This is a genomic window from Actinomadura madurae (genome assembly GCF_047130825.1).
Lineage (GTDB): Bacteria > Actinomycetota > Actinomycetes > Streptosporangiales > Streptosporangiaceae > Spirillospora > Spirillospora madurae.
Genome location: NZ_CP083237.1, coordinates 1,804,566 through 1,919,908, shown reverse-complemented (window position 1 = coordinate 1,919,908; position 115,343 = coordinate 1,804,566). Strand labels below are relative to the sequence as shown.

Annotated in this window: 94 protein-coding genes and 4 pseudogenes (2 of these 98 cut by a window edge); 66 read left to right on the top strand and 32 right to left on the bottom strand. The window is 70.0% G+C overall.

Translation table 11 applies throughout. The features are described 5' to 3' along the window. The 5 genes from K8Z49_RS08990 to K8Z49_RS08970 all read left to right on the top strand — a co-directional run. Positions 1 to 804: the 3' portion of an ABC transporter substrate-binding protein gene (locus tag K8Z49_RS08990; RefSeq protein WP_412518093.1), read on the top strand. Its footprint begins 702 nt before the window's first position; the window shows 804 of its 1,506 coding nt (coding positions 703–1,506); its start codon lies off the left edge, out of view; its stop codon occupies positions 802 to 804. A gap of 23 nt (positions 805 to 827) precedes the next feature. Beyond that, positions 828 to 1,769 (top strand): ABC transporter permease, encoded by a 942-nt coding sequence (locus tag K8Z49_RS08985; RefSeq protein ID WP_075021912.1) that lies wholly within the window; start codon positions 828 to 830, stop codon positions 1,767 to 1,769. Next, positions 1,766 to 3,460 carry a dipeptide/oligopeptide/nickel ABC transporter permease/ATP-binding protein gene (locus K8Z49_RS08980; protein ID WP_021592109.1) on the top strand — a complete coding sequence of 565 codons (1,695 nt, stop codon included), beginning with the start codon at positions 1,766 to 1,768 and terminating at the stop codon, positions 3,458 to 3,460. Before K8Z49_RS08985 ends, K8Z49_RS08980 begins: the two co-directional genes overlap by 4 nt. Continuing rightward, positions 3,453 to 4,277 carry an ATP-binding cassette domain-containing protein gene (locus K8Z49_RS08975; RefSeq protein WP_412518090.1) on the top strand — a complete coding sequence of 275 codons (825 nt, stop codon included), beginning with the start codon at positions 3,453 to 3,455 and terminating at the stop codon, positions 4,275 to 4,277. Before K8Z49_RS08980 ends, K8Z49_RS08975 begins: the two co-directional genes overlap by 8 nt. A gap of 102 nt (positions 4,278 to 4,379) precedes the next feature. Beyond that, complete coding sequence (locus K8Z49_RS08970; protein ID WP_033331051.1) at positions 4,380 to 5,108, top strand: FadR/GntR family transcriptional regulator; 729 nt, start codon at positions 4,380 to 4,382, stop codon at positions 5,106 to 5,108. Positions 5,109 to 5,147: 39 nt separating this feature from the next. Here K8Z49_RS08970 and K8Z49_RS08965 read toward each other — a convergent pair whose 3' ends face one another. Genes K8Z49_RS08965 through K8Z49_RS08955 form a run of 3 tightly spaced genes read right to left on the bottom strand, consistent with a single transcriptional unit; the run spans position 5,148 to position 7,912 of the window. Further along, a complete protein-coding gene (locus K8Z49_RS08965) occupies positions 5,148 to 5,915 on the bottom strand; it encodes a crotonase/enoyl-CoA hydratase family protein (protein WP_412518088.1) in 768 nt (255 codons plus the stop codon). Positions 5,916 to 5,934: 19 nt separating this feature from the next. Further along, a complete protein-coding gene (locus K8Z49_RS08960; RefSeq protein ID WP_021592105.1) occupies positions 5,935 to 6,693 on the bottom strand; it encodes an SDR family NAD(P)-dependent oxidoreductase in 759 nt (252 codons plus the stop codon). A 19-nt stretch (positions 6,694 to 6,712) separates the two neighbouring features. After that, positions 6,713 to 7,912, bottom strand: a complete 1,200-nt coding sequence (locus tag K8Z49_RS08955; RefSeq protein ID WP_024934864.1) for a thiolase family protein — start codon at positions 7,910 to 7,912, stop codon at positions 6,713 to 6,715. An 83-nt stretch (positions 7,913 to 7,995) separates the two neighbouring features. Between K8Z49_RS08955 and K8Z49_RS08950 the strand changes: the two genes are divergently transcribed. Genes K8Z49_RS08950 through K8Z49_RS08935 form a run of 4 tightly spaced genes read left to right on the top strand, consistent with a single transcriptional unit; the run spans position 7,996 to position 11,885 of the window. Continuing rightward, positions 7,996 to 9,150 (top strand): acyl-CoA dehydrogenase family protein, encoded by a 1,155-nt coding sequence (locus tag K8Z49_RS08950; RefSeq protein ID WP_412518085.1) that lies wholly within the window; start codon positions 7,996 to 7,998, stop codon positions 9,148 to 9,150. Between the two features lie 47 nt (positions 9,151 to 9,197). Continuing rightward, positions 9,198 to 10,325, top strand: a complete 1,128-nt coding sequence (locus tag K8Z49_RS08945) for an acyl-CoA dehydrogenase family protein (protein WP_021592102.1) — start codon at positions 9,198 to 9,200, stop codon at positions 10,323 to 10,325. Next, positions 10,325 to 11,074 carry an SDR family NAD(P)-dependent oxidoreductase gene (locus K8Z49_RS08940; protein WP_021592101.1) on the top strand — a complete coding sequence of 250 codons (750 nt, stop codon included), beginning with the start codon at positions 10,325 to 10,327 and terminating at the stop codon, positions 11,072 to 11,074. Before K8Z49_RS08945 ends, K8Z49_RS08940 begins: the two co-directional genes overlap by 1 nt. Positions 11,075 to 11,081: 7 nt before the next feature. Then, positions 11,082 to 11,885, top strand: coding sequence for an amidohydrolase family protein (locus K8Z49_RS08935; RefSeq protein ID WP_412518082.1), 804 nt, complete (start codon positions 11,082 to 11,084; stop codon positions 11,883 to 11,885). 181 nt (positions 11,886 to 12,066) lie between these two features. On the opposite strand, the gene K8Z49_RS08930 is transcribed toward K8Z49_RS08935, so the two are convergent. Next, positions 12,067 to 13,296, bottom strand: coding sequence for a CaiB/BaiF CoA transferase family protein (locus K8Z49_RS08930; protein ID WP_412518080.1), 1,230 nt, complete (start codon positions 13,294 to 13,296; stop codon positions 12,067 to 12,069). 61 nt (positions 13,297 to 13,357) lie between these two features. Then, entirely contained in the window at positions 13,358 to 14,998 is a 1,641-nt protein-coding gene (locus tag K8Z49_RS08925) for a flavin-containing monooxygenase (RefSeq protein WP_412518078.1), read from the bottom strand. A gap of 269 nt (positions 14,999 to 15,267) precedes the next feature. Between K8Z49_RS08925 and K8Z49_RS08920 the strand changes: the two genes are divergently transcribed. Beyond that, entirely contained in the window at positions 15,268 to 16,275 is a 1,008-nt protein-coding gene (locus tag K8Z49_RS08920; protein ID WP_412518076.1) for an LLM class flavin-dependent oxidoreductase, read from the top strand. A 62-nt stretch (positions 16,276 to 16,337) separates the two neighbouring features. On the opposite strand, the gene K8Z49_RS08915 is transcribed toward K8Z49_RS08920, so the two are convergent. Together K8Z49_RS08915 and K8Z49_RS08910 are read right to left on the bottom strand one after the other, a co-directional pair. Further along, positions 16,338 to 16,796 (bottom strand): nuclear transport factor 2 family protein, encoded by a 459-nt coding sequence (locus K8Z49_RS08915; RefSeq protein ID WP_412518074.1) that lies wholly within the window; start codon positions 16,794 to 16,796, stop codon positions 16,338 to 16,340. A gap of 17 nt (positions 16,797 to 16,813) precedes the next feature. Further along, the gene (locus tag K8Z49_RS08910; RefSeq protein ID WP_412518072.1) at positions 16,814 to 18,055 is read right to left on the bottom strand and encodes an NAD(P)/FAD-dependent oxidoreductase; all 1,242 of its coding nucleotides are present in this window, start codon (positions 18,053 to 18,055) and stop codon (positions 16,814 to 16,816) included. Positions 18,056 to 18,141: 86 nt separating this feature from the next. On the opposite strand from K8Z49_RS08910, the gene K8Z49_RS08905 reads away from it, so the two are divergent. From K8Z49_RS08905 to K8Z49_RS08845, 13 genes are all read left to right on the top strand, one after another. Then, positions 18,142 to 19,602: an aldehyde dehydrogenase gene (locus K8Z49_RS08905; RefSeq protein WP_412518070.1), complete on the top strand. Its 1,461-nt coding sequence runs from the start codon at positions 18,142 to 18,144 to the stop codon at positions 19,600 to 19,602. A 31-nt stretch (positions 19,603 to 19,633) separates the two neighbouring features. Then, a complete protein-coding gene (locus K8Z49_RS08900; protein ID WP_075021905.1) occupies positions 19,634 to 20,482 on the top strand; it encodes an SDR family oxidoreductase in 849 nt (282 codons plus the stop codon). A gap of 51 nt (positions 20,483 to 20,533) precedes the next feature. Next, on the top strand, positions 20,534 to 21,325 hold the full coding sequence (locus K8Z49_RS08895; protein ID WP_021592092.1) for an SDR family NAD(P)-dependent oxidoreductase: 792 nt from the start codon (positions 20,534 to 20,536) through the stop codon (positions 21,323 to 21,325). Between the two features lie 34 nt (positions 21,326 to 21,359). Further along, positions 21,360 to 22,559: a cytochrome P450 gene (locus K8Z49_RS08890; RefSeq protein WP_021592091.1), complete on the top strand. Its 1,200-nt coding sequence runs from the start codon at positions 21,360 to 21,362 to the stop codon at positions 22,557 to 22,559. Positions 22,560 to 22,562: 3 nt separating this feature from the next. Continuing rightward, positions 22,563 to 22,778, top strand: a complete 216-nt coding sequence (locus K8Z49_RS08885; protein WP_075021904.1) for a ferredoxin — start codon at positions 22,563 to 22,565, stop codon at positions 22,776 to 22,778. Further along, complete coding sequence (locus K8Z49_RS08880; protein ID WP_412518067.1) at positions 22,771 to 25,254, top strand: CaiB/BaiF CoA transferase family protein; 2,484 nt, start codon at positions 22,771 to 22,773, stop codon at positions 25,252 to 25,254. Before K8Z49_RS08885 ends, K8Z49_RS08880 begins: the two co-directional genes overlap by 8 nt. Further along, positions 25,251 to 25,853, top strand: a complete 603-nt coding sequence (locus K8Z49_RS08875; RefSeq protein ID WP_021592088.1) for an FAS1-like dehydratase domain-containing protein — start codon at positions 25,251 to 25,253, stop codon at positions 25,851 to 25,853. Before K8Z49_RS08880 ends, K8Z49_RS08875 begins: the two co-directional genes overlap by 4 nt. Next, on the top strand, positions 25,850 to 26,314 hold the full coding sequence (locus K8Z49_RS08870; RefSeq protein WP_021592087.1) for a MaoC/PaaZ C-terminal domain-containing protein: 465 nt from the start codon (positions 25,850 to 25,852) through the stop codon (positions 26,312 to 26,314). Before K8Z49_RS08875 ends, K8Z49_RS08870 begins: the two co-directional genes overlap by 4 nt. Beyond that, positions 26,311 to 27,483: a thiolase family protein gene (locus K8Z49_RS08865; protein WP_075021900.1), complete on the top strand. Its 1,173-nt coding sequence runs from the start codon at positions 26,311 to 26,313 to the stop codon at positions 27,481 to 27,483. Before K8Z49_RS08870 ends, K8Z49_RS08865 begins: the two co-directional genes overlap by 4 nt. 33 nt (positions 27,484 to 27,516) lie before the next feature. After that, positions 27,517 to 27,918 (top strand): Zn-ribbon domain-containing OB-fold protein, encoded by a 402-nt coding sequence (locus K8Z49_RS08860; protein WP_412518064.1) that lies wholly within the window; start codon positions 27,517 to 27,519, stop codon positions 27,916 to 27,918. A 106-nt stretch (positions 27,919 to 28,024) separates the two neighbouring features. Then, on the top strand, positions 28,025 to 28,879 hold the full coding sequence (locus K8Z49_RS08855) for an enoyl-CoA hydratase/isomerase family protein (RefSeq protein WP_081842470.1): 855 nt from the start codon (positions 28,025 to 28,027) through the stop codon (positions 28,877 to 28,879). After that, positions 28,876 to 30,507 carry an AMP-binding protein gene (locus K8Z49_RS08850; RefSeq protein ID WP_412518062.1) on the top strand — a complete coding sequence of 544 codons (1,632 nt, stop codon included), beginning with the start codon at positions 28,876 to 28,878 and terminating at the stop codon, positions 30,505 to 30,507. Before K8Z49_RS08855 ends, K8Z49_RS08850 begins: the two co-directional genes overlap by 4 nt. A gap of 9 nt (positions 30,508 to 30,516) precedes the next feature. Beyond that, the gene (locus K8Z49_RS08845; RefSeq protein ID WP_412518060.1) at positions 30,517 to 31,407 is read left to right on the top strand and encodes an HpcH/HpaI aldolase/citrate lyase family protein; all 891 of its coding nucleotides are present in this window, start codon (positions 30,517 to 30,519) and stop codon (positions 31,405 to 31,407) included. 202 nt (positions 31,408 to 31,609) lie between these two features. Here K8Z49_RS08845 and K8Z49_RS08840 read toward each other — a convergent pair whose 3' ends face one another. Then, positions 31,610 to 32,065, bottom strand: a complete 456-nt coding sequence (locus tag K8Z49_RS08840) for a MarR family winged helix-turn-helix transcriptional regulator (RefSeq protein WP_021592081.1) — start codon at positions 32,063 to 32,065, stop codon at positions 31,610 to 31,612. Between the two features lie 483 nt (positions 32,066 to 32,548). Between K8Z49_RS08840 and K8Z49_RS08835 the strand changes: the two genes are divergently transcribed. The 4 genes from K8Z49_RS08835 (at position 32,549) to K8Z49_RS08820 (ending at position 38,789) form a co-directional block, all read left to right on the top strand. Further along, entirely contained in the window at positions 32,549 to 34,753 is a 2,205-nt protein-coding gene (locus K8Z49_RS08835) for an MMPL family transporter (protein ID WP_412518057.1), read from the top strand. A 61-nt stretch (positions 34,754 to 34,814) separates the two neighbouring features. Next, complete coding sequence (locus K8Z49_RS08830; protein WP_075021896.1) at positions 34,815 to 35,534, top strand: response regulator transcription factor; 720 nt, start codon at positions 34,815 to 34,817, stop codon at positions 35,532 to 35,534. 35 nt (positions 35,535 to 35,569) lie between these two features. Then, positions 35,570 to 36,976, top strand: coding sequence for a sensor histidine kinase (locus K8Z49_RS08825; protein ID WP_412518055.1), 1,407 nt, complete (start codon positions 35,570 to 35,572; stop codon positions 36,974 to 36,976). A 571-nt stretch (positions 36,977 to 37,547) separates the two neighbouring features. Next, positions 37,548 to 38,789, top strand: coding sequence for an alpha/beta fold hydrolase (locus tag K8Z49_RS08820; protein WP_412518053.1), 1,242 nt, complete (start codon positions 37,548 to 37,550; stop codon positions 38,787 to 38,789). Between the two features lie 129 nt (positions 38,790 to 38,918). On the opposite strand, the gene K8Z49_RS08815 is transcribed toward K8Z49_RS08820, so the two are convergent. The 3 genes from K8Z49_RS08815 to K8Z49_RS08805 form a co-directional block, all read right to left on the bottom strand. Then, the gene (locus tag K8Z49_RS08815) at positions 38,919 to 39,632 is read right to left on the bottom strand and encodes a response regulator transcription factor (RefSeq protein ID WP_021592075.1); all 714 of its coding nucleotides are present in this window, start codon (positions 39,630 to 39,632) and stop codon (positions 38,919 to 38,921) included. Positions 39,633 to 39,820: 188 nt separating this feature from the next. Next, positions 39,821 to 40,903 carry a sensor histidine kinase gene (locus K8Z49_RS08810; protein WP_412518051.1) on the bottom strand — a complete coding sequence of 361 codons (1,083 nt, stop codon included), beginning with the start codon at positions 40,901 to 40,903 and terminating at the stop codon, positions 39,821 to 39,823. A gap of 267 nt (positions 40,904 to 41,170) precedes the next feature. After that, a complete protein-coding gene (locus K8Z49_RS08805; protein ID WP_024934873.1) occupies positions 41,171 to 41,836 on the bottom strand; it encodes a TetR/AcrR family transcriptional regulator in 666 nt (221 codons plus the stop codon). Between the two features lie 110 nt (positions 41,837 to 41,946). Between K8Z49_RS08805 and K8Z49_RS08800 the strand changes: the two genes are divergently transcribed. Both K8Z49_RS08800 and K8Z49_RS08795 read left to right on the top strand, forming a co-directional pair. Beyond that, positions 41,947 to 43,401, top strand: a complete 1,455-nt coding sequence (locus K8Z49_RS08800; RefSeq protein WP_021592072.1) for an MFS transporter — start codon at positions 41,947 to 41,949, stop codon at positions 43,399 to 43,401. Between the two features lie 31 nt (positions 43,402 to 43,432). Beyond that, positions 43,433 to 44,260: a siderophore-interacting protein gene (locus K8Z49_RS08795; protein WP_412518048.1), complete on the top strand. Its 828-nt coding sequence runs from the start codon at positions 43,433 to 43,435 to the stop codon at positions 44,258 to 44,260. Between the two features lie 89 nt (positions 44,261 to 44,349). Here K8Z49_RS08795 and K8Z49_RS08790 read toward each other — a convergent pair whose 3' ends face one another. After that, positions 44,350 to 45,189 carry an SDR family NAD(P)-dependent oxidoreductase gene (locus K8Z49_RS08790; RefSeq protein WP_412518046.1) on the bottom strand — a complete coding sequence of 280 codons (840 nt, stop codon included), beginning with the start codon at positions 45,187 to 45,189 and terminating at the stop codon, positions 44,350 to 44,352. A 118-nt stretch (positions 45,190 to 45,307) separates the two neighbouring features. On the opposite strand from K8Z49_RS08790, the gene K8Z49_RS08785 reads away from it, so the two are divergent. Further along, complete coding sequence (locus tag K8Z49_RS08785; RefSeq protein WP_075021889.1) at positions 45,308 to 46,210, top strand: LysR family transcriptional regulator; 903 nt, start codon at positions 45,308 to 45,310, stop codon at positions 46,208 to 46,210. An 80-nt stretch (positions 46,211 to 46,290) separates the two neighbouring features. Here K8Z49_RS08785 and K8Z49_RS08780 read toward each other — a convergent pair whose 3' ends face one another. After that, positions 46,291 to 47,115 (bottom strand): hypothetical protein, encoded by an 825-nt coding sequence (locus K8Z49_RS08780; protein ID WP_412518044.1) that lies wholly within the window; start codon positions 47,113 to 47,115, stop codon positions 46,291 to 46,293. 98 nt (positions 47,116 to 47,213) lie between these two features. Here K8Z49_RS08780 and K8Z49_RS08775 point away from each other — a divergent pair, with 98 nt between their 5' ends. The 12 genes and pseudogenes from K8Z49_RS08775 (at position 47,214) to K8Z49_RS08720 (ending at position 56,487) form a co-directional block, all read left to right on the top strand. Further along, complete coding sequence (locus K8Z49_RS08775; protein WP_412518042.1) at positions 47,214 to 48,326, top strand: ABC transporter substrate-binding protein; 1,113 nt, start codon at positions 47,214 to 47,216, stop codon at positions 48,324 to 48,326. Next, positions 48,323 to 48,703, top strand: coding sequence for a hydantoinase B/oxoprolinase family protein (locus tag K8Z49_RS08770; RefSeq protein WP_412518040.1), 381 nt, complete (start codon positions 48,323 to 48,325; stop codon positions 48,701 to 48,703). Before K8Z49_RS08775 ends, K8Z49_RS08770 begins: the two co-directional genes overlap by 4 nt. A 5-nt stretch (positions 48,704 to 48,708) precedes the next feature. Next, complete coding sequence (locus tag K8Z49_RS08765; protein ID WP_412518038.1) at positions 48,709 to 49,032, top strand: hypothetical protein; 324 nt, start codon at positions 48,709 to 48,711, stop codon at positions 49,030 to 49,032. Then, positions 49,029 to 49,459, top strand: a pseudogene (locus K8Z49_RS08760) (hydantoinase/oxoprolinase N-terminal domain-containing protein). The gene K8Z49_RS08765 and the pseudogene K8Z49_RS08760 overlap by 4 nt, the downstream one beginning before the upstream one ends. Next, positions 49,425 to 49,511, top strand: a pseudogene (locus K8Z49_RS08755) (hypothetical protein); the annotation flags it as partial. The pseudogenes K8Z49_RS08760 and K8Z49_RS08755, both read left to right, overlap by 35 nt. A gap of 151 nt (positions 49,512 to 49,662) precedes the next feature. Then, positions 49,663 to 50,130 (top strand): annotated as a pseudogene (locus K8Z49_RS08750) (hydantoinase/oxoprolinase family protein); the annotation flags it as partial. A 13-nt stretch (positions 50,131 to 50,143) separates the two neighbouring features. Next, positions 50,144 to 50,527, top strand: coding sequence for a hypothetical protein (locus K8Z49_RS08745; protein ID WP_412518036.1), 384 nt, complete (start codon positions 50,144 to 50,146; stop codon positions 50,525 to 50,527). Positions 50,528 to 50,732: 205 nt separating this feature from the next. Continuing rightward, the gene (locus K8Z49_RS08740) at positions 50,733 to 51,428 is read left to right on the top strand and encodes a GntR family transcriptional regulator (protein ID WP_021592060.1); all 696 of its coding nucleotides are present in this window, start codon (positions 50,733 to 50,735) and stop codon (positions 51,426 to 51,428) included. A 496-nt stretch (positions 51,429 to 51,924) separates the two neighbouring features. After that, positions 51,925 to 53,601 (top strand): ABC transporter permease, encoded by a 1,677-nt coding sequence (locus tag K8Z49_RS08735; RefSeq protein ID WP_412518034.1) that lies wholly within the window; start codon positions 51,925 to 51,927, stop codon positions 53,599 to 53,601. Next, positions 53,594 to 54,742 carry an ABC transporter ATP-binding protein gene (locus tag K8Z49_RS08730; RefSeq protein WP_412518032.1) on the top strand — a complete coding sequence of 383 codons (1,149 nt, stop codon included), beginning with the start codon at positions 53,594 to 53,596 and terminating at the stop codon, positions 54,740 to 54,742. Before K8Z49_RS08735 ends, K8Z49_RS08730 begins: the two co-directional genes overlap by 8 nt. A gap of 10 nt (positions 54,743 to 54,752) precedes the next feature. Further along, positions 54,753 to 56,141 (top strand): acyclic terpene utilization AtuA family protein, encoded by a 1,389-nt coding sequence (locus tag K8Z49_RS08725; protein ID WP_412518030.1) that lies wholly within the window; start codon positions 54,753 to 54,755, stop codon positions 56,139 to 56,141. Next, entirely contained in the window at positions 56,134 to 56,487 is a 354-nt protein-coding gene (locus K8Z49_RS08720) for a DUF4387 domain-containing protein (protein WP_412518028.1), read from the top strand. Before K8Z49_RS08725 ends, K8Z49_RS08720 begins: the two co-directional genes overlap by 8 nt. A gap of 116 nt (positions 56,488 to 56,603) precedes the next feature. On the opposite strand, the gene K8Z49_RS08715 is transcribed toward K8Z49_RS08720, so the two are convergent. From K8Z49_RS08715 to K8Z49_RS08685, 7 genes are all read right to left on the bottom strand, one after another. Next, positions 56,604 to 57,176 carry an HD domain-containing protein gene (locus tag K8Z49_RS08715; protein ID WP_412518026.1) on the bottom strand — a complete coding sequence of 191 codons (573 nt, stop codon included), beginning with the start codon at positions 57,174 to 57,176 and terminating at the stop codon, positions 56,604 to 56,606. A 253-nt stretch (positions 57,177 to 57,429) separates the two neighbouring features. After that, complete coding sequence (locus K8Z49_RS08710; protein WP_412518024.1) at positions 57,430 to 59,379, bottom strand: hypothetical protein; 1,950 nt, start codon at positions 59,377 to 59,379, stop codon at positions 57,430 to 57,432. Between the two features lie 221 nt (positions 59,380 to 59,600). Beyond that, a complete protein-coding gene (locus K8Z49_RS08705) occupies positions 59,601 to 60,203 on the bottom strand; it encodes a hypothetical protein (RefSeq protein WP_146877463.1) in 603 nt (200 codons plus the stop codon). Between the two features lie 224 nt (positions 60,204 to 60,427). Continuing rightward, on the bottom strand, positions 60,428 to 61,264 hold the full coding sequence (locus K8Z49_RS08700) for an ArsR/SmtB family transcription factor (protein ID WP_412518021.1): 837 nt from the start codon (positions 61,262 to 61,264) through the stop codon (positions 60,428 to 60,430). Between the two features lie 663 nt (positions 61,265 to 61,927). Continuing rightward, complete coding sequence (locus tag K8Z49_RS08695) at positions 61,928 to 63,889, bottom strand: glycoside hydrolase family 9 protein (protein ID WP_412521020.1); 1,962 nt, start codon at positions 63,887 to 63,889, stop codon at positions 61,928 to 61,930. A gap of 8 nt (positions 63,890 to 63,897) precedes the next feature. Continuing rightward, a complete protein-coding gene (locus K8Z49_RS08690; protein ID WP_412518019.1) occupies positions 63,898 to 66,012 on the bottom strand; it encodes a bifunctional polysaccharide deacetylase/glycosyltransferase family 2 protein in 2,115 nt (704 codons plus the stop codon). After that, the gene (locus K8Z49_RS08685) at positions 66,009 to 66,641 is read right to left on the bottom strand and encodes a hypothetical protein (RefSeq protein WP_412518017.1); all 633 of its coding nucleotides are present in this window, start codon (positions 66,639 to 66,641) and stop codon (positions 66,009 to 66,011) included. The genes K8Z49_RS08690 and K8Z49_RS08685 overlap by 4 nt, the downstream gene beginning before the upstream one ends. A 946-nt stretch (positions 66,642 to 67,587) precedes the next feature. Between K8Z49_RS08685 and K8Z49_RS08680 the strand changes: the two genes are divergently transcribed. From K8Z49_RS08680 to K8Z49_RS08640, 9 genes and pseudogenes are all read left to right on the top strand, one after another. Next, the gene (locus K8Z49_RS08680; RefSeq protein WP_412518015.1) at positions 67,588 to 69,804 is read left to right on the top strand and encodes a hypothetical protein; all 2,217 of its coding nucleotides are present in this window, start codon (positions 67,588 to 67,590) and stop codon (positions 69,802 to 69,804) included. 491 nt (positions 69,805 to 70,295) lie between these two features. Continuing rightward, positions 70,296 to 71,183 carry a universal stress protein gene (locus tag K8Z49_RS08675; protein ID WP_412518013.1) on the top strand — a complete coding sequence of 296 codons (888 nt, stop codon included), beginning with the start codon at positions 70,296 to 70,298 and terminating at the stop codon, positions 71,181 to 71,183. Then, on the top strand, positions 71,180 to 71,677 hold the full coding sequence (locus tag K8Z49_RS08670) for a flavodoxin domain-containing protein (protein WP_021593762.1): 498 nt from the start codon (positions 71,180 to 71,182) through the stop codon (positions 71,675 to 71,677). The genes K8Z49_RS08675 and K8Z49_RS08670 overlap by 4 nt, the downstream gene beginning before the upstream one ends. Beyond that, a complete protein-coding gene (locus tag K8Z49_RS08665; protein WP_412518010.1) occupies positions 71,674 to 71,919 on the top strand; it encodes a universal stress protein in 246 nt (81 codons plus the stop codon). Before K8Z49_RS08670 ends, K8Z49_RS08665 begins: the two co-directional genes overlap by 4 nt. Then, on the top strand, positions 71,916 to 72,539 hold the full coding sequence (locus K8Z49_RS08660) for a universal stress protein (protein WP_412518008.1): 624 nt from the start codon (positions 71,916 to 71,918) through the stop codon (positions 72,537 to 72,539). Before K8Z49_RS08665 ends, K8Z49_RS08660 begins: the two co-directional genes overlap by 4 nt. Before the next feature lie 504 nt (positions 72,540 to 73,043). Then, positions 73,044 to 74,027: a class I SAM-dependent methyltransferase gene (locus K8Z49_RS08655; RefSeq protein ID WP_412518006.1), complete on the top strand. Its 984-nt coding sequence runs from the start codon at positions 73,044 to 73,046 to the stop codon at positions 74,025 to 74,027. Between the two features lie 15 nt (positions 74,028 to 74,042). Continuing rightward, positions 74,043 to 74,405 carry a hypothetical protein gene (locus K8Z49_RS08650; protein WP_412518004.1) on the top strand — a complete coding sequence of 121 codons (363 nt, stop codon included), beginning with the start codon at positions 74,043 to 74,045 and terminating at the stop codon, positions 74,403 to 74,405. Between the two features lie 713 nt (positions 74,406 to 75,118). Continuing rightward, complete coding sequence (locus K8Z49_RS08645) at positions 75,119 to 76,492, top strand: MFS transporter (protein ID WP_024934882.1); 1,374 nt, start codon at positions 75,119 to 75,121, stop codon at positions 76,490 to 76,492. A gap of 420 nt (positions 76,493 to 76,912) precedes the next feature. Further along, positions 76,913 to 77,368, top strand: a pseudogene (locus tag K8Z49_RS08640) (hypothetical protein); the annotation flags it as partial. 77 nt (positions 77,369 to 77,445) lie between these two features. Here the strand turns inward: K8Z49_RS08640 and K8Z49_RS08635 are convergent. Genes K8Z49_RS08635 through K8Z49_RS08625 form a run of 3 tightly spaced genes read right to left on the bottom strand, consistent with a single transcriptional unit; the run spans position 77,446 to position 80,932 of the window. Continuing rightward, on the bottom strand, positions 77,446 to 78,693 hold the full coding sequence (locus tag K8Z49_RS08635; RefSeq protein WP_412518002.1) for a flavin-dependent oxidoreductase: 1,248 nt from the start codon (positions 78,691 to 78,693) through the stop codon (positions 77,446 to 77,448). 14 nt (positions 78,694 to 78,707) lie between these two features. Further along, positions 78,708 to 79,922: a cytochrome P450 gene (locus tag K8Z49_RS08630; protein ID WP_111831686.1), complete on the bottom strand. Its 1,215-nt coding sequence runs from the start codon at positions 79,920 to 79,922 to the stop codon at positions 78,708 to 78,710. A 32-nt stretch (positions 79,923 to 79,954) separates the two neighbouring features. After that, positions 79,955 to 80,932: a PDR/VanB family oxidoreductase gene (locus K8Z49_RS08625; RefSeq protein ID WP_412517999.1), complete on the bottom strand. Its 978-nt coding sequence runs from the start codon at positions 80,930 to 80,932 to the stop codon at positions 79,955 to 79,957. A gap of 153 nt (positions 80,933 to 81,085) precedes the next feature. Between K8Z49_RS08625 and K8Z49_RS08620 the strand changes: the two genes are divergently transcribed. From K8Z49_RS08620 to K8Z49_RS08600, 5 genes are all read left to right on the top strand, one after another. Beyond that, positions 81,086 to 81,886 carry an IclR family transcriptional regulator gene (locus K8Z49_RS08620; RefSeq protein ID WP_220126703.1) on the top strand — a complete coding sequence of 267 codons (801 nt, stop codon included), beginning with the start codon at positions 81,086 to 81,088 and terminating at the stop codon, positions 81,884 to 81,886. 184 nt (positions 81,887 to 82,070) lie between these two features. Next, complete coding sequence (locus K8Z49_RS08615; protein ID WP_412517997.1) at positions 82,071 to 83,039, top strand: amidohydrolase family protein; 969 nt, start codon at positions 82,071 to 82,073, stop codon at positions 83,037 to 83,039. Then, positions 83,026 to 83,871: an alpha/beta fold hydrolase gene (locus K8Z49_RS08610; RefSeq protein WP_111831689.1), complete on the top strand. Its 846-nt coding sequence runs from the start codon at positions 83,026 to 83,028 to the stop codon at positions 83,869 to 83,871. The genes K8Z49_RS08615 and K8Z49_RS08610 overlap by 14 nt, the downstream gene beginning before the upstream one ends. Beyond that, positions 83,868 to 84,206 (top strand): metal-sulfur cluster assembly factor, encoded by a 339-nt coding sequence (locus K8Z49_RS08605; RefSeq protein WP_021593750.1) that lies wholly within the window; start codon positions 83,868 to 83,870, stop codon positions 84,204 to 84,206. Before K8Z49_RS08610 ends, K8Z49_RS08605 begins: the two co-directional genes overlap by 4 nt. Next, on the top strand, positions 84,203 to 84,988 hold the full coding sequence (locus K8Z49_RS08600; protein ID WP_111831690.1) for an SDR family NAD(P)-dependent oxidoreductase: 786 nt from the start codon (positions 84,203 to 84,205) through the stop codon (positions 84,986 to 84,988). Before K8Z49_RS08605 ends, K8Z49_RS08600 begins: the two co-directional genes overlap by 4 nt. A gap of 12 nt (positions 84,989 to 85,000) precedes the next feature. Here K8Z49_RS08600 and K8Z49_RS08595 read toward each other — a convergent pair whose 3' ends face one another. Beyond that, positions 85,001 to 85,522 carry a VOC family protein gene (locus K8Z49_RS08595; RefSeq protein WP_412517994.1) on the bottom strand — a complete coding sequence of 174 codons (522 nt, stop codon included), beginning with the start codon at positions 85,520 to 85,522 and terminating at the stop codon, positions 85,001 to 85,003. Further along, positions 85,519 to 86,427 carry a sugar phosphate isomerase/epimerase family protein gene (locus K8Z49_RS08590; RefSeq protein ID WP_412517992.1) on the bottom strand — a complete coding sequence of 303 codons (909 nt, stop codon included), beginning with the start codon at positions 86,425 to 86,427 and terminating at the stop codon, positions 85,519 to 85,521. Before K8Z49_RS08590 ends, K8Z49_RS08595 begins: the two co-directional genes overlap by 4 nt. Positions 86,428 to 86,810: 383 nt before the next feature. On the opposite strand from K8Z49_RS08590, the gene K8Z49_RS08585 reads away from it, so the two are divergent. From K8Z49_RS08585 to K8Z49_RS08560, 6 genes are all read left to right on the top strand, one after another. Continuing rightward, complete coding sequence (locus tag K8Z49_RS08585) at positions 86,811 to 87,059, top strand: hypothetical protein (protein ID WP_412517990.1); 249 nt, start codon at positions 86,811 to 86,813, stop codon at positions 87,057 to 87,059. Between the two features lie 138 nt (positions 87,060 to 87,197). Beyond that, on the top strand, positions 87,198 to 87,926 hold the full coding sequence (locus K8Z49_RS08580; RefSeq protein WP_412517988.1) for a cytochrome P450: 729 nt from the start codon (positions 87,198 to 87,200) through the stop codon (positions 87,924 to 87,926). Between the two features lie 33 nt (positions 87,927 to 87,959). Continuing rightward, positions 87,960 to 89,174, top strand: coding sequence for a cytochrome P450 (locus tag K8Z49_RS08575; RefSeq protein WP_412517986.1), 1,215 nt, complete (start codon positions 87,960 to 87,962; stop codon positions 89,172 to 89,174). A 4-nt stretch (positions 89,175 to 89,178) separates the two neighbouring features. Beyond that, positions 89,179 to 89,901 (top strand): enoyl-CoA hydratase/isomerase family protein, encoded by a 723-nt coding sequence (locus K8Z49_RS08570; RefSeq protein ID WP_024934889.1) that lies wholly within the window; start codon positions 89,179 to 89,181, stop codon positions 89,899 to 89,901. Next, complete coding sequence (locus K8Z49_RS08565) at positions 89,901 to 90,668, top strand: SDR family NAD(P)-dependent oxidoreductase (RefSeq protein WP_412517983.1); 768 nt, start codon at positions 89,901 to 89,903, stop codon at positions 90,666 to 90,668. Before K8Z49_RS08570 ends, K8Z49_RS08565 begins: the two co-directional genes overlap by 1 nt. A gap of 5 nt (positions 90,669 to 90,673) precedes the next feature. Continuing rightward, the gene (locus K8Z49_RS08560) at positions 90,674 to 91,627 is read left to right on the top strand and encodes a quinone oxidoreductase family protein (protein ID WP_412517982.1); all 954 of its coding nucleotides are present in this window, start codon (positions 90,674 to 90,676) and stop codon (positions 91,625 to 91,627) included. A gap of 8 nt (positions 91,628 to 91,635) precedes the next feature. Here K8Z49_RS08560 and K8Z49_RS08555 read toward each other — a convergent pair whose 3' ends face one another. The 7 genes from K8Z49_RS08555 to K8Z49_RS08525 form a co-directional block, all read right to left on the bottom strand. Continuing rightward, a complete protein-coding gene (locus tag K8Z49_RS08555; RefSeq protein WP_111831763.1) occupies positions 91,636 to 92,391 on the bottom strand; it encodes an IclR family transcriptional regulator in 756 nt (251 codons plus the stop codon). A 54-nt stretch (positions 92,392 to 92,445) separates the two neighbouring features. Beyond that, the gene (locus tag K8Z49_RS08550; protein WP_412517980.1) at positions 92,446 to 93,033 is read right to left on the bottom strand and encodes a maleylpyruvate isomerase family mycothiol-dependent enzyme; all 588 of its coding nucleotides are present in this window, start codon (positions 93,031 to 93,033) and stop codon (positions 92,446 to 92,448) included. Beyond that, positions 93,030 to 93,860, bottom strand: a complete 831-nt coding sequence (locus K8Z49_RS08545; protein ID WP_412517978.1) for a fumarylacetoacetate hydrolase family protein — start codon at positions 93,858 to 93,860, stop codon at positions 93,030 to 93,032. Before K8Z49_RS08545 ends, K8Z49_RS08550 begins: the two co-directional genes overlap by 4 nt. After that, positions 93,857 to 94,984, bottom strand: a complete 1,128-nt coding sequence (locus K8Z49_RS08540; RefSeq protein WP_412517976.1) for a cupin domain-containing protein — start codon at positions 94,982 to 94,984, stop codon at positions 93,857 to 93,859. The genes K8Z49_RS08545 and K8Z49_RS08540 overlap by 4 nt, the downstream gene beginning before the upstream one ends. A 360-nt stretch (positions 94,985 to 95,344) precedes the next feature. Further along, complete coding sequence (locus tag K8Z49_RS08535; protein WP_181663306.1) at positions 95,345 to 96,205, bottom strand: alpha/beta hydrolase; 861 nt, start codon at positions 96,203 to 96,205, stop codon at positions 95,345 to 95,347. Between the two features lie 49 nt (positions 96,206 to 96,254). Next, a complete protein-coding gene (locus tag K8Z49_RS08530; RefSeq protein ID WP_024934891.1) occupies positions 96,255 to 97,028 on the bottom strand; it encodes an ABC transporter permease in 774 nt (257 codons plus the stop codon). A 1-nt stretch (position 97,029) separates the two neighbouring features. Continuing rightward, complete coding sequence (locus K8Z49_RS08525) at positions 97,030 to 97,941, bottom strand: ABC transporter ATP-binding protein (protein ID WP_412517973.1); 912 nt, start codon at positions 97,939 to 97,941, stop codon at positions 97,030 to 97,032. 639 nt (positions 97,942 to 98,580) lie between these two features. Between K8Z49_RS08525 and K8Z49_RS08520 the strand changes: the two genes are divergently transcribed. From K8Z49_RS08520 to K8Z49_RS08505, 4 genes are all read left to right on the top strand, one after another. Then, positions 98,581 to 99,507 (top strand): AurF N-oxygenase family protein, encoded by a 927-nt coding sequence (locus tag K8Z49_RS08520; protein WP_412517971.1) that lies wholly within the window; start codon positions 98,581 to 98,583, stop codon positions 99,505 to 99,507. A 101-nt stretch (positions 99,508 to 99,608) separates the two neighbouring features. Continuing rightward, a complete protein-coding gene (locus tag K8Z49_RS08515) occupies positions 99,609 to 113,711 on the top strand; it encodes an amino acid adenylation domain-containing protein (protein WP_412517969.1) in 14,103 nt (4,700 codons plus the stop codon). 418 nt (positions 113,712 to 114,129) lie between these two features. Beyond that, positions 114,130 to 114,978: an ABC transporter permease gene (locus K8Z49_RS08510; protein ID WP_412517967.1), complete on the top strand. Its 849-nt coding sequence runs from the start codon at positions 114,130 to 114,132 to the stop codon at positions 114,976 to 114,978. Beyond that, a protein-coding gene (locus K8Z49_RS08505; RefSeq protein WP_412517965.1) for an ABC transporter ATP-binding protein crosses the window boundary here: on the top strand, positions 114,975 to 115,343 show its start. Its footprint extends 417 nt past the window's final position; 369 of the gene's 786 nt are visible here — the first part of the coding sequence; the start codon lies at positions 114,975 to 114,977; the stop codon falls past the right edge of the window. The genes K8Z49_RS08510 and K8Z49_RS08505 overlap by 4 nt, the downstream gene beginning before the upstream one ends.

The following is a 115,343-nucleotide window of genomic DNA, read 5'->3' as shown; positions in this document are numbered from 1 at the left end:
GTCGACGCGACGCTGGGGAGCGTCAACCAGCTGGACACCGCCAAGACCCTGTCGGACGTCAAGGTCCTGTCGCAGCCGAGCTTCTTCGCCTCGCTCAACCTGCAGGACCGCAACGGCACCCAGGTCAAGGCGCTGAAGGACGTGCGGGTCCGGCAGGCGATCCAGTACGCCGTCGACCGTGCCGCCCTGCAGAAGGTGCTGGGGCCCGGTTCACCGTCCACGCAGCTGTTCCTGCCGGGAACGCCGGGCTTCGACGAGTCCCTGACCAACGCCTACCCGCATGACCCGGCCAAGGCCAAGCAGCTCCTGGCGGCCGCCGGTTACCCGAACGGCTTCGACCTGCCGCTCGTCAACACCGACTACAGCAACTGGAACGACTACGTGCAGGCGGTGTCGAGCCAGCTGAAGGAGGTCGGCATCAACGTGAAGATCAACAACCTGCCGCTCAGCACGTACCTGGAGGCCAAGTTCAAGACCGACAACCCGGCCTACGCCTGGTTCTACAACGCGTCCGACAACTACTTCGACGTCCAGTACGCGCTGCTCAAGAACGCCAAGTACAACCCGTACAAGGTCGAGTCGCCCGAGATCGAGAAGCTTGCCGCGACGGCGGCGACGCAGCAGGGCGGGGAGCAGGCGGCCACGCTGAAGCAGCTGTCGAGGCGGTTCGTGACCGAGTCCCCGATGATCGTCACGAACGTGGTCGACGTCTTCTACTTCTACGACACCAAGAAGATCAAGAAGATGGAGATGACGGCGCTGCAGCCGATGCCCTCGATCAACGCCCTGCAGCCGGCCGGCTGACGGGGTCCGGGAGAGCGGTCGCCATGCTCAGAATCGTCGGCAAGCGGCTCCTCGCGGTCGTCCCCATGCTGTGGGCGATCGCGACGATCGCCTTCTATCTCGTCAACCTGATCCCCGGGTCGCCTGGACGCACCATCCTTGGCGACGCGGCGTCGCAGGAGCAGGTCGACGCGCTCAACCACCGGCTCGGCCACGACCGCCCCCTGCTGGTCCAGTACGGTGACTGGCTCGCGGGCGCGGTCCGCGGCGACTTCGGGGATTCGCTGCAGTCCGGCCGGTCCGCGGTGGGCGACGTGGCCACCAGGCTTCCGATCACCCTGTCGATCGCCATCGCCGCGACCGTCATCAGCGTGGTGATCGGCGTGCTCGTCGGCGTGGCCGCGGCCAACGGCGGCCGGTGGCTCGACCGGGTCCTGCAGGGCGGGTCGAGCGTGGCCATGGCGGTCCCCAGCTTCTGGCTGGGCGTGCTCCTGGTGTTCGTCTTCGCGCTCGGCCTGGAGTGGCTCCCGGCGGTCGGGTATGTGCCGTTCACGGAGGACCCCGGGGAGTGGCTGAAGTCGATCGTCCTGCCCAGCGTGTCGGTCGCGATGATCGGGACGGCCACGGTCGGCCGGCAGACCCGCGCCGCGCTCATCCACGAACTGGGCCAGGACTACATCCGCACGCTGTACGCGACCGGCGTCCCGGCGCGCTCGATCGTCCTCAAGCACGCGCTCCGGAACGCCTCGACCCCGATCGCGACCACGGTCGGGTTCCAGTTCATCGGCCTGCTGGGCAGCACGGTCATCGTCGAGCAGGTGTTCGGCATCAACGGGCTCGGCCAGCTCGTCCTCGGCGCCGTCACGAGCAAGGACCTGCCCCTGCTCCTCACGGTCATCATCTTCACGACGGCCATGGTCATCGCGGTGAACCTGATCGTGGACCTGCTGACCGTCTGGCTCAATCCCAAGGCGAGGCGCGCATGAACACCGACCGTCGCCCGCGCGGCTACCCGCACCGCGTCCTCGGCTCGCTCCGCGGCATGCTCAGCCTCGGGTGGCTCGCGCTCGTCGTGATCGGCAGCTTCCTCGCACCGTGGCTGGCGCCGCACGACCCGCTCAAGCAGGACATCGACCGGGCCTATGCGCTTCCGTCGGGCACCTACTGGGCCGGTACCGACTCGCTCGGGCGCGACATACTCAGCCGGATCATGCACGGTGGCTCGGTGAGCCTGCTCGGCGCCGGCGAGGCCCTGCTGGTCGCCGTGGTGATCGGGGTGCCGCTGGGCATGCTGGCGGGCTACCGGGGCGGTGTCGTCGACGCCGTCCTCAGCCGGATCGCCGAGGTCGTGATGTCGCTGCCCGTCATCGTGATCCTGCTCGCGGTGGTGGCGGTGTACGGCAGGGCCTTCACCATCACGATGGGCGCCCTCGGCGTGATCCTCTCCGCGTCCTTCATCCGGCTGGCGCGCGCCACCACCGAAGGAAAGCGCAACGAGCTGTACGTGGACGCCGCCCGAGTCTCGGGTCTCGGTCATCTGCGCATCGCCGTCCGGCACATCCTCCCCAACATCACGGCTCCGCTGCTGATCCAGAGCACGCTGGCGCTCAGCTCCGCCCTGCTCATCCAGGCCGGCCTGGGCTTCCTCGGCCTCGGCCCGGAACCGCCCGCCCCGAGCTGGGGGTCGGGCATCGCCGACGCCGCCAAGTACGTCAACCGCGACGGCTGGCTGATGGTGCCGACCGGCGCCGTCCTCATCTTCACCGTGCTGGCGTTCAACAGCCTCGGGGACGCCCTGCGGGACGCGACCGGTCACGCGGCGCGCTCGGTGGAGCGGCGCCGCCGGATCACCTCCTCCGGCGTGACCCGCAGTTCCGGACGCCTCCTCGAAGTGGACGGCCTGCGCGTCGAGTACCCGGGCCGGCGGGTCATCGACGACGTGACCCTGCACGTGGACGCCGGTGAGGTCCTGGCGCTCGTCGGGGAGTCCGGCTCGGGCAAGACGCAGACGGCCTTCTCCGTCCTCGGGCTGCTGGCCCCCGGAGGCCGGATCACCGGGGGCGGTATCCACCTGGACGGCAGCGACCTGCTCGCCCTGGCCGACAGGAAGCTCGCGGCGCTGCGCGGCACCCGGATGGCGTACATTCCGCAGGAGCCGATGAGCAACCTCGATCCCTGCTTCACCGTCGGGTCCCAGATGGTCGAGCCCCTCGTCGCCAACCTGCGCATCGGACGTGCCGAGGCCGGGAAGCGCGCGCTCGCGCTCCTCGCCCGGGTCGGCATCGGCGAGCCGGAACGGGTGTACCGCAGCTATCCGCACGAGATCTCCGGGGGGATGGCGCAGCGCGTCCTCATAGCGCGAGCGGTCTCCTGCGAGCCGTCCCTGCTCATCGCGGACGAGCCGACCACGGCGCTGGACGTGACGGTCCAGGCCGAGGTCCTGGACCTGCTGCGCGATCTGCAGCGCGAGAGGCGGATGGGCATCGTGCTGGTGACGCACGACTTCGGCGTCGTCGCCGACATCGCCGACCGGGTGGCCGTGATGCAGAACGGCCGGCTCGTCGAGGAGGGACCGGTCGACGAGCTCTTCGCCGCGCCCTCCCACCCCTACACCAAGATGCTGCTCGACTCCTCCCTGGAGGGGCGTGAGCCGCGCAAGGAGCTCCGGCATGTCTGAGGTACTACAGGTCAGAGACCTGCGCGTCGAGTTCGGCGGGCGCGGGCTGTTCGGCAAGCCGGTCGAGGTGCTGCACGGCGTCTCCTTCGAGATCGCCGAGGGCGAGACGTTCGGCCTGGTCGGCGAGTCGGGGTCGGGCAAGACCACGATCGGGCGCGCCGTGCTCGGGCTGGTCGCCCCCTCCGCCGGGACGATCGTCCTGAACGGCCGGCCCATCGGCGACCTGCGCCGCCGGCGGCGACTCGCACACGAGGTCCAGGTCGTCTTCCAGGACCCCTACACGTCGCTCAATCCGGCGATGACCACCGAGAGCATCCTGAGCGAGCCGCTGCGCGTGCACGGCATGGAGCGCGCCGCCGCCGCCAAGCGCGTCGCCGACCTGCTCGACAAGGTCGCGCTGCCCGCCGACGCGGGCAGACGCTACCCGCGCGAGTTCTCCGGGGGCCAGCGCCAGCGCATCGCCATCGCACGCGCCCTGTCCCTGGAGCCGCGGCTCATCGTCTGCGACGAGCCGGTGTCCGCGCTGGACCTGTCCACGCAGGCGAGGATCCTCGATCTGCTGATCGAGATCCAGGACGCCCTCGGGATCGCGTACCTGTTCATCTCCCACGACCTCGCCGTCGTCCGCCACATCAGCCACCGTGTGGCCGTCATCAACCGTGGTGCGTTCGTGGAGACCGGGTCCGCCGCGCAGGTCACCGAGAACCCGGTGGACCCCTACACCCGCCGGCTCCTGCTGTCCGCCCCGGTCCCCGACCCGGCCCGGCAGCGCGAGCGCCGGGCCGAGCGGCACCGGCTCGCCGGTGAGCCCGCGTAGCGCCCGGACGGCCGCGAAGCACGGCCCGGCGGCCGTTGATGTGGTCCTGCCGCCGCGGCTAGACCATACTGATGGTTGTCATTGATGCGAGGAGGACACAGGGTGGCGCAGCCGCATGTCAGGCGGGGGGTGAAGGTCGGCGAGGCGATCGCGCAGGACATCGTCCGCAAGATCGGCGCGGAGAACCTGCAGCCGGGGACGCCGCTTCCCTCCGAGGCGCAGATGATCGAGGAGTACGGGGTCGGACGCGGCTCGCTCCGGGAGGCGCTGCGCATTCTGGAAGTGCACGGGCTGATCTCCATCAAGCCCGGCCCGCGCGGAGGGCCCATCGTGGCCCAGGTCAGCGCGGACACCTTCGGCCGGATGTCGACGCTGTACTTTCAGGCGGGCCGGATGACGTTCAGCGAGCTGATGGAGGCGCGGCTCGTGATGGAGCCGGTCATGGCGAGGCTCGCGGCCGAGCGCCGTGACGCCGGCATGGCGAAGACGCTCGGCGCCATCGCCGAGGACACGCCGCTGGACGACGACGGCGGCTATCTGAGCCACAGCGGCGACTTCCACCGGTTCGTGGCCTCGATGTCGGGCAACGGCATGCTCGATCTCTTCAGCGGGTCGCTGGGATACATCTTCCACGAACGCGTCAGCGGGCTGTTCTTCCCCAAGGCGCGCCGCGCCAAGGTCAGGCAGGCGCACGCCGAGATCGCCGAGGCGATCGAGGCGGGCGACGCCGACCGGGCCGAGGCACTGATGCGCGAGCACATGCAGGAGTACGCCACCTACGTCAAGCGCCGCCAGCCCGCCCTGATGAACGAGGTCGTCGGCTGGCGCTGATCCGGTGCCGATCCGGTGCCGATCCGGCCCGGTGGCGGCTCAGGCGCCGGTCCACCGGGGAGCGCGCTTCTCCACGAACGCCAGTGCGCCCTCCCTGGCATCGGCCGATCTTCTGACCGGGTCGAGAACCCGCTCCTGCCGGTCGAACTGCTCATCCAGCGGCCAGTCGGCGGAGCGGACCAGCACGTGCTTGGACGCCGCCAGCGCGAGCGGCGCGTTCGCCGCGACCTCGGCGGCCAGGTCCAGCGCCCCGGCGAGCGCCTCGCCCGGGGCGGTGAGCCGGTTCACGAGGTGGACGTCCGCGGCTTCGGCGGCGGGCCACAGCCGCCCGGTGAGGACGAGCTCCATGGCCAGGTGGTAGGGGATGCGCCGCTGGAGCCGGAGCAGCCCGCCGGCCGCGGCGGTGAGGCCCCGCCTGGTCTCGGGCAGCCCGAACCTCGCCTCCCGGGAGGCGACCACGAGGTCGCAGGCCAGGACGATCTCGAAGCCGCCGGCCAGCGCGTACCCCTCGACGGCGGCGATCAGCGGTTTGCGCGGCGGGCGGCGGACGAGGCCGGCGAAGCCGCGTCCCTCCACGATCGGGATCTCGCCGCGGGCGAAGCCCTTCAGGTCCATGCCGGCGCAGAACGTGCCGCCCGCACCGGTGATCACTCCGGCGGCGAGGTCGGGACGGGCGTCGAGCGCGTCGAGCGCGTCCGCGATCCGGTGCGCGAGCTCCAGTGACATGGCGTTGCGCGCGGCGGGACGGTTCATCGTGAGGACCAGGATCCGGCCGTGCTCCTGGATGACGAGCTCGGGCTCGCTCATGATCGGCTCTCCTCGGGGGTCAGCGGGCGGCCATGCGCATGGCGCCGTCCAGGCGGATCGTCTCGCCGTTCAGCATCGGGTTCTCGATGATCTGCAGGGCGAGCGAGGCGTACTCGGCGGGCAGCCCGAGCCGGTTCGGGTGCGGGACCGTCCGGCCGAGCGAGGCGCGCACCTCTTCGGGCAGCCGCGCGAGGATGGGGGTGTCGAACAGTCCGGGGGCGATGGTCGTCACCCTGATCAGCTTCGTCGCGAGGTCGCGCGCGGCGACGAGCGTCATCCCGACGACACCCGCCTTGGCGGAGGCATAGGGGATCTGGCCGATCTGCCCCTCGTAGGCGGCGACCGAGGCGGTGAGGACGCACACACCGCGCTCACCGCCGGCGGGCTCGTTGCGCGCCATCCGCGCGGCGGCCAGCCGCAGCGTGTTGAAGGTGCCGATCAGGTTGATCCGGACGATCCGCTCGTAGGTCTCCAGCGAGCCCGGCCGTCCGTCCCGGTCGACCAGGCGGACCGGGCCGCCGCGCCCGGCGCAGTGCACCAGCGTCCGCAGCGGGGCGACGGACTCGGCGACGTCCAGCGCGGCCTCCACCGCGTCGGGGTCGGTGACGTCCGCCGCCGCGAACGTGCCGCCGATGTCGGCGGCGACGCTCGTGCCCGCGGACTCGGGCAGGTCGAGCACCACCACATGCGCGCCGCGCTCGGCGAGCCGTGCCGCGGTGGCGGCGCCGAGCCCCGACGCGCCGCCGGTGACGACCGCCGAGGTTCCGTTGACGTCCATGTCCTGCCTTCCGTCGTGGTCAGAGGCGTTCGATGATGGTCGCGTTGGCCATTCCGCCGGCCTCGCACATCAGCTGGAGGCCGTAGCGGCCACCACCGTCTTCCAGGGCGTGCAGCATCGTCGTCGCGAGCCGGGCGCCGGAGGCGCCGAGCGGATGACCGAGCGCGATCGCGCCGCCGCGGGGGTTGACCCGGGCGGGGTCGGCGTCCGGGAACTCGGCGAGCCAGGCCAGCGGGACGGACGCGAACGCTTCGTTGATCTCGATGTGGTCGATCCGGCCGAGGGGGAGCCCCGAGCGTTCGAGGATCCGGTGCGTGGCGGGGACGGGGGCGGTCAGCATCAGCAGCGGGTCGTCTCCGCACACGGCCATCGCGTGCACGCGCGCCCGCGGCGTCAGGCCGAGCTCCGTGCACCGGGCGGCGCTCATGAGCAGGACCGCGGCGGCTCCGTCCGTGATCTGGGACGAGTTCCCCGCCGTGACGTGCCATCCGATCTCCGGGAAGCGCGCCGCGACGTCGTCGCGCCGGAAGGCCGGCTTCAGCGTGCCGAGACCCTCCGCGGTGCTGTCGGGACGGATCGTCTCGTCGCGGCGGAACGGGCCCGCCGGCGTCTCGACCGGGACGGTCTCGCGGTCGAACGCGCCGGAGTCCCGCGTCGCCGCGGCGAGCCGGTGCGAGCGGGCCGCGTACCCGTCGAGGGCGGCCCGTCCGAGTTTCCAGCGGGCGGCGACCAGTTCCGCCGCGACGCCCTGCGACACGAGTCCGGGCGCGTACCGCTCCGCCACCCGGGAGCCGTAGGGGTCGGCGTCCATCCGGGCCGACCCCATCCGAACCCTGCTCATGGATTCGACGCCGGCGGCGATCACCACGTCCTGGCAGCCCGCCCTGATCGCCTGCGCGGCGAAGTGCAGGGCCTGCTGCCCCGACCCGCACTTGCGGTCGATGGTGGCGGCCGGCACGTGCGCCGGCAGCCCGGCGCCGAGCCAGGCCATCCGCCCCGGGGTCGCCGACTGCTCGCCCACCTGCGAGACGCAGCCGACCAGCACGTCGTCGACGAGGCCGGGATCGAAGTCGTGCCGGTCGAGCAGCCCGCGCAGGGTCCGCGCCAGCAGATCGACCGGGTGCACCCCGGCGAGCGCGCCACCGGCCCGGCCCCGGGCGGACGCCGTGCGCACCGCGTCCACGATCACGACATCGCCGGCCCACTGTTCTGAAGGCATGGCTATTGATTATCATGATATGCATAGTAAGTCCACGGTCGGCGCTCCTTGGGGAGCGCGCGCGAGCAGAGGAGACGGGTGCCATGACTGCCCTGGCCGACCACCACGAGATCCGCGGACTGGCGGCCGAGGTCGCGGCCGAGATGTTCGAGCACCTGGCCGCCCGGATGGATCTGGACCGGACCCCGGTGCCGCCCGACCGGCGAGCCGCCCTGGGAGACCTCGGCTTCCTCGGCATCGCGCTGCCGGAGCGCTACGGCGGGTCCGGCGCGCCGCTCCCGCAGGCCCTGGCGGTGATCGAGGAGTTCGCCAAGGTGTGCCGGCCGGCCGCGTTCCAGATCTTCGAGGCCAACACCGGACCCGCGCAGGTCGTCAACCATCTCGGCACGGAGGAGCAGCGGGCCCGCTGGCTGCCGGCCATCGTCGCCGGCGAGAAGACCATGGCGGTCGCGATCTCCGAGCCGGACGCGGGCTCGGCCGCCACCGACATGCGCACCCGCGCCGAGCGCGTCCGCGGCGGCTACGTCGTCGACGGCGTCAAGCGCTGGATCTCCAACGGGGGCGAGGCCGACCAGTACCTCCTGTACTGCCGACTGAGCGACGCCCCGGGGGCCAAGGGCATCGGCGCCGTCGTCGTGGAGAAGGGCATGCCCGGCTTGAGCTTCGGCGCACCCGAGCGGCTGATGGGCTTCCGCGGCATCCCGTCGGCGGACGTGATCCTGGACGGCGTCCGGGTGCCCGACGAGAACGTCGTGGTGCCCGCCGGCGACTTCGGGAGGCTCTTCGGGGTCTTCTCCATCGAGCGGCTCGGCAACTCCACCATGAGCCTGGCGATCGGCCAGGCCGCACTGGACGCCACCCGCGAGTACGTCCAGGAGCGGGAGCAGTTCGGCAGGCCGCTGGTGGAGTTCCAGACCGTCCAGGTGACGCTCGCCGACATGCTGCTGCAGGTCGAGTCGGCGCGGCTGCTGGTCGAACGGGCGGCGGCGGGGGCCGGGACAGGACTGCCCGACCCGCTGCACACCTCGCTCGCGAAGTGCGCGGCCAACGAGATGGCCAAGCGCGTCACCGACCTCGCCATGCAGTTGCACGGCGGCAACGGCTACACCGAGGAGTACGGGATCGAGCGCCTGCATCGCGACGCGCACGGCTGGGCCATCGCCGGCGGGACGCCCACCATGCAGCGCATCCGCATCGTCTCCGAGTCGCTCGGCCGCCGGTTCGACCAGCGCCGATGACCGCCGGTCCGTCCCAAGAGGATTTTCGCGCCGTGGAAGGAGCACAGATGTTCGACCTGGGTGTGCGTCACCGCGAGGTGCAGGAGGCCGCGCGGGCCGTCGCCGCCGCGGTGGAGGAGTTCGCCGCCGAGGCCGACGAGTCCACGTCCGTGCACGCGGGGGTGTTGGAAGCACTGCGCGCCGGCGGCCTGGCCCGCCATGTCGTGCCCGCCGCGTTCGGCGGCGAGAGCGAGACCCTCGACCCGCTGACGATCGCCGTCATCCGCGAGGCGCTGATGTACTCCTCGGCACATCTGGACTCACTGTTCGGCATGCAGGGCGTCGGCAGCTACCCGCTGGCCGCCGGCGGCTCCGACGAGCTGCGCCGCGCATGGCTGCCCCGGGTGGCGGCCCTGGAGGCGATCGCGGGACTCGCGCTCACCGAGCCCGACGTCGGTTCCGATCTGCGCGCCGTCGCGACCGTGATCGAGAGCGTCCCGGGCGGCCTGCGCGTCACCGGGCGCAAGTCGTTCATCACCAACGGCGGCGCCGCCGGCTTCTACTGCGTGCTGGGCCGTGAGGGGGACGGCCATTCGATGGTGCTCGTCCCGGCCGATGCGCCGGGGCTGGGGATCACCCGCGGGCGTGACCTCATCGCGCCGCACATCCTGGGGGAGCTGGAGTTCGACGGGGTCGTCGTCCCGGAGGGCAACCGGCTCGGTGCGCCGCGCGAGGCGTTCTCGCTGATGCTCGCCACGCTCGCCGTGTTCCGCGTGTCGGTGGCCGGGTCCGCGGTCGGCCTCGCGCAGGCGGCGCTGGACGAGGCACTGCGGCACGCCACCGTCCGCGAGCAGTTCGGTGCGCCGCTCATCGCCCTGGGGGCGGTGTCGCAGAACGTGGCCCTGTCCTGGACGGAGATCGAGTCGGCGCGCGCACTCACCTACCGGGCCGCCGCGCTCGCCGGGTCCGATCCGCTCGGGCGGCTCGACCTCTCCTCGATCGCCAAGGTGGGCGCCACCGAGGCCGCGGGCCGGGTCGTCGACCGCTCCGTGCAGATCATGGGCCGTTTCGGGCTGGTGCGCGGCTCGAAGATCGAACGTCTCTACCGCAACGCCCGTCCGCTGCGCGTCTACGAGGGGGCAACCGAGGTGCTCTTGGACTCGCTGGCGCGGCGGCTGGCGAAGGGAGCCTCCTGATGGACATGGAACTGCGGGACGCCGTCGTCCTAGTCACCGGCGCGAGCCGGGGCCTCGGCGCCGCGATCGCGCTGCGGCTCGCGGGCGAGGGCGCCCGGGTCGTCGCCGTCGCCCGCTCGAAGGGCGGACTGGACGAGGTGGCGCGGCGCGGCGGTGGCCGGATCTCGGTGGTCGAGACCGACATGCGCGACGAGGAGGCCGTGGCCGGGCTCGCCGACGGCGTCGTCGACCGGCACGGCCGCATCGACGGCTTGATCAACAACGCCGGGATCGCCCCCGCGGGCAGGTTCGCGGACCAGGACCCCGCCGTGTGGCGGGAGACGATGGCGGTCAACGTCATCGCGCCGATGCTGCTCGCGCAGGCCGCCGGGCGGCACATGATCGCGCAGGGCGGCGGCCGCATCGTGAACGTCGCCTCGACGACCGGTGTCCGCGGCAAGCCGCACCTGGTCGGCTACTCCGCCTCCAAGGGGGCGGTGGTCCGGCTGACCGAGGCCCTCGCCGCGGAATGGGCGGCCAGGAACGTCCAGGTCAACTGCCTGGCGCCGGGTGCGTTCCGGACGGACGCGCAGCGCGCGGTCCTCGACTCGCCCGACCTGCTGAAGCGGCGTGTCGCCAGGATCCCCGCCGGCCGGATCGCCGAACCGGCCGAGCTGGTCCCGCTGGCCTGCCTGCTGGTGTCCCCGCTGTCCTCGTTCACCACGGGCGCGACCTTCGTGGTGGACGGCGGCGAGGCCGGAAAGCTGTGAGCCGGCCGTGATCATTGATGCGCACAGCCATGTCTGGCCCGACAGGATCGCCGCCGCGGCGCTCGGCGGCAACAGGGTGCCCGGCCTCACCGCGCGCGGCGACGGCACCGTCGGCGGCCTCACCGCCACGATGGACCGGGCCGGGGTCGCCGTCAGCTGCTGCCTCGGCATCGCGAACGAGGCCAGGCACGTCGACCGGGTCAACGCCTTCGTCGCCGGGCTCGCCACCGAACGGCGGATCGGCTTCGGCACCGTCCACGTCGGCCTGCCCGTCGCGGACAACCTGGCGAGCCTGCGGCGCCACGGCGTCACGGCGGTCAAGGTCCACCCGCTGTTCCAGAACTTCGCGCTGGACGACCGCCGGCTGTGGGAGATCTTCGACGCGTTCGGCGACGAGATCGCCGTCATCACCCACGTCGGAGCGGGCGGTGACGCCCGGACGAACGCGCTGTCCAATCCCGGGATGATCGCCGGCATCGCGCGGACCTTCCCGGCGTTGCGGCTGGTGGCCTGCCATTTCGGCGGCTACCGGGTACTGGACGAGGCGGAGGAGACGCTGCGCGGCACGGACGTCGTGCTGGAGACGTCCTGGCCGCCGAGCCTGCGGCTGCTGCGTCCGGAACGTGTTCGCCGCCTCATCCGGAACCACGGGGCCGAGCGGATCGTGTTCGGCTCGGACTGGCCGATGACCGACCCGGGGGAGGAGATCGCCGCCATCGAGGCGCTCGGCCTGACCGACGACGAGACCAAGTCCGTCCTCGGCGGGACGATGGCCCGGCTCCTTCGCATCGAGTCGCCCTGGACCCGGTGAGCGCGCCGTCCTCCCGGGCTCCGCGGGGAGCACGGGAGGACGAGGGTGCAGCCGGTGTCCGGGGCCGGGTGCCGGCACAGCGCATCGCCCTGGCGGACACGTTCCCGCGCCTGCGCGGGCGTCAGCGTGTGCGGCGGCGCTGCGAAGGATCCGGTGCCCGCGGCCGGCCGGGAGGTCTCGCCTAGGCTCCCCGCCGTGCGCTGATCACGCCGGCGCCGGCCAGCTCGGCGAGCCGGTCCGCGGCCATCCCCAGTTCTCCGGCCAGCACGTCCTCGGTGTGCTCGCCGACGGCGGGCACACCGTCGTACACCGGGCCCGCGTAGTCCTTCACGCGCAGGACGGGTCCGGGCATCATCGCCTTGCCGAACACGGTCCCGGCCAGCCTGACGAGCGTGCGCTCCAGGAAATGCGGGTCGCGGGCGATGTCGCGCGCGTCGTTGACCGGCGCGGCGACGACCTCGTGCTCGTCCAGGACGGCGAGGATCTCGGCGCGCGGCCTGGACCGCACCCAGTCCGCCACGATCTTCTGCAGCGTCTCGTTGTTGGCCATGCGGGCCCGGTTCGTGGCGTACCGCTCGTCCGTGCACAGGTCCGGACGGCCCATGGCCCGGAACAGCCGCAGGGCGATCGTCTGGTTCGAGGCGGCGATCGACAGCCAGCCGCCGTCGCCCGACTCGTAGATGCCGCGGGGTGAGGCGGCGCCCGACGCGTTCCCGTGCCGCTGCATGACCTCCCCGGACGCGGTGTAGTTCAGCACCGCGTCGCCCAGGATGAACATCAGCGGCTCGTACAGCGAGACGTCGATCTCTCCGCCGTCCCCGTGGACGGCGCGCCGGTACAGCGCCATCGCGGTCCCGAAGGCGGCGGAGATCCCGGCGATGGAGTCGGCGAACCCGAACGGCGGCGCGGTCGGGGGAGTGTGCGGCCATCCGTTGAGGAAGGCGTACCCGCTCGCGGTCTCGGCGACGGTGCCGAAGCCCGGACGCTCCCGGTACGGGCCGGTCTGGCCGAATCCGCTCACGCGCGTCATCACCAGGCCGGAGTTGTCCCTGGACAGTTCCTTGTATCCCAGGCCCCACGCCTCCAGCCGTCCGGGCCGGAAGTTCTCGATGAGGACGTCGGCGTCCCGCGCCAGCAGCCTGACGAGCTCGCGCCCCTCCCGGTGGCGCAGATCGATGCCCACCGACCGCTTTCCCGCGTTCAGCCGCGAGAAGCCGATGGCGAGGCCCTCGTGCGCGGGCTGCCATTGCCGGGCGAAGTCGCCCGCGGCCGGGTCCTCGACCTTGACCACGTCCGCGCCGAAGTCGCGCAGCATGCGCCCCGCCGTCGGGGCGGCGTACATCGACCCCAGTTCGATGACGCGGACGCCGGCGAGCGGGCCGGCGCCTGGGGGAGAACACTCGTCGCTCACGCGCCGAACCTCCAGTTGACGTTCATGGACACAGGACCTCACGGCTCTCGCGCCGGCGCGATCAGCGCGTGTCGAAGCCGTCGTACTGGCGCGCCGCGACGTCGGCGCAGATCTGCCGGTAGCGGCCGACGCCGCCGACGTAGGGCATGAACACGCGCGGCTTCCCCGGGACGTTGGCGCCCAGGTACCAGGAGTTGCCGAGGGGGTAGAGGGTGGCGTTCGCGACCTCGTTGACGTGGTCGACCCAGGCGTCCTCCTTCTCCAGGACGGCCTCCGAACGTGTGAGCCCGTTCTTGCGCAGGTACTCCAGATGGTCGGTGACCCACTCGACGTGCTGCTCGATGGAGACCAGCACATTGCTGATCACCGAGGGGCTGCCCGGCCCGGCCATGAAGAACAGGTTGGGGAAGCCGTGCGTGGACAGCCCGAGGTAGGTGCGGGGACCCGCCGCCCACTTGTCGCGGAGCGGGGTCCCGCCCCGTCCCGTGATGTCGATCCTCAGGACGGCGCCGGTCAGCGCGTCGAACCCCGTCGCGAAGACCAGCACGTCGAGCCGGTGCAGCTCCGGCCGGTCCCCGCCCGTGCGGACGCCCTCGGCCTCGATGCGCTCGATGGGCGCCGTGCGGGTGTCGACCAGGCGGACGTCGTCCCGGTTGAACGCGTCGTAGTACCCGATCTCCAGCACCAGGCGCTTGCTGCCGAACGGGTAGCCGCGCGGGGTGAGCCGCTCCGCCACCTCCGGGTCGCGCACCAGTTCGCGGATCTTGGCACGGACGAACTCGGCGGCTCTGTCGTTGGCGGCCAGGTCGGTGGTGAGGTCGCGGTAGGCGGCCTGGATGTCGGGGCCGCCGCGGCGCCAGTACTCCTCGAACCTCTCCCGCAGCTCTCCGGGATCGGCCTCGACCGCCAGGTCCGGGCGCAGGACGCGGTGGGTGCCGCCCGGGTGGTCGCGGGCCTGTTCGCGGTACTCCTCGAAGCGGGTCTTGAGCTCGGCGGCGTACTCCCGGTCGAGCGGCCGGTTCATCGCGGGCACCACGAAATGCGGGGTGCGCTGGAAGACGGTGAGGTGACCGGCGCGCTCGGCGATCCGGGGGATCACCTGCACGCCGGACGATCCGGTGCCGATCACGCCGACCCGCCGGCCGTCGAGGTCGATCCCGCCGTGCGGCCAGTCGCCGGTGTGGTGGCATTCGCCCGCGAAGTCCGCGATCCCGGCGATCTCGGGCGGCTTGGCGACCGACAGCTGGCCCGTCGCCATGATCACGTGGCGGGCGGTCACGCGGTCACCGTGCTCGGTCTCGGCGGTCCAGGCGTCCGCGTCCTCGTCGAAGGACAGGGCGGTGACGCGGGTGTCGAACGTGATCGCCTCGCGGAGGCCGAAGCGGTCGGCCACGTGGTCGATGTAGCGGAGGATCTCCGGTTGGGACGGGTAGCGCTCCGTCCAGTCCCATTCCCGGATCAGCTCGGGAGAGAAGGAGTAGCAGTAGTCGACGCTCTCGATGTCGCAGCGCGCCCCCGGGTAGCGGTTCCAGTACCAGACGCCGCCCACGCCGCCCGCCGCCTCGACGGCGTGGACGCGGTGGCCGAGCTCGCGCAGGCGGTGCAGCGCGTAGAGGCCGGCGAAGCCCGCGCCCACGACGAGGACGTCCAGCTCGGCGGGTGGTGGCCCGGGACGTGCGCGTGATGCGGTATGGCTGGTCACGGTCGGCGGCTCCCCGCTTAAATTCTGATAATGAACCGAATGTATTGGCGTGAGACGCCGCCCGTCAAGCGATGCCCCTCCAGGGTGGAGGTGGTCGGCCCGTGCTTGACGTCGCTGCAATCTAGTCGCATGATACGCCTCAATAGTTGGCGTGCTCGTGGTGGGCGGCTCGTGCGGGCGGCTCGTGCTCGCCCGCGCGCGCGACCGCATGGGACCGCGGTCCATATCCGAGAACGCCCGGTGCGCGCCGGGCCCGTGGAGGTGCCGAGGTGCTGAAGTTCGGACTGGCCGTCATGAACGACTTTCCGCCGGGAGTCGTGCCTGCGGACCGCGTCGCGCTCCTGCGCGAGCAGGTTCGGGCGGCCCGGGAGTCGGGGATCTCCTCGATCTGGGTCCTGCAGCACTACCTCGGTGGCATGCCGACGCTGCAGCCCGTTCCGCTGCTGGCGGCGCTGGCGGCGGACGCGGGCGGCATGCGCCTCGGCACGAACATGTTCATCCTTCCGCTGCGCCATCCGGTGGAGGTGGCCGAGGAGTTCTCCACCCTCGACCATCTGACCGGCGGGCGTGCGGTCGCGGGATTCGGCATGGGCTACCGCGAGAACGAGTTCGCCTCGTTCGGCGTGTCCATGCAGGACAGGCTCGGCCGCTACGTGGAGGCGGTCGAGCTGATCCGGCGTCTGTGGAGCGGTGAGCGGACCACCTTCGACGGCGAGCACTTCAGGATCGACGGCGAGCGCATCAGCCTGCCGCCCGTCCAGCCGGGCGGGCCGCCGATCTGGGTCGGTGCGGGCCCGCACCGGACCGGTGCGCAGCGCGCCGCCCGGCTCGGGGACGCCTGGATCGTTCCACCGCACGTCGGCCCCGAGGAACTGCGCACTGTTCTCGGTCACTACCGGGACGAACGGGACCGGCTCGGCCGCGGCCCTTCCGATCTAGTGGTCCGCCGCGAGCTGGTGCTCGATCGCGACAGGGAGCGCGCACGAGCTATCGGCATCTCGGCGCGCGGAGCCCTCACCCGCAAGTACGCCGAGTACAACGCCCCGCAGAAGGGCGATGCCTACCGGCACCTGCGGACGGAGAAGGCGGCCGAAGAGGTCGCCGACGCGTCCTACCTCTTCACCGACCCTGAGGGGGCGATCGCCGCGCTCAAGGCCCTGGAGGCCGACGGGCTGACGTACGTCATCCTGCGCGCGCAGTGGTACGACCTCGGCCAGGAGCAGGTCCTCCGCACCCTGGAGATCTTCAAGAACGAGGTCCTGCCGGCGTTCCGCTGAGCCTTCGCGGCGTCGCTCGTGCCGGTCTGCCGCGTCGGTGCGATCCGCGGCGGCGTTCCCGCTCACGGTCCTGCCCAGCCCTTCGCGAGGTCGGTGCCCATGTGGATCTCGATGGTCTTGTCGGTGAACAGCGCGGCCTCTCCCCGGACCCGTAGCCGGTCGAGGTAGGTGCCCCAGCCGAGCACCGAGGTGCCGGCGCGAGCGGTGAAGAGGAAGTACGAGGCGATCTCCACGGTCCCCGGTCCCGTCCAGGTCGTCCGGGGGCTGACGATGAAGTGGCGCTTCTCGGACGGGTCGGCGGCCAGCCGGTCCCGGTAGAACCCGGCGATGGCCTCGCGCCCGGTGAACTCGCCCAGCCGCGTCCGGAGCACGCCGTCCTCGGTGAACAGCGCCGCGATCGACTCGGCCGTGGGCGCGTCGAGCGTGGCGGCGTACCGGTGGAGGTGGTTGCGCGCCGCCTCCATGTCCTCCAGCCGCCGCAGCCGCCCCAGCAGTCCGCTCAGGTCCGGTTCGTTCTCCATGATCGTTCTCCTGTTCGTCAGGGCCGTCCGGTCCGGCCGCGGTCCCACGGGGCCTCGTCCAGCAGTTCGTTCAGCGCGGTGCGGGAGGCGACCGCGGCCCGGCAGCGGGCCAGGGCGGCCGGCATGCCCATCGCCACGGCCCCGGTCACCCTGCCTTCGCGCGAGTACAGGCCGAGGAGCCGGTGCGAGTCCGGTGCACCGACGGTGACCATGAGGTCGTCGTCAGCACGGGGGAGGCCGAGGCACTGGATCTTCAGGTCGTACTGGTCGCTCCAGAAGTAGGGCGTCTCCGTCGCCTCCCGGGCCTCGCCGGGTGCGGCCAGCAGGTTCGCGGCCACCAGCGCCGCGCCGTCCGCGGCGTTCGTCCAGTGCTCCAGGCGGACCGTTCCGGCGCCGTGCGGGTGCGGCGTCCGGGCGATGTCTCCGACCGCCCAGACGTTCTCGGCCGAGGTCCGGCCGGTGCCGTCGCACACCACGCCGTCACCGAGCTCCAGGCCCGATCCTTCCAGCCATCCGGTCTCGGGGACGGCGCCGACCGCGGCCACTACCAGGTCGGTGGGCAGGACGGAGCCGTCCTCCAGCACGACCCGCTCCACCCGGTCCCGGCCTTCGAGACCGCGGATCCGCGTGGAGCAGAGCACCCGGACGCCCCGGGCCCGGTGCAGCGCCGCCACGAACTCGCCGACCCGGGCGCCGAGCGCCCCCAGCATGGGCTGCTCCAGCGCCTCCACCAGCGTGACCTCGGCTCCCCGGGCCCGCGCCGCCGCCGCGATCTCGCAGCCGAGGACGCCGGCGCCGGCCACCGTGACGCGGCGGGCCCCGCGCAGCCCGGCGCGCAGCGACAGCAGATCGTCGAAGGAGCGCAGGGTGTGCACGCCCGCCGGTCCCGCGGTGAGCGCCGCGAGCACCCGCGGCCGGAGCCCGGTCGCGATCACGAGCCGCCCGTAGTGGAGCTCCTCGCCGCCGGCCAGCACGAGCCGGTTCCCGGAGGTGTCCAGCGCCGTGGCGCGCACGCCCAGCCGCAGGTCAATGCCCAGATCGGCGTAGGGTGCGGTACGCAGGGGCACCGCCGCGGCCGGCTCGTCCGCCTGCGTCAGCAGCCCCTTGGACAGGGGCGGCCGGTCGTAGGGCGGGTGCGGCTCGTCGCCCACGAGCGTGACCGGCCCGTCATGCCCCAGCCGCCGGAGCCGCTCGGCCGTGCGCAGCCCGCTCAGCCCCGCGCCGACGATGACGATCGTCCCGGTTCCGGTGCTTCCCATCCTTGACCCTTCCGCCGCGAATACCCTATGTTTCATTATCATAGATATGTTCGGCGATGTGGCGCCTGAGCAGGATCGGAGTGCGGATGATGACGGTGCCGGTGCGCGAATACCCGGAACTGTTCGTCGGGGGGCGCCGTGTCCCGCCGCGGGACGGCCGCACGGTCCGGGTGCGCAACCCGGCGACCGGAGCATACGTCGGCAGCGCGGCGCTGGCCTCGCCCGCCGACATCGACGGCGCGGTCGCGGCGGCCCGCTCCTCCTTCGACGCCGGGATCTGGGCCGGTGAGGCGCCGGCGCGACGCGCCGGAGTCCTGCGGGCCGCCGCCGACCTGCTGGAGAAGCGGGCTCCCGAACTGGCCCGGAGCATCACGGCCGAGCTGGGCTGCCCGATCTGGTTCAGCGAGCGCGCGCACGTCCCCAACCCGATCCGGCACCTGCGCTACTACGCGGACCTGGCGGAGCGGTTCGGCTACGACGAGCGCCGCTCCGACGGCGCCAACACCAGCCTCGTCACCCAGGAGCCGGTCGGCGTCGTCGCCGCGATCACGCCCTGGAACGGTCCGCTCAGCACCCCGGCGCTGAAGGTCGCGCCCGCGCTGGCCGCCGGCTGCTCCGTCGTCCTGAAGCCGCCTCCGGAAACCCCGCTCACGGTCCAGGCGCTCGCCGACGCGTTCGCCGAGGCCGGGCTTCCCGAAGGGGTGCTCAGCGTCGTCCCCGGGGACCGCGACGCCGGGGCGCACCTGGTCGCCCACCCCGGCGTGGACAAGATCGCCTTCACCGGCAGCAGCGCCGCCGGGAAGAAGATCATGGCGGTGGCGGCGGATCGGATCGCGCGCGTCACCCTGGAACTCGGCGGCAAGTCCGCCGCGATCATCTGCGACGACGCCGACATGGACGCCGTCGTGCCCGCGCTGCTGCCGATGGCCCTCATGGTCAACGGCCAGGCGTGCATCGCCCAGACCCGGGTGCTGGTGCCGCGGCATCGCCGCGCCGAGATCGTCGACGCGCTCGCCGAGGCGCTGCGCGGCCTGCGGGTCGGCGACCCGGCGGAGCCCGAGACGACGATCGGCCCGCTGGTGAGCGAGCGCCAGCGCGACCGGGTCGCCGGGTACATCGCGGCCGGGCGGTCCGAAGGCGCCCGCGTCGTCGCCGGCGGGGAGCGGCTCGATCTCCCCGGCGACCTCGCGGGCGGGTGGTTCGTGCCGCCGACGCTGCTCGCCGGCGTCCGCAACGCCATGCGGGTCGCCCAGGAGGAGATCTTCGGCCCGGTGATCGCGGTCATCGAGTACGACGGCGACGACGAGGCGGTGGCCGTCGCGAACGACTCCCGGTACGGGCTCTCCGGGTCGGTCTGGAGCCGCGACGACGGGCGGGCCCTCGCCATCGCCCGGCGGATCCGCACCGGCATGGTCAGCTTGAACGGGCGTCCGCAGGCGTTCGGCAGCCCGTTCGGAGGCTACAAGGAGTCCGGCGTGGGCCGGGAGATGGGTCCCGAGGGGTTCCGCGCGTACCTGGAGACCAAGTCCATCGCCGTCGGGGCCTGACGGCCCGGGCATCGGGAGCACGAGGAGGGGCATGTCCGGACGGCTGGCGGGGAGGGTCGCGGTCATCACCGGCGGCGCGAGCGGGATCGGCGCGGGCACGGCGCGCCGCTTCCACGCCGAGGGCGCCCGCGTGGTCATCGCGGACCTGCAGGACGGGCCCGGTGCGGCGCTCGCCGGGGAGCTCGGGGACGGCGCGCTGTTCCGGCGCGCCGACGTCACGCGCGAGGAGGACGTGGCCGCGCTGGTCGACGCGGCCGTCGAGCGGTTCGGCGCGCTCGACATCATGTTCAACAACGCGGGCGTGATGGGCGCGCTCGGCCCGATCGACCGGACGAGGCTCGCCGACGCCGATCTCACCATCGCGATCAACCTGCGCGGCGTGCTGTGCGGGATGAAGCACGCCGCGCGGGTGATGAAGCCGCGGCGCAGCGGAGTGATCATCTCGACGTCGAGCCCGGCCGGCGTCCTCGGCGGGGTGGGCCCGCACGTCTACAGCGCGGTCAAGGCCGGGATCATCGGGCTGTCCCGCTCCGTCGCCGCCGAACTGCGCCGCTTCGGCGTGCGGTGCAACGTGCTCGTGCCGGGCGCCGTGGTGTCCCCGATGACCGCCGAGCTGGTGGCCGGTGGCGCGGCCGACCTCGGCGGGGCGGGGGCCGCGCTGAGCGGCACCGCCTACATGGACCGGCCGCTGCACCCGGAAGACGTCGCGGCCGGCGCGCTCTACCTCGCGAGCGACGACGCGTCGTTCGTCACCGGGATCGTCCTGCCGGTCGACGCGGGGATGACCGGCGCGGGGGGCCCGTCGCCGTTCACCACCGGCCGCTACGAGGAGCCGGTCGGGCTGCTCGAAGCGGGCCGCCGGACGGAGGGGCGGGATTGAGCGCCGCGAGCCCGGGACGGCCCGGGACCACCACGGGATACGGAGCGTGACGTGCTGATCGGCAAGCGGATGCTGGTGACCGGTGCCGGCGCGGGCATGGGACGGGAGATCGCCGTGGAGGCCGCCCGGCAGGGCGCCGCGTTCGTCGGCGTCGCCGACATCGACGCGGCCGCCGCCGAGGAGACCGCCGCGGCCGTCCGGGAGGAGGGCGCGGCGGCGCGGGCGATCGCGGTCGACCTCGCCGACGCGGCGCGGATCCCGGGCATGGTGGAGGCGGCCGCCTCGGCGGCCGGCGGGCTCGACACGCTGGTCAACAACGCCGGTGTGCTGGACGGGGCGGTCGCCCCGGGCGCCACGTTCCTGACGCTCCCCGAGGACGCCTGGGATCGGGTGTACGCGATCAACGTCAAGGCGGTCTGGGTGGCGACGAAGGCCGCCGCTCCGCATCTGCTGGCGTCCGGCCGCGGGCCCTCGATCGTGAACACGGCGTCGGTCGCCGGGATGACGGGCTATCCGTCCGCGGCCTATCCGTCGAGCAAGGGCGCCGTCGTCCAGCTCACTCGGTCGACGGCCATCGAGCTGGCGCCCGGGGTCCGGTGCAACGCCTTCTGCCCCGGGTCCATCGAGACGCCGATGAGCCGTGCCCATCTCGCCGCCGCGGCGGATCCGGAGGCTCAGCTCAGGGCGATGACCGGGACGCATCTGATTCCGCGCTTCGGAAAGGCGGGCGAGGTGGCGAAGGTGGCGTGCTTCCTCGCCTCCGACGACGCCTCCTTCCTGACCGGCGCCATCCTCCCGGTGGACGGCGGCACCACCGCCTGGCGCGGTGTGCGCTCCGAATGAACGTGTGCTCCGAGTGGAGAGGGAGTTTGCTGCGATGACCGAAATGATGCGGGGTTGTCCCGTCAGCCACACCGAGTACGGCGACGACTCCGCCCTCTACGAGCACTACGCGCTCCTCGACGCCGAACGCGAGGCCGCCCGCTTCCATTACAACGACACGCGTCCGCGCGGATTCTGGATGGTGCAGCGCTATGAGGACGTGCTCGAAGGCTTCCAGAAGCACGACGCGTGGACGACCCACGCGCGCAGCGCACTCAATCCGGAGGCCGGGATAGCGCTGCTTCCGCAGGACCTGAACGGGCAGGAGCACGCCAAGCTGCGCCGCGTCCTCAACCCGTTCTTCTCCCCGGCGGCCGTCAGGCGGATGGAGGAACTGGCGCACGAGCGGTGCGTCGAACTGATCGAGGAGGTCAGGCCCAAGGGCGGTTGCGACTTCGTCGCCGAGTTCGCGATCCGGTATCCGACGGACCTGTTCCTGGCCCTGCTCGGCCTGCCGGTGAGCGACGGGGAGTTCTTCCTGCCCTGGTCGGAGACGCTGTTCGCCGGCTTCTTCGGCGGCGACCCCGACGCCGCGGCCGCCGCCAAGGGGAAGATACTCGAGTACTTCGACGACGCGGTGAACGCGCGTCGCGCCGCCCCCGGGGACCCGAAGCTGGACATGGTCTCCCGGCTGGTCGAGGCCCGCATCGATGGAGAACCTCTCGCTCAGGACGACATCCTCACGATCTGCATGACGCTCATGCTCGCCGGCCTCGACACGACCCGCAGCGCGCTCGGCTTCATCATCACCCACCTCGCGCGCCACGAGGAGGACCGGCAGCGGATCATCGCCGAGCCCGAGGTGGTCCCGGCGGCCGTCGAGGAGTTCCTCCGGCTCTACCCGCTGGTGTTCCAGGCGGGCCGCGAGGTGCGGGAACCCGGTGAGTTCCACGGGCTGGACCTGGAGAAGGGCGACGTCGTCTGGCTCGGGATCGCCTCCGCCAACCGCGATCCCCGCAAGTATCCCGAGCCCGACAGGTTCGTCATCGGGCGCAGGGGCGTCAACCAGAACCTGGCGTTCGGCGCCGGCCCGCACCGCTGTCTCGGCATGCACCTCGCCCGCCTGGAGTTGGCGGTGGTGCTGCGCGAATGGCACGCGCGCATCCCGGACTACCGGATCGCGCCGGGCGCGCGCCTGACGGAGCGCGGTGGCCAGCTGACCATGCCGAACCTCCCCCTCGAATGGACGGTGTGAACGATGTTCCTGTCGATCAACGCGGGCGCGTGCATGGGGCACGGCCGCTGCTACGCGGCGGCGGCCGGCCTGCTGTCCGACGACGAGGAGGGCTTCGTCGCGCAGCGCGGGCAGACGTTCGAGGTGCCGGACGGGATGCTGGACGAGGCGCGTGACGCCGCGGACGCCTGTCCCGAGGGGGCGATCTCGCTCCGGGCCGCCGTCGACGCCGATGCTTGAGCACCTGCGCGTCCTCGACCTGACCGATGAGCGGGGCCTGCTGTGCGGGCGGCTGCTCGCCGACCTCGGGGCCGACGTGGTTCAGGTCGAGCCGCCCGGCGGATCACCGGCGCGGTCGGCGCCGCCGGTGGCGGGCGGGGACGGGCGCCCCTCGATGTTCTGGGAGACCTACGCGGCGGGCAAGCGCGGCCTCACGGCGGATCCGGAGGTGGAATCCGGCCGGGCGCTGGTCCGCGGGCTGGCGGCGGCCGCGGACGTGTTCGTCACGTCCTACCCGGTGGACTGGCTGCGGGAGCGCGGGCTCGATCCGGAAACGCTGACGGCCGGGCACCCGTCGCTGGTCTACACGGTGATCAGTGCCTTCGGGACGTCCGGCCCGAAGGCCGGCTACGCCGACTGCGACCTGGTCGTGTGGGCGGCGGGCGGCCCGCTCGACCCGCACCGCGACGGCGACCGCCCACCGCTGCGGATCAGCGCACCGCAAGCGTACCTGCAGGCCGGCGCCGACGCGGCGGCGGGCACGCTGCTCGCCGTCCTCGCCCGGACGCGCACGGGCGCGGGGCAGATCGTGGACGTCTCGGCTCAGGCGAGCCTGGGAGTGGCGACGCTCGCCCGCGTGCTCGCCGCCGCGGTGGGCGACGGGAACCCCGAGTGGCACCGGCAGCCCGCCGGGCGGTCCGACCAGAGCGGCAGCGGAGCGGCGACCCCCAACGCCATGAAGAAATGGCACGTCAAGGACGGGATGGTCGAGCTCCATCTGTCGATGGGGCCGGCGGCCGGCGCGTTCACCAACAACCTGTTCGGCTGGCTCAGGTCCGAGGGCGCGGTGGACGAGCGCATCGCGTCCTGGGATTGGCGGACGGTGCCCGACCGCATCGCCGAGGGCGCCCTGACCTCCGCCGACCTGGACGACGCGCGTGCCGCCGTCCGGGCGTTCCTGCGGACCAGGACCAAGGCCGACGTGCTCGACGCGGCGATGGAGCACCGCCTGCTGTGCGTGCCGATCTTCGACATGGCGGACGTGGCGGCCTGCGACCAGCTCGCCGCCCGCGGCTTCTGGGACGAGGTGGACATCGACGGCCGCCGGGTCGCGATCCCCGGCCGGATGGCGCGGGTCACGGGCGCCGGCGGGCCGCGCGTCCGGCGCCGCGCACCCCGGATCGGCGAGCACACCGAGGAGATCCTCGCCGAGTGGGCAGCCGGGGGAGACCCCGTGGCCGTCCGGGCGCGCGAGGCCATCCCGCGCTCTTCCGGGCCGGTGTCCGCGCTGGACGGGCTGAAGGTCCTCGACCTGTCCTGGGTCGTGGCCGGTCCGCTCATCGGACGCGCGCTCGCCGACTTCGGGGCGCTCGTCGTCCGGGCCGAGTCCGGCACGCGCGTCGAGACGGCGCGGCTCATGCAGCCCTTCTACGGGGGCGTCCAGGGCACGGAGAACTCGGCGCTCTACGGCAACTGCAACGCCGGCAAGCTCGGCCTGACGGTCGATCTGAAGAGTGAGGCAGGGCGCGCCGTCGTTCGCGACCTCGCCCGGTGGGCCGACGTGGTCGTCGAGTCGTTCTCCCCGGGCCAGATGGCGAAGTGGGGCCTCGACCACCCGGCGCTCGCCGCGGAGAACCCGTCCCTGATCATGCTGAGCACCAGCATCGCGGGCCAGACCGGGCCTTGGGCGCGGCTCGCCGGGTACGGCAACGTCGGTTCGTCTCTCAGCGGCTTCCAGGGCCTGGTCGGCTGGGAGGACCGCCTCCCCTTGGGGCCGTTCGGCCCCTACACCGACTATGTCGGGCCGCGGCTGGCGCTCGTCGCCCTGCTCGCGGCGGTCGAGGACCGCCGCCGGACGGGCCGGGGCCGGCACATCGACGTCGCGCAGATCGAGGCGGGCGTGTTCTTCCTGTCGCCCCAGGTGGCGCACTACGGCTTCGACGGCACGATCGCGCGCCGGACCGGCAACCGCGACGAGCTGCTCTCCCCGCACGGCGTCCACGCCTGCCTGCCGGAGGGCGGCCGCGAACGGTTCGCGGCGGTCGCCGTCCGGACGGAGGCGGAGTGGCGGCGGCTGGCGGAGGCCATCGGCCGCGCCGATCTGGCCGGCCGGCCGGACCTCGCCACCGCCGCCGGCCGCGCGGCGTGCGCGGTGGAGATCGACGCGGCCATCGCGGCCTGGACGGCGGAACACCGCGCTCTCGACGTCGAGCGGATCCTGCAGGCGACGGGCGTCCCCGCGCATCTGTCCCAGTCGAGCGCGGACTTCGTCGCCGACCCGCAGCTCGCGCACCGCGGCCACATCGTGACCCTCGACCATCCGCTGCACGGCGAGGCCCATGTCGAGGGCCCGCGTTACCTGCTGTCAGAGACGCCCGGCGTCGTGAAGCGTCCGGCCCCGACCTTGGGCCAGGACAACGAGACCGTCCTGCGAGACGTGCTCGGCTACCCCGGCGCGCGGGTCCGTGAACTGCTAGAGGGAGGAGCGCTTCGGTGACCGCGGAGGCAACCGGGACCGGCTGGAAGGCGGACTGGCGGCCGGTGGTCGACGCCGTCGGCCAGGACTTCTCGGACGGAGAGACGACGTGGGGCGCCGACCCGGTGGAGCACGGAGCGATTCGCCGCTACCTGGAGCCGCTGGAGTTCGACTGCCCGCTGCACACCGATCGGGACGTGGCGCTGCGGGCCGGGTTCGACGACGTGACGATGCCGTACACCGGCCTGATGTCGTGGACCCTGCCGCCGATGTGGCGGCCGGGGGAGACGCTGTTCGACGGCGACGACCGGGACGCCCAGCCGGTGCGCAGCGCCATCAACAACCAGGACATGCCGCTCGGCCCCAGGACGACCGGCTTCTTCGGCACGGACATCGAGGTGGAGTTCCTGCGTCCGGTGGTGGCGGGCGAGCGCATCGGCCGCCGCGGCCGGCGGCTCGTGTCGTGCGCGCCGAAGGAGACGGCGGTCGGCCGGGGCGCGTTCCTGACGTGGGAGAGCGAGATCGTGACCGAGCCGGGCGAGGTCGTCGCGCGGATCCGCATCGGCACCTATGCCTACGTGCCCAAGGGCACGGCCGGCGAGGGCGAGGAGGGGACATGACCGAGACGGTTCCGGCGCTGGAGGGGCGCCGGTTCGAGGACGTCGCGGTGGGGGAGGCGCTGCCCGGCGTGGCGTACCCGCTGACCGTGTACCGGCTGGTGATGGCAGCGGGCGCGAACCGCGACTTCAACTCGATCCACCACAACAGCGAGTACGCCCGGAAGACCGGTGCGCCTGAGATGTACGCCAACACCCAGTTCCTGCTGGGGGCCTGGGAGCGCTGCGTCCGTGACTGGATGGGCGTGGCCGGGACGATCCGGGCCATCCGCGGCTTCCGGATGCGGTCGTTCAACGTCGTCGGCGACACCATGCACGTCCACGCCGAGGTCAAGGGCGCCCGGGTCGAGGACGGACGCGGCGTCGTGGAGATCGCGATCCGTTGCGAGAACTCCACCGGCGTCACGGTCGGGCCGGGCGTCGTCGAGGTCGTCCTGCCGCGCCGCGAGGGGGGAGGCGGATGAGCGCGGATCGCACGGCGGTCATCGCCGGCCTCGGCCTGACCGAGTTCGGGCGGATCTACGGGCGCACGCCCGCCGACTTCGCGATCGAGGCGATCGCGGGGGCCGCCGAGGACGCGGGGCTCGCGCTGCCGGACATCGACGGGCTGCTGGTCAACCCCGGCGTCGGCAACGACATCGACCTCCGGCTCCAGTCCGCCCTGCAGATGCGCGACACCCGCGTCCTGGCGACCATCCAGGGTTTCGGGTCCTCGGCCGGGCAGATGGTGCAGTACGCCTCGATGGCGATCGCGTCGGGCATGGCCGACGTCGTGGCCTGCGTTTACGCCGACGCTCCACTGAAGGAGGGGAAGAGCGCAGGTGCCTCATACGCCGGCCGGCAGCGCGCGATGCGGGGTGTCGGCGCGCTGCCGGCCGCGGCGGGGCTCAAGGCGGCGCCGGAGCGGTACGCGGTCGCGGCCCGCCGCCACATGAACGCCTTCGGCACGACCAGCGAGCAGTTCGGCGCCGTCGCGGTCGCCGCGCGCCAGTGGGCGGCGATGAACCCGCGCGCACAGAAGCGCGACCCGATCACTCTGGCCGACCACCAGGATTCGCGAATGATCGCCGACCCCCTGCGGTTGCTGGACTGCTGCCTGGTCAGCAACGGTGCCGTAGCGGTCATCCTGACGAGCGCGGACAGGGCCGCGGCACTGCGCCGCCCGCCGGTGCACGTGTGGGGCTGGGGGCAGGCGCACCCGGGTTACGCCAACCGGCGCGGCAGCGAGTTCGGCCTCGTCACGGGCGCCGCCCGCTCGGGGGCGGATGCACTGAAGATGGCGGGCGTCGGCGTGGGGGACATCGACGTCCGGGAGATCTACGACTGCTTCACCTACACCACGCTGGTCACGCTGGAGGATTACGGCTTCTGCGCGAAGGGCGAGGGCGGCGATTTCGTGGCCAGCGGTGCGATCGCCCCCGGCGGAAGCCATCCCACCAACACCGGCGGCGGGGAACTGTCCTCGTACTACATGTGGGGCATGACGCCGCTGTCCGAAGCGATCATCCAGGCCCGGGGGGACGGCGGGGAACGCCAGGTCCCGAAACACGACCTGATCATGGTCAGCGGCAACGGCGGCGTCCTGGACTTCCACTCCACGCTCGTCCTGAGCCCGCACCCGAAGTCCGCGTAGGCCGTGGAGTCCGCAAGGAGAGGAGGCGCAGGGATGACGTTGATCCCCATCGTCCGGGACGAGCACTCGGCCCCGTTCTTCGACGGCGCGGCCGAGGGCCGGCTGATGCTCCGCTACTCGCCGAGCAGCGGCGAATGGTCCGAGCCGGCCGCCCTGGTGTGCGCGGTCACGCAGGCGCGCGACCTTGAATGGCGCCCCGCCGCCGGTGTGGGCGAGCTGGTGAGCTGGACGGTCAGGCCGGGGCGGCGAGGCGAGGACGGACGCCGCGCTCCGGACCAGGTCATCGGCATCGTCGAGACGGCCGAAGGGCCGTGGCTGACCCTGCGTCTGGTCGACGCGGCGGGCCGGGGGCTGGCGGCCGGCATGGCCGTCCGGGTGGACTTCGTCCGTCCCGAGGGCGGCGAGGCGATGCCCGTCGGCCGCGTCTCGGGCTAGGCGGGGCCGCGCATGGCACCCTTGCCGCCGCGGCGGCAAGGGTGCCTCGGCCTGCCCGCGAACCTGCCACCGGCTGCCGAAACGGGGGTTGATTTATGATTATGAAATGCATAGATTCGACCAATGGCGGGTCGACGCCCGCCGGCGGGACGAGGAGGTGCCTGTGGCGGCCGTTGACGTGGAACGCCGTGGACCGGTCGTCTGGATCCGGATCGACCGGCCGGACCGGCGCAACGCCTACGACCTCGGCATGGCCCGGACGATGACCGCGGCCGTGGAGGACGCCGCCGAGGCCGACGCCGTCGTGCTGACCGGGTCCGGCGGCTCCTTCTGCGCCGGCGGGGCGCTCGACCGTCTCGGCGACGCCGATCCGGCGGAGCTGCGAGCCCTGTTCACCGCGTCGCTCCGCCTCGTGAACGCGATCCGGTCCTGCCCGCGCCCGGTGATCGCGGCGGTCGACGGCGCCGCGGCGGGCGGCGGCAACGAACTGGTGGTCGCCTGCGATTTCGCGATCGCGACGCGGCGCTCGACGTTCGGCCAGACCGGGCCGAAGGTGGGCTCGGCCGGGGTGCTCGGCGCGACCAACCTCCTCGCCGTCCAGATCGGGGAGAAGCGGGCCAAGGAGATGGCGATGCTGTGCCGCCGCTACACGGCCGAGCAGGCGCTCGCCCTCGGCCTGGTGAACGAGGTCGTGGAGGACGGTGCGCTGGACGAGGCCGTCGGCCGCTGGCTCGCCGACATCCACCGGCTGAGCCCCCGCTACCTGGAGATCGCCAAGATCAGCTCCAACCAGTGGTGGCATCAGTCCGGCGACAACATGAGCTCCGGCCTCGGCATGCTCCTGCAGGCCATCGGGAGCGAGGACATGCGCGAGGGCGCGCGGGCGTTCCTGGAGAAGCGCGCACCGCGATTCCGCGGAGGCCGCGGCGCCTCCGCGCCGCACGAAGGGGCCGAGCAGTGAGCTTCCGCTACTACCGCGACCTGCGTCCGGTGTTCGAGGACCGCGGGGACTGGGCGCTGCCGGCCGTCCTGCGGCACCACGCCGCGCGGCGCCCGGACGCCGTCTGGCTGGACGCACCCGAGGAGGGCGAGACCTGGACCTACGCGCGAATGCTGGCGGAGGCCGAGGCCGTCGGCGCCGCCATGCTCGCGGCGGGCGCCCGTCCGGGCGACCGGGTCGTGATCGTCGCGGCGAACTCCTCGCGGTTCGTCCGGACCTGGCTCGGCACGGCCGTCGCGGGCCTGGCCGAGGTGCCGATCAACACCGCCTACGAACGCGACTTCCTGGCCCACCAGGTGCGCACGGTCGAGGCGACGGCGGCCGTCATCGACGACGTGTACGCCGAGCGTTTCGTCGCCGTCGCCGAAGCCGCCGCAGGCATCCGCAGGTTCTGGGTGATCGACACCGGGCGGCAGGCAGAGGCCATCGCGACGCTCCGCGCCGCGGGCTGGGACGCGGCGCCGTGGGACGAGCTGCTGGCGGGCGGCGAGGCGGAGCTGCCGGACGTCCGGCCGCAGGATCCGGCGTCGGTGTTCTTCACCTCGGGGACGACCGGGCCGTCCAAGGGCGTGGCGATGCCGCACGCGCAGATGTACTTCTTCGCACAGGAATGCGTGTGCCTCACCCGGCTGACGGCCGAGGACGCCTGGATGGCCGTCACACCGCTGTTCCATGGGAACGCCCAGTTCATGGCGGCCTACCCGGCCCTGGTGGCGGGCGCCCGGTTCGTGCTGCGCAGCCGTTTCAGCGCCAGCCGATGGATCGACCAGATCCGGGAGAGCCGCGTGACGGTCACCAACTTCATCGGCGTCATGATGGACTTCGTCTGGAAGCAGGAGCGGCGCCCGGACGACGCCGACAACCGCCTGCGGTGCGTGTTCGCCGCGCCCACCGCGTCCTCGATCCTCGAACCGATGAAGGCACGGTTCGGCATCGAGGCGTTCGTCGAGGTGTTCGGGCTGACCGAGACCTCCGCGCCGATCCTGTCCCCGTACGGGGAAGAGCGGCCCGCGGGAGCCGCGGGCCTCGCCGCCGACGAGTGGTTCGACGTGGCGCTGGTGGACCCCGAGACCGACGAGGAGGTCCCGGTCGGCACGGTCGGGGAGCTGGTCGTCCGGCCGAAGGCCCCGTTCATCTCCAGCAACGGGTACTTCAACATGCCGGAGCGGACCGTCGAGGCATGGCGCAACCTGTGGTTCCACACCGGCGACGCGTTGCGCCGGGACGAGGACGGCTGGTTCTACTTCGTCGACCGCTACAAGGACGCCCTGCGCAGGCGCGGCGAGAACATCAGCTCCTACGAGGTCGAGACCGCCCTGCTCAGCCACCCCGCCGTGGTCGAATGCGCCGTCGTCGCCGTCCCCGCCGACACCGAGGCGGGCGAGGACGAGGTCATGGCCCACCTGGTCACCCGCGAGGAGACCACGCCCGGCAGCGTGTGGGAGTGGTGCGAGAACCGGATCCCCGCCTTCGCCGTCCCCCGCTACCTGCGCTTCGCCGACTCCCTGCCCAAGACACCGTCCCAGCGGGTGCAGAAGGCGAGGCTCCGGGCGGTGGGCGTCACACCGGACACCCACGACCGCCGCTGAGAGGTTCCCATGCATCCCTACCGCTCGGTCCTCTTCGTCCCCGGCCACAAGCCCGGATGGGCGCGCAAGGCGCTCGCCTCCGGCGCCGACGCCGTCGTCCTCGACCTGGAGGACTCGGTGCCGGACGGGCTCAAGACGCAGAGCCGCGCGACCGTCCGGACGACCCTCGCCGAACTGCGGGCCGAATCCCCGTTCACGGGCCTGTTCGTCCGGCCGAACCCGCTGGACACGGGCCTGGCCGGCGGGGACCTGGAAGAAGTGGTCTGTCCAGAGCTGACCGGCCTGTTCACCCCCAAGATCCGGGACGCGGTCGACGTGCTGCGCTGGGAGACGCTCATCGACTGGTTCGAGTCGCGCAACCGCGCCTCCGGGCTGGAGATGATCGTCCCGGTCGAGACGGTGGAGGCCATCGCCAACTGCGCGGAGATCGCCGGCACGTCACCGCGGGTGGGAGCGATGATCGGCCCCACGTCCCGGCATGCGGACATCGCACGCGCCGTCGGCTTCCGCTGGTCCGCCGAAGGCACCGAGACGCTGTATCTGCGCAGCCGCATCCTGCTGGCCTGCAGGCAGCACGACCTGCACCCGTTGACCGCGCTCTGGGAGGACCTCTCCGACCTGGACGGGCTGCGAGCGTTCGCCGACCACGGGCTCCAACTCGGCTTCCGCGGGCAGATCGTCATACATCCATCCCACGTCCCGGTCGTCAACGAGGTCTTCACGCCCAGCGACGAAGAGGTCGCCTACCACGAGCAACTGGTCGCGGCCGTGGAGGCGGCCACCGCGGCCGGCCACGGCGCGGTCCGCTTCCGCGGCGGCCACGTCGACCTGGCCCACGCGGACAAGGCCCGCGACTGGCTCGCCCACGCCCGCCTGATCCGCCGCACCCGAAATCCATAAAGCGCCCACCGCCAGCCCCCGCGCCATCGCCTGACCTGCTCACCATCCCGGCCCCCACCGGCCACGCGGTACCCGCCGACCCCCACGACCCCGCCTGTACCTAGGCGGCGGCGCAGAGCACCAGGGAATCAGAGGGCGGACGGCTACGCGGACGCGTCTGTGCGGTCTTTCGAAGATCGGGATCCCGGACTGCGTCAGTGCGTCAGCATCCGTGCAGGATTTGGGCGACCAGCACGGTCAGCTGCCCCTGCTCGGCCGGGGACAGGTGTGACAGCAGCGCGTTGATGCGGTCATTGACCTGGGCTTCGGCTTCGTGGGTGACCCTGCGGCCTTCGGGAGTGAGGGTGACGATGACAGCGCGGCGGTCCCGGGGGGACGCCATCCGCTGGACGAGGCCACGCTTCTCAGCCCGGCTGACCAGGCCGGTCACGCTGGACTTGTCCAAGCCCAGGCGGATGGCGAGGTGGAGCATTTCGGGGTCCCGATCTCGCAGGATGCCCAGCAGCCGAAGCTGAGTGACCGACAGATCCAGCGGGGCGCCGACGTCGGCCAGCAGCTTCTGGATGTGGAATGACAGCTGCGCGAGCCCGTCGACGAGGTTGGGCCCGGCTGACTCCGCTGTGGACCCATCGGTCCCGGACGAGGGCTGAGAGGACATGAGATTCAGCCTATTTGACGTAGTTTGTGGCGCCAACTAATTTGGTTTGTGACACCAACTATGTGTCTCTCCTCTGTCCACGCGGGGGTCATCCCATGGAGGATGCCATGTCCGGCACGCGCGCGGCCGTCGTACGTTCGTTCGGCACCCCACCGCGCTGCGAGGAGATCGCTCTCCCGGAGCCGTCAGGAGACCACGAGATCGTCGTCGAGGTAATGGCGGCGGGCCTGCATTCGCGTGTCCGCTCGTCGGCGGACGGATCCCATTACAGGTACCGACCCGATCGTGACCGCGGCCGCGATGAATCCGGCCCCCCGATCCCGCTCGTTCGTCCCGACACTCCCGGAAGCGGGGGAGCCGGATCAACGACGCTCCGCGGCTCGCGTCACCGTCAAGGAACCCTCAAGTCGCTGGCGGGGAGACGTCAACTCGGTTCTCGAAGCTCGGTCATGTCAATCTTCCACTCCTGCGAAGGACACGGGCATGGCAACGCTCCTCTACAAACTGGGGGACTTCAGTGCAAGACGATGGCCGACGATGCTGGTCGGGTGGCTGCTCCTCCTCGGCGTGGTGGCCGGTCTGGGCGTCTCGTTCGGAGGCACGCTCCAGGACAGTGACTCCATCCCCGGCTCACCGGCCGAAGCGGCCCTGACCAAGATGGAACGGCACTGGCCGGAGCCTGCCGGCACGCCTGGGCAGATCGTCTTCCAGGCGCCGTCCGGCCGCACACTGGCCGAGAGCGGACTGCGGAAGTCCCTCGAAACGACCCTCGATGCGACCGGTCACGTGGACGGCGTGGTCGGGGTCGGCAATCCGCTCGAGGACGGTGAGGTCTCCAAGGACGGGCGCACCGCGGTCGCCGACGTCCTCTTCGACGCCAAGCTGGAAGGCGACGCGGCCAACACGACGCTGCCGGCCGTCAAGGACGCGGGCGGCGAAGCGCGAGCGGCGGGCCTCACGACCGTGTACGGCGGTGACGCCTACGCCACGGAGCCCTCGCTCCTCGGCCCGACCGAGCTGGTCGGCCTCGGTGTGGCGCTGGCCGTCCTGGTGATCACGTTCGGCTCGCTGCTCGCCGCCGGCCTCCCGCTGATCACCGCCATTGTCGGCGTCGTCACCACCATGCTCGGCATCGGGGGCCTGGCGTCGGTGTTCACCATCTCCGACAACGCCCCGACCTTGGCGGTCATGCTGGGACTGGCCGTCGGAATCGACTACACCCTGCTCATCGTCTCCCGCCACCGCGCCCAGCTCGCCAACGGCATCCCCGTCCGGGAGTCCGTCGCCCGGGCCACCGCGACCGCGGGCAGCGCCGTCGTCTTCGCCGGCGCCACCGTCATCATCGCCCTGGCGGGCCTGTCCGTCGCGGGCGTCCCGATGCTGACCTCCATGGGTCTCGCCTCCGCCGGAGCCGTCGCGGTCGCCGTCCTGGTGGCGCTGACTCTGGTGCCCGCCCTGCTGCGCGTGTCCGGCCGCCGGCTCATCCCCAAGCCGGGTTCACGCGCCGCCCGCCGAGCCGTCCGCGACGGTGGCAAGTCCACCCTGGGCGTGCGCTGGACGCGGGGAGTGCTGCGCCGCCCACTGCTCACCATGATCCTGGGCACCGCGGCCCTCGTCGTCATGGCGATTCCCGCGGCGGAGCTCAAGCTCGCCCTCACCGACGAGGGCTCCAGCCCCACCACCGCGTCCAGCCGCCAGGCGTACGACATGGTCAGCGATGCCTTCGGGCCGGGCGCGAACGGACCCCTGGTCGTCCTTGTCGAGGACGACGATCCGGCCACCGTCCAGTCCACGGCCACCGCCGTCGCGAAGAAGTTGAAGGGCATCGACGGCATCGCGGATGTGAGCGGCATCGACACGGCCGAAGGGAAGAAGGCCGCCCGCATCCAGATCATTCCCACCACCGGACCGCGCACGCAGGCGACCAGCGACCTGGTCTCCGAGCTGCGCGACCAAATGCGGTCCATCGCGGGTTCGCAGGGCGGCTACGTGGCCGTGACCGGGCTGACCGCCGTCAGCATCGACGTTTCCGCCAAGCTCAGCAGCGCGCTGCTGCCCTTTGCCGTCGTCGTGATCGGTCTCTCGCTCCTGCTCCTCATGGTCGCGTTCCGATCCATCGCCGTCCCCATCAAGGCGACCGTGGGGTTCCTGATGTCCGTCGGCGCGTCCTTCGGCGCCGTCGTCGCGGTCTTCCAGTGGGGCTGGCTGGCCGACCCGCTCGGGGTGCCCAGCCTGGGGCCCGTGGCCAGCTTCGTGCCCATCATCATCATGGCCGTGCTCTTCGGTCTCGCCATGGACTACGAGGTCTTCCTCGTGTCCGCCATGCGTGATGACTACGCCCGCCGCCGCGACGCCCGGGACGCGATCATCGTCGGCGCGGGCAACGCGTCCCGGGTGGTGACCTCGGCCGCGATCATCATGGTCTCGGTGTTCGTCGGATTCTTCTTCTCCCACGACATCGACATCATGCCGATCGCGTTCGCGCTGGGCTTCGGTGTCCTGATCGATGCCTTCCTCGTCCGCATGACCCTCGTGCCCGCGGCGCTGGCCCTCCTCGGCGCCCGCGCCTGGTGGCTGCCTCGCCGGCTGGACCGGATCCTGCCCCACGTCGACGTCGAGGGCGAGAACGTCAAGGCCCCCGCCGGCCCCGTGCAGGAAGTCCACGGAAGGGAGCCCGCGACACGATGAACGGTCACGCCGCTACCGGGACATGGTCAGCACCGGTCTCATCTCTGTGTGAGGAGTGCACATGAACGCCGTCGAGGCGCAGGCTGCCGCAGACCGCGTGCTCGTCATCGACGACGATCCCGGTATCCGGCGGCTGCTCATCTCGGCACTCGGGTTCGCCGGATTCGAGGTGGACGCGGCGGGCGACCTGAGCGAGGCTCTCGACCAGGTCGCCCGCCGGGCCCCGGACGTCATCGTCCTGGACGTCATGCTCCCGGGGGCCGACGGCTTCGAGGTCCTCCAGCTGCTGCGATCCCGTGCCGTCGACGTGCCGGTCCTCTTCCTCACCGCGCGCGACGCGGTCGAGGACCGGGTCCGGGGGCTGCGGCTGGGCGGCGACGACTACGTCACCAAGCCCTTCAGCGTCGTCGAGGTCGGCGCACGCCTGGCGGCGCTGCTCCGCAGAGCCCGCGGCGGCGTCCTCGCCGCCGAGGACGCCCCGTTGCGCTGCGCCGACCTCGAGATCGACGACCCCCGCCACGAGGTCCGCCGCGCGGGCCGGCTCCTCGAACTCTCGCCCACCGAGTACCGGCTGCTCCACTACCTGATGGACCACCAGGGCCAGGTCCTCTCCCGCTCGCAGATCCTCGAAGCCGTATGGCAGTACGACTTCGGCAGGGACTCCGTCGTCGTCGAACGCTTCATCTCCAACCTGCGCCGAAAGATCGACCACGGCCGCACACCGTTGCTGCACACCGTCCGCGGCGTCGGCTACACGCTTCGAGAACAGGCCCACCAGTGAAGCTCCGCAGCCGTCTTCCATGGTCGCTCTCCAGCGTGCGCCTCCGGCTGCTGACCGGGCTCGCCCTTCTCCTCACCATCGGCCTGATCGCCAGCGCGGTCAGCAGCACCCTCCTTCTGAAGGACTTCCTGCGCGAACGCGACGAGGTCACACTCAGAGCCGCCGCCGACGGGCTCAGGGACGTCATCTCCGGCGGCCCGCAGACCGTCAACGTCAACCACCTCGGCGCGCTTCTCGGGCCGCCGCACGGCATCGTCGCCGTTGACGCCGACGACCGCATCCTGACCGCGACCGGGGGAGCCTCCTCGGCCGCCGCCACACTCGTCGCCGCGACCAGCGGCATGCCACCCGGTGAGGTCGTCACCTATGACAAACCCGACGGCCTGCGCAACTTCAAGGCCACCCGAGTCCTCAGCCCCGGGCTGACGCTCTACCGGGGACCGGACGAACGCGCCGTCAAGCCGGCGGCCTTCGTCCTGGGCATCGACATATCCGTGGACGACGCGACCACCGACCTGCTCATCCAGCGTCAAGTCACCCTTGTCGGCGTCGCACTGGTGCTCCTTCTGGGGCTTTCCACGGCCGTCCTCCGCCTGGGTATGCGGCCCTTGGCGCAGATGGCCCATACCGCCGACGCGATCGCCCAGGGCTCCCGCACCGAGCGCCTGCCCACCCGCGGCGACAACAGCGAAACCGATCTGCTGGCGGAAGCCGTCAACCGGGCCTTCGACGCCCAGGCGCGCGCGGAGGCGTCCGTCCGCTCGATGGCCGCCGATACCTCCCACGAACTGCGCACGCCACTGTCCACCATCTCGGGCTGGCTCGACCTGTACCGCCAGGGCGGCGTGTGGGGGCAGGGCTTGGAGAAGGCGCTCGACCATATCGAGCACGAGGTCGGACGCATGCGCCTGCTCGTCGAGGACCTCACGCTGCTCGCCCGCCTGGACGCCGGACGCCCCATCGACCAGGGCGACGTCGACCTCACCGCCCTGGCGGCCGGCGTCGTCGAGGACGCCCAGATCATCAACCCCGAGCGCGGCATCACCCTGGACCCGGCCCGGTCATCGCACGTCCGCGGCGACGCCGCCCGGCTGCAGCAAGTCCTGCGCAACCTGGTCGGCAACGCCGTCCAGCACACCCCGGCCCAGACGTCCGTCCGGGTCGAGATCAGCGATGTCGACGGGGCCGTCCAGGTCGACGTCGTCGACAACGGACCGGGCATCTCCCGCGAGGACCTTCCTCGCGTCTTCGAACGCTTCTGGCGCGCCGAGGCCAGCCGCAGCCGCGCCTACGGTGGCTCCGGCCTCGGCCTCGCCATCGTCGAGGCCATCGTTCACGCTCACCACGGGTGGGTGGCCGTCCGGTCCGAAGCCGGCGTGGGTACCACCGTCACCATCCGGCTCCCGCGCGCCGGCCAGGAGGACGCCGCCCGTGACCGGTGACCCCGCCGTGACCTCGGCCGGGCCGCTCAAAGTTTTGATCATTCATGATGGACGCGGCGTTCGAGGCCTCCGACGAAGAGTTCCAGGCCGAAATGGAACTCCTCTGCCAAAGGCACTGAGGTAAGGGCGTCGGCGGTCTGGGCGATGGGCGGGTACGTGCTGGGGTCCAGGCGGCGGTAGAAGGTGGCGCGTTCGCGGCCGGCGTCGGGAGACGCGGCCGCAGGACGCCGGATCAAGCCGAATGGGTTCTGTCGATGCCAACGACAGCGGGAGTGCGCCAGTAGGCCGTCGGACGGTGCGCAACGTGTCGGCGCTGCGCGACGGGTCCCATCAATCAGCACATCCCGTTTCGAGCCTCGCCGCCCGCCGGGGTGCGCCGTGAGTGCCGTGCCATGGAGCGCGGATTGTCTCCCTTCTTCATAAAGGCTTCATCCGGGAAGCCGCACGAGCCGCATGTGACCCCAGTTGACTGCAGGACGAGTCAGAGAAGGCCGGCAAACAGGGTCGGCGGATATGGGAGGAAGGCATGCGACATCACGTTCGGCTCTCGGCGGCAGCCTCGGTGACTGCCATGACGTTGGCCGTCGCGGGGTGCGGAGGGACCGAGACGCCTGCCACGGAAGGCGGGGCGGATCCCTCGGCCAGGGCCTCCGGCACGGCCGCCCCCGCCGAATCGATCAAGATCAATGAGGAGGAGTGGTTCCGCGAGATCCGTCTGGAGGACTGGGCTGAGAATGGCGGCGAGACCGCCGCGATGCAGGGGGTGCTGCAGCGTATTCAGAAAGCGACGGGCAAGAAGGAGAATCCGCAGAGGTTCGACACCGTGGTCGATCCCGGTCCCGGCAATTGGCTCACGGAGTGGAGCACCATCGGAAAGAAGGCGATGACCAAGGCCGATGCCGCCCGTTCCAGCGGCGATGCCGATGTTGCGCTCAACCAGTACCACGCGGCATCGACCTACTTCACGGCGGCCGCCTATCCCCAGCACCGGGAGTCGGAACAGGAGGAGAAGGCGTATGAGATGGCGAAGGCCGCATATGAAAAGGCGGCCCGTCTCAAGGGCTGGCGATTCGAGCGGCTGCGGGTGCCCTTGGAAGGCGGAACGTTCGAGGCGTTCCTCCATCTCCCCAAGGGCGTTGGCCCGTTTCCCGTTGTCCTCTCTACAGGCGGCATCGACCGCGCCAAGACCGTGCACTGGCCGCTGTTCGAGAAGTATCTCGCTCCCGCCGGTGTCGCCATGGTCTCGTTCGACAACGCGGGATTCGGTGACAGCAAGGACTACCCCGCCGACCGTCCGGACATGGACCGCCTTTACAGCGCCGTTGTCGACACGCTGCTCGAGAACAAGCACATCGACGCGAAGCGTGTAGCAGCCGTAGCCACGTCCTACGGAGCGAACGCGGTGGCACGTTCAGCATTCACCGACGACCGGATCAGGGCTGTGGTGGCCATCTGCAGCCCGGTGCACGAGGCGCTCAACGCCGGAGCCGAGTTCATCGACAACCTCACGCCGCAGCCGCGGGCGGCGCTGGCCGCCCGCTTCAACGTCCCGGTCGAGAACACGAAGCGAATGGGGCAAATCATCAAAAAGACGTCCCTGGTCAATCAGGGTCTGGTGGGCAAGAAGCGAACCGATACCCCGATCCTGGCGATGACCACACCGGACGACCCCTTCGCGCCGATCGAGGACCTCAAGCGACTCGCCGCCGCATCCACCGATGGCGAGGTCAAGATCACCGGGGGTCATGGACACTGCCCGACGGTCAAGGAGCGCGACCGGTCAACCTGGGGCTGGTTGAAACGACACCTGTGACACGGCACGCACGCCCCCGTCCCCTGTCGGACCGGGGCGTGCGCTCGTCCCCTCGATCGCTGGTCAACGCCGGAGATCGGGTTGATCGCGATCGTCCTGGATCGAGGCGTGGTCACAACCCCGGCCCGGTCATGCTGGGAAAGGGGAGGCGACCAGTCGGTAGCCGACGTTGCGAACCGTGCCGATGAAGCGCGGTTGTGCCGCGTCATCGCCCAGTTCACGTCGGAGGGTGCGGATGTGCACGTCCACCACGCGCTCGTCACCGAAGAAGTCGTGTCCCCATACACGCTCAAGCAATCGACGGCGTGTGAAGACATGACCCGGCACCTCGGCGAGAGCGTGCAGGATGTCGAAGTCAAGCGCGGTGAGCTCGACGACGTGTTCGTCCCCGACGACGACCGTGCGACGGGCGGGGTCGATCAGCAGTCCCTCGAAACGGAGGATGACGTCCTCCGTGGCGGCCGCATCGCCGGACACGGTGGAACGGCGCAGGATCGCACGGACGCGCAAGGCGAGCTCCCGGGCACTGAACGGCTTGCTCACGTAGTCGTCGCCACCCGCGGTGAATCCGACGACCCGGTCGACCTCCTCGTCTCGGGCGGTCAGCAGGATCACCGGGACCTCGCTCCTTCTACGGAGGCGCCTCAGCACCTCGAAGCCGTCCAGTCCGGGCATCATCACGTCGAGGATCACCAGATCGGGCTTCTCATCGAGCGCTGCCCGCAGCCCGCCAGTGCCGTCCGCGGCCTCCTTCACGGCGAACCCGTCGGCTTCGAGGTAGGCGCGGACCAGCATTCGGATCTTCGCGTCGTCGTCGACGACGAGGATTCGTTTCGCCCCCATGCCGACCACTATCCCAGCGGGGAGGCCGCCGCGGTCCGGGGTTCCTGCAGTCTGGGGAGCGCCCTGGCCGTCCGCCGAAACGACGACGCAACCCAGATGGGGGCGGGAGGGGTGTCGTCACGGCCGCAGCGGAAAACTGCCGGACGAAGCCCAGCGCAGGCACGGTGTGAATCCGCGAGCCCGCTGAGTCAGCGTGACCGGGCCTGAACCCGCCCTGGTCGTGCGGGGAGCCGGACGCGGAACGCCGCCCCCTTGCCGGGGCCCGGAGAACTGACGGTGATCTCGCCGCCGTGCGCCGAGACGATGCCGCGGGCGATGGTGAGGCCGATCCCGCTGCCCGTGGCCGGTGCCGGCCGGTCGGCGTGTTCCACCCGTTCGAATCGGTGGAAGATCCGCTCCAGGTCCTCCTCCGCGATGCCGATCCCTGTGTCGACGACGTCGATCACAGCGTTGCCACCCTCCTGCCGCACCGTCACGTCGACCCTGCCGCCCGCATCCGTGGCGGCAAGTGCGTTGCCCAGCAGATTGGTGACGACCTGCACGATGCGTTCGCGATCGACCTCAGCGTGGACAGGTGCAGACGCCACGACCTGGAGTCCGACCCCCTGGTCCTCGAACTGCGGCCGTAGCCGTTCCGCTGTCCGCAGTGCCGTGTCGGCCAGATCTGTTTCACCGCTGACGAGCTGGAACGCGCCCTCTTCCACCCGGGAGAGGCTGGACAGGTCCGAGGCGAGCCGCTGGAGACGCGCGATATCGTCCCCTAGCGAGGCGAATAGCTCGGGCGACGGCGCGAACACCCCGTCGATAAGGCCTTCGACCTGTCCGCGCAACATCGACAGCGGGGTCCGCATCTCGTGGGCGACCTCGGAGACCAGCCTCGCCCGCCGCCGTTCGACATCGGCCAGCTCGGCGGAGAGCCTGTTGACATCGGCCGCCAGTCGCCCCAGCTCCGGCTCACGGGGCACGGGAATCCGCTCACCGTAGTGACCTGCGGCCATGCTGCGCGTGGCGGCACGAATGCGGTCCAGCGAACGCAGCAGCAGCCGGGACGTCGCCGTCGCGCCCACCACCGCGACGGCGATCCCCACCAGCAGAGCGATCCCCACCGCTCTGTCGAACGCCGACTCGATCTCGTGGGAGAGGACAACGCCGGTCTCCTCCTCGGGTTGGAACTCGTCCGGCACCAGAAGTGCCGCCGCGGTGAACATCGCCGCGAGCGCGACGACAACGACCGCCACGTAGGAGATGAACAGCCTGGTGCGCAGGCGCACGGCGCGCCACCACCGACGGTCGGGCAAAGGATCCACGCTGTGCTTCCTCTCCCGTCCTGCGAGGCTCACCACGATTGACTCCCCGTCAGCGTCTCACCCGTCGCTGCCCGTGCGGGGGGTGCCGAACCGCTGGCACCACACCGAACGACGCCCCCACCCAGCCGCCTTCACATGGCTGCGACCAGCTAAGCCATCACCTGCAGTAGTTGCGACGCAACGCGGCCCCGCGTGACGGCCGGCTGCGTAGCGGCATGTCGTTGAGGGGCCTCACCCGCCGGTGGCGCGGGTGGCGATGCCGTCCAGGAGGAGGTCGAGTTTGCGGCCGAACCACACTTCGGGCGGGTCGTGCAGCGCGGCTCTCATCATGGGGGCGACGGCCGGGCCGGCGGCGGACGCCCAGTCCCCGCCGGGATCGGCCGTGGTCAGCGCCCGGCGCGTCCGGGCGACCTGCCGGGCCTGGGTGAACTGGGCGACGGTCAGGTCGAAGACGGCGTCCACGGCCAGAAAGGCGTCGGCGGCGGTGAAACGCGCGCCGGTGAGCCGGTCGACGGCGCGGCCGAACCGCTCGGTCATCCGGGCGGGGTAGCCGGTCAGGGCCGCGACCTCGCGCTCGATGCCGGGATGCGCCTCGAGGAGCCGCCACAGCGTCCACGCCTGCGCCGACAGGTCGGCCCGCCAGTCGCCCGTCTCCGGGGGCCACGGTGCGCGCTCGATCGCCCGGTCGAGCATCGCCACCACCAGGCCCTCCCGGTCGGTGACGTGCCGGTAGAGCGCCGAGTGGCTGACCCCGAGCCGGTCGGCGACGGTGGTCAGCGTCAGCCGCTCGAACCCGAGGCCGAGGGCGGCGTCGGCGATCGCCTCGCGGGTCAACCGGGGCGGCCGGCCGCGCCGCGGGCCGCGGGCCGGTCTGGAGACGTCACTGGTACCGGCCACGCCCCCATTCTGCCGGACGGGCGCCACCGTGACCCGGGCGAATTAGTGACAATCTGTCTCTATTAAGTTAGGGTCGCCTAATATTATGCCCGGGCAGGTTGGAGGCCGCCATGGAGAACCGCTACCGGCCCGGATGGGCGCTGGCCCTGGTGACCGGCGCCTGCGTCCTGATGACCCTCGACATCACGATCGTGAACGTGGCGCTGCCCGAGATCCGCGACGCGCTCGGCTCCGACCTCGCCGGCCTGCAGTGGATCATCACCGGCTACACGCTGGCCTTCGCCTCGCTGCTGCTCACCGCCGGTTCGCTGGCCGACGCGACCGGCCGCCGCCGGGTGTTCACCTTCGGCGTCGCGCTGTTCACCCTCGCGTCGCTCGGCTGCGGACTGTCCACCGGCGTCGTCATGCTCGACGTGATGCGCGCCGTGCAGGGCGTCGGCGGCGCCTTCGCCTTCGCCCCCGCCATGGCGATCATCGCCGCGCACTACACCGGCCCCGCCCGCACCAAGGCGATCGCGGTCTTCGGCGCGGTCTCGATGGCGGCGGGCGCCCTCGGCCCGCTGATCGGCGGCGCGCTCGTGCAGGGGATCGGCTGGCGCTCGCTGTTCCTCGTCAACGTCCCGCTGGGCGCCGCCGTGGTCTGGCTGACCTTGCGCCGCATGGCACCCGACGGCCGGCGCGGCGGGTTCCGTCCCGACATCCCCGGCGCGCTCACGCTCGCGGCCGGCATGTCCGCGATCGTCCTGGCCCTCCTGCGCGGCGAGCAGCAGGGCTGGACGTCCGTCGCGACCCTCGCCCAAGCGGGGACGGGCGCCCTGGCGATGGGCGTGTTCGCCGTCCTTCAGCGGTTCGGCCGCCACCCGCTGCTCGACCTGTCCCTTTTCCGCATCCGGTCCTTCACCGGAACCTCCATCGTCGCGCTCCTCGCCCGCGTCGTGAGCTTCGGCCTGCTCGCCTACCTGGTGCTGTTCCTGGAGGCGGTGTACCGGCTTGACGCGCTGCAGATCGGCGTCCGTCTGCTGGCGCTGAGCCTGCTGTTCGTGGTCGGCGGCCTGGCCGCGGCGCGCCTCGCCGACGCCGTCCCGCCCGGCGCGATCGTCTGCGCCGGCTTCCTGATCAGCGCCACCGGCCTGGCGGCACTGCGATTCGCGGACGCCGGCGGATCCTGGGCCCGGATCCTGCCCTCCCTCGTCCTGCTCGGCCTCGGCATGGGACTGGTCGCCACCCCGTCGATGACCATCGCGATGGGCGTCGTGCACCCGTCCCGCACCGGAACCGCCTCCGGCGTCATCAACTCCTTCCTACCCCTGGGCACGGCGCTCGGCACGGCCGCCTTCGGCGCCCTCTACAGCGCCCGCCTGGACGGAGGGCAGCGCGGCCCGGACGACATCACCGGTGCTCTCGCCCTCATCGGCACCGTCGCCGCGTTGATCGCCCTCGCCGGAGCTGTCGCCGGCGCGCTCCTCATCCGCACCTCGGACCTGCACACCGAGACGTCTGGAGCCGACGCGCCGCCCTCCCTCGCGACCGCGCCCGGAGCTGACGAACAACCGAAAGGCAATTAGTCGGCCTTACCTGTTTTGAGAAGGAGTGATCGTGGCCCGTACGAACCTGAATGCGGTACGCGTCAAGCCGGAGACTTCCGAGCTGATCACTTTGCGTGTCCTGCGGACCGAGCGGATCTCACCGCATTTCGCGCGAGTCACACTCGGGGACGGCGACATCGACCGGTTCTCGCCTATGGGCTTCGACCAATGGTTCCGGCTGTTCATTCCCGTCGACGGCGGAACGCTGGCCCGCGTCCCGCGGAAGCTGACGACGACGTCCTACCTGCGGTACCTGACGGTCTCCAAGACGCAGCGCCCCGTGCTGCGCAACTACACCGTCCGTGCCTACCGCCCGGACGGCATGGACGGGCCCGAACTCGACGTCGACTTCGTCCTGCACGGCTCCGCCGACGACCAGACCGCGGGCCCCGCCGCCATCTGGGCCACGACCTGCACCAAGGGCGACATCGTCGGCATCCTGGACGAAGGCATCGGCTTCAACCCGGCACCGTCGATCGACCGCGTGCTGCTCGTCGCCGACGAGTCGGGCCTGCCCGCCGTCGCGGGAATCCTCTCCGCACTGCCTCCGGGCACCAAGGGCCGCGTCCTGGTCGAGCTCCCGTCCGAGGACGACCGGCAGGACCTCACCACCCCCGACGGCGTCGACGTCGAATGGATCGTCCGGGAGAACGGCGTGCCCGGACGGACCGTCCTCAAGGCCGCGGAGTCCCTCGACCTGCCGACCGAACCGTTCTTCGCCTGGACGGTCGGCGAGCAGACACTGCCCACCCAGTTGCGCCGCCACTGGGTGAAAGCGGGCGTGCCCAAGAACAACATCATGTTCTGCGGCTACTGGCGCAACACCCACAACCACTGAGCCATAAAAGCGCCCCCGTATTGGCCGCCTGGCGCAGCCAATACGTCGCGGTCGCGAGTCCGCCCTCGCCCGTCGTCCCTGGACTGCGGTCAGGCGGCCCCGGGAATCACCTGCTCACCGAATGCGGCCTTGGTGATCGGTGCCCACTCCCGCCAGACGCGGAGTCGTTCGGCGTAGATCTCCTCGATCTCGGGAAGTGTGTGCCCGAGGACGAGCCGCCGGGGAGGATTCTCGGCGTCGGCGATCGTCAGTATCGCGTCCGCGGTCGCTTTCGGGTCCCCGAGGATCCACTCCTTGGCCGTCGCCTCGCGGACCTCGTCGTAATCAGGGTGCTGGTCGGTGGTCCGCATGCTCCTGCTACCGGCGAACTCCGTGGCATATGGACCGGGCTCGACCGCGATCACGTGGATCCCGAACGAGGCGACCTCCTGGGCGAGTGACTCGGACAGGCCCTCCACCGCCCACTTGGAAGCGTGATAGGCGCCGATGCCGGGATACGCGCGGACGCCGCCCTCGCTGGTCACCTGCAAGATGCGGCCGGACCGCTGGGCCCGCAGCACGGGAAGTACCGCTTGGGTCACCCAGACGGTGCCGAAGAAGTTGGTCTCCATCTGCCGGCGCAGCTCATCCTCAGTAAGTTCCTCGACCATGCCGAAGAGCCCGTAGCCGGCATTGTTGACGACAACATCGATGCGACCGAACCGCTCGACGGCGTGCTCGACCGCGCCGGCTACGGCGGGACGGTCGGTGACGTCGAGGCGTAGCGGCAGGATTGCGTCCCCGAACTGCTCCGCGAGCGGCTCAAGCGTGGTGACGTCACGGGCCGTCGCCGCGACTCGGTCGCCGCGCTTCAGCGCGGCTTCCGTCCAGAGACGGCCGAAGCCCCGGGAGGCGCCTGTGACGAACCAGATCTTTTCGAGAGCGGACAACTGACTTTCCTTCCGTGAAGGTGTCTTCGCTCTTCGAGCATCGAGGTACCTCAGGCATTCCACAAGCGACGATGAATCATAGGAAGGATGCGTAACACGCATATGTAACGTGGAGCCCATGGCCGAGTTCACCATCCCCGCGCTGCGCGTCGTGCACGCCGTCGTCGGAAGCGGGTCTTTCACCGCGGCGGCCGAGCTCCTCGGGTACACCCAATCGGCGATCTCGCGGCAGGTGGCGGCGGCGGAGTCGGCCGCGGGAATGCCCTTGTTCGTGCGCAAGGCCCGTGGGGTGGAGGCGACCCGTGCCGGCGAGGCGGTCGCGCGCCGGGCGGCTCTGGTGCTGGCCGAGCTCGACGCGACAGACCGCGAGCTGGCCATGCTCTCCGACACGCTCGCCGAGCAGGTGACCGTGGGGGCTTTCCCGACCGCGACCTGGTCGCTCGTCCCGAGGATGGTGGCGGCGCTCAGAAGCGAGCACCCTGCGCTGGCCGTCGAACTGCACGAGGCATCCACGCCCGCTCTGGTGCGCCAGGTGCGTGCCGGAGGGGTCGACGTCGCTGTGATGGCCGTCGGTCAGGACCTGCCCGACTACGACCTGCGCGGCCTGAGAGCCGAGCGCCTGACGACCGGCGGCAAGGGTGTCGTCGCTGTGCCGCGAGGCCACCGCTTGGCCGGCCGGTCGCGGGTCACCGTCGACGACCTGGCCGGCGAGTCCTGGATCGCCGGGGCGGGCCTGCGAGGTGACCCGCAGTTCGGTCCCTGGCCGACGTTGCCGCAGCCCCGGATCGCCCATCGCATCCGCGACTGGAACGCCAGGCTCGGCTTCGTCGCCGCCGGACTGGGCATCACGACGGTTCCCCAGCTCGCTGTTCCGGGCTTGCCCGCCGAGGTCGTCACCGTCGAGGTCGAGGACCCCGCGTGGTCCGGACGGTCCACCCTGGCCGTGACCAAGCCGGAGCCGACCGGAGGACAACGCGCCGTCGTGGCCGCACTCCGCGACGCGGCCACAGGTGACGCCTGACCTCTGCGGGCCCAGCCAGCCAACAACGTTCCGCTCCTCCTCACTGTGTGTAGGCATGCGGCGGAGGCATGGTCAGCGGCTCAGAGTGGCAGGAGCTGCGATTTCAGGAAGGTGACCACGGTAGGCAGGACGGCTGTGCCGTCGTGGCCCACGCCCTCGACGACGTCCATCTGGACCTGCGCGCCCAGGTCCTTCAGGGCCGTGGCGAGAGCGTGTGCGCGTGAGAGGCGGTCGGGGCCGCCGTCGGCCGGGGGTGAGGCGCTGGTCGACGGGATGTTGTCCAGCGATCCGGCTAGGACCTGGATCGGTACCCGCGCCACGGCGTCGGGATCGAAGGCGTGGCCGAACCGGTCCTGGAGGTCGTCGATGCCGCGCGGCCAGGAGGCCGCGGTGGGCAGGGTGATGCGGCCGGGCGCCCCGATCGAGACGGCGGTGAGCCGCTCGGGATGCACGTAGAGGAAGCGGTGGCTGAACTGGCCACCGCCGGAGAAGCCGTGCAGGAAGAACGGCGACGCCTCGACGTTCCACCGGTGCGCCACGTCGTCGATCATGCCCAGCAGCACGCTGTCGAAGCGGATGCCGGCGTAGGCGAGGTCGTGGTAGTTGTCGATCGCGTCGGCACCGCCGATTCCGGCCGGGAAGTGCGGCGTCATCACGACGGCGCGTTCGGTCCGGGCCAGCTCGGCGAGCTTGTCGAGATAGAGCTCCGTCCGCCGGCCCGTGCCGTGGACGAACACCCACAGCCGCAGCGGCGGTTCGTCGTCCTGGATGTCCTCGGGCACGAACAGGGCGTAGGAGAACCGCGGGTCGAGGCGTGCGGCGAAGGACGGTGTGCGGCCGGTGAGAATCGTCCGGCCGAGATGGTCGGACGGCAGGTCACGCAAGCGGGTGGGGGAGGACGGCATGGGGAAACCGTACTTGACAGATTTGCTATTGCATATAACATCTGCCAGGTGTGACGGCGCCCACATCGGGTCCGCGATCGTGTGAGGAGCACTGGGTGATGAAGATCAGGATCGCGGCCGCGGCGACCGCGGCCGCCGGAGTCCTCGCGCTGACGGGATGCGGCGGGAGCGGGGACGGCTCCGCCTCCCCGGCGTCGACTCCCTTGGCCGATGTCGGCACCGCCTCTCCGGTGACCCCTCCCGCCGCGGACGTGCTGGCCGCCGCCGAGAAGGAGGGGTCGGTCCTGCTCTACACCGACGCCGACGACCAGATCATGGACCCGATCCGCAAGGCGTTCGAGAAGAAGTACCCGAAGATCAAGGTCAAGGTCCTCAGCCTGAACAGCGACCAGATCTTCCAGCGCTACCAGACCGAGAACGCGACCCGTACGCGCACGGCCGACGTGGTGATGCCGATGAACCTGGCGGCGATGCAGGAGTTCGCGAAGCGCGGCGACTTCGTCGACTACAAGGATCCCAACCTGCCGAACCTGCCCGACTACGCCAAGCTGGCCCCCGGCATCACGGCCGTCTCCCTCGACCCGGTGATCGCCGTCTACAACAAGGCCCTGCTGCCCAAGGACAAGCAGCCGAAGACGCTCGCCGATCTCGCCAAGCTCTCCGCGACCATGAAGGGCAAGATCGGCACCGTCGACATTGGGAACCCGGTCGGGCTGGAGGCCACGCAGGCCTACGTCGCCAAGGGCGGGGACGCGTCCTGGGCCACCCTCGAGGAGTTGGGGAAGAACACCACGATCGAGTCCAACGTCGGTCCTCTGGTCCAGAAGGTGCTCCAAGGCCAATACGCCGCGTCGTACTTCGTCAGCGGCGCCGTCCGCGCGCTGATCACGCCCGACGCGGCGAAGGTGCTCGACTGGACCTACCTCAGCGACGCGACTCCGGTGCTCCCGCGCACGATCGCGGTGACCAAGGCCGGGCAGTCGCCCGCCGCGGGGAAGGTCTTCGTCAACTACATCCTCTCGGTGGAGGGCCAGGAGGCCGCGTGCAGGGGTGGTTTCAGCCCCTACCGCGACGGTGTGAAGTGCGCGTTCGGCGTGCCCTCGATCAAGAAGGTCACCGGTACCGAGGACCTCGACATCATGAACTTCGAGAAGGCCGCCGGCGGCCGCGCCGCCATCGAGCCGCGGTGGAGGGCGGCGTACGGCCGGTGACCGCGTCCCTTCCGCCGGAGCGCCGGCTGGACCCGGTCGTCCTGGAGATCTGGTGGAGCCGCCTCGCCGCCTTCGTGGACGAGGCGGCCACCACCCTCCTGCGCACGGCGTTCTCCACGATCATCCGCGAGTCCAACGACCACACGGTCGTGATCATGAACAGGGCCGGGGAGACGGTGGCCGAGTGCCGGGCCGGCCTCCCGGCCTTCACCGCGCTGATGACGCCCCTGACCCAGGAACTGCTCCGCCGCTATCCCGCCGAGGACTGGCAGGAGGGCGACCGGGTCATCACCAACGACCCGTGGATCGGCATCGGGCACCTGCCCGACCTGGCCATGGTGGCGCCGGCACCCACCGCGGCGGCCTCGGCCAGGTGATCTCGGTGCGGAACACCACCGGCCGCCCCTGGCAGGTGGCCCTCCTCGGGGACCGGGAGCACCATCCGCCGCGCGGGCTCCTGGGCGGATCACCCGCCCTCGGAACGGCGGCCGCGATCGACGGCGAGCCCGTCTCGCCGGTCAAGTCGGTCACACCGCTCGCGCCCGACGCCACGGTGGACCCCCTGTTCGCCGGCGGCGTGGGCTTCGGGCCCGCCGATCAACGCGACCCGGCCGCCGTCACCGCCGACGTCCGCCTCGGGTACCTCACCCCCGAGGCCGCCGCGCGTGACTACCCCGGCCACGACCCGCAAAGGAACACCCAGTGAGGCCAGCGAGGACCGCGCGCGTCGGCGTCGACATCGGGGGGACGTTCACCGATCTCGTCCTCCACGACGAGTCACGCCAGATCACCCGCACCGGCAAACTGCTCACCACCCCGACGGCCCCGGGCGCGGGGTCCTGGCGGGCATTCAACGCCTCCTGCAGGAGTCGGCGATCGGATGGGACGACGTCGCGACGATCGTCCACGGCACCACCCTGATCACCAACACCGTCCTGGAGAGGACCGGCGCCGAGATCGGACTCATCACCACCGAGGGGTTCCGCGATGTGCTCGAGATGCGGGGGCGAGGTCCGGTTCGACACCGAGAACCTCTTCGCCCGTCCGGCGCCCGTCCTCGTGCCCCGGAACCGGCGCTCGGACGTCCCCGAACGGGTCTTGGCCGACGGCACCGAGCACCTCGCCCTCGATGAGGAGGCCCTCCTCGGTGCGGCGCGCACGCTGCTGGAGGAGCATCACGTCGAGGCCCTCGCCGTCGCCTTCCTCCACTCCTATCGCAACCCGGCCCACGAGCGCCGGGCTCACCACCGTGGACGAGGCCAAGGCGTTCCCGGTGAAGCTCCTGGAGTCCGGGCCCGCCGCCGGCGCGATCGCCGCGGCCTAAGTCGCCCGCACGATCGGCGAAGACAAGATCATCGCCTTCGACGTCGGCGGCACCACCGCCAAGATGAGCGTCGTCGAGGACGGCACGCCGACCCTCACGCACCGGTTCGAGGCCGGACGGCTGGACAAGTTCAAGCCCGGGTCGGGGCTCCCGCTCCGGCTCACCGTGGTCGACATGATCGAGATCGGCGCGGGCGGCGGCTCGATCGCCGGTCTCGACGATCTCGGCCTGCTCAAGGTCGGGCCCCGCAGCGCGGGATCGGACCCGGGCCCGGTCGCCTACGGACCCGGGGGCACCATGCCCACGGTCACCGACGCCGACCTCGTCAGCGGACGCCTCGACCCGGACCACTTCCCGGGCGGCGAGATGAGCCTGGTCGGCGCCGACGTGCGGGCGGCCCTGAAGTCCCATGTGGCGGAACCACTCGGCATCGACGTGACCGAGGCCGCCGTCGGCATCCAGAACATCGCGGCCGACAGCATGGCCGCCGCACGTGGGCGGGCTCTTCGCCGACATGGAGGAACGCGCCAGGGCGCTCCTGGCCGGCGCCGACGAGTTCGGCGACAAGATCGTCATCAGCCGTTCGGCCGATATGCGGTACGTCGGCCAGGGCTACGAGATCGAGGTCCCGCTGCCCGACGTGGCGTTCGGACCCGGTGCCGTCGAGGCGATCCGCGACCGGTTCCTGGCGGCCTACGCCTCCACCTTCGGCAGGACGATCGCCGACGGGCGGCCCGAGGTGATCAGCTGGCGGATGACCGCGACGCTGCCCGGCTCGCCACATCGACCTGGCCTACCGGCCCGCCTCGGGCGAGGCGGTGCGCGGCACCCGGCGGGTCCATTTCGAGAGGCACGGCGACCTGGAGACCACCGTTGACGACCGCAACGCGCTACCCCCGGAACGGTGATCGAGGGTCCCGCCGTCGTCGAGGAGCGGGAGACGTCCTGCGGCTTCGGACCGGAGGCGCGCATCACCGTAGACGCGCGATGACACCTGGTCGTCAAGCTCGTTTGACTGACCGGCGCATGGCTCTCGGATATGATCAACCGATATACCATGTGCCATAGCAGAGAGGTCGATCATGGGGGAGCTTGAGCGGCTGGCGCCGACGCCGACGATCGGCGACCGCGCCTACGCGGCGGTCCGGGAGGCGATCGTCTCGGGCAACCTCAAGCGTGGCGCGAAGGTCACCGAGCGGGGCCTGGCGGACATGCTCAACATCAGCCCGACCCCGGTGCGCGAGGCCCTGCGGCGCCTCGAACAGGACCGCCTGGTCGAGCGGGTGGGCCCGCGCTCGGTCCGGATCGCACAGTTCGACGCCGGCGAGCTGCGCAAGATCACCGTCATCGAGGACACCTTGCGAGCGCTGGCCGCACGCTTCGCCGCGGAGAACGCCACCGACGGCCAGATCTCCGAACTGCTCGGCCTGCTCGAACGGGCCGAGCGGCTGGCCGAGCAGGCGGATGCCGGTGACCGCGCCGCCGTCGAAGGGGTCCGGCAGGTGATGCGCGAGTTCCACGCCCTCATCGACCGGGCCAGCGGGAGCACCACTCTGATCCACATGCTCCATATGGTCGACGCCTTCAACTACGAGGAGCGTCGCGCCGCCCTCTTCGACCAGATCGAGCAAGAGCCGGGCGTGGTCGCTGAGCGCTTCAAGCAGCACCGCGCCATCTACGAGGCGATCGCGGCCCATGACGCCGACCGCGCCGAACAGCTCATGCGCGACCACAGCCACGCCGGCAACGAGCCGAGACTGGCCCACCGCAAGCGGTAAGCCGCAGCCGACGCTCCCAACAAGCCGAGCACGCCGATAACGACTGCCTCAAGCTGGTGCTGGATCACGCGGCCGACCGGCTTGCCGTTCGCCCAGGCGCTGGGCGCGCTCTCAGCGCCTACCTGGGCCATTGCAAAGGCCTGCTTCGAGTGCTCGTGCCCCGCTTTGGGCACCCCACCGAAGATCGCGCGAAGACCCGGCGCCATCGGTTCCGGCGAACAGTTGCGTCGGGTCGAGGCGGACGCCGCCGAGCTGGGCCGCCGTCGGGCCGCGCGGCGACTCCAACGCGCCGTGACCTGGTGCGTCCGCCCGTCTCGGCGTGGACGGCGGGACGGCGAGGAGAAGTGAAGTGGGTCTCAGATCAGCCTTGACGAATTCACTATAGCAAGTAGCATCTGACGAGATCGACGCCGTCCTGGCTGGAGGAGAGGTCTATGGAGAGGTACACCGGGTGAGCGCGCTCACCGCTCATGGCGGAGCCGTACGGCGGCGTCTGGTGCCCACGGGGGTGTCGCACTACCTGCTGTGGGCCGCGGCGCTCGTGCTGCTCATCGGTCCCATCGTTCCGGTCGTCGTCGCCTCGTTGTGGTCGACGCCGCTCTATCAGGGCGGCGGCCACCTCACCATCGCCAACTACCGTGACCTCCTCTCCGATCCGGCGTGGTGGACGGCGGTCCGCAACAGCGTGGTCTTCGGGGCGCTGAACACGGTCGGCTCCGTCGCGATCGGCGTGGCCTGCGCGGTGCTGTTCACTCGCACCGACGTCCCGGGGCGCCGCGTCTTCGGCATGCTGCTGCTCCTACCTGTGATGCTGCCCGGCATCGTGCTGATTCTCGGGTGGAGCCTGATGTGGGCGCCCAGCGGGTTCGCCTCGTCCTGGCTGGACCTGCACACCTTCCTGAAGATGCCGATCGACCTTTACAGCGTCCCCGGCATGGCGCTGGTCGGCATCAGCGTGGCCGCGCCGGTGGTCTTCCTGTTCTGCCGCAGCGCGATCGAGGGCATCGACCCGTCGTTCGAGGACGCCGCGCGCACCACCGGCGCCTCGCCGGTCCGGGCGGTGCTCTCGATCAGCGTTCCTCTCCTGCGACCCGCGATCCTCAACTCCTCGCTGCTGGTCTTCGCGCTCTCCATCGAGGTTCTCGGCCTGCCGCTGGTGCTCGGGTTCTCCAAGAACATCGACATGATCTCGACCTACCTCTACGACAACTGGAGCGCGTCGTCGACACCGCGCCAGGGCCTGGTGTCGGCCGGCGCCGTCGTCCTGCTCGCCCTGGTGTCGCTGCTGCTCGTCGCCCGCAACCGGCTCGCCGGCGACCTGAGCCGCTTCACCACCGTCACCGGCAAGCCGACCGAGGGACGCACCGTCAAGCTCGGACCGGCGCGCTGGGCGGTCAGCGCGGTGATCGCCGTCGGCCTCGTCGCCATGGTCCTGGTGCCGCTCTTCGGCGTCGTGCTGTGCGCCTTCACCACGATCTTCACGCCGCTGGTCAACCCCTGGAGCGTGCTCACCACGGCCAACTTCTCGGCGGTCTTCGACAACGAGATCTACACCCGTGCGCTGACCAACAGCCTTCTGATCGCGACCGTCGGCGGCGCTCTCACCACGCTCGTGATCGCCGCGCTCTCGATGGTCGCGCACCGCTCGGAGTTCCGCTTCCGCGGCTCGCTGCAGCGAGGCATGGTCTGGCCCCGCATGATGCCCGGCCTGATCACGGGCATGGCCTTCTTCTGGTCCTTCGTGGTGCTCGACCCGTCCGGCTGGGTCCGCTCGAGCCTGTGGGGCATGGGCATCGCCTTCGCGGTGCGCAGCCTGGCGCTCGGCTACAGCGCCTTCTACCCGGCGCTCGCCGCCATCGGCCGCGACCTGGACAACGCGGCCCGGACGTCGGGCGCGACCTGGTGGCAGGCGATGCGCACCGTCGTGCTCCGGCTCGTGCTCCCGGCGATGGCGGCCTCCTTCGTGCTGCTGTTCGTCTCCATGCTCAACGACGCCGAGCCGGCCGTCTTCCTCGTCACCGACAAGACCCCGGTCCTGGGGCTCACGATGCTGCAGCTCGCAGCGACCAGCACGGGCGGGACCGTCGCCGCCTTTGGAGTGATTCAAATGATCATCACGCTCGTCGTCCTCGGGGCCGGACGCGCCCTCTTCGAGGTGAAGCCCCGTGGCTGAACTCGTCCTCGACGGGCTGACCAAGAGGTTCGGCGACAACGTGGTCCTCAAGGACCTGAGCCTGACCGTCATCGAGGGTGAGATTCTCACCCTCCTCGGCCCCAGCGGTTGCGGGAAGTCCACCACGCTCTGGTCGATCGCCGGCCTCCACCGTCCCGACTCGGGCACCATCCGCTTCGGCGACCAGGTGCTCTTCGACGGCCGCGGCGTTCATCTGGAACCCGAGCAGCGCAACTTCGGCGTCGTCTTCCAGTCCTACGCGATCTGGCCGCACATGTCCGTCGCCGACAACGTCGGCTACCCCCTCAAGCTCCGCAAGGTCGGCAGGAAACAGCGGCGCGAGCGGGTGATGGAGGTGCTCGAACTCGTCGAGCTCGATCGCTTCGCCGACCGCTATCCCCACCAGTTGTCGGGCGGTCAGCAGCAGCGGGTGGCGCTGGCCCGCGCGCTCGCGCATCCGCCGCACCTGCTGCTGCTCGACGAGCCGTTCTCCAACCTGGACGCCAAGCTGCGCGACCGCGCACGCGAGTGGCTCAAGGCACTGCAGCGGCAGATCGGCGTCACGACGATCTTCGTCACCCACGACCAGCACGAGGCGCTCTCGATGAGCGACCGGATCGTGGTGATGGAGTCGGGCGTCATCCACCAGATCGGGACGCCGACCGAGGTCTACGAGCACCCGGCGGACCCGTTCGTCGCCGACTTCGTCGGGGCCACCAACCTGCTCGCCGGAGACGTCCTCCAGTTCGGCGCCGGCGGCCGGACCCTGGTGCAGACGGCCGGGATCGCCCAGCCGCTCCAGGTCGCCGCCCCGAGCGCGCCGCCCGGCCCGGTGGCGCTTTCGATCCGGCCCGAGTCCATCCAGATGATGGACGGCGACCGCTCCGGCAGCGGCGTCAACGAAGTGACCGGGAAGGTCGAGTCGGTCTCCTACCTCGGCGACCACTACCGCTACACGCTGCGCGTCGACGGCCTCGCGCTCACGGTCGCGACGCTTCGCCGGGTGGACGCGACCGAGTTGACCGTGGAACTCCCACCCGACGCCCTGCGCCTTCTGCCGGCGCCGGAGACCGGCGACCAGCCCACTGACAACGCGAAACAGGTGCCCGTCCAGGTGCCGACCGAGCGCGGCGAGAGCTAGGAGATGACAGTTGAGTGAAGACGCGCAGACCCCCTCCAAGGTGACGGTCGTGTCGCCCACGGGGATGCTCGGAGCCGGGTTCGACCCGGCCGCCGTCGCCCGGGGGCTGGCCATGGGAGCCGACGTGATCTCGGTCGACGGCGGGTCGACCGACTCCGGGCCCTACTACCTGGGCAAGGGCGTCGCCAAGACGGCCGAGGCCGCGATAGCGCGGGACCTGCGGATCCTGCTCAAGGCCGTGGCCGAGGCGAGGATCCCGCTGCTGGTGGGCTCCTGCGGTACGTCCGGCACCGACTCCGGGGTCGACTGGGTCGCCGGGATCGCCGAGAAGATCCTGCTCGACGAGGGGCTCGATCTGAAGATCGCCCGGATCTACACCGAGCAGACCGCCGAGGACCTCAAGCGCAAACTCGCCGCGGGCGCGATCCATCCGCTCGCGCCGATGGGCCCGCTCGACGCGGCGGTGCTCGGCGAGTGCACGCACATCGTCGGCGTGATGGGCCACGAGCCGTTCGTCGAGGCGATCCGGGCCGGTGCCGACGTCGTCTTCGCCGGCCGGGCCACCGACACGGCGGCCGCGGCGGCGGTCCCCCTGATGCGCGGCATGCCCGCCGCGCCCGCGTGGCATGCCGCGAAGATCGTCGAGTGCGGCGGCCAGTGCACGACCAACCCCCGCAGCAGCGGGGTGATCGCCACCATCGACGCGAACGGGTTCGAGATCGAGCCGCTCGACCCCGGCACCGCCTGCACGCCGATCTCGGTGGCCGCGCACATGCTCTACGAGACCGCCGACCCGTTCTCGATGCGCGAGCCCGCCGGAACCCTCGACGTCACCGACGCCGCCTACGCCGCCCTCGACGACCGGCGCGTGCGGGTCGAGGGCTCGCGGTTCCTGGAGGCCGACCAGCTCACCGTCAAGCTCGAGGGCGCCAGGATCTGCGGCTACGAGACGATGTCCTTCGTCGGCATCCGCGACCCCGAGATCGTGGCGCGCATCGACGAGTGGTCGGCGTTCATGGACCGGGCCCTGACCGATCGCGTCCAGCAGACCATCGGTCTCACGCGCGAGCAGTTCGACTACGACCTGCGCCTCTACGGCCACGACGCGGTCCTCGGCGCCATCGACCCCGACCGGCGCCCGGTTCGCGAGGTCGGCGTGATGCTCCTGGTCAACGCCGCCGACCAGGCCACCGCCACCGCGGTCGCCAAGGTCGCCAACCCCTTGATGCTCCACTTGCCGCTGCCGGACATGGCCTACCTCCCGAGCTTCGCCTTCCCGACGTCGCCGGCCGAGGTCGAGCGGGGAGCGAAGTACGAGTTCGTGCTCAACCATGTCGTCGACGTCGACACCGAGTCCGAACTGTTCCGCCTCCACCTTGAAGAGGACGTCCATGCCTGAGACCCCGCGCCGCCGCCTGGCCGACTACGCGTTGGAGGTGAGGTCGAAGAACGCCGGCCCGTTCTGGGTGACCCTCGAAGCCTTCATGCGCGACGAGGCGGGCTACCGCATCGCCTCCGACGCCGTTTTCCTCAACGAGGAGGTGGTCGGCCGGCTCTACGGCATTTCGGCTCGCGACATCCGGATCTTCCGGATCGCCTCGCTCAACGTCGTCAAGATCTCCTTCCCGCGGCCGGTGTCCCAGGCGAGCCTGCACGACCGCGACGTCCACGCCGGCCAGCACCACGTGCCCCTCGCCATGCTCGAGGTGCCCGACCGGCTGCTGGCGGAGAGCGCCCGGCCCTGAGCAGGTCCGGAATGATCCACGCGGACCGGCACGGGACCGTCGTGATCCCCTTCGCCCTCGTCGACAGCGGGCCTGCCCCCTGTGGGGGACAGGCCCGCTTTCGCGTTCCCGGGCGTCTACTTCTTGATGTTCAGCGGGACCCCGTGAACCAGGTTCAGCGCGTCGGAATCGAGGTAGTCGACGTAGTGCACGATCACCGCCTCCCATGTCTGCGGGAGATACCGCGAGGTGGTCGTGTGGACGATCACGTTGTGCACCATCTCCAGCGGCAGGCCCTTCTCCCACATCTTGTGCGCCCCGAAGAAGCCGTGCTGGATCAGATGCCCGAAGCGTGAGGCCTGCCCACCGCTCTCCGACGGCTCGAACTCCAGGAGCTTGCTGACATCGTGCAGGTTGGCGGCCGCGATCAGCAGGTCACGGTCGAACGCGATGCCCTGGACCCGCTCCGCCACCTCGGCCACCGCCACGGCCATCTGCGTCACCGACCGGGTGTGGTCGACCAGAGTCACGCTGGCCGGGACCTTGTAGGGATGCTTGGGCACCTGCGAGACCGCGTCCCAGCCGCTTTCCTCCAGCACCTCCAGCCAGATCTCCACGACCGACTCCCGCAGCGCCTCGTCGCCGATATCCCGCAGCTCGGGGAAGGTCTCAAGGACCCCGTCGGCGCTGGCCTTGGGTGTGTCAGGCATACAAGCCCCCTCCAGGTGATTGCGATATGCAATAGCATAGAGCAGGGCGCGGCTTGCGTCATAGAGGCGCCGTGAGAAGCAGAAGCGGTGGAGCCCGTCACGCGCTGGTGGTGGGTCACACCAGTGCGTGCGGCGCGTAATTCGGGGGCCTCGTGACCGGGAGTCCCGCGAAGGCTCGTTCAGGCGGATCGGATGGTGGTCCAGAGCAAGCCGTCGAAACGAGGCATGCAGCGGCCCTTGGAGCTTTAGCCCGTCATGCATCTCCTTCTCTGTGTCGGCGGTGTTGCTCATTGACGATGCGGTGGCGCTCCGTCGTCGCGTGGCCTGCCTTATGCACTACCTGGTCCGGCACGCGGGGGCAGGTATACCCGGCTTCCCGGATGGTCAGGTAGAAATCGGGTTCCGGAGCGATTCCATAGATCTCCAGGTAGTACTCGGTTCCGTCACTCCACACCCAACGGCCGTCGGTACGCGTGCTCATGGGTACCGCCTGCCGCCTCGCCGGGTCGAGGAGATCGGCTGTGAAGCCGGGTACGAGCATGACCGGCGTGCCCCCGCGCAGGTAGTCCAGAATCCTTTGCCGTTCCTGCGGATCGTCGATCCTGCTGCGCTCCGGGGTAAGGACCCCTTGCCCGTCCTCGCCGATGTCATCCACCAGCCGCGCGAACCGGAATCCGTCGATCTCCGAGGGTGCGTCGCCCCGGAAGACACGAGAGGGGCCGGTTCTGCTTTCCTCCGACTGGGCCGCGCGGGCATCTGCGGTTTGGCTCGCGGTTCCAGGGAGGATCTTCTCCATGATCCTGCGTACCCGCCCGAACAGACTCACTGGAATCTGGAACTCTGATGCACTGTCCGGATTGATCACCAGCCCGATGTCGGGATGACGCCAGCCCCCCACCAGATCCCAGAAGCGGCGCTTCACAGCGGCTGTGGGATCGATGTCCGGACCGGCCATTACGGCAGCGCGCTCGGCTGAGGTGTACGCGCGTACAAGACCGTTGTTCCCGCGGTGTGTGACGATGAAGTCGCGCTGCGGTCCCTTGACCGGGAGCCAGACCTTCATGCCCAGCAGTTCTCTGACGCATTGCACGTAGTCCTCGTCCTGACGTGCTCGTATATAACGGGTCTCTTGCGGGTCCTCGCTATCGGTGTGCAGGGCTATGCGGCCTGAAGGCCTTATGTCAGGAAGCAGTTCAGCGGTCCACCACGTCGTATCGGTGAAGACGTGCAGTGTGTTGCGGTGCTCGTGCCAGGAGTACGCACCGAGTTCAGCGTCGTCGGGCAGGCTCAGCCGGTATTGGGGGCCCGGCCGCGGCGGCGCATCGGCGAGGTCAACGACCGTGAGCAGGTCATGCTCCCCATGCTGTCCGCCTACCAGCACCACCGCCGGGCCCACCGGCACCGCCGTGCCACCTGACGTGTCTTCCAGGGCCCATCCCTCAAGACGGCCGGCCTGCTCGAATTGGACGACCAGGTCCTCGCGTCCGTTGTGGTAAGTCACCCAGGCGGTCGTTCCCACCAGGGTGAATCCGCAGGCCTCGACTGGAAGAGGCCACGCGGTTCCCACGGGAAACCTCCGATCGATTGCCAGACCGTCGGTGAATCGGACCAGGCCCCGCTGCCCGATCGGCTCCGGCCCTTCTGGACCACCCCAGCCGAAGTTCCCGTAAATCCCCTCGTCGCCGTAGCCGACCCAGATGCCATCGCCGACATCCGTGCGGACGCGCTCGATGCCGTCGCCGAGTGTTCCTGTCGCCAGCAGGTGCCCCTGCTTGTCGTAGATGGCGGCATTGTGCTCCGGCCCTTCACCGCCGCGATGCCGGCAGCGTGCGCCGACCACGAGGACCCGGTCGCCGGAGAGCACCTGCACCAGTGGCACAGCCAGGTCCGTCTGCAGCGGGACGACGATCGGCTTCCGTCCATACCGGACGAAACGTGCGGTGACCGGCCGGGGCAGTTTGGTCCGCGGTGCGCGCACGCCGTTCGCCCAGACGTCCTTGGCGAACAGTTCCTCGTGTTCCGCAGGCTGCGCCCACAACGCCACCGCGTCGCCCAGCGGCGAAACGGAGACGTCGATGAGCACGTCACCGTCCATGGGCGGCTCGAGTTTCCCGCGATGTTGCAACTCCGCAGTCGGCAGTTCGAGGATTTCTTCACGACGCGCTCGTATCTCCGCTGCCCGCCGGGTCTCCCTGTCGTCCATGATGGTGTCCCTAACCTTGCATTCTCGATTATTCCAGGTCACCGTGAGTGAACGCCCGGCGTGCCTCCAAGCCGGCCACCGCCGCCGGAACGGGGATCTCCTGCACAGCGTCCGGGTCCTGAACGAACGCACCGCCGTCGAATTCAAATGACGCCGGCATGCCTCTGTAGCACAGCGCCCTCAACGGAATCCAGAAGTGATCATTAGTGGGAAAACCTCCGCTAAAGCCAACCGGCGAAGATTGCAGAGGCGCCGGCGGCCAATGCAATGAGCACGAGCTCGGCGATGAAGACGCGTCCGGGGATCGTAGAATCAGCCGTCTCCGACGTGTCCGCTTCGCGCGGGCGCCGGAAAGACAGTGCGGCGGCCACAACACATCCGAACAGGACGAGTACGCCGGTCCCGGCGGCGGTGACCAGGGTCAGATCGAGGACGATCACACTGGTTCCCGGGCGGCCGTACACCCGGCTGCCAAATGCTTTCGCCTCACCGACGAACTTCGGGTCTCCAGCCGAAGTACGGTCGATTTCATCTGAGCTCGCGTACAGCGTGCCACTGCGCGTCCGCCCGTCGACCGTCCAGGTCGCACCATCACACTTGCCGGTGCTCCTGCCCACGCTCCCGCCTCTGACGAGGGTCTCGATCTCGCAGGAGCTGTGGATTTCGACAGCGGTGGATGCCCCGAACGCATAGGCGGCCCCCCACCCCAATGGTCTGTTCGCGCCGGGGAGGAGGAAGAAGAAGACTGCGAACGCCACCCCGACGACAGCCAGATTGCGCCCGGCCAAATCGAACAAGCCATCCCAGCCCCGCCCTCGTCGCATCGCGTCTCCTCGTGCGTGTCCGGCACGGGCCGTGCAAGCCCTGTTTCAGCGGGCGGCCCGGCGGATGGTGAGTTCGTTCGGTGACCCATCGCCGGGCCGGCCAGGAACTCTCAAGGTCGGCGTGCTGCACAAGCCCCTGATTCCGCCGTTGCCCGGTGAGATGTGGCCTCAGTCTGCTTATGAGGTCGCACGGCCGCGAGCGATTTCGGTCCAGACCGAAATCGTCAGTCCCACTGGGGAGCCGGCGGAATTTCGCCCAGCAGCAGCGCGGTGCCAAGTGGTGTGAGCGTATGGACCACGTACCCGCCGACCCGCTGGCTGTGCGCCAGGTCGGCGTCCCTGAGTACTCCGATGTGCTCGCTGGCCGACGCCGGCGAGATGCCCAGACGCCGGGCCAGTTCGCCGGTGGTCGCCGTGGTCTCCAGCGCAGCCAGCACACGGGCACGCGTGCGGCCGAGTAGCGCGGCAAGAGCCTCGGGAGTGCGGGCTCGGGTGGCGGCGGGGGCCCATGACGTCGGGTGTTCGACCGGGTAGACCAAGGTCGGTGGCAACTCCGGGTCTGCCAACGACACGGGGATGCGCCAGCAGAAATGCGAAGGGATCAGGCGCAGACCCCGGCCGTTCAGGTGGATTTCCAGGGGCATCGGATAGCGCACATGCAGGACGGGTGGTCGCCAGTCCATCATCGGCCGGAAGGAGTGGAGCAGCCCGTGGACGCCCCTGTCGCGCAGTGCGCGAGTACGTATGGCTCGATCGGTCTCGGTGGTCATCGCCGGCTCGGCCCAGCCGGGCGCGATGATCGTGCGATACACCACCCGGAACGCCTCCGCGACGTCCTCCAGTCGCTGCTTGTCAGTGGCCAACTGCTCGCACCAGGAGGGCAGTCGGCGCCTCTGCGCGGCTCGGGCCAATTCGTATTTCATCCTTCGCTGCGGCGTCGACCGCAGGGCCTCCAAGCCGGCTTCAAGCCCGTCGGCCGACTCGGAGGGGGTGAGGAGGTCCGGCCAGTAACTCGCTCGTGCCGGGGCGAGAGCGGACAGCATCTGCGCTGCACCGAGCACGCCCTGTTCCCCCAACGCCTCCCGGGCACGGCGCCGCCAGGGTGCGAAGACCGGTAGACCAGGACCTGGCGCGCTCAGTTGATGCAGCCCGAGCAACGTTTCCCACAAGGGGTCCAACGTCGTGGCCACGTGAACTCGCGCAAGATCCCGATCCGTGAAATGAACACGCAGCACTTCGCCCTCCGAATGCCCAGCTGCGATGACCACGCTAGTGAACGAGGTCGCGTCCTGGTATGGGCCACGGCACCTGGAGTCTTCACGGAGGTGAACGGATGAAGGTGGTTTCGGCGGCCTCGGCGTCAGAGATCCATCGTCCGGCTCCGGAACGGCTTCTGTGCTGCTGCCCATCGGCCTCCGGACCCCGGCTGCTCAGACCAGTCCGGCCGCGCATTCCTCATCGAAGACGGCGTTCTGAAGTGGAGTTCGCCAGGTTCGGTGAAGTTCGTGCTGTACCCCGGCTTTCGCGATGATGCCGAGGGCGGGAACGCCGTGTTGCTGCCGTGGCGGGCGAGGCCATGGAGGCGGCGGCGCTGGTCCTGGTGGGCAATATATGGGGTGGCCCCATTGTTGGGCTGCTGCTTTGGCGGGGGGCATGGGGTGACGGCGGGGACCTGGACCGTTTACCGGAGCACAGCGTCTCAGGTCAATTGGTCAGCTCCCGTTTCACCTGCGTCTGGGGCGTCTGGTCGGTGGGGCGAGGGTGGTTGCTAGGGCTGTTGTGAGGATCGCTGCGGCGGTGTAGTCGTCCGCTGGTTCGATGCTCTGCCAGGCGCCGATCTGGTCGATGTACCGGCTGCCGCGTCCGTCGTACTGGGCGAAACCGGGGACCGCGCAGGGCCGCATGTCGTCGAGTACGTCCGTGTTCCGGAAGGCCGCGGCGGCGTTGGGGCCGTTGACGACGGCTCCTTCGAGGACGGCGCCCTCGGTCAGGTTGGCGACCTGGTGCTGGGGGCAGCGCGGATAGGTGGTCCCGGCGCCGATGACGAACGACGATCCCCACGCGTTCGCGCCGAGGGCCCAGCCGCGCTGCCCGGTGCCGATCGCGTCGTAGGATGTGTCGCCGCTCACCCGGCGGTAGAGCAGGGCGGTGCTGGCCAGGCCGAAGCCGGTCGCGGCCGAGTCGGAGACGGTTGGGTCCGCGGCCGCCCCGAACGGATCGCGGGTGGCCTTCGCGGTGGCGGCGTCGAGCCGTTGTTTCAAGGCCGCCACCAGTTCGTCCCGGCCGATGCCGAGGTTCGAGGCGCTCTGGTCGAGGGCTTCGATTAAGTCGGTGTGGGCCAGCACGCTGACATCGCTGATGCCCAGAGGCCCTTGCTCGTCCGATCTGAGGACGGTGGCGGCCCAGTGCGCCGCCTGGCGGAGCCAGCCGTCGGCCCGGCGATCGCCGAGGGCCCGTGCCGCCCGTGCCAGTTCCACCGCCCCGAACTCCAGGTCGTCTGCCCAGGACGTCTCGGGGTAGAACTCGTGCGGGAAGGTGGTGACGAGGCCCTCGCCGGGAGCGGTGTCCGCGCGGGCATAGATGCTCGCCGCCCGTTCCAGTGCGCGGCGGGCGGCCCCGGGGTCGTCCCGGGCGCGGATCTGCGCCGCGAGCGCGAACGCGGCGGCGACGCGGCCGGCGAGGTTCGGGCTGATCCGCGCGTCCGGGGCGGCCGCGCGGAAGACGGGGCGGTACCGCAGCAGGTATCCGGGGTCGCCGCGTCCGACCCGCCGCATGTCGTCGCTTTCCGGCAGCCGCCAGACATCGTGGTCGGAGAGGTACCCGGCACCGCCGATGCCGATGCCGACCTGCGCGTACAGGGTGCCGGTCCGCTCGTCCCACATCTTGTCCAGCCACTTCAGGCCGTGGTCGGCCTCGGCCGCCAGCGCCGGCTCGGACGGCACCGCGCGGTAGGCGTAGTAGAGGACGGCGGCGGAGTAGGACGCGGTGGTGGTGAACTTCAGGAAATCGCCCGCGTCCGCCCAGCCGCCGGACACATCGACGGTCGCGGCGCCGGGCACCGGGACGAGCCCGCCCACCAGTTCACCGTTGCGATGGCGCGGCGGCCGGTACACGGTGGCCGCGCGGTCCGCCGCATGGGACGGCCGGCGGCCGAACACCGACGGAACGACGTCGGGGCCGTCCCGCTGGGCCTGGAAGAACCGCAGCAGCCGGGGCAGCAGCGGCCCGAGCACCTCCGCGGCCGGGCCGACCCGGAACCAGGGGGAGTGCGCCCGCACGCCGGGGCCGCTGACCGCCACGCGGTAGGTGCCCCGATCCGTCAGCCGGGTGAGATCCAGGACGCGCACGGACGGGAAGGCCGCGTTCCACGAGCCGGTGCGTCGTCCGGGGGTCCCGGTGAGAACGGTCTGCCCCCTGGCGTTCTCGACCTTGAAGCGGATCCGCCCGGTCGGCGTCGCCGCCGTCATCAGATATGCCCGCTTGGACTCGTCCGGAAGGTAGCCGACCTGGTCGAGGCGTATTCGGGCGCCCCGGTCCGGCCCCGCCGGCCCGGGCGGGGCCGGCGAGGCCGAGTACGGCGGGCGCGGGCCCGGCGGGCCCGCGCCGCCCGAGGTGTGGCAACACGGTACGGCGAGCAGGGCGGCGCCGCCCAGGATGAGCGGAACGGACCTGCTGCGGTTCCCCATCGGAGGCGTCACGAACGGTTCTGGCTGACGAGGGCGTCCAGGCCGCCGGTGCGCTGCAGCTTGTGCCAGCCGAGCCGGATGCCGCCGGCCGCTGTGATGATCGACTGGATGAGGACCGCGTACATGAGCTGCCGGTAGACGATCTGCTGGACGGGCAGCGCCCACAGTACGCGCGCCTTTTCGCGGTCCAGGCGGAAGGCGTAGCAGGCGCCCGCCAGCTGGACGCCGAGGACGGCACACCAGGCGGCGATCGTCTTGACCGGGTCGAGGAACAGGATGCCGTAGACGAGCAGGACGTCCACGAGCGGCGCGAGCAGCGGCAGCGTCACCTGGAACAGGGCGAGATGCGCCAGGCCCCAGCGCCCGAACCGCCCGGACGAACCGCGTTCGAACACCGCGCGCCGATGCTTCCACATCGCCTGCATCGTCCCGTACGACCAGCGGTACCGCTGCCGCCACAGCTGGCCGATCGTGGAGGGCGCCTCGGTATAGGCGACCGCGGACGGCTCGCACACCACCCGCCATCCGGCGCGGATGATCTCGATGGTCAGGTCGGTGTCCTCGGCGAGGGTGGCGTCGCTGACCCCGCCGACCCTGCGCAGGGCCGACCGGCGGAACGCCCCGACCGCGCCCGGAACGGTCGGCATGCAGCGCAGCAGGTCGTACACGCGGCGGTCGATGTTCGTACCGATGACGTACTCGATGTGCTGCCACCGGCCGAGCATCGAGTTCCTGTTGGCGATCTTGGCGTTGCCGGCCACCGCGCCGACCCGCCGGTCGGCGAACGGCTGGACGAGCCGGCGCACGGTGTCGCGGGTGAACACGGTGTCGCCGTCCATCATCACGACCAGGTCGCAGCGGGCCGCGGCGATCCCGGCGTTGAGGGCGGAGGGCTTGCCGCCGTTCGGTTTCCGGATCACCCGCACGCCCGGCAGGGCGAGCGACTCGGCGACGTCGGCGGTGCCGTCCGTGGAGCCGTCGTCCACGACGATCACCTCGACCGGATGGGTGCCGCGGACCAGGGACCGGATCGTGTCGGCGATGCACTCCTTCTCGTTGTAGGCGGGGACGACCACGGACACGGGTTCGGTCACGGGCGGCCCCCAGGACCATCGCCCCGGGCGCCGGATGCGTGCGTGCCGGCGGGCCACCACCACCATGAGCAGCAGCCGCACGACCATCAGCGCCCCCACCATCAGCAGGATCAGGGCCAGGACGGAGACGACGGCGCCCGCGACCCCGACGATGCCGACCAGGAGGACGCCGCGCCAGTGCTGGCCGCGCGCGGCGGGCGGGTTCGCCTGCGACTCGCCGATGACCTCCGCGGTGGTCGCGAAGCGGTAGCCCTGCGCGCGCAGCCGCGGGATCAGCCGTTCCAGCGCGGCGACGGTGCGGGACCGGTCGCCGCCCGCGTCGTGCATCAGGATGACCTCGCCGCGGTGGCCGGCCGGGGTGGAGTTGGCGACGATCCGGCTCACCGGGGGACGCTGCCAGTCCTTGGAGTCCAGCGTGGTGAGGACCGTGGTGTAACCGTCGTCGCTGAGGCCCCGCAGCACCCTCCACTGGTTGTCGTCGACCGCGTCCGCCGTGGAGGAGTAGGGCGGCCGCGCGAGCGCGCTGGTCACGCCCGTCGCTCCGGCGAGCGCGAGCTGGCTCTGCGACAGCTCCATGCCGAACCGCCAGCCGGGCACCGTGGAGAGGTCGGAGTGCGTGAACGTGTGCAGTCCGATCTCGTGGCCCGACCTGTGCATGCGCTCGACGATGCCGGCGTGCTCGGTCACCTTGGAGCCGACGACGAAGAACGAGGCGTGCACCTTGTGCCGGTCGAGCACATCGAGGATCTTCGGCGTCCACTCCGGGTCGGGACCGTCGTCGAAGGTGAGGATGACCGTCCGGTCCGGTACGCGGAACTGCCATCGCTTCGCGCCGGCGCCGATGATGGGCCCGCCCGCCCGGACGTTCTGCGGGACCGTCGCCGAGTTGCCGGGCGGGGCCGCGTTCCCGTCCGCGCCGAATTCCGCGTTCACCAGGCCGTGGGCGAACAGCACGCAGGCGAAGGCCAGGGACGCCATGACCGTCAGCAGCCATCGTGGACGCAGGGGCGCGAGGACGGCCGCCTTCACCCCTGGGCTCCGGCCGCGGGCGCGGTCGGGTCGCTTCCGGCGACGGAGGGCGTGGCGGCCGCCGCCTGCGGTTCGGCCTCGACGGTGTCGCGCCGCTCGTCCACGCCGGCCGGGTCGCCGGTCTCCGGAGGACTCGCGGGCGGGCTCGGCGGGTCCGTCGGCGGCGTCGCCGGCGGAGTGCCGCCCGACCGGCTCGGCGGTGTGGCCGGCGAGCTGGTCGGGGCCTGCGGCCCGGTGCGCCGCCCATCGGGTGCCGACGGGGACGGCACGGCCCCGGAGGGCGTGCTCCCGGACGCCCGGGGCGCCGTCGGCGGAGCTCCGGGCGTCCGGGCGGGCCAGGAGGGCCGGGGCGGCGGAAGCGCCCCGGGGCCGTCGTCGGGCGGCGGCCGGTGCTTCGAGCTCGGCGTGACCTTGGTCTCGCCGCCCCCGACCATTTTCGGCAGCAGCGTCTGCGGGCTGACCGGTCCGCCCATCAGGCTGATGCCGATCATGATCGAGTAGCCCCCGCACACGGCCGCGGCCGCATAGCCGAGTCGGCGCAGGCGCCTGCGGCGGCGCCCCGTCACATCCACGAAGACCGGCGAAGCGGAACGGTCCCTCGAATCGATCATTTCTTGCTTGTCGGGCATTTTGCTACTCCCCAGGAAACAGTTCCCCCTGTGCGGAAACCTAGCAGCAGAACACCATTCGAATTGCCATTGGCGGCCGCATCCCCGGGTTTTCCACGTGTGCCTGGGACGCATTTGATCCACGGCCACTTCTGGACGGTCACTACCTGTATCCGCCGTCCTGGTCTGGGGATCTTCCCAGGTCAGCGTCCTATTGCGGTGACACTCCGGACATAGCCGAACTTGAGGACGTTCTTCGTTCAGAGTAATAAAGAGGGGATTTTCGAAGATCCATTAACGGCATTCCTCGTTCCGCCTCCTCCAGGTGCGGTGGCCGGAACGGGCCAAAGGTCCGCGAACATTTAGAAGCGGATTCCAATAAAGTGCCGCATCATCGTGGGCATCGGGTCGGTCCCCCCGGGCTCTCGAACCGCCCGCTGAGGAACTCGGGCCGCGGCCAGGGCCGGACCCGAAGCTGAAGAACGCTCAGAACCGGAAGGTCCTGACCACGGTTGGCACCCTGGTCGATACCTAAATCGACACCCTGTTGCATGACGCCTCGGCGTCTGGTTCTGCCTGGTGCGCGCGGACACATAGGCGGACGGGATGCGCGGTCTGGGGGCTCGCGTCCGCCGAGCCGCGGGCGGTGAGGGAACTGCGGGCGAGCGTCCGGGCTCTCTACCAGCCTTCGACCCGAAGTGCGATACCAGCACATTGACGCCCTGCTCGCAGATCAGGACGGCCGGCGGCAGGTGATCGAGTGGAAGCTGATCACCATTATGTGGTCGGACCCGATGCGGGTGGAGATCTCCATCCGGTAGGGCCGGACCGGGGCGAGAGTCGATGGAACCGGGGGAGTGATCTCCCGGTCTGATCATGACGGGGTCGCCGGTAGGCACGCTGCGGGATGCTGACCTCGCCAAGGATGAGTCTTGACCCCGAGGCTGTGGACGGGCAGTAGTTCTCGATGGAGAAACAAGAGAGTCCCGAGTACGACTTCTCGGATGAGAGCGCCGACACCGGTCCGGAGGACAGAGCGCCCGAGCTCAGGGCGCCGCAATTTGAGGCCGTGGTGGTGTTGCTGAGGCGGCACCTGCTGGCGAACCTTGCCTCACTGCTGGTGCCGACAGTACTGGTCAACGTTGCTCTGGTGATTCTGGTCGGAACGGTCTCCCTGCTGGTTCTAAACGACCGGTTCCTGATCATCGATGGCCGGCTTGAGACGTACGAGGCCACGAGAGGCCTTATGGTCGCGGCCTTCGTGGCGGCCTTGGTATTCGCAACGGCTCACCTGGCCTTGGTAGCGATGGCCGTGGCCGTGACGGCGGGTTCGCTGCTGGGCCGCCCCCTTCGTCCAGGGCGGGCGGCGAGTCTGGTGTTGCGGCGGTCCGGCTCCCTGCTGGTGCTCTTCACCGTGTTGGTGGCCATCGCAGCGCTGTCGCTCATGCTGGCCGGCTTTGTCGCCGCCAAGACGGGACATTCGTGGACCGGCCTGATCGTTCTGGGCCTGGTCATGGTGGTTCTGTGGAGGCTGCCGCTGACCGTCGCGACCGTGGTCCTTGAAGGGACGGGGCCGTTCAAGGCGTTCCCCCGGACCCTGGAGATCGTCGAGGGCAGGCGAGGGCGCATGTTCGTGCGCTTGATGGCGGTCGTGGTCGCCCTGCCACTGCTTCCCGGAGCCTGTGCGTCGTGGCTCGTTGCACGGGTCAGTGGAGACGAGCTCAACTTGGTCCAGATCACCGTGACCATCACCTGTGGTGCCGTGGGCGCAATCCTGCAGGGGACGGCTCTGACGGTGGTCGCCCTGGACCAGTGGTGGCCGGACGAACCTTCCTCTGCTGCTTTCAAGGGTGGGGGATCGCGCGTCGTCCCGTCCGCGATACCTCTCAGACTGGTCACCTCACAGTTCCCCGAGGGCGCCTCGATACCGTGGCGGCGCCGTGCGCGCACACTGCTCCTGGCGGCGCTGACACTTCCGGCGCTGGTCGCACCCGGATTTCTCTCTGAGAAGTATCCGCAGGTCAATCCGCAAGGGATTGCAGATCTTCAAGAGCAGCCCGTTCGCTCCGATGCCGTTTCCCACCAGATCCTGCCCGGTCCCTTGCTGGGAGGCGGTGGCGCGCTGATGTGGCCGACGTCCGGCGGCCGAGCTCGGCTCTGTGCTGATCTGGACTGCACGCGGAGCACGTCCGTGTCCACATTCCCCGGCGATGTCGGTGTTGTTCCGACGTATGCGGTCCTACCGGACGGGAGCTGGGTCTTCGTCCAGCGGTGGGATAAGGGGAGCAGGGGAGATCAGCTCAAGCTCAGGCGGTGCACGGCCCAGGGATGCATCGATCCGGATGAGGCTCCGGTCCTGTTGAGCGGAGACTTCGAAGCCGTGACCGTCGGTATCACCTCCTCTCAGCAGGGTGCGCTGGTCGCGGCTTTCGACAAAACGGAGCGGCGGGATCGGCAAGGGACGTTGCATCTGCTGCGCTGTGCCGACCTCGCCTGTGCCGAGTCCCGGACTCTGACGGAGGTCGCGGTCCCGGAACATGATTACCCCGACCACGAACAGGTCGTGGTCGCCGTCGGCGCGGGAGGCCGTCCGGTCGTCGCCTACCAGGACTACTGGTCGGGCGCCGTCACCCTTCTTAGCTGTAGTGACCCCGACTGCCGGAACACGGTCGTGCGACACCCGGTCGCCCCGAGTTCGCCACGATGGCGTCAAGGAGAGACATCGCGGCCGAACCGCTTCTATTGGATGGGCGGCGTCGAGATGGCGGTCCCGCAGGACGGCCGACCGGTCTTCGTCTACCGGGACGCGAAAACCGGAAGCGCGCGTTTCGCGCGTTGCCGTACTCCCGACTGCGCCACGGTCGACGTCCGCACGCTCACCGGCCGGCTCCCCTCCGACGCGCCGGATCTGGTTCTGGGACCGGACGGGCTGCCGTTGATCGCCACCTTCGATACGTCCCGCAGGAGGGCCGTCCTGATCGCCTGCAAAGTGGCCGACTGTTCTGCTCGGGATACCGTCGACCTCGGTGCGTTCTCGGCCGGTTTCCTACCAGGCACCCTTGATGTGACCGTGGGGCGGGACGGCCGCCCGCGGGTGCTCTGGCACGGCAGGCCAGCTGACGGGAAGCGGGCCGATTTCCGTACTTTCCTACTGACATGCCGCGAGGCTCGCTGCGGCGCGTAGTGCCCGAGCCCTGCTCACCACGAGAACGAGCGCAAAAGGACACGGGGCATGTGTCGATGTGTGCCACCCGTCGGTTCCAAGACCACCGGCCCGAACAACTCCGGCGAGGATTGCAGACGGGGCCATGTCGGTCACGCAGTCTCCGCCCAGCGTGTGCGCCACCGCCAGATCCGCCGCGACCTTCCTAGAGATCGTGCAATGCCCGCGACACACGCCACCGCGAAAGCCCTGCTCAAGGCCCACCACCTGCCGCGCCTCGATCAGCAGCAAGCCACACGCCGGGAGGCAAACCCCGTTGACGTCCTCAGACTTCACGATCTCGGCTTTGTGGTGGGTAGTCAGCTCCTCAATCTGCCCGAGTCGCTTACCAGCAGCGATGGTAGATGCCCGTTCGTGGACGGGACCCAGGGCCGAAAGTCCTTCGCATCAGCGACCCACGCCTCTGAAAGACACGTTCCCTGGCGGCAAGGCTCGGAGGCGAGGAGGTGACGATGATGGTCGTACGAGATGTCCTGGTCGGGTTCGACGCTCCACCGGCCGCTGAACGTGCGCTGTGCTGGGCGGCGGCCGAGGCCTCTCTGCGCGGCGTGCCTCTGAGGGTCTGCCACGCCTGGAGCTGGCACTATCCGGCGCGCCCAGAGGATGAGGACGCTCTGAAGAGCGTCCGGACCATGGGTGCTGCGACGCTGCAGGAAGGTGTCCGGATAGCGCGGGAGACGGTCCCCGGCCTGGACGTGCGGCCCCTGTTGGTCAAGGGCAGTCCGTCTGGAGCGCTTCTTGAAGCATCGGTGGACGCCTCGCTGGTCGTGATCGGCGCGCGGGGGGCCGGCGGCTTCGGCAGCCTCCCGCTCGGATCCACTGCCGTGCATGTCCCGGCGCATGCCGACCGTCCCGTGGTCGTCATTCCCGCTGCTGGGCGCGCGGAAGGCCCGCGGCGGATCGTCGTGGGCGTCGATGGTTCCCCGGCCAGTGTGGCGGCACTGCGGTTCGCCTTGAAGGAGGCGCGGTTGCGGGACGCCTCGGTGACGCTGGTGTGCGCGTGGTGGGATCCTTCCGCGCTGCCCGGACCTGAGCGGCTGCCGTTCACCGACCCCCAGGTGGTCAAGAAGCAGGCGAAGGAACGCTTTGCCGCCGCGGTCGCACCGTCCCTGGCCCATTTTCCCGATGTGGCCGTGGAGCAGAGGTTCGTTCTGGAACGGGCCCAGCGTGTCCTCGCCGACAACGCCCGGGACGCGATCCTCCTCGTGGTCGGCGACCGCGGGATCGGATCGTCCCCCCGAACCCTGCTCGGAGCAGTCACCCGGGCCGTGCTGCACGGGGCACCGTGCCCGGTCGCGGTCGTCCCTGAACACGACCCGGATGTGAAGGAGTCGTCATGACGCGAGTGCTGGTGGCGTACGCCTCCGAACGCGGAGGAACCGCCGAGATCGCCGACTGGATCGGCGGTGCCCTGCGCCAAGCGGGTGTGGAGGCTGATGTACGTGCGGCCGGGGAGATCACGAGCCTGGACGGGTACGACGCCGTCGTCGTCGGCGGCGCCCTGTACGCGGGGCGCTGGCACCGCGAGGCGCGGCGCTTCGTCCGGCACCACGCCGATGCGCTGGCGGACCGGCCGGTGTGGCTGTTCAGCAGCGGCCCGCTGGACCATACCGCCGAAGAACGGGAGATCCCTCCCGCGCCTGGAGTCGCCAAGTTCGCCCGTCGGCTGGACGCCCGCGGCCACACCACCTTCGGTGGACGCCTGACGTCCGATGCCACGGGCTTCCTGGCCTCGAAGATCGCTAAGCGGACCAGCGGCGACTACCGGGACCGCGACCGCGTCGATGCGTGGGCTGCGGACATAGCCCGCGAGCTGCGGGGAGCAGCCGTATGAATGAGATCGTGGTCGGTTACGACGGTTCGGAGCCCGGCCGTCGCGCGATCGACTGGGCCGCCGACGAGGCCGCCCGCCGGGGCGCGTCGCTGCACGTGGTGTACGTCGTCACGCCGTGGCTGTTCGACGTCCCCACGGACCCGGGCGCCGCACGGGTCCGGGAACAGTTGCTGGACGGTGGCCGGGACATCGTCGAGCTGGGCGTGTCCCGCGCTCGGGAGCGTGTACCTGGACTCAGGTGACGGGTGAGCAGACCGGCGGACAGCCCGCCAAGGTCTTGGTCGAGCGGGCCCGGGACGCCCGCATGGTGGTGACCGGCTCGCGCGGGGCCGGCGGGCTCACCGGGCTGGTGCTGGGGTCGGTGGCGATGCAGGTCGCCTCCCACTCCCATTGCCCGGCCGTGGTCGTCCGCGCCTCCAAGCCTTCCGTGCACCGGGAGGTCGTGGTGGGTGTGGACGGTTCCCCGGGCTCGTCCGACGCGGTCGCTTTCGCCTTCGAGGAGGCGTCGCTGCGCGGGGTGCGGCTGCGTGCCCTGCTGGCTTGGTCGTCGCCGGTCTCCACCGGGCCGGGGGACATGCGACCACTCGTCTACGACCGTGACGTCGTCGCGGTGGAGGAGGAGCGCGTCCTCGGCGAGGCGCTCGCGGGATGGCGGGCCAAGTATCCCGATGTCGTCGTGATGCCGGAGGCCGTCCACGGCAGGGCAGTAAAGATTTTGGCCGAGGCCTCGGTACACGCCGACCTGCTGGTCCTCGGTTCCCGAGGGCGCGGCGGCTTCACCGGGCTCCTCCTGGGCTCGGTCAGCCAGGCAATGCTGCTCCGCGCACACTGCCCGGTCACCGTCATCCGCGCACACCCCTAACAAGATCCGTTGGGAGGCCGATCTCAGAGCCAGCGTGTGTCCAACGCACGCCTCTTCTTTCGACTGGCACTGTCCAACATGGCCTGGCACGCCCACGCGCCCGAGACCGCCTGGAACTCTGAGTGGAGGACGACGGCAGCCGGATCCCGAGGACGAGCTCGCAGCGGCTCCGCAACGTGGGGAGCGGGCCGACGGACCGGGCAGTTCGTGCGCGATCGAGTCGCGTCACGAAGGCGGGACCCCGACAAGTTCGAACGATGCACCAACCGGCTCAAGCTGTGGCGCCGCCTGCCACGCGAGCTGACATGCTCGCTCCCGCCTATCAAGCCGGCGCTCTGCTTTGTGGCCATCCTTCTCTGGGCCCGGCGTTCGCTCGCTGGTCGGCGGTCACCGCAGTGCGGTGTTGCGGGATCCGGGTCGTGCGACGGAAGAGGCGCCACTCGCTCGGTGACCGCTCCTCGAAATTGGAGTGCCGTGAGGGAGAGGCGTATCTAGCGTGATGGCGTGGACCCAGCCGACTTCTACACAGGCATTGTCGCGGAGATCTACGGGCCGCTGAAATCCTTCTCGCAAGGTGCCGAACCCTATGCGGCCTTCATCCAGGAAGCCGGCACGCCGGCGCTAGAGCTGGGTTGCGGGGATGGCGATCCATTGCTTGAGCTGCGCCGACGCGGCTTTGAGGTCGAAGGCGTCGATTCCTCTGCTGACATGCTGGAACGCCTCCGTCACCGGGCGCGTGAGCACGGGATCAGCGTCACCGTCTTCCACCAGCGCATGGAGGCGCTGAATCTGCCACGTCGCTACCGGGCGATCTTCCTGGCGGGACCGACCTTCACCCTGCTACCTGACGACAACGCCGCGTTGGCGTGCTTGCACAGCATCCGGGCTCACCTGGCCGAGGACGGTGCCGCCCTGGTGCCCCTGTTCATCCCCTCTCCGACGCCGACCGAGCAGATCGGTCAGGTACGCGCGGCGACCGCACCTGACGGCGCCGAGCTTCGGGTGGCCGTCGTGGGTGAGGAACGGGACGAGGCGGCGCGGACGCAGACGACGTTGCTGCGCTATGAACGCCGTCACGGCGGGGACGACGTCGTCGACGAACGTCCGTGGAAGCTGCACTGGTATACGCGTGCCGCGTTCCAGACCATGGTCACAGCCGCCGACCTGACCGTGACCGCCGTCACCGACCCTCACGGCAATCCGGCCACTGCTGACGCCACCGACGTGCACTTTCATCTCAGGGTGAGGCGGAGCGTAGCGCCGTACGCAGGCGAGCCGGTGGCTCACAGCGAGACTGGTCGACCTCGATCTGACCGCCTCCGGCCGTCTGGCCGCAGGCACCATCCGGCAGGCCCTGGCCGAACTGGAGGAGCAGGCCCTGGGCGGTCTGCCCCCGGAATCGATCGCGGGCTTCCATACCGTCCTGCGCGCCTTGGCGGAGGTGTCCCCATGACCCCGACCAGCTCCGCAACACCCGAGCCCGCATAGCTCTTCGACGAGTTGATGGCCGAGGTGGTCGCCGCCACCGAGCGCTTCGGTCACCGCGCTCACCTGCTACTGACCTGGTTGGCGGTCTGCCGGGCCGGCATGCCGGCAGCGATCGGCTTGGTCAGCGACGGCATCCAGCGCACCGCCCGCTATGCCGGAGTACCGCAGAAGTGCAACGCCACCGTCAGCCGGGCGTGGGTGGAATTCACCGGCATCCCGCACTGCTCGACAAGTGCCGACTCACCCGCTTCTACCGCCCAACGACACTGGCCAGCACGCAAGCTCGCACCGGCTGGGTCGAACCCGACCTGGCTCCCTTCCCCCTGGCAAGGCATCGATCAAGAGCAGTCCGAAACCGGCGATCGGACCAGCACATGACGGAGGCAGCAGGGGGACGAACCGCAAGTTCAGGCTGGACCCAGGGCCCTTGGCTCGTACCGTCCTGTCCGGCACCTCTCAGGTCCACTTGCGGAGTTGATCGAACTCGCACCGAACTGGGAGGACGCACGCGAATCGGTCCTGCATCGGCGACGCGGTGGCAACCGGAGCAAGACCGCTGGCGCCAGCTCCAGGTATCGGCCGGCAATTGACGATCGGGTTTCGACCGCTCCGCTATCTCCGCAGCGATCCGCGAGGTCTGGCCCTCTTCGCCGCCAGCGGCGCCATCCCTGGCGTCCTGGCCTGAGCTTTCACATCCTGTAGGACTCGTTCGTCTACGCCGACGCCTAGGGGTCCGTTTGCGGATCGGTGGCACCGAGACCCAGGTCTGCCGCTCCAGTTTCACCGCCCGGGACGACGTGCTATCGCCTCCGGCAAGCGGTAGCAGACGCCTTCAAGACCGCTGGCGCCGATCGCCGAGGGCGCCTGCCGTCCTTCTCGGTGATCTGGTCGGCCGGATGTGCGATCAGATCTGCGTGCGCCTGCCACTCCGGGGTTGGGGGAGTGATTCCGGCATGTGGAATCAGGAGCGTGAACAGGGGGCGAAATAGCCGGGGGAATTTACATTGGGCTGACCCAAGACCCCGGCTGGGCGGCGCGGACTGGGTCAGGTCGGCGCGCCCAACTCTGCCCGAAGGAAGCGAGGCGCTTTTATGCCCGCAAACGCCGATCATCCCACGTCAGGCGGACAGCCTTCCTCTCCCGATGAGATTCGTAAGGTGGTGTTGTCGTCGTTTCTCGGCAACACCATCGAGTTTTACGATTTCATCTTGTTCGCGTCAGCGGCGGCCCTCATCTTCGACCGATTGTTCTTCAGCAATCTGGACCATTCGGTCGCCATCATCGTCTCCTTCGCGGTCCTGGCGACCGGGTACGTCGCCCGGCCGCTCGGCGGGGTCGTGCTCGGGTACTTCGGGGACCGGCTGGGCCGGAAATCGGTGCTCCTCACGACCATGATCATGATGGGGGCGGCGAGCGGTCTGATCGGCCTGCTGCCCACCTACGAGCAGATCGGGGTCGCGGCGCCGTTGCTGCTGGTCCTCCTGCGCCTGGTGCAGGGGTTCGCGGTGGGCGGTGAATGGGGCGGCGCCGCCCTGCTGGCCGCCGAGCACGCTCCGCCCGAGCGGCGCGGCTGGATCACCGCACTGGGGCAGGCCGGACTGCCCGCCGGTGGACTGCTGTCCACGATCGCCATGGCGCTGGTGGCGCTGCTGCCCAGCCGGCATCTGTTCTCGTGGGGCTGGCGGATCCCGTTCCTGATCAGCTTCGCCCTGCTCGGCCTCGGGCTCTATGTGCGCATGCGGGTGGCCGAAAGCCCGCTGTTCGAGCAGTTGGTCGCCGAGCAGCGCAGCCGGCTGCGTCCCTTCCGTGACATCGCCCGCCGGCCGCTCACTCTGTTGCGGGGCGTGGTCGCCGGCATTCCACCGATCATGGTGTCGTCGCTGTTCGGTAGTTTCGCGGTCTCCTACGCGGTCGGGATCGGGTACAGCCGGTCCACGGTGCTCTGGGCGCTTGGCGTGGGCTGGGCCGGAGCGATCATCATGACCCCGGTCTACGGAAAGCTCTCCGACCGCGTCGGACGCAGGCCGGTGTACTTGGGCGGTGCCGTAGGTTTCGCGGTTCTGGCCTTCCCGCTCTTCTGGATGATCAACTCGGGTTCCACCGCGCTGCTGTTCCTCGCTCTGGTCGCGGTCTTCACCCTGATCTCCGTCGCGATGTCCTCGGCGCTGGCGGCGCTGCTGAGCGAGATGTTCCGTACCGAGTCCCGCTACACCGGCGTGTCGGTGTCGTACCAGGCGTCCGGCGTGGCCGCGGGGTTCGTGCCATTGATCGCGGGTGGCCTGCTGGCCGCGGCCGGGGGCGGGCGCAACATCGAGCTGGTGGCGGGCTTCGTGATCGTGGTCGCGCTGTCGGCGGCAGTGATCGTGGGCTCGGGCCGGGAGTCTCGGGGCACCGATCTGCGGACGCTCACCGTGTCCTCTCCGGAGCCCGCACCCAAGGTGAGCAAGTCTCCGGCTGACGTGTAGTGGCAGCTTCAGGGCGGGTCTCCGGTGCCGAACACTGGAGTCCCGCCCTGACTAGTCGAAACCGCCGTCCGGACCGGGCGAACTCGGCTAATCGCCCCATGAGCGGCTGTTCGCGCAAAGCCCACCTGACCTGGGCCGCGATTACTGGCTGACGCGCGGGCTCAAGCTGTGTGCGTCCGAGAGGCCTGACTGCCAGCCTCGGAGCGGCTGAGACACCTTGCGCATCGCATCGCCTTCCACCTTTGCGCCACGGAACCCGCCGCTCACCGGGAGGCCCGCGTACCCTCATGCTCAGACGACTCCTGCCGCTGGCTCTGGCGACGTTCGCCGTCGGCACCGACGGCTATGTCATCGCTGGCCTGCTGCCCGCCATCGCCGCTGACCTGAACGTCTCCACCCCCGGCCGCCGGGCGGCTCGTCACGGTCTTCGCCCTGGTGCCGGCGCTGTCAGCGCCGATCATGGGCGCCCTTACCAGCGGTCTCGATCGGCGCTCGGCGCTGCTGACCGCGTTGACTGTCCTCATCATCGGCAGCGCCGTCACCGTGCTGGCGACCGGCCACGCCGTCGTGCTGGCGGCCCGCGTTGTCGCCGCGACCGCCCTGGGCCTGCTGCCCGGCACTCTGATCGGACGCGCCGACTGGCACATCACTCTCTGGGGCGTCGCCGGGACCGGGCTGATCGCGACCCGGGTATCACCGACCGTCTGCCCCAGGGGCCCTGCCCGTCGATTCGCTGCCCGACCGCCTGTGCCACATCAAGCAGGCCCGCGTGCTCGCGCCGGCGGCGGTCACCGACTTGGTCTTCCTGGGGGTCTACACCCGGCGTGGGTGGGTGGTACGACCGTATGGCCACCTGCGGCGGCCAGTGGTCCTTGACCATGCGGATGCGTTCCTTGAGTAAGGGGCGCCGCGTCCGCAACCTCTGTAGTCACGACAGCCAGGCTGCGGTGTGTTCAGGGGGTGGTGCTCAGGGCTTCGTGGGAGTAGCCGGCGGCGTGGCGGTAGTGCTGGAGCATCGCCTCGAGTTCCTCGATGCTGATCACGTCTTCGATGCGGGCGAACGGCTGGTCGCCGGTGCGTTCGTAGACCTCGCGCAGGATGGCGTCGGGGGGATTGGTGCGGTTGAGGCGGACGACCTGTGCGGTGGCCGTGCGTCGTCGCTGCTCGTACTCTCGTAGCGCGGAAACGGGATCGGCGTGGTCGCTCAGCGCGTCGGTCAGCGCCCGGGTGTCCAGGATGGCTTGCCCGCCGCCGTTGGAGCCGCGGGGGACCATGGGGTGAGCGGCGTCGCCGAGCAGGGTCACGCGCCCGAAGCTCCAACGGTCCAGGGGGTCCTGGTCCACCATCGGGTATTCGAGAATCTGTTCCGCGGAGCGGATGAGTTCGGGGACGTCCAGCCAGTCGAATCGCCACTCGGCGAAGGGGGCGATGACGTCCTCGATGCGGCCGTCGCGGTTCCAGTCCCGGTCGCCGCGCTGCGGGGTCTTCAGCTCCGCCACCCAGTTGATCAGCTGGCGTCCCTGGCCGTCGATGTCGTCCCGGATCGGGTAGACGACCATCTTGCCGGTGGCCAGCCAGCCGGCGCGGATCATGCTGGCGCCGGTGAGGATGGGCGTGTAGCGGGTCGCGCCGCGCCACATGGTGTAGCCCGAGTACAGCAGGCCTTCCTCGCCGGGGTGGAGTTGGCGGCGGACGGCCGAGTGGACACCGTCGCAGCCGACCAGTACGTCCGCTCGTATCTCCAGCTCGCTCCCGGAGTGCTCGACCACAGCGGTGACGCCGTCCGGGTCTTGGGTGAAGCGGCGGAAGGTGTGGTCGAGCGAGATCGCGTCCTCACCGAGCCGCTGCCGCACCGCGTCCACGAGGATCATTTGCAGGTCCCCGCGGTGGATCGAGTACTGGGGCCAGGTGTAGCCGGCCGCGGCGCCCAGGGGTTCGGCGTAGATGAACTGGCCGAAGCGGTTGTAGAACACCGATTCCCGCGGCCGGACGGCCGTCCGCGCCAGGTCGTCGGCCAGTCCGAGCCGGTGGAGCTCCCGGGAGGCATGCGGGAGGATGTTGATCCCCACGCCGAGCGGACGCAGCCGCGTGGCGGTCTCCAGCAGGCGCGCCGGAACGCCGGCCGCGTGCAGTTGCAGGGCGAGGGTGAGCCCACCGATCCCGGCGCCCACGATGAGCACCTGGGCAGGTTTGTTGGTCACGCGGTCATCCGTCCTCAGGCAGGAGTGATCGTTACGGGAAGGGTGTCCCAGCCGCGCAGGAAGTTGTTGAGCATGGGCCGTGGGGTGTCGGCGAACTCGACGGACTTCACGCGGCGGGCGAAGGTGGACAGCAGCACGTCGGCCTCCATGCGGGCTATCGGTGCTCCCACGCACTGATGGATGCCGCGGCCCAGTGAGACGTGGCCGCCGGCGTCCCGGGTGATGTCGAAGCGGTCGACGGTCGGGCCCCAGTGGTCGGGGTCCCGGTTGGCGGCGCCCAGCACGAGCATGATCTTCTGGCCTTCGCGCACCGGGACGCCTTCGATGTCGGTGTCGGCCGCCGGGGTGCGGAAGATCTGCCGGACCGTGGAGGTGTGCCGGAACGCCTCGTCATAGGCGAACTTGCCGCGTGTGGGGAGTTCGCGCAGGAGGGCCCACTGGTCCTGGTGCTCAACCAGGAGGTGGAGTGTGTTGGCGAGGCTGTGGATGGTGGTGTCGATGCCCGCGCCGATCAGCGATCGCACGAGGTTCGGGGCCTGCTGGTCGGTGAGCTCCCCGCGGTCGACGGCCTCCCAGATCATGGCGCCGAAGCTGCCCTCGTGGACGTTCTCGCGCATGCAGGATTCGCGCACCCAGGCGATCGCGGTCTGCACGTCGCCCATCTCGGCGAGGGCCTGCTTGGCGCGCGGGGTCAGCGGGCCCATGTTCTCGAAGAGGAACTTGCTGTAGCGCAGCAGGTTCTCCCGGCCCTCTTCGCGCACCCCCATGATCGCGTCGGGGATGACCTTCAGCGGGTAGGCCTCGGCGAAGTCCGTCTGGGCGTCGAAGGTCTTCTTCTGGAGGAGACGGTCGACGAGTTCGTCGGCGGCGACCTGGAACTGCTGTCGCATCCTGCGTAGGTTCCGCGGGGAGATCACCGAGGTCATGACGGCCTTGATGGCCGTATGGCCGGGTGGGTCGTTCTCCTGGAGCAGGCCGGGCTCGCGGAAGTTCTCGTCGTGCTTGAGGTCCAGGATCCCGCCGCCCCGGCTGTTGAGGAACATGCCCGGGTCGTCGAAGATCGCCCGCACGGTCGCATAGCGCCCGACCGCCACCAGGTCGAATCCTTCGCTCTGCTGTACCCGCACCACCGGGGCGGCCTCGCGGACCGCGCGGTGGTAGTCGCCGGGATCGCGCAGCACTTCGTCGGAGAACGGATCGAGATCCAGTTCAGGCAGGGTGGCGGTCATGGCAGTGGTCCCTTCGCGGATGCCTGGCTTGCCTAGATGTCGAGTACCAGGCGGGGGCAGCGGGCGCGGGACACGCAGATCATCATGACCTCGCCCTCGTCGCGCTCCTCCTCGCTCAGTACGGAGTCGCGGTGGTCGATCTCCCCGGAGAGGACGTAGGTCTCGCAGGTGCCGCAGGTGCCTTCCTGGCAGGAGGACAGGACCTGAACCCCGGCTTCGCGCACCACGTCGATGATCGGACGGTCGGCCGGGATGGTCAGGACCTTGCCCGAGGCGGCCAGCTCCACTTCGAACTCGGTGTTGCCGGCGGCTTCCTGCTCGATCGGAGTGAAGCGTTCGAAATGGACGCTGCCTTTCGGCCACCCGGCGCGGAGCCGTTCGATGGCGTCCAGCATTCCCGACGGTCCACACGCGTACAGCAGTTCGCCGGGTTGAGGACTGCTCATCAGCGCCTCCAGGCCCGGCATTCCCTGCTCGGCGTCGATGTGTAGTTGCACTCGGGCCCCGTACCTGGCGGTCAGCTCGTCCACTTGGGCCAGACCTTCTCGTGTGCGCCCGCAGTAGGCCAGCGACCAGTCCGCACCGGACGTTTCGACGGTCCGCAGCATCGGCAGGATCGGGGTAATGCCGATCCCTCCGGCGATGAAGCGGTAGCGCGGTGCCTGTTCCAAGGCGAAATGGTTGCGTGGTCCACGCGCCACGAGCTGTTGACCTGCTCGCAGTTCGTCGTGCACATGGGCCGAGCCGCCCCGCCCGTGCCGCTCTCGCAGCACCATGATCGTCCACTCGGTCTCGTCCGCCTCGCCGCACAGGCTGTACTGACGCACGAGCCCGTTCGGGAGCAGCAGATCGATGTGGGCCCCTGGATTCCAGGGAGGGAGCGCGCCGCCGGCGGGGGCAAGGCGCAGCTGCACGACGCCGGCCGCGACCTGCCTGCGGTCGGCGACCACGACCGGGATCTCGGCCTCCGTGGTCAACGCTGTCTTGGGCCTGGTGTCCGCCACCGTCATGAATGCTCCGTTGAGGTCGACGTTGCGACAAAAGGCTAGGTACGCGGCCCGCGGATGCTCCCGGTCGAGCGGGCGATTCCGTGGTGCGGAATCAGCAGGCCGGTGGCCTGCGGATTCTTCTCCACGGAATCCGTTCGTGGCACCATGCGAGGCATGAGCGCCGAAGCGAATGGTGGGCTGACCTCGGTGGATCGTGCCCTGCAGATCCTTGAGCTCCTGGGCGACCGGCCCGCCGTGCGGGTCATGGACGTCGCCGATCATCTCGGTGTGGCACGTTCCACGGCACACCGCCTGCTGCAGGCCCTGATGTACCGGGGGTTCGTGGCCCAGGACGCCGACAAGCTCTACCACCGCGGCCAGGTCTTCGGCTCGGCGAACCTGCGGCCCGGGTCGACCCCCGCCCTGCGGGCCGTGGTCCGCCCCCATCTGGAGCGGCTTTCCGCCGCAGTGGCGGAGACCTGCCATCTCGCGGTGCTGGAAGGTAACGGGGCGCGCTTCATCGACGGCGTGGAGAGCCCCCAGATCCTGCGGGTGGGAATGCGCATCGGGATGTTGCTGCCCGCACACGTCACCGCGGTGGGCAAGGCGCTGCTTGCGGAGTTGTCCGACGCGGAGTTCTTCGCTCTGTATCCGCGGGGGCTGCCAGGAAATCCGGCTGAAGTGGCGAAAAGAGTGACCCTGCGCCAGGAACTGACCGCTGCCCGCAAGCGCGGTTACGCCACCAACGTCGACGAAAGCGCCAAGGGAGTGACGGCGGTCGGGGTGGCGTTCAAGAATCCCGGCGGCCTGGCGATCGCCTCCATCGCGGTGGCCTGCCCGTCCGCACGCTGTCCCCGATCCGGAGTGGAGCAGCTCGCGGAGCAGGTGACGGAGACGGCCGAGGCCATCGAGCAGTCGCTCGGCGAGGTCGAACCCGCCGATTCCGCTCCGCGGAACTTGGGCGTCGGCGGCTGACAGGCCCGTTGGTGGTCCTCCTAGGCTCACGAGGGAGTTTGCAGCCCGACGATGGGAGCGCGCGGTGATCGATGGCATTCCGGTAATTGACGCGGTGGTTCATCCGTACAACCTCACCGAGGAGAACTTCCGCACCGAACATGCTCGGGCGATCACCGCCATCGTTTCCGGGGGGAATCGGGCGGTGGCGCCTCCGGGATACCGGCTGCCGAAGGACGGCTACGAGAGGAACTGGTCGATCGAAGAGGTCGCCAATATGTCCTTCGTGGAAAGCTACGCCGACCTCGCCGTCTACCACGTCGTGCCCATCCGGGCCTTCCACGACGGGATCTGCTCCGTCGAGAAGGGCCTTGAGGCTCAGGAGTACTGGCCGGACAGGTTCCTGTTCTACGTCGGCGTGGACCCCATGGAGGGGACGAAGGCCATCGAGGATCTGGAACGCCAGGTGGAACTGTTCGATCGCCCGATCGGCCTGAAGCTGTATCCGAACAGCTGGGTGGCCTCCGAGGTCACCGGATGGCTGATGGACGACCCCGAAGTGGCGTTTCCGTTGTTCGAACGCGCCCGGCAACTCGGCATCAAGACCGTGGCCGTGCACAAGGCGATTCCGCTCGGCCCCGTGGAGCTCAAGCACTACCGGGTGGACGACATCGACCGCGCGGCCATGGCGTTCCCGGATCTGAACTTCGAGATCGTCCACGGGGGCATGGCCTTCCTTGAGGAGACCGCCTGGCAGCTGGCGCGCTTCCGCAACGTCTGGGTGAACCTGGAATCCACGGCGACGATGCTGACCAACCGGCCGGGCGCCTTCGAACGGGCCTTCGCCGCGCTGGTCGCCCACGGCGGGCCGCGGGCGCTGAGCCAGATCGTGTGGGGTACGGGCTGCATGGTCGCCCACCCGCGGCCCCACCTGGAGAACTTCGCCCGGAATTTCGCCTTTTCGCCGGAGACGGTGGAGCGGTTCGGGCTTCCGGAGATCACCGATGAGGTGCGGCGGGACGTCCTGGCGCGGAACTATGCCCGGCTGCACGGCATCGACCTCGCCGAACGGCTGAACCGGATCAAGGGCGACGCGTTCGACCTGCACCGTCCGGACGGCACCGAACCGCCGGCTCCCTACTCGACCACCGCGGTCGCCGATGTCGCCTACTGAGATCCGCAGCCGATTCGTCGACGTCGGCGGCGTCCGCACCCACTACCTTGAGGCGGGCGACGCCCGCAGGACGGTGGTGCTGCTGCATTCCGGCGAGTTCGGGGCGAGCGCGGAACTGTGCTGGGAGCGCAACATCCCCGCGTTCGCCGAGCATTTCCGGGTCGTCGCACCGGACTGGCTGGGCTTCGGGGAGACCGACAAGCTCCACGATTTCGTGTCCAAATCCGACCGGATGATGCGGCACATGGCGGCATTCCTGAGAGTGCTGGCCATCGACGAAGCCCATTTCGTGGGCGCCTCGATGGGCGCCACGAGGCTGGTGACCGAGGCGGCGCGGCCCTCGCCGCGGCTGCCGATCACGGCGATGGTGCTGGTGTCCGGTGGCGGTTTCGTCCCCGACAATCCCGACCGGCGGGTGCTGCTCGACTACGACGGCACTCCCGCGGGCATGCGGGCGATCCTGCGCGCGTGCCTGAACGATCCGCGATGGGCCGAGGACGAGGCTTATGTGGCCCGGCGCGTTCAGGCCAGCCTGCGCCCGGGGGCGTGGGAGGCCGTGGCCGCGACGCGGCTCAAGGCGCCGAACCTGCCGCCGCGCTCGGACTTCGGCCAGGCCGACACCATCCCCTACGAGGACGTGACCGTGCCGACGCTGTCCTTCGCGGGTGCGAAGGACCGGCTGCGGGAGCCCGGCTATCACCGGGCTCTGGGACGCATTCCGGGTGCGCGCGTCGAGGTGTTCGACGAGGCCGGGCACCTGCTCAACATCGAACGGGCCGAACGGTTCAACCGGCTGGCCGTGGACTTCCTGCTGGGATTGGAGCGGCGATGATCACGATCGACGAGGTCCGCGCGGCCCTGCGCGGGGTCGCCGACCCCTGCGCGATCGCCACCGGCGCCCCGGTGGACATCGTGGACATGGGGCTGATCCAGGGCATCGACGTCACCGCCGGCGCGGTCACCGTGACCCTGCGGCTGACCAGCCCCTTCTGCATGCAGATCGGCCTGATGAGCGAGCAGATCGGCAAGGCGCTGCGGCGGCTCCCCGACGTCGCGGATGTGCGGGTGGAGGTCGATCACCTCGCCGAGTGGATGCCGGAGATGATGGACCCGCAAGCCCAGGAGCGGCTCAGGCGGATCCGCCCCCTGGGCTTGGTGGCGCGATGAGCTTCGATCCCGACATCGTCCCCGACTACACGAGCCTCCTGCGGCTGGACGGCCGGACCGTGGTCGTCCTGGGCGCGGGCGCCGGCATGGGACGCCAGTCGGCCCATGCCCTGGCGCAACTCGGCGGCAGGGTGGCCTGCGTGGACCGGGATGAGGAACTCGCCCGGCAGGTCGCCTCCGAGATCGGCGGGACGCCGATCACCGCGGACGTCACCGACCGCGGCGAGATGGAGCGCGTGTTCGAGCGAGCGGGCACCCTCGGCCCCGTGACCGGCCTGGTGGACGTGGTCGGGATCGCCACCATCAAACCCGTCCGGGACTTCTCGGACGCCGACTGGGATCGGCAGTTCGATCTCACCGTGCGCCACGCGTTCCTGGCCGTGCAGGTGGGTGGCCGCGCGATCGCCGAGGCCGGGGGCGGCAGCATGGTGTTCGTCGGCTCGACCTCCGGGCACACCCACGCGCACGGCCAGGCCGTGTACGGCGCGGCCAAGGCCGCGTTGCACAGACTGGTGTCGTCGGCCGCCCACGAATACGGCCCGCAGCAGGTCCGTGCCAACGTGCTCGCCCCCGGGTTCACCCGCACGCCTCGGCTGAACCGGTTGCTCACCGAGTCCCAGTGGGAGGAGGTCGGCGCCGGCATCCCGCGCGGCAGAGCGGGCACCCCCGCCGAGATCGCCGCCGCCGTCCTCTTCCTGATCTCCGACCTGTCGAGCTACGTCAACGGCCAGGTCGTCACCGCGGACGGCGGGATGACCGGCGCCATCAAGGTGCCGTTCTGAGCACCGCCCCGGCTATCCCGGGGCGATCTTCCGGTCCCGGACGCTGTCGAGGAACGCTCGGCTGTCTCCGTCGTACTGATCGTGTTCCACGTAGTGGCCGAGCCCCGGCAGCTTCAGATAGGTGAACGACATCCCCGTCGGCAGATGCGCCTCGATCGCCGGGGTCATGCCCAGCGCGGCCGCCGAGCTCTTCACCGCGGCGAGGTCGTCGACGATGACCGCCACGTGGTGGAACACGAGCTGGAAGTCCTCGCCGCCGGTCAGGAACTCGGTGAAGACGTCCACGTGGCCGTCGACCGGTTGCAGGACTTCGAGGAAGAGCTCGCGGCCCGCGGAGAACGCGCAGCGCAGACTCGCGGGGCCGGTCCGGCCGTCGGCGGTGGTGACCGTGAAGGACGGTTCGAACGGGACGAACTCCTCGACGCCCAGCTGCTTGGTCAGGACGTCGATCGCCCGCTCCCGGTCGTTGGTGACGTAGCCCAGCTTGTAGAAGCCCGGGTGGAGCAGGGAGGCGGCGAAGGAGGCCTCACTCATGGGCCGGCCTTCGCTCGCTGCTCGAGAATGCCGAGAGCCTGCTCGTAGCACTCTTCGAACGCCTGCTTGGATTGTGCGAGGAATTCCTGGTGCGGCATTTTCCAGTACGAGTCGGGGAAGTCGTTGCCGTAGGTGCCGTCGTCGGAGAACACCTCCAGCTCCCAGAGCCCGTCGTACCCGGCGTCCAGCAGGTCGGCGATGATCTCGGCCGCGACGCCGCGACCGCGTCCGGGCAGCTCGCGGTCGAAGCCGCTCCGCTCCTCCAGGCGGACGTCGCACACCTGCACGCTGTTGATGAGGTGGCCGTACTCGGCGATCCGGGAGTGCAGGTCGGGCTCGCACCAGCTGTGGAAGACGTCGAACATGATCCCGACGTTGTCGCGGCCCGCCTCCGCGATGACCCCGGCCATCGCGGGGAGCGTGTGAACGGGCGACCCCCGGCGCTCGGCCAGGAGCTCCAGCCCGACCCGCAGGCCGTGTTCGGCGGCCGCGTCCGCGATCGCCGGGAGGTTCTCCGCCACCGCCTCGGCCGGACCGACCGGGTTCGCCGGATCCCCGCTGGTACCGGGCGCGATGGCGATCACCGCGGGGGAGAACCGGGCAAGGCGGTGGATGCTCTGGCAGATCAGCTCGGTGCGCTCGCGCGGATCCTGCGGGGTCCCCGGCTTGTCGAAGGGGATCCCCAAGATCGAATGCATCCGCGGGACGCAGAAGGCCGCTTCCAGCCCGTGCTCCTTCATGGACCGTGCGATCCGCTCGTCGTCGCCGTCGGCGAACTTGCCCTCCCACAGGCCGACCGCGGCGCCGCCGATCGCCGCGACCTGCTCGACGTCCTGGTAGATCGTGTTGTGGGGCGTCGAGTAGGAATTCACCGCGAAGCGCGGAGCTTTCACCGCCGACTGCATGGTGCGCATCTCCTTCAACAGGCTGGTTCGGGGCCAGCGTAAAACCGGTGCGCCGGACCGAGCCGGGCCGCGTGCCCCGATTCCGCACCGCGGAACCGGCCGCGCCGTCCCAGGTCACCGGGTCGATTCCCCTATGAGGAATCGACGGCCGGACCGGGAGGTATGGCGTGGACCCCGCCCTAGCATCGGCGCAACCGGTCCATGGGCACCTGCCAGCGGAGTATCACCATGACCACTGAGACCCACCCCCGACGTGTCCGGTCGCGCACGGCCAGGCCTTCAACCCCCTCGACCCCGGTCAGTCCGGGGACCCGTACCCCTGGCTGCGCGCCGCCCAGGCGGAATGCCCCGTGTTCTACATGCCGGAACAGAACATGTGGTGCGTGACGCGCTATGCGGACGTGGTCCAGGTGTTGCGGGACACCGAGACCTATTCCTCACGCAAGGTCATCCGCCTCGCTCAGCTGGATGCCGACCTCCTCGACGCCTTCCCCGACGGCCCGCCCGACGAGGTGCTGGTGTCGACGGACCCGCCCAAGCACACGCGGCTGCGGGCGCTGGCCCAGACCGCCTTCACGCCGAAGCTGGTCAACGAGCGGGAGGACGAGATCCGGGCGCTGTGCCACCGGTAGATCGACGGTTTCGCCGATCGGGGACGCTGCGACCTGGCCGCCGAATTCGCGGAGAGGCTGCCCGTCCAGGCGATCACACGGCTCGTCGGTGCGCCCCTGGAGAAGTCGGAGGACTTCTACCAATGGGGCATCGACCGGGTGACCCTGCTGCTCGGTGCCCCTCGGCTGGACGAGCGCCAGCGTGCCGAACTGTCCCGCCGTGTGGTGGCGATGAGCACATGGCTGCGCGAGTTCGTGGAGGAGCGCAGGGAGAACCCGCGCGATGATCTGGCCTCCGCGCTGGTGCATGCCACGACCGACGAGGGCTTCCCGGTGCTGAGCACCCCGGAGACCGTGACGATGATCGGCACGATCCTGTCGGCAGGGTCGAGCACCACCTCGCATTTCCTGCCGCTCATGGTCCGGGAGTTGCTGTCGCATCCCGACCAGTGGGCTCAGGTCGCGGCCGACAGGGGCGTGCTCAAACGGGCGGTGGAGGAGGTGCTGCGGTATCGCACGTCGGTGCACGGTGTGACGCGCACGACCACCCGTCCGGTGACGCTCGGGGGAGTGGACCTGCCCGAGGGCGCCGACCTCTACGTCCACTACGCGGCGGCGCAACGCGACCCCGAGATCTTCGACGACCCCGACACCTTGGACGTGCATCGCCCGAACGTCAAGCGGCACTTCGCGTTCGGCCGGGGCGTCCACACCCGCCTCGGCGCGCCCCTGGCGAGGCTGGAGGCGCGAGTGGCGCTGGAATGCCTCATCGACCGGCTGCCGAACCTGCGCCTGGCGCCCGACGCGCCGCCCGAACGCTGGATCCCGAGCATGCTCACCCCCGGGCTGGAACGGCTTGACCTGGAATGGGACCCGATCCGCGCCTAGGGCGTGTTTCGAAGTAGGCGAAGGGAAGTCACGATGACCACCACGATGCCGGCCTTGGACATCGACCCGTTCACCGACGACGTCCTGGCCGACCCCACGGACTTCCACCGCCGGTTGCGCGCCGCCGGCCCGGCGGTGAAGGTCCGGCAGAGCGAAGGCCTGGACCTGGTCGCCGTGGGGCGCGACCGCGATGTGCGCGAGATCTACGCCGATCACGAGAACTTCCTGAACAGCCGGGGCTCGGGCGTCCTGGACCTGCAACGGGACGAGCCGTTCCGCGAACCGGGCCTGCTGCTGGAGCATGACCCGCCCGCGCACACGGCGGTGCGGACGGTGATGGCGGACGTGATCTCGCCGCGGCACGTCCGCGGGCTGCGGGCGAGCTTCCAAGCCGCGGCCGACGATCTCGTGGACCGGCTGCTGGACCTGAAGACCTTCGACGCGCAGAAGGAGTTCGCCGAGGCCTTCCCGCTCAGAGTCGTTCCGGACGCGGTCATGGGAGCGCCCGAGGGAGGACGGGAGAACCTGCTGCGCTACAGCGTCTTCCTGTTCGAGTCGATGGGGCCGCGCACCCCGCGCGCCCGCCGCGTCCTGGAGCAACTGCCCGATGTGGAGGGAGCGATCGCCTGGGTGCGGGATTCCTGCCGGCGCGAGAACGTCAGACCCGGCAGCTTCGGCGCACTGATCTGGGAAGCGGTCGACCGCGGGGAACTGACCGAGGAGCAGGCCCCGAACCTCGTCCGCTCCCTGCTCGGCGCCGGTATCGACACCACCATCCACAGCCTCGCCGTCACGCTGCACCTGCTGGTGTCGCACCAGGACCAGTGGGCGCTCCTGCGCGATCAACCGGGCCGCGGAAGGTTCGCCTTCGACGAGGCGCTGCGCCACCAGACCACGGTGCGGCAGAACTTCCGGACGCCGGCGCGCGATCTGGAGATCGACGGAGTGCCGGTCCGCGAGGGGCAGAAGATCATGCTGGTGCCCGGCGCGGCCAACCGGGATCCGGAGCGCTGGGGCGAGAGCGCGGACGTCTTCGACATCACGCGCGACTCCGGCGGGCATCTCGCCCTCGGCCGCGGCGTCCACCAGTGTGCGGGAGCGCCGGTGGCGCGGCTGGAGGCGGACACGCTGCTGTCCACGTTCGCCCGCCGGGTCAAGGGCATCGAGTTCGCCGGCACACCGGTGCCTCTGCTGAACAACACCCTGCGCGGCTGGTCCAGCCTGCCCGTCACGATCACGGCGGCCTGAGACCGTGAGCAACTGGACGTGCGGGCGGGACGGGCGAGTGGCGTGGCTGTCCTTCGACCGTCCACCCGATGACCAGGTCCGCTTCGACGATCTCGTCGACCTGCGCGGTGCGCTGACCGCGCTCGCACCCGACGAGGACGTCTCGGTCGTGGTGCTCGGCAGCGCCAGGCCCGGCGGCTTCATCGGGCACGCCGATCGCGGCGAGATCAAGGCGATGCGCGAGGGCGGGCCCGGACGGCTGGAGGAATGGCTGACCACCCTGCTGGCCATCGAGGACCTGCCGCAACCGGTGGTCGCCGCGGTGCGGGGGCCGGCCCGGGGCGGCGGCTGCGAGATCGCGCTCGCCTGCACCTTCCGGATCGCCGGGCCGCAGGCATCCTTCTGCCAGCTGGAGATCGACCGCGGAGCCATGCCCGGCGCCGGCGCCACCCAGCGCCTGCCCCGGCTGATCGGCGCGGGCCGCGCGGCACACATGATCATGACAGGACGTGCGGTCGGCGCCGCGGAGGGGCTGGCCATGGGGCTGGTCGACGCGGTGATCGAGGGCCCCGACGTGGCCGCGGGCATGGCGCGCTGGGCCGGTGAACTCGCCTCGAAACCGCGTGCGTCCCTGGTGGGCATCAAGCGCGCGCTGCTGGCTGCTCAGCGCCTCCCGATGGCGGAGGGGCTTCGCCTGGAGCAGCGGCTGTTCCATGAAGTACTGACGGGAAAGGGAGAACGAGCCTGATGCGAGGTCTGCAGGACAAGGTGATCGTCGTCGCCGGCGGAGCCACGGGGATCGGCGCCGCCACCGCGCGTCGGCTCGCGGAGGAGGGCGCGAAGGTCGTCGTCGGCGACATCAACCCGACCGGGGCGAAGGACACCGTGGAGGACATCCGCGCACACGGCGGCCACGCCGTGGCCCACGAGTTCGACATCGCCGGCGAGGAGTCCTGCGCCGCGCTCATGGCGGCGGCGGTGGAGGCCTTCGGGGGGATCGACGGGCTGTTCAACGCGGCCGCCGACCTGTCCGCCGACACCCTGGGCCGCGATGCGGACCTCCTCTCCGTACCGGTGGAGGTGTGGCACCGCAGCCTCGCGGTCAACCTGACGGGGTACTTCTACACCGCCCGGCACGCCGTACCGCGCCTCCTGGAACGCGGCGGCGGTGCGATCGTCAACACGATCTCCGGCCTCGTCCTCAACGGCGACCGGGGACGGGTCTCCTACGGCGCCTCCAAGTCCGGGCTGCTCGCGATGAGCAAGCACATCGCGACCCGCTGGGGCAAGGAGGGCATCCGCTGCAACGTGGTCGCGCCGGGCATGGTGCTCACCGACAACTCGATGGCGATGATCGGCGAACAGGAGCGAACTGCCGTGCTGGAGATGCTGCGATCCCCGCGCTTCGGCGAACCCGAGGACATCGCCGCCGCCGTCACGTTCCTGCTCTCCGAGGACGGATCCTGGATCAACGGGCAGGTGCTGCCGGTCAACGGCGGCACGGGCCTGCGATGAATGAGATGTCGGCGGTCGTCGTGCGCGAGCTGGGCGGCCCCGAGGCGCTGCGGCCCGAGCGGACGGCGATCCCCGAACCGGGGGCGGGTGCGCTCCTCATCCGCGTCTCCCGCAGCGTGGTGAACTTCGCCGACGATCGGATGTGCCGTACTGGAGTGAACCACTTCACCGGCCGAGTGGATCCGCCGCCATTCGTACCGGGCGGGGAAATCGTCGGAACGCGCCGCGACACCGGCGAACGCGTCGTCGCGCTATGCCGCACAGGAGGCTACGCGCAATTCGCCGTCGCCTCGGAGGACGCCGTCTTCCCCGTCCCCGAACAGATCGAGGACGAGGCGGCGCTGGCCGTATTCGTGCCCGGACTCACCGCCGCGTTCCTGCTCGACGTCGCGGGGTTGCCTGCCGCGGATACGTCGGTGGTGATCCATGGCGCGTCGGGGGCCGTCGGCAGGGTCTTGCTGCGCCTGCTGCGCGGAGGTCCCTGCCGGGTGATCGCCTCGGCGTCCACTCCGCGATCCCGTGAGGGGATCGCCCGCGACGGCACAACGGTGATCGACGCCGAGCCGGACGGCCTGACCGAGCGCATCCGCGCCGCGTGCGGCGGCCGGCCCGTCGACGTGGTGCTCGATCCCATCGGAGGGCCCGTGCTGGAGGCCTCGCTCGGCGCCCTGGCGCCCCGCGGCAGGCTCGTGACCTTCGGCAATGCCTCCGGTGCAGCGGCCACCGTCGACCCGCGTTCGCTCATTGTCGGTTCTCGCACCGTCACCGGGTTCTGGTTGATGGATCACACCCACGACCGCGCGGCCTGTGAGGCCCACCTCGCTCGGCTGTTCGCCTTGGCGGACGATCTGGCGACGACTCCAGCCCGGACCTTTCCGCTGGACGAGGCCGCCAAGGCCATGACGACCACCCGCGAACGTGCGCACACGAGCCGAGTACTCCTCGACCCCTGGGCCTGAACGAACCGTCAGGCGCCGGGGAAGTGCGTCAGGGTGTGCTCGATCTTGTTGACGGTGCGGTGCAGTTCTCTGGCGAGGTGGCCCATCTGTTCGGGGCCGAACCGGGCCAGCGGTACGGCGATCGACAGGGCGCCGACGGTGGTGCCGCTCCCGTCGTGCACGGCGGCGCCGATGGCGGCGACACCGCGTTCGGTGCCCTCGATGTTGAGCGCGTGGCCGTGCGTGCGGACGTTGGCGAGTTCGCGCGTCAGCTTCGTCCACTCGGGGCCGGTCAGGTCGGGATACAACTCTCGCAGTTGTTCGATCGGCAGCTCGGCCAGCATGGCCTTGCCGCCCGAGGCCAGATGCGCGGGCAGGATCGTGCCGCGGCGGTCCCCGACTTGAAGGACTTGCGATGACTCCACGCTCGAAAGGAAACGCACCTCCGTGCCGGTCCGCACGACGAGGTTGACGGTTTCCTGGACGCGTCCGCACAGCGTCTCCATGTGCGGGGTGGCCAGCCTCCGCAGCTCCCGTAGTGTCGAGCCGTCCATGCCGGCCGGGGTAGAGGACAGGAACGGCCCCGGGAGGTAGGAGTGCCTCTCGTCCTGAATGGCGAAGTCGCGGTAGACGAGCATGGCGAGGAGCCGGTGCGCGGTGGAACGAGCGATGTTCAGCTCGCGGGCCACGTCACTGACCTTCAGGCTGCCCTGGTCGCGCAGCATGTGAAGGATCAGCAGGGCGTTGTCGACGGACCCCAGCGCATAGGTCGGCTTCTCCTTCATGTTCTTCACAGAAGAATGCTAATCCATACTGCGGAACGGGCGGTCGGGCCCGGTTCACAACCAGGGGCCGAGGCTCGGGGCCTCGCGGGTGCGTCCGGTCAGCCACGCGGCCAGGTCGGCGGCCTGTCCCGATGCCGCGTGTCTGGCCGCGGCCTCCGAGGCCAGGCGGGTGTTGAAGGCCTCCGGCAGGTCGGCGAAGGACACACCGTGCTGGAGGTCGACCGCGTGCACCGCCATCTCCCTCGCCCGCATCCATGGGATCTCCGTGGCGGGGACGGTCCGTCCTTGGGCGGTCACCACGGACCGGTGCCATGTCTCCTCCGGCAGACCGTCAACGTCCTCCGCCAAGCAGCGCGCCGACCCATGGACGAGCGCGCGCAGATCGTCCGCGGGCAGCGACGCCGCGGCCTCGATCTCGTACGCCCGCTGCCGCGCATTGGCGTACATCCGGTTCTCGACACCGGTGGCGGCCCAGCTCAGCAGGCGGCGCAGCGCCTCGGCGTTGCCGTGGACGTGGGCGATGACGTGGCGGCGCGTCCAGCCGTCCAGGGCGGTCGGCGCGGACAGTTCGTCGTCGGTGAGCCGGTCGACGACGCCGAGGAACAGCCTGGTGCCCTCGTCCATCCAGGAGCGGGCGCTCACGGCGTCCTCGCCGCGTTCTCCAGACGGCCGATGCCTCCGATCTCGGTCACCACGGTCACGCCGTCCGCGAGGTAGCGGGGCGGCTTGCGGGCGTGGCCGACTCCGCCGGGCGTGCCGGTCGCGATGACGTCGCCCGGCCGCAGCGTGACGATGGTGGAGGCGTACCGCACCAGGGCCACCGGGTCGAAGACCAGGTCGGACGTGTCGGCCTTCTGCATCACCTCCCCGTCGACGCGGCAGGTGAGCGGCAGGACGGGGCGGACACCGCCGGGCAGTTCGTCCGGCGTGACGAGAACGGGGCCGAGCGGCGTCGTGCCCTCGAAGGTCTTGCCCTGCAGCCACTCCCTGGTACGGAACTGCCAGTCCCGCATGGTGACGTCGTTCATGACGGTGAACCCGGCGATCGCCCGAGCCGCCTCGTCCTCGGACGCCCGCCGGACGGGGCGTCCGATCACCAGGGCCAGTTCGGCCTCCCAGTCGACGGCCGACGACTCGGGGGCGAGCTGGATGTGGTCCCGGGCGCCGATGAGGGCCTCGGGGAACTTGGCGAACAGAGTGGGGTACTCGGGCAGGTCCCGTCCCATCTCCAGGATGTGGGGGCGGTAGTTGAGCCCGACGCACAGCACCTTCCCCGGACGTGACACGACGGGCGCGAACGCGGCGTCGTCCACGGGGCGCGGCATCTCGGTCGCGGACGCGGCGACGCCGGCCCAGTCGTCCCGCGCCAGCAACGCGCCGACATCGGGAGCGTCGAGGAGGACGCATCCGTCAGCGGAAACCCGTGCGGCGCGGGTTCCCTCGTTCGTCCGGACGGTCGCGAGCCTCACTGCGCGTTCCCCTCTGCCGTGTCGTGCTGGACGCGGTGCTGGTGCAGCCGCTCGAAGATCGGAGTGTCGCTGAACCGGAACAGGTCCAGGCCCTGCTCGGTGGCGAGTGTCAACGGCTGCCATGACGGCACGACGAACAGGTCGCCGCGCTCGACCGTCCACCCGTGTTGCCCCACCGTGACCTGCCCGGTGCCGTCGAACACCTGGTAAACCGAGGAACCGACCTCGCGGGTCGTCGCGGTCTCCGTGCCAGGTGTCAGCCGGTGGAACTCGGCGCGCAGAGTGGGCATGACGTCGCCGCCCGTCGTGGGGTTGGTGTAGCGGACGGCGGCATGCCCGGGTTCGACCGTGGCGCGGTCTCCCTCCGCCTCCAGCGCCACCTGGTCCGCCAGCGCACGGTCGGTGTACTCCCACCGGTAGGCCAGAAGCGGCGTCGACGGCGCCGGACTCAGGTGGGTGAGCGGCCGAAGGCCGGGGTGACCCCACAGCCGCTCCGACCGTGACCGCTCCGGGGCCTCCCGCGATTCGATCTCGTCAGGCCCGGGTTCGAAGAACGTCGACTCGGCGAGGTATTGGAACGGGATGTCCAGCCCGTCGATCCACGCCATGGGTCGGTCGGTGACGTTGTGGTGGCCGTGCCAGTGCCACCCGGCCTGCGGGAGGAAGTCACCGCGGCGCATGGCGACGGGATCGCCGTTCACCACCGTCCACACGCCCTCCCCTTCGACGACGAACCGGAAGGCGTTCTGGGTGTGCCTGTGCACGGGGGCGTCCTCACCCGGGTTGAGGTACTGGATCGCGGCCCACAGCGTTGGCGTGGCGAAGGGCCTGCCGCCAAGGCCTGGATTGGCGAGTGCGATCGCCCGGCGCTCGCCCCCGCGCCCGACCGGCACCAGTTCCCCGGCCCGCTCTGCCATGGGCAGCAACGCGTCCCATTGCCACCGGTGCGGAACCGCCTTCGATCTGGGGGACGGCGGCATGAGGTCGCCGATCTCGGTCCAGAGCGGGACGAGCGACTCGGCCTCGAAGCCCCGGTACAGCGCCTCAAGCTGCGGAGTGCGGACCGGCTGGTTCTCGGCGTCGGTCGCGACGATGGTCACCGGCGACCCCTCGGCGACGGTCATGGTTGAAGCCCTTCCGTACGCGCTACCAGGTGACCCCACCATGGCGAGGATTCTGCAATACAGACAACAAGATTCTGGCATGAGGAACACCGCAGAATCGCAGGGGCGGTGAGTGCGGAAGGCGTGAGTATCGCCTTCCGGGCCGCGGCGACCGTCCATTAATGGGGTCGTGGGCGGCGAGGGGACTGACCCGAGCTGGAGCGCGGTCGAGTTCATCGAACGGACTGAGGACCCGGAATGACCAAGCTTCGCGCATGACGGATCCGGAAGATCCCAGCGAGCCGTGCGATCATCACCAGATCGCGAACAAGTGGTCGATCCTCGCGGGTCTTCTCGGGGGGACCTCGTGGCTGCCCGTGGTCAGGGTGGGGTGGTCTGGTACAGGTGGAGCAGGCCTCGGGTCACGGCGGTCGGCCATATGGTTGCGTGCTGCTCGTCGGGGATGACCTCGCTGCGTACGTCGATCTTCTCCTGGGCGCGCAGTCGCTCGGTGAAGGCGGACAGATCGGCGACCATGTCGAGTCCGGAGAGGGATCGGCGCATCGCGGCGGGCATGACGGGCCAGCTCCGGTCGGGGCTGTCCTCCCGCTCGCCCACGGCGAGGTAGACGTCGCTCGCTTCCCGGTCGGCGAAGCGTGCTCGGTGAGGGGCCAGGAGCAGCCGGTCGTCCCACCACAGTGACGGGCTGACCGCCAGGAACCTGCGGAAGCCCTCCGGGCGGCACACGAGCGTCCAGCAGGTGAACAGCCCGCCCAGGGAGAAGCCCGCCATGCCCCGGTCGGACGGGTCGAGCCGGTGCGCCGCCTCCACATGGGGTGCGATCACCTCGTGAATCAGGTCGAGCATCGCGCCGGCGCGTCCCGTCCCGTGCGGGGTCTCTCCGCGGTGGTAGCCCGGTGCCGCGACCGTGGGCGTCAGGTCGCGTGGGCGCCGGGTGAACAGGTGGGTGCGGTCGTCGGTGGCCGGTGAGATGCCGACGACGGCCACGGGACGCAGCTGCCCCAGCGAGAACGCCAGCGTGTTCTGCGCGATCTGGGCGGTGGTCAGGAAGGTCAGGAAGCCGTCGAGCACGTACAGCACCGGGATGGGGTCCTGCCGCGACGTGGCCGGTGGGACGGCCACGTCGACGTGCCACCGGTCGGTGGGGTCGTCGCCGGTGGTGAGCGTGTACCGCACCGCGCCCGGTAGTTCCACCGGCCCGGCCGACCAGTGCACGGTCATGCGATCACCTCCGGTACTCGTCATCGGGATCAGCGCGGGCCCCGGATGCTCAGGCCACCGAGACCTTGGTCTCGTCGTACCTGAAGCGGAGCAGGAAGATCGCGGTGAAGGCGGCGGCGAAAGCGGTGAGGACGGCGATCGGCAGCGCCACCGCGCCGATCCCGCCGTCGTCGAGCAGCACCGACCGGAAGCCGCGCATCGCCCAGTAGGCCGGGCTGGCCGGGGCGACCGCCCGGACCCAGTCGGGGAGCAGCGTGACCGGTGTCAGCGCGCCGCCGAGGCCGCCGAGGACCAGTGCGCCGACATTGGCGGACGCGTTGACCTGCTGGAACGTGTGGACGACGGCGGTGAGCATCAGGCCGAGCGTGGTCAGGCAGCACGCCAGGGCGATGATCAGCAGTCCCAGCGCGACGGGGGAGCCGCGCGTCCTCATGTCGAACAGGGCCGCGCCCAGAGCGAACAGCAGCGCCTGCTGGACGAGTGAGATGGCGAGTACCGGTGCCAGTTTCCCCACCACGATCTCGGCGGGCCGGGCCGGGCTGGCCCTGAGCCGGTCCCAGGTGCCCCAGCCGTGTTCGCGGAAGAAGGCGAACGGGACGAACGAGACGAGGAAGAAGGCGAACAGCACGGTCATCCCGGGGACGGCCTCCTCGGCGCCGTTGGCGTCGGAGTAGCCCTGGTTGGCCAGGACGAAGCCCCGCTCCGGCCGGAGGAAGGCCATCAGGACGAGCGGCATCAGCACCAGGCTGAGGACGGGCAGGGGGTCCCGGCGCAGGATGCGCATCTCCTGGCGGAAGATCACCATGATCCGTCGTGCGGACACCTCACACCTCGTTCCCGGTGGCTCCGTACCGCCGTCCGGTCAGCGCCAGGAACGCGGTCTCCAGGCTGGGGCGGACGACGTCGATCGAGCGGAGGCGGCCCGCGTCGGCGGTGTCCAGCGCGTTCAGCACCCGGCCGATGGTGAACTCCGGATCGGGGTCGGTGATCGCCAGCCTGGAGCCGCTGCGGGTGACGTTCAGCGGCCCGAGTGCGGTCGGGTCCGGCGCGGGACCGTCGAAGACCGCCTCGATCACCGTCGTGCCGTGCGCCTCGATGATCTTCTGCGGTGGGTCGCAGGCGATGAGCCGGCCGCGGTCGAGGATGGCGACCGTCGTGTCGAGGGACTCGACCTCGTCCAGGTAGTGCGTGGAGTAGAGCACGGCGGTGCCGTCGGCGGCGGCCTGCCGGACCAGGTCGAGGATCCGCCGCCGCGTCCGCACGTCCGCGGCGGCGGTCGGCTCGTCCAGCAGCAGCAGCCGGGGACGGTGCAGCAGGGCGAGCGCGGTGTGCAGCCTGCGCATCTCGCCGCCGGACAGGTCGCGTCCCAACCGGCCGAGCAGCGGGGTGAGGAGCAGTTGCCCGGCCACCTCGTCGATCCGCGCCGCCAGGGCGCGACCGCGCAGGCCGTGGAGTTCTCCGCTGAAGCGGAGGTTCTCCCGTACGGTGACGACCGGGACGATGCCCAATTCCTGCGGGGCGAGGCCGAGGAACTCGCGGGCCTTCTCGGGACGGTCCGCGACGTTCAATCCGCAAATGTGGACCGAGCCTTCGTCCGCTCGTCTGAGGCCCGCGATAATGGCGACAAGCGTCGTCTTTCCCGCCCCGTTGGGGCCGATCAGCGAGACGATCTCGCCGGCCGACACGGTCAGGTCGACGCCGCGAAGAGCGGGGACGTCACCATACGATTTGCTCACATCGACGATCGCGATAACCGGGTGCCGCGAGAGCATCATCACCAGCCAATGTGAAAGTCTTCGTCCTGCTCACCGGATCGTTGATTATCGCAGCTTTCTCACCTGGGGCTCAGTCTTACATGATTCTCGGCTCCGGCCAAGAGCCGGTCCCGACCATGCCGCGCAGTGCCGGGTCCGGAGCCGGTCACGGCGCCGCCGCCCCATTGGCCAGGTGAAATACCGGTCAGGACGAAGAGCGTTTACGGCCCTCCCGCCGCGGCGCGCGGACGCCCATTGGCCGCGGGCCGGGGCCTCGGCGAACGGCGATGTGACGATCATCTGACCTGCGGCGGAACACATTTCGCAACCTCGTCTCACACTTTGTGGCGAAGGCGTGCGGATGACCGTTGTCATCGATCGGAGTTCGGCCCGCTGTCGAGATCGCCTCTTGACAGCGCCGCGGGGAGCGTGCCTATCTTCATGATGTGATCCCGGAGTCCGGAAAGTGGACACCGGGTTCACTACTCGTGGTTCTGTGAAAGCCGTGGGTAGTTCCATAAAGTCGGTCCGTAAATAGCTTCAGCGTTTCGTTCGCGTCCTCGTCGTGAGCGCGAATATCGGCGCGGCCGTCAAGTCAGATCCGACGTCGAAGGGGAAGACGTGAGCGATGTCGTCGCTTCGTACGGCCAACTGCTGGACCGGCTCAACCGGAGCTCGGCGAAGAAGCAGTACCAGGCGTTCAAGGACATCGCCTGGGACGACCCCGAGATGGCGGTCGAGGTGTCCGATCCGGGGTGGGAGCTCACCGCGGAGGACCCGCTCGGCGCGGACGACTGGTACCGGCGGCGGCCGCCCGACGAGCGCCGGCGCATCGGCCTGAGCAAGACCGCCGACATGATCAAGATGGCGATCGAGTTCGAGAACGTCCTGCAGCGCGGTCTCCTGCAGTACGCCGCGACGCTGCCGAACCGGTCGGCCGAGCTGACGTACCTGTACCACGAGATCGCCGAGGAGACGCAGCACACGCTGATGTTCCAGGAGTTCATCAACCGGACGGGGATCGATCCCGAGGCGTTCCCCGGGCGGCTGGACCGGTCGCGTCAGCGCTTCATCAGGGCGTCCAGCTCGTTCCCGCACATCGTGTTCACCGAGGCCCTGGTCGGGGAGGAGATCTTCGACCACATCCAGCGGCGGCGCCTCAAGATCGAGCCGATCCCGCCGATCCTCCGGGTGCTGTTCACGATCCATGTCACGGAGGAGGCCCGGCACAAGTCGTTCGCGCGGGCGTGGCTCCGCACTCACATGGATGTGCTCACGGACGCCGACAGACGGCTGCTGGGCCGATACTTGAACGTCCTCACCGGCGCACTCGGCGCTCGTATTCTCCTGCCGGGAAACCGCCTGAAGGAAGAGTTCGGCATTCCCGACACCGTCATGGCCCGCGTCACCGAAGGGCCGGTTCTCGTCGACGTGCTGACCCGCGCCCTGGCGCAGGTGATCGCGTTCGGTCGCAAGCACCGCCTGCTCTCCGAAACGGCGGCGATTCTCCCGACCATCAGGCGGCCCGAGGCCGCAGAGTCCCATTGATACGACCGGATCGTCATCCGAAGCGCGCCCGGCCATTCGGAACAGTCACCCGGCACGATGCGGCATCGTGCCGCCTCCACGCGAAGGCGGGTTGATCGGTCATGGAACGCGAGGTGCGGCGTCTGCCGCTGCTGGCGGCCCAGTCCGCCGTGTGGTACGCGCAGCAACTGGACGTCGGCGACCCGATGTTCAACATCAGCGAGTACATCGAAATCCGAGGTCCGGTCGATGCCGGGTTGATGGCGGTCGCGATAAGGCGTGCGGGCATGGAGGCCGAGTCCTTTCACGCCCGCTTCGTGGAAGACGAGGACGGCGTCCATCAGATCATCGACGTGTCGGACGACTGGCCGGTGCCCTATCTCGACCTCACCGGGGAACCGGACCCGGGACGTGCGGCGGACGCCTGGATGCGGGAAGACCAGCGCCGGCCTTTCGACCTCACCTACGGAGTCCCTTTCCGAACCGCGCTGATCAGGGTGGCCCCCGACCTTTTCCTCCTCTACTTCACGGCACATCACATCGTCATCGACGGCTACAGCGCCGCATTGTTCGTCGCCCGGGCCGCCGAGGTGTACACGGCTCTGAAAAAGGGGGACGACCCCCCGCCCGCCGCATTCGGGTCCGTACGCGACCTCGTAGAGGAAGAGACGGCGTATCTCGCGTCGGAGCAGTTCCAGCGCGACCGCGAGTTCTGGGCGGCCCGCGTGGGGGAGGACGAGGCCGCGCCCGCCTCGCTGACGGGCCGTGCGAGCGTCCCGGGCGGCGCGTCCAGCGGGTTCACCCGTCACACGACCTACCTGTCCGACGCGGACATCACGCGGCTGCGCGACGCCGCCCGCGAGGTCGGCACGGGCTGGCCCGCCCTGATGGTGGCGGCGTTCGCCGCGTACGTCCACCGGATGTCCGGAGAGGACGACGTGGTCCTCGGGCTGCCGGTCACCGGACGCAAGACCCGCACGTCGCGTGCCACACCGTCGATGACGGCGCACGTCCTGCCGCTGCGCCTGCGGGTCACCGGCGCCACGACGTTCGCCGATCTCACCCACCAGGTGTCGCGCGAGATCAGGCAGATCCTGCGGCACCAGCGTTACCGGGCCGAGGACATGCGCCGCGACCGCGGTATGCCCGTCCACGGCCGGCGGCTGTGGGGCAGCGAGATCAACATCCTGCCGTTCGAGTACGACGTCGAGTTCGACGGCAACGCCACCACCGCGCACGATCTGGTGACGGGGCCGATCACCGACACGATGGTGGCCGTCCACTACGGCGCGGACCTCAAAGGGATGCGGATCGACGCCAACGCCAACCTCGCGGCCTGCGCCGACCGGGAGCTGGCCGATCATCTGAGCCGGTTCCGGCGTCTCCTGGAGTCGGCGATCGCGAACCCCGGACAGCGGATCGAGGACGTGGACGTCCTCGGCACCGCCGACCGCCGCAGGGTCCTGCTGGAATGGAACGACACCGCGCACGACGTGCCGGCCGCCACGGTCCCCGGGCTGTTCGAGGAGCAGGCGTCCCGCACCCCCGACGCGACGGCCGTGGTGTTCGAGGGCCGGTCCGTTTCCTACGCCGAGCTCGCGAACCGCACCGACCGGCTGGCGCGGCACCTCGCCGCCCAGGGGGTGGGGCCGGAGACGGTGGTCGCGGTGCCCCTGCCCCGCTCGGTGGAGATGGTGGTCGCGCTGCTGGCGGTCCTGAAGGCCGGCGGTGCGTATCTGCCGATCGACCCCGCCCATCCCGCCGACCGGATCGCGTTCGTCCACGACGACGCCCGCCCGTTGCTGACCCTCACCACGCCGGACGTGGCCGGCCCGGACGGCGCCGCCGTCCGCGCGACGCCCCCGGCGCCCGGGAACACGGCGTACGTCATTTACACGTCGGGGTCGACGGGACGTCCGAAGGGCGTCGCGGTCGAGCACGCCGCGATCGTGAACCGGCTGCTGTGGATGCGGGACCACTACCGGGTGACCCCCGCCGACCGGATCCTGCAGAAGACCCCGCTCGACTTCGACGTGTCGGTCTGGGAACTGTTCCTGCCGCTCATCAGTGGCGCTGCACTGGTCCTGGCCCGGCCGGACGGGCACCGGGACCCGGCCTACCTCGCCGGGCTGATCCAGGACGCCCGGGTCACGATGGCGCACTTCGTGCCGTCCATGCTCGAGGCGTTCGTCCTGGAACCGGCGGCGACCGGCTGCACGAGCCTGCGCGAGGTCGTCTGCAGCGGCGAGGCACTGCCCGACCACCTACGCGACCGGTACTACGCGGTCCTCGGCGCCCGGCTGAACAACCTCTACGGCCCCACCGAGGCGGCGGTCGACGTCACCGCCGCACCGTGCCCGCCCGACGGCGGGCCGGTCACCATCGGCCGTCCGGTGTGGAACACCCGCGTCTACGTCCTGGACGCGCGGCTGGCGCCGGTACCACCGGGTGTCGCGGGCGAGCTGTATCTCACCGGTGACCAGCTCGCCCGCGGCTATGTGAACCGGGCCGGGCTGACCGCGGAGAGGTTCGTGGCCGACCCGTTCGGCCCGCCCGGCAGCCGCATGTACCGGACCGGGGACGTGGCCCGCTGGAACCTCGACGGCCGGATCGAGTACCTCGGCCGAAGCGACCACCAGGTCAAGATCCGCGGGCTGCGCGTCGAGCCGGGCGAGATCGAAAGCGTGCTGGCCGATCATCCGGGCGTCGGACGCGCCGTGGTGGCGGACCGCGAGGTCGCCGCGGGCGGACGGCGGCTGGTGGGGTACGTCGTCCCGGAAAGCGGCACGGCCGCGGCCGTGGCGAACCTGTGCCGCCTGCGGCGCGAGGGCCGGCTCGATGGGCACGAACTCCACGAACTGCCGAACGGCATGATGGTGTGCGCCCGGAACCGGTCGAACACGGCCTTCCTCTATGACGAGATCTTCGTTCGGAACGAGTACTTCAGGGCCGGGGTGACGCTGCCCGAGGACGCGTGCGTGGTCGACGTCGGCGGCCACGTCGGCCTGTTCTCGCTCTTCGTCGGGACACGGCAGCCGGGCTGCCGCGTCCACGCGTTCGAGCCGATCCCCGCACTGGCCGGGATGTTCCGGATCAACGCGGAACTGCACGGCCTCGACGCGGCCGTCACCACCCGCGGCCTCGGGCGGGAGGCGGGCACCGCACGGTTCACCTACTACCCGGACATGTCGCTGCTGTCCGGGCGGTTCGCCGACGAGCGCGAGGAACGCCGCGTGCTGGAGCGGTACCTGCGCGACGAGCCGGCCGAGGGACTCGCCGAACTGCTGACCGAGCGGTTGCGCGGGGAGGACGTCGAGGTCGAGGTCCGGACGCTCTCCCAGATGATCCGGGAGCACGGCATCACCCGGATCGACCTGCTCAAGATCGACGCGGAGAAGAGCGAGCTGGACGTCCTGCTCGGCATCGAGCCCGCGCACTGGCCGATCGTCCGCCAGGTCGTCGCCGAGGTGCACGACATCGGCGGGCGGCTCGGCATCGTCACCGGGCTGCTGCGCGACCACGGCTTCCGGACGACGGTCGAGACCGCCCCCCACTTCGCGGGCACCGGCGTGTACTGCGTCTACGCCGTGCGTCCCGACGCCCCTGTGCGTCCGGGACCCGAACCGGACGACGGGGGCCGGCGGTGGTACAGCCCCGACCGGCTCACCGAGGACCTGCGGGCGCACGCCCGGACCCGCCTGCCGGACTACATGGTCCCGGCGGCGTTCGTGATCCTGGACGAACTGCCGACGACGTCGAACGGGAAGCTGGACCGCAAGGCGCTCCCGGCGCCCGACTTCTCCGCCGCGGTGACGGGGCGGGCGCCGCGGACGCCCCGCGAGGAGATCCTGTGCCATCTCTTCGCCGACATCCTGCATCTGGACAGGGTCGGGATCGATGACGGCTTCTTCGACCTGGGCGGGCATTCGCTGCTGGGGACCCGCCTGATCGGCCGCATTCGGTCCGTGCTGGAGGTCGAGGTGTCGATCCGGGACCTGTTCGAGGCTCCGACCGTGGCGGAGCTGGCGGACAGGCTCGGCGGCGCGGGCCAGGCGCGGCCGGTGCTGGAGCCATGGCGTCGTCCGGACAGGGTGCCGCTGTCGTTCGCGCAGCGGCGTCTGTGGTTCCTCAACCGGTTGGAGGGGCCTGGCCCGACCTACAACATCCCACTCGCGGTGCGTTTGCGCGGTCCGCTCGATCGCGCGGCGCTCGCCGCTGCCCTCGCCGACGTCGTGGACCGGCACGAGAGCCTCCGGACGATATTCCCGGAGAGCGACGGGGAGCCGTATCAGCTGGTGCTGGATCCGGAGCCGTTCGTGCTGGAAACGGTGGACGCCGAGGTGCGAGACCTTTCCCGGATGGTGGCGGAGGCCGCGGGGCGGGGCTTCGACCTTATGGCGGATCGGCCTTTCCGGGCCGAGTTGTTCCGCCTTGGCCCGGACGATCACGTGTTGTTGGTGGTGGTGCACCACATCGCCGGTGATGCGTGGTCGATGGGTCCGCTGGGGCGTGATCTGGCGGTGGCGTATTCGGTTCGCTGTCGGGGGGCTTCGGTTCCGCAGTGGTCATCACTTCCGGTGCAGTATGCGGATTATGCGTTGTGGCAGCGGGAGTGGCTGGGGGATGAGGGCGATTCGGGGAGTGTGGTCGGTGCGCAGGTGGCGTATTGGCGTGAGGCGTTGACGGGGTTGCCTGATCAGCTTGATCTGCCGGTGGATCGGCCGCGTCCGGCGGTGGCGACGTATCGGGGTGGTTCGGTCGGGTTCGCGTTGGACGGTGATCTGCATCGGTCGCTGGTGGCGTTGGCGCGGGACAACGACGTCACGTTGTTCATGGTGGTGCAGGCTGGTTTGGTTGGTCTGTTGACGCGGCTGGGGTGTGGGACGGACGTCCCGATCGGTAGTCCGGTGGCGGGCCGGGTAGATGAGGCGCTCAATGATCTGGTGGGGTGTTTCGTCAATACGTTGGTGCTGCGCGGCGATGCTTCCGGTGATCCCAGTTTCCGTGAGTTGCTGGGGCGGGTGCGTGAGGTCGACCTCGGGGCGTTCGCGAATCAGGATGTTCCGTTCGAGCGTCTGGTGGAGGTGCTGAATCCGCCGCGGTCGCTGGGCAGGCATCCGCTCTTCCAGGTGATGCTCGCCTTCGATAACACGCCGGTCGCCGGAATCGAACTGCCCGGTATCGACGCTCAATTGCAGGATATCGATACCAAGGTCGCCAAGTTCGATTTGCTGTTCAGCCTGTCCGAACGGTCGGCTGGCGATGGTGAGCTGGGTGGTTTGGAAGGCTCGATCGATTTCGCTACTGACTTGTTCGATCGGGAGACCGTTGAGCAGCTTGCGGATCGGTTCGTATGGTTTCTGAGCGCGGCTGTCTCCGATCCTGATCAATCGATCGGGAGTGTGGACGTCCTTGGTGGCGATGAGCGTCGCAGGGTGCTGGTCGAGTGGAACGCGACTGACCATGGTGTGGCGTGGGGGACTGTGCCGGGGTTGTTCGAGGCCCAGGTACGGCGGTCGCCCGAGGCGGTCGCCGTGGTCTTCGAAGGCACCGAGCTGACCTACCGAGAGCTGAACGCGCGGGCGAACCGGCTGGCCCGGTACCTGATCGACCAGGGCGTGGGGCCGGACCGGGTCGTTGCGGTGTCGCTCCCACGCTCGGTAGAGCTGGTGGTGGCCCTTCTGGGGATCTTGAAGGCCGGTGGTGCTTACCTTCCGTTGGATCCGGATTATCCGGCTGAGCGGCTAAGGTTCATGGTCGATGACGCGCGGCCGGTCGTGCAGCTGACCGCGCTGCCCTCCGAGAAGGAACTCGCGGGCCGTTCAACATCGGACGTGACCGATGCCGACCGGCTCGCTCCACTGCACCCCCTGCACCCCGCCTACGTGATCTACACGTCGGGGTCGACTGGGCGGCCCAAGGGTGTGGTGAGTACGCATGCTGGGTTGGTAAATCGGTTGCAGTGGATGCAGGACCGGTACTCGCTCGGATCGGATGATCGGGTGTTGCAGAAGACGCCGGCGAGTTTCGATGTGTCGGTGTGGGAGTTCTTCTGGCCATTGCAGGTCGGCGCCATATTGGTTCTGGCGAGGCCGCGGGGAGAAGCCGATCCAGTCTATTTGGCCGGTCTGATCCGTGCGGAGCAGGTCACCACCGTACATTTCGTTCCGTCGATGTTGGCTGCGGCGGTGGCGGAGCCGGCGATGCGGGATTGTGCGAGCTTGCGGCGAGTGATTTGCAGTGGTGAGGCGTTGCCCTTGGAGCTCGTGCACAGGTTCCGGGACGTCTTCGATGCCGAACTGCACAACCTTTACGGGCCGACCGAGGCGTCGATCGATGTCAGCGGAGTGGAGATCACCCCACAGACCGCGGAAACTAGCGTCCCGATCGGTCGTCCGATTTGGAACACCCGATTGTTCGTGCTCGATGCCTGGTTGTCGCCGGTTCCTGTTGGTGTGGTCGGTGAGTTGTGCATTGCCGGTGCCGGGTTGGCTCGTGGGTATCTGGGGCGTCCGGGGTTGACGGCGGAGCGTTTTGTGGCGTGTCCGTTCGGCGCTCCGGGGGAGCGGATGTATCGGACCGGGGATCTGGTGCGCTGGCGGTCGGACGGGCATCTGGAGTTCGTCGGCCGGGTCGATGACCAGGTCAAGATCCGGGGATTCCGCATCGAGCCGGGCGAGGTCGAGGCGGTGCTCGCACGGCAACCGGGGGTCGCTCAAGCCGCCGTGACGATCAGGGAAGACCGGCCTGGTGACCCGCAGTTGGTCGGCTATGTAGCCCCTGCATCGGATGCTGGTTGTGACCCGATGCGGTTGCGTCGTACGACTGCGGAGGTCCTGCCCGACTACATGGTCCCGGCTGCGATCGTCGTTCTGGATTCTTTCCCGCTGACACCGAATGGCAAGCTCGACCGCAGAGCGCTTCCGGCACCAGATTTCGCCGCCGCTGCCACGGGCCGGGAGCCGCGAACGCCCCGGGAGAAGATCTTGTGCGAGCTGTTCGCCGAGATCCTCGACCTGGAGCGGGTCGGGATGGACGATGGCTTCTTCGACCAGGGCGGGCATTCGCTGTTGGCGACTCGTCTGGTCAGCCGGATTCGGTCCGTGCTGGACGTCGAGGTCACGATTCGCGACCTGTTCGAGGCTCCGACAGTCGCGGGATTAGCCGAGGCGATTGAGCCTGCGGGCAGGGCGGCGCGGCCTGCGTTGCGGCCACGGAGTCGTCCGGACAAGGTGCCGCTGTCGTTCGCACAGCGGCGTCTGTGGTTCCTCAATCGGCTGGAAGGCCCCAGCGCTACCTACAACATGGTGATCCCGCTGTGGCTGAGCGGCGCCGTGGACCTAGGGGCGTTGGAGTCCGCGCTGAACGACGTGGTGGCCCGGCACGAGTCGCTGCGGACCGTCTTCCCGGAGGCGGACGGCGCGCCGTATCAGGAGGTGCTGGACGGCGCGGATGCGCGGGTGGCACTGACAGTGGCGGAGATGGACGCCACGCAGGTGCCGACTGCACTCGCGGCGGATGCCGAAAAGGGCTTCGATCTGGCCGAAGAACTCCCGATCCGGGCCCACGCGTACCGGATGTCGGAGTGCGACCACGTGTTGTTGGTGGTGGTGCACCACATCGCCGGTGATGCGTGGTCGATGGGTCCGCTGGGGCGTGATCTGGCGGTGGCGTATTCGGTTCGCTGTCGGGAGGCTTCGGTTCCGCAGTGGTCGCCACTTCCGGTGCAGTACGCGGATTATGCGTTGTGGCAGCGGGAGTGGCTGGGGGATGAGGGCGATTCGGGGAGTGTGGTCGGTGCGCAGGTGGCGTATTGGCGTGAGGCGTTGACGGGGTTGCCTGATCAGCTTGATCTGCCGGTGGATCGGCCGCGTCCGGCGGTGGCGACGTATCGGGGTGGTTCGGTCGGGTTCGCTCTGGAGGGCGACTTGCACCGGTCGCTGATCGCCTTGGCGCAGGACAACAACGTCACATTGTTCATGGTGGTGCAGGCTGGTTTGGTTGGTCTGTTGACGCGGCTGGGGTGTGGGACGGACGTCCCGATCGGTAGTCCGGTGGCGGGTCGGGCGGATGAGGCGCTCAATGATCTGGTGGGGTGTTTCGTCAATACGTTGGTGCTGCGCGGCGATGCTTCCGGTGATCCCAGTTTCCGTGAGTTGCTGGGGCGGGTGCGTGAGGTCGACCTCGGGGCGTTCGCGAATCAGGATGTTCCGTTCGAGCGTTTGGTGGAGGTGCTGAATCCGCCGCGGTCGCTGGGTCGGCATCCGCTCTTCCAGGTGATGCTTGCCTTCAATAATGCACCGCAGGCCGAACTGACGCTGCCTGGCGTTCAGGTGGATGTCCAGGCCGCCGACATTGCGGTTGCCAAGTTCGATTTGCTGTTCAATTTTTCCGAGCGGTCGGCTGGCGACGGTGATCTGGGTGGTTTGGAAGGTTCGGTCGATTTCGCTACTGACTTGTTCGATCGGGAGACCGTTGAGCAGCTTGCGGATCGGTTCGTACGTTTTCTGAGCGCGGTTTCATCCAACCCTGACCGGCCGATCGGGAGTGTGGACGTCCTCGGAGCCGATGAGCGCCGCAGGGTGCTGGTCGAGTGGAACGCCACTGACCATGGTGTGGCCTGGGGGACTGTGCCGGAGTTGTTCGAGGCGCAGGCGCGGCGGTCGCCCGAGGCGGTCGCGGTGGTGTCCGAAGGTACCGAGCTGACTTACCGAGAGCTGAACGTGTGGGCGAACCGGCTGGCTCGGTATCTGATCGACCAGGGCGTGGGGCCGGACCAGGTCGTTGCGGTGTCGCTTCCGCGCTCGGTAGAGCTGGTGGTGGCCCTTCTGGGGGTCTTGAAGGCCGGTGGTGCTTACCTTCCGTTGGATCTGGATTATCCGGCTGAGCGGCTGAGGTTCATGGTCGATGACGCGCGGCCGGTCGTGCAGCTGACCGCGCTGCCCTCGGAGGAGGAACTCGCGGGCCGGTCGACGTCGGATGTGACGGACGCCGATCGGATCGCTCCGCTGCACTCCCTGCACCCCGCCTACGTGATCTACACGTCGGGGTCGACCGGGCGGCCCAAGGGGGTTGTGGTCGGCCATGACAATGTCGTTGCCCTATGTGGCTGGGCTGCCGCCGTTTTCGGGCCGGTGGGGTTGTCGCATGTGGTGGCCTCGACCTCGCTGAACTTCGACGTTTCGGTGTTCGAGATCTTCTGTCCGTTGATGGCCGGTGGTCGTGTCGAAGTCGTGCGCGACGTGCTTGCGCTGACTGATCGTGCGGCCGGGCCGGTCGGTCTAGTGAGTGCCGTGCCGTCGGCGATTGCCGAGATCTTGAGATCTGGCCGTCCGGCGATGGCGCCCAGGTGTGTCACCTTGGCCGGTGAGGCGCTGCCGGCCCAAACGGTCCGCCTGATCAGGGCGGCGTGGCCCGAGGCGCGAATCGCGAACATTTACGGTCCGACCGAGGCGACGGTGTACGCGGCGGCGTGGCATGCCGACGACCTGGGTGCCGATCGTCACGACGGTGACGAGAGGCCTCCGATCGGTCGGCCGATCTGGAACACCAGGTTGTTCGTGCTCGATGCGGGCTTGTCGCCGGTGCCGGTGGGTGTGGTCGGTGAGTTGTACATTGCCGGCGCCGGCCTGGCCCGCGGATACCTGGACCGTCCGGGGTTGACGGCGGAGCGTTTTGTGGCGTGTCCGTTCGGGGCTCCGGGGGAGCGGATGTATCGGACCGGGGATCTGGTGCGCTGGCGGTCGGACGGGCATCTGGAGTTCGTTGGCCGGGTCGATGACCAGGTCAAGATCCGGGGATTCCGCATCGAGCCGGGCGAGGTCGAGGCGGTGCTCGCACGGCAGACGGGAGTGGCGCAGGCGGTCGTTGTCGCGCGTGAGGATCGTCCCGGTGACTGGCGACTGGTCGGGTACGTCGTGCCCGACCCGGAGGCCGGATGCGATCCGGCTCGGCTGCGTCAGGCGGTTGCTTTGATGCTGCCTGATCACATGGTTCCGGCCGCAGTGGTCTCGCTTGACGCTTTTCCGCTGACGCCCAACGGCAAGCTCGACCGCAAGGCACTACCCGCACCTGACTTCGCCGCCTCCATGACCGACCGGGAACCGCGAAACGCTCGCGAGCAAACGCTGTGCCGGCTGTTCGCCGAGACGTTGGACCTGGAGCGGGTCGGGATCGATGACGGCTTCTTCGACCTGGGCGGGCATTCGCTGTTGGCGACTCGTCTGGTCAGCCGGATTCGGTCCGTGCTGGAGGTCGAGGTGTCGATCCGGGACCTGTTCGAGGCTCCGACCGTCGCGGGGCTGGCGGACAGGCTCGGCGGCGCGGGGCGGGCGCGGCCGGTGCTGGAGCCATGGCGTCGTCCGGACAGGGTGCCGCTGTCGTTCGCGCAGCGGCGCTTGTGGTTCCTCAACCGGTTGGAAGGCCCCAGCGCCACCTACAACATTCCGGTCGCGCTGCGGTTGCGAGGTCCGCTTGACCGGACGGCTCTCACCGCAGCTCTGTGCGATGTCGTGGACCGGCACGAGAGCCTGCGGACGGTCTTCCCGGAGCATGAGGGCGTCCCGCATCAGGTGGTGCTCGATGCGCGACCTCCGGCGCTGGACGCGACCGAGGTGAGTGAGGACGAACTCGCCGGAGCAGTGGCGTATGCGGCGGGCCGAGGCTTCGACCTGACGGCCGATCGGCCTTTCCGGGCCGAGTTGTTCCGCCTTGGCCCGGACGATCACGTGTTGCTGGTCGTGGTGCATCACATCGCCGGCGACGGTTGGTCGTTGGCGCCGCTGGCCCGGGATGTGGCGGCGGCGTATGCGGCGAGGTCGGCCGATCGGGTTCCGGAGTGGTCTCCGCTTTCGGTGCAGTATGCGGATTATGCGTTGTGGCAGCGGGAGTGGCTGGGGGATGAGGGCGATTCGGGGAGTGTGGTCGGTGCGCAGGTGGCGTATTGGCGTGAGGCGTTGACGGGGTTGCCTGATCAGCTTGATCTGCCGGTGGATCGGCCGCGTCCGGCGGTGGCGACGTATCGGGGTGGTTCGGTCGGGTTCGCGTTGGACGGTGATCTGCATCGGTCGCTGGTGGCGTTGGCGCGGGACAACGACGTCACGTTGTTCATGGTGGTGCAGGCTGGTTTGGTCGGTCTGTTGACGCGGCTGGGGTGTGGGACGGACGTCCCGATCGGTAGTCCGGTGGCGGGCCGGGTAGATGAGGCGCTCAGCGATCTGGTGGGGTGTTTCGTCAATACGTTGGTGCTGCGCGGCGATGCTTCCGGTGATCCCAGTTTCCGTGAGTTGCTGGGGCGGGTGCGTGAGGTCGACCTCGGGGCGTTCGCGAATCAGGATGTTCCGTTCGAGCGTCTGGTGGAGGTGCTGAATCCACCGCGGTCGCTGGGTCGGCATCCGCTCTTCCAGGTGATGCTTGCCTTCAACAATGCACCGCAGGCCGAACTGACGCTGCCTGGCGTTCAAGTGGATGTCCAGGCCGCCGACATTGCGGTTGCCAAGTTCGATTTGCTGTTCAGCCTGTCCGAACGGTCGGCCGGCGATGATGCGCCGGGTAGTTTGGAAGGCTCGATCGACTTTGCCGCCGACTTGTTCGACGGGGAGACCGCCGAACAAATTGCGGATCGGTTCGTACGCTTTCTGAGCGCGGTTTCATCCAACCCTGACCGGCCGATCGGGAGTGTTGACGTCCTCGGAGCCGATGAGCGTCGCAAGGTGCTGGTCGAGTGGAACACCACTGACCACGGTGTGGCCTGGGGGACTGTGCCGGAGTTGTTCGAGGCGCAGGCACGGCGATCGCCCGATGCGGTCGCGGTGGTGTCCGAGGGCGTCGGCATCAGTTACGAGGAGTTGAATGCGCGGGCGAACCGGCTGGCCCGGTACCTGATCGACCAGGGCGTGGGCCCCGACCGGGTCGTTGCGGTGTCGCTTCCACGCTCGGTAGAGCTGGTGGTGGCGCTGCTGGGGGTCTTGAAGGCCGGTGGTGCTTACCTTCCGTTGGATCTGGATTATCCGGCTGAGCGGCTCAGGTTCATGGTCGATGACGCCCGGCCGGTCGTGCAGCTCACCGCGCTGCCCTCGGAGGAAGAACTCGCGGGCCGGTCGACGACCAACGTGACCGATGCCGACCGAATCAATCCTCTCCACCATCTACACCCCGCCTACGTGATCTACACGTCGGGGTCGACTGGGCGGCCCAAGGGTGTGGTGAGTACGCATGCTGGGTTGGTGAACCGGTTGCATTGGATGCAGGACCGCTATCGGCTTGGTGCGGATGACCGGGTGTTGCAGAAGACGCCGGCGAGTTTCGATGTGTCGGTGTGGGAGTTCTTCTGGCCATTGCAAGTCGGCGCCACAATGGTCCTGGCCAAGCCACAAGGCCATACCGACCCGGCCTACTTGGCCGGTCTGATCCGTGCGGAGCAGGTCACTACTGTGCATTTCGTTCCGTCGATGTTGGCTGCGGCGGTGGCGGAGCCGGCGATGCGGGATTGTACGAGTCTGCGGCGAGTGATCTGCAGTGGTGAGGCGTTGCCCTTGGAGCTCGTACACAAATTCCGGGACGTCTTCGATGCCGAACTGCACAACCTTTACGGGCCGACCGAGGCGTCGATCGATGTCAGCGGAGTGGAGATCACCCCACAGACAGCGGAGACCAGCGTCCCGATCGGTCGTCCGATCTGGAACACCAGGTTGTTCGTGCTCGATGCGGGGTTGTCGCCGGTGCCGGTGGGTGTGGTCGGTGAGTTGTACATTGCCGGCGCCGGCCTGGCCCGCGGGTACCTGGACCGTCCGGGGTTGACGGCGGAGCGTTTTGTGGCGTGTCCGTTCGGGGCTCCGGGGGAGCGGATGTATCGGACCGGGGATCTGGTGCGCTGGCGGTTGGACGGGCATCTGGAGTTCGTTGGCCGGGTCGATGACCAGGTCAAGATCCGGGGATTCCGCATCGAGCCGGGCGAGGTCGAGGCGGTGCTCGCACGGCAACCGGGGGTCGCGCAGGCGGTCGTTGTCGCGCGTGAGGATCGTCGCGGTGACTGGCGACTGGTCGGGTACGTCGTGCCCGACCCGGAGGCCGGATGCGATCCGGCTCGGCTGCGTCAGGCGGTTGCTTTGATGCTGCCTGATCACATGGTTCCGGCCGCAGTGGTCTCGCTTGACGCCTTTCCGCTGACGCCCAACGGCAAGCTCGACCGCAAGGCGCTACCCGCACCTGACTTCGCCGCCTCCACCACCGACCGGGGGCCGCGGACTCCGCGAGAGCAGGTCTTGTGTGAGTTGTTCGCCGAGACGCTGAACCTGGACCGAGTCGGGATCGACGACGGCTTCTTCGACCTGGGCGGGCACTCGCTGCTGGCGACTCGCCTGGTCAGCCGGATTCGGTCCGTCCTGGACGCCGAGGTCGCGATCCGCGACCTGTTCGACGCCCCGAGCGTGGCGGAGTTGGCTGCACGGACCGATGCCGACCCTGACGACGACCCGCTGGCGCCCCTGTTGCCGATCCGCAGGAAAGGGCACCGGCCGCCGCTGTTCTGCCTGCATCCCGCAGGAGGCATCAGCTGGACCTACTCGGGTCTCCTCCGGTACCTGGACGAAGACGTCCCCATCTACGGGCTGCAGGCGCGTGGCCTAAAGAGCACCGAACGTCCGGCCGGCAGCCTCGACGAGATGGCCGACGACTACATCCGGCATATCCGGTCCATCCAGCCGTCCGGGCCTTATCGGCTGCTCGGATGGTCGTTCGGGGGAGTTATGGCGCACCTCGTGGCCACTCTCATGCAGGCGCGAGGCGCCGACGTCGAGACCGTCGTGATACTCGACAGCTACCCCAGCCTTCCGGAACTGGACGCGGCCGCCGATCCCGCCGGACCCGACGCGCTGGACGTGGTGGCGGACGTCATCGGCGATGGCGCCGAACTGGAGGAGAGCGGGCTCCTCGACGCCGCGGCCACCGGGGCGGAGGGCGTGGATCGTGCGACCGTCGAAGCCTTCACCAGGATGTTCGCGCACAACCAGCGACTCCAACGCGATTTCACGCCGGGAGTGTTCCAAGGGACGCTGATCTTCTTCGGCTCCAAGCACAGCAGGGAGGAGCGGGGCTGGGACCCGAACGCCTGGAGACCCTTCGTCGACGGCGAGTTCGACGGCCATGAGGTCGACTGCCACCACAACCACATGACGAGTCCGCGCTCGCTCATGCACGTCGGCGAGGTACTCAACCGGAAACTGTGACCGGGCGGGGACCCTCGGTGGAGGGGGTGTTACGGTCCGTCCACCTGGGGTTTCCGGACGGTGTGATCTGCGTAACCTTCGCGGCGATCGCGGCGGGAGGCCGTCACCGGCATATTCCCAGGTAAATCGGTAGGTTTTGTCGGAAAATTGCCCATCCGCGGATGTCTTCGCAGGTGGAGGCAGCTTCTTGAGGGCTTCACAGGGACCCGGTGCCGTGTGCATCCTGGGGACATGAACGCAGCGGAGGTCCTGGTGGCGAGGCGCCACGTCGACCTCCTTCGCGTGTGCAGCGCGTCCTGTTGAACCGCTCTTCCGCACGCCGCGGCCACTGACCGGCCCCTCTTCCTCTCACCCGCGCCCTCTCGGGGGCCGATTCCTGCCGTCTTTCGTTCTGCTTCCCCCTGCCCGGAGGTGCTCTGTGTCCACCGACCTGCTCGATCCGCCCCGCTCGGCGATTCCCGTGGTGGCGCGGGTCTCGACCGCGGCCCGTTCCGGTGCCGTGCTGCTGTCGCTGCTGCGCCGGGTGCGCAAGGCCGGCGGGCTGGTCGCCGTCCTCGCGCTGTGGGAGATCGGCGCCCGGGCCGGCTGGCTGGGCAGCACGACGCCGCCGCTCAGCGACGTCGCCGTGCGCGGCCGGGAGATGCTCGCGTCGGGCGCGCTGTTCGAGAACCTCGGCGTCTCGCTCGTGCGGGTGTTGAAGGGGCTGGCGATCGGGCTGCCGACGGGCCTCGCCCTCGGCCTGCTCTCCGGGCTGTTCCGGATCAGCGAGGACATCATCGACGCGCCCGTCCAGGCGGTCCGGATGCTTCCCCACCTCGCGCTCGTCCCGCTGTTCATCATCTGGTTCGGGATCGGCGAGACGTCCAAGGTCGGCCTGATCGCGGTCGGCACGGTGTTCCCGCTCTACATCAACGTGTTCCACGGCATCCGGGGCGTGGACGAGCGGCTGGTGGAGTCCGCCCGCACCTGCGGCCTCGGCCGGTTCGGGCTGATCCGGAAGGTCATCCTGCCCGGCGCGCTCCCGCAGATCCTCGTCGGGCTGCGGCTGTCGCTCGGCGTCGCCTGGCTGACGCTCGTCGTCGTGGAGCAGTCGGCGACGGCCAGCGGCATCGGCTTCGTCATCAACCAGGCCACCCAGTTCCTGCAGATGGAGACGGTCTTCCTGGTCCTCGTGGTGTACGCGCTGCTCGGCGTGTCGACGGACCTGCTGGTGCGGCTCATCGAGCGGCGCGCGCTGGCCTGGCGGAGGGGGCTGGTGGCGCGATGACGGCGACGATGGAGAAGGGGGTGCGCGTCCGCGGTCTCCGGCGGGTGTTCGGCGAGCGCGCCGTCCTGGACGGCGTCGATCTCGACATCGTCCCCGGCGAGTTCGTCGCGCTGCTCGGCGCGAGCGGCTCGGGGAAGAGCACGCTGCTGCGCGCCCTGGCCGGGCTGGACGGCGAGGGGAGCGGCGAGATCGGCGTCCCCGGCAGGCGCGCCGTCGTCTACCAGGAGCACCGCCTCCTCCCATGGAGCCGGGTGTGGGACAACGTCGTCCTCGGCCTGCGGGGGCGCGGCCTGCGCGAGCGGGCCGAGGCGGCGCTGGCCGAGGTCGGGCTCACGGCCCGCGCCGACGCGTGGCCGCTCACCCTG

What these genes read in the sequence shown, in the direction of transcription:
- K8Z49_RS08775 (WP_412518042.1), top strand. Translation starts at nt 47,214, where the DNA reads ATGAAGATCAGGATCGCGGCCGCGGCGACCGCGGCCGCCGGAGTCCTC.
- K8Z49_RS08625 (WP_412517999.1), bottom strand. Translation starts at nt 80,932, where the DNA reads ATGACGGTGGCGGACACCAGGCCCAAGACAGCGTTGACCACGGAGGCC.
- K8Z49_RS08695 (WP_412521020.1), bottom strand. Translation starts at nt 63,889, where the DNA reads ATGGGGAACCGCAGCAGGTCCGTTCCGCTCATCCTGGGCGGCGCCGCC.
- K8Z49_RS08665 (WP_412518010.1), top strand. Translation starts at nt 71,674, where the DNA reads ATGAATGAGATCGTGGTCGGTTACGACGGTTCGGAGCCCGGCCGTCGC.
- K8Z49_RS08840 (WP_021592081.1), bottom strand. Translation starts at nt 32,065, where the DNA reads ATGTCCTCTCAGCCCTCGTCCGGGACCGATGGGTCCACAGCGGAGTCA.
- K8Z49_RS08620 (WP_220126703.1), top strand. Translation starts at nt 81,086, where the DNA reads ATGAGCGCCGAAGCGAATGGTGGGCTGACCTCGGTGGATCGTGCCCTG.
- K8Z49_RS08880 (WP_412518067.1), top strand. Translation starts at nt 22,771, where the DNA reads ATGCTTGAGCACCTGCGCGTCCTCGACCTGACCGATGAGCGGGGCCTG.
- K8Z49_RS08915 (WP_412518074.1), bottom strand. Translation starts at nt 16,796, where the DNA reads ATGGAGAACGAACCGGACCTGAGCGGACTGCTGGGGCGGCTGCGGCGG.
- K8Z49_RS08955 (WP_024934864.1), bottom strand. Translation starts at nt 7,912, where the DNA reads ATGCCTTCAGAACAGTGGGCCGGCGATGTCGTGATCGTGGACGCGGTG.
- K8Z49_RS08885 (WP_075021904.1), top strand. Translation starts at nt 22,563, where the DNA reads ATGTTCCTGTCGATCAACGCGGGCGCGTGCATGGGGCACGGCCGCTGC.
- K8Z49_RS08630 (WP_111831686.1), bottom strand. Translation starts at nt 79,922, where the DNA reads ATGACCGCCACCCTGCCTGAACTGGATCTCGATCCGTTCTCCGACGAA.
- K8Z49_RS08680 (WP_412518015.1), top strand. Translation starts at nt 67,588, where the DNA reads ATGGAGAAACAAGAGAGTCCCGAGTACGACTTCTCGGATGAGAGCGCC.
- K8Z49_RS08705 (WP_146877463.1), bottom strand. Translation starts at nt 60,203, where the DNA reads ATGCGACGAGGGCGGGGCTGGGATGGCTTGTTCGATTTGGCCGGGCGC.
- K8Z49_RS08965 (WP_412518088.1), bottom strand. Translation starts at nt 5,915, where the DNA reads ATGAGCGAGCCCGAGCTCGTCATCCAGGAGCACGGCCGGATCCTGGTC.
- K8Z49_RS08980 (WP_021592109.1), top strand. Translation starts at nt 1,766, where the DNA reads ATGAACACCGACCGTCGCCCGCGCGGCTACCCGCACCGCGTCCTCGGC.
- K8Z49_RS08835 (WP_412518057.1), top strand. Translation starts at nt 32,549, where the DNA reads ATGGCAACGCTCCTCTACAAACTGGGGGACTTCAGTGCAAGACGATGG.
- K8Z49_RS08950 (WP_412518085.1), top strand. Translation starts at nt 7,996, where the DNA reads ATGACTGCCCTGGCCGACCACCACGAGATCCGCGGACTGGCGGCCGAG.
- K8Z49_RS08845 (WP_412518060.1), top strand. Translation starts at nt 30,517, where the DNA reads ATGCATCCCTACCGCTCGGTCCTCTTCGTCCCCGGCCACAAGCCCGGA.
- K8Z49_RS08985 (WP_075021912.1), top strand. Translation starts at nt 828, where the DNA reads ATGCTCAGAATCGTCGGCAAGCGGCTCCTCGCGGTCGTCCCCATGCTG.
- K8Z49_RS08830 (WP_075021896.1), top strand. Translation starts at nt 34,815, where the DNA reads ATGAACGCCGTCGAGGCGCAGGCTGCCGCAGACCGCGTGCTCGTCATC.
- K8Z49_RS08910 (WP_412518072.1), bottom strand. Translation starts at nt 18,055, where the DNA reads ATGGGAAGCACCGGAACCGGGACGATCGTCATCGTCGGCGCGGGGCTG.
- K8Z49_RS08555 (WP_111831763.1), bottom strand. Translation starts at nt 92,391, where the DNA reads ATGAAGGAGAAGCCGACCTATGCGCTGGGGTCCGTCGACAACGCCCTG.
- K8Z49_RS08975 (WP_412518090.1), top strand. Translation starts at nt 3,453, where the DNA reads ATGTCTGAGGTACTACAGGTCAGAGACCTGCGCGTCGAGTTCGGCGGG.
- K8Z49_RS08870 (WP_021592087.1), top strand. Translation starts at nt 25,850, where the DNA reads ATGACCGAGACGGTTCCGGCGCTGGAGGGGCGCCGGTTCGAGGACGTC.
- K8Z49_RS08855 (WP_081842470.1), top strand. Translation starts at nt 28,025, where the DNA reads ATGCATAGATTCGACCAATGGCGGGTCGACGCCCGCCGGCGGGACGAG.
- K8Z49_RS08820 (WP_412518053.1), top strand. Translation starts at nt 37,548, where the DNA reads ATGACGTTGGCCGTCGCGGGGTGCGGAGGGACCGAGACGCCTGCCACG.
- K8Z49_RS08945 (WP_021592102.1), top strand. Translation starts at nt 9,198, where the DNA reads ATGTTCGACCTGGGTGTGCGTCACCGCGAGGTGCAGGAGGCCGCGCGG.
- K8Z49_RS08860 (WP_412518064.1), top strand. Translation starts at nt 27,517, where the DNA reads ATGACGTTGATCCCCATCGTCCGGGACGAGCACTCGGCCCCGTTCTTC.
- K8Z49_RS08590 (WP_412517992.1), bottom strand. Translation starts at nt 86,427, where the DNA reads ATGCAGTCGGCGGTGAAAGCTCCGCGCTTCGCGGTGAATTCCTACTCG.
- K8Z49_RS08740 (WP_021592060.1), top strand. Translation starts at nt 50,733, where the DNA reads ATGGGGGAGCTTGAGCGGCTGGCGCCGACGCCGACGATCGGCGACCGC.
- K8Z49_RS08890 (WP_021592091.1), top strand. Translation starts at nt 21,360, where the DNA reads ATGACCGAAATGATGCGGGGTTGTCCCGTCAGCCACACCGAGTACGGC.
- K8Z49_RS08780 (WP_412518044.1), bottom strand. Translation starts at nt 47,115, where the DNA reads ATGCCGTCCTCCCCCACCCGCTTGCGTGACCTGCCGTCCGACCATCTC.
- K8Z49_RS08865 (WP_075021900.1), top strand. Translation starts at nt 26,311, where the DNA reads ATGAGCGCGGATCGCACGGCGGTCATCGCCGGCCTCGGCCTGACCGAG.
- K8Z49_RS08800 (WP_021592072.1), top strand. Translation starts at nt 41,947, where the DNA reads ATGGAGAACCGCTACCGGCCCGGATGGGCGCTGGCCCTGGTGACCGGC.
- K8Z49_RS08645 (WP_024934882.1), top strand. Translation starts at nt 75,119, where the DNA reads ATGCCCGCAAACGCCGATCATCCCACGTCAGGCGGACAGCCTTCCTCT.
- K8Z49_RS08605 (WP_021593750.1), top strand. Translation starts at nt 83,868, where the DNA reads ATGATCACGATCGACGAGGTCCGCGCGGCCCTGCGCGGGGTCGCCGAC.
- K8Z49_RS08560 (WP_412517982.1), top strand. Translation starts at nt 90,674, where the DNA reads ATGTCGGCGGTCGTCGTGCGCGAGCTGGGCGGCCCCGAGGCGCTGCGG.
- K8Z49_RS08715 (WP_412518026.1), bottom strand. Translation starts at nt 57,176, where the DNA reads ATGCCTGACACACCCAAGGCCAGCGCCGACGGGGTCCTTGAGACCTTC.
- K8Z49_RS08785 (WP_075021889.1), top strand. Translation starts at nt 45,308, where the DNA reads ATGGCCGAGTTCACCATCCCCGCGCTGCGCGTCGTGCACGCCGTCGTC.
- K8Z49_RS08610 (WP_111831689.1), top strand. Translation starts at nt 83,026, where the DNA reads ATGTCGCCTACTGAGATCCGCAGCCGATTCGTCGACGTCGGCGGCGTC.
- K8Z49_RS08940 (WP_021592101.1), top strand. Translation starts at nt 10,325, where the DNA reads ATGGACATGGAACTGCGGGACGCCGTCGTCCTAGTCACCGGCGCGAGC.
- K8Z49_RS08595 (WP_412517994.1), bottom strand. Translation starts at nt 85,522, where the DNA reads ATGAGTGAGGCCTCCTTCGCCGCCTCCCTGCTCCACCCGGGCTTCTAC.
- K8Z49_RS08905 (WP_412518070.1), top strand. Translation starts at nt 18,142, where the DNA reads ATGATGACGGTGCCGGTGCGCGAATACCCGGAACTGTTCGTCGGGGGG.
- K8Z49_RS08670 (WP_021593762.1), top strand. Translation starts at nt 71,180, where the DNA reads ATGACGCGAGTGCTGGTGGCGTACGCCTCCGAACGCGGAGGAACCGCC.
- K8Z49_RS08600 (WP_111831690.1), top strand. Translation starts at nt 84,203, where the DNA reads ATGAGCTTCGATCCCGACATCGTCCCCGACTACACGAGCCTCCTGCGG.
- K8Z49_RS08540 (WP_412517976.1), bottom strand. Translation starts at nt 94,984, where the DNA reads ATGACCGTCGCCGAGGGGTCGCCGGTGACCATCGTCGCGACCGACGCC.
- K8Z49_RS08575 (WP_412517986.1), top strand. Translation starts at nt 87,960, where the DNA reads ATGACCACCACGATGCCGGCCTTGGACATCGACCCGTTCACCGACGAC.
- K8Z49_RS08685 (WP_412518017.1), bottom strand. Translation starts at nt 66,641, where the DNA reads ATGCCCGACAAGCAAGAAATGATCGATTCGAGGGACCGTTCCGCTTCG.
- K8Z49_RS08960 (WP_021592105.1), bottom strand. Translation starts at nt 6,693, where the DNA reads ATGGACGTCAACGGAACCTCGGCGGTCGTCACCGGCGGCGCGTCGGGG.
- K8Z49_RS08515 (WP_412517969.1), top strand. Translation starts at nt 99,609, where the DNA reads ATGGAACGCGAGGTGCGGCGTCTGCCGCTGCTGGCGGCCCAGTCCGCC.
- K8Z49_RS08535 (WP_181663306.1), bottom strand. Translation starts at nt 96,205, where the DNA reads ATGACCGTGCACTGGTCGGCCGGGCCGGTGGAACTACCGGGCGCGGTG.
- K8Z49_RS08710 (WP_412518024.1), bottom strand. Translation starts at nt 59,379, where the DNA reads ATGGACGACAGGGAGACCCGGCGGGCAGCGGAGATACGAGCGCGTCGT.
- K8Z49_RS08675 (WP_412518013.1), top strand. Translation starts at nt 70,296, where the DNA reads ATGATGGTCGTACGAGATGTCCTGGTCGGGTTCGACGCTCCACCGGCC.
- K8Z49_RS08565 (WP_412517983.1), top strand. Translation starts at nt 89,901, where the DNA reads ATGCGAGGTCTGCAGGACAAGGTGATCGTCGTCGCCGGCGGAGCCACG.
- K8Z49_RS08815 (WP_021592075.1), bottom strand. Translation starts at nt 39,632, where the DNA reads ATGGGGGCGAAACGAATCCTCGTCGTCGACGACGACGCGAAGATCCGA.
- K8Z49_RS08720 (WP_412518028.1), top strand. Translation starts at nt 56,134, where the DNA reads ATGCCTGAGACCCCGCGCCGCCGCCTGGCCGACTACGCGTTGGAGGTG.
- K8Z49_RS08650 (WP_412518004.1), top strand. Translation starts at nt 74,043, where the DNA reads ATGGCCGAGGTGGTCGCCGCCACCGAGCGCTTCGGTCACCGCGCTCAC.
- K8Z49_RS08900 (WP_075021905.1), top strand. Translation starts at nt 19,634, where the DNA reads ATGTCCGGACGGCTGGCGGGGAGGGTCGCGGTCATCACCGGCGGCGCG.